Origin of the sequence: Rhizobium sp. AAP43, assembly GCF_001296045.1 — a bacterium.
GTDB lineage: Bacteria > Pseudomonadota > Alphaproteobacteria > Rhizobiales > Rhizobiaceae > Allorhizobium.
In genome coordinates this window covers 1-112,006 of record NZ_LJHS01000018.1, presented here as the reverse complement: position 1 = coordinate 112,006, position 112,006 = coordinate 1, and the positions used below count along the sequence as shown (strand labels likewise).

General features: G+C 59.4%; 116 protein-coding genes, 2 tRNA genes and 1 pseudogene (1 of these 119 cut by a window edge). 55 read left to right on the top strand and 64 right to left on the bottom strand.

Annotated features, from left to right (window positions below):
• On the top strand, positions 1-213 hold the 3' portion of the coding sequence (locus IP76_RS11925) for an NUDIX domain-containing protein (RefSeq protein WP_054158432.1). 207 nt of this gene lie to the left of the window's left edge; only the last 213 of its 420 coding nucleotides appear in the window; the start codon falls outside the window, past its left edge; it ends in the stop codon at positions 211-213.
• Between the two features lie 12 nt (positions 214-225).
• Here IP76_RS11925 and IP76_RS11920 read toward each other — a convergent pair whose 3' ends face one another.
• Genes IP76_RS11920 through IP76_RS11890 form a run of 7 tightly spaced genes read right to left on the bottom strand, consistent with a single transcriptional unit; the run spans position 226 to position 6,042 of the window.
• Positions 226-588 (bottom strand): TfoX/Sxy family protein, encoded by a 363-nt coding sequence (locus IP76_RS11920; RefSeq protein WP_054158431.1) that lies wholly within the window; start codon positions 586-588, stop codon positions 226-228.
• Positions 589-590: 2 nt separating this feature from the next.
• On the bottom strand, positions 591-2,228 hold the full coding sequence (locus IP76_RS11915) for an NTP transferase domain-containing protein (protein WP_054158430.1): 1,638 nt from the start codon (positions 2,226-2,228) through the stop codon (positions 591-593).
• Complete coding sequence (locus tag IP76_RS11910; RefSeq protein ID WP_054158429.1) at positions 2,225-2,941, bottom strand: XdhC family protein; 717 nt, start codon at positions 2,939-2,941, stop codon at positions 2,225-2,227. Before IP76_RS11910 ends, IP76_RS11915 begins: the two co-directional genes overlap by 4 nt.
• Complete coding sequence (locus IP76_RS11905; protein WP_054158428.1) at positions 2,941-3,297, bottom strand: XdhC family protein; 357 nt, start codon at positions 3,295-3,297, stop codon at positions 2,941-2,943. Before IP76_RS11905 ends, IP76_RS11910 begins: the two co-directional genes overlap by 1 nt.
• Before the next feature lie 2 nt (positions 3,298-3,299).
• On the bottom strand, positions 3,300-4,556 hold the full coding sequence (locus IP76_RS11900; protein ID WP_054158427.1) for a VWA domain-containing protein: 1,257 nt from the start codon (positions 4,554-4,556) through the stop codon (positions 3,300-3,302).
• A 2-nt stretch (positions 4,557-4,558) separates the two neighbouring features.
• Positions 4,559-5,491, bottom strand: coding sequence for a MoxR family ATPase (locus tag IP76_RS11895; RefSeq protein ID WP_054158426.1), 933 nt, complete (start codon positions 5,489-5,491; stop codon positions 4,559-4,561).
• Positions 5,492-5,517: 26 nt separating this feature from the next.
• Positions 5,518-6,042, bottom strand: a complete 525-nt coding sequence (locus IP76_RS11890; RefSeq protein WP_054158525.1) for a flavin reductase — start codon at positions 6,040-6,042, stop codon at positions 5,518-5,520.
• 137 nt (positions 6,043-6,179) lie between these two features.
• Here IP76_RS11890 and IP76_RS11885 point away from each other — a divergent pair, with 137 nt between their 5' ends.
• Complete coding sequence (locus tag IP76_RS11885; RefSeq protein WP_054158425.1) at positions 6,180-7,256, top strand: branched-chain amino acid ABC transporter substrate-binding protein; 1,077 nt, start codon at positions 6,180-6,182, stop codon at positions 7,254-7,256.
• A gap of 6 nt (positions 7,257-7,262) precedes the next feature.
• Here IP76_RS11885 and IP76_RS11880 read toward each other — a convergent pair whose 3' ends face one another.
• The gene (locus IP76_RS11880; protein WP_054158424.1) at positions 7,263-8,027 is read right to left on the bottom strand and encodes an SDR family NAD(P)-dependent oxidoreductase; all 765 of its coding nucleotides are present in this window, start codon (positions 8,025-8,027) and stop codon (positions 7,263-7,265) included.
• A 204-nt stretch (positions 8,028-8,231) separates the two neighbouring features.
• On the opposite strand from IP76_RS11880, the gene rpe reads away from it, so the two are divergent.
• The 5 genes from rpe to IP76_RS11855 all read left to right on the top strand — a co-directional run bounded on the left by rpe (position 8,232) and on the right by IP76_RS11855 (position 11,893).
• Positions 8,232-8,909: a ribulose-phosphate 3-epimerase gene (gene rpe / locus IP76_RS11875; RefSeq protein ID WP_054158423.1), complete on the top strand. Its 678-nt coding sequence runs from the start codon at positions 8,232-8,234 to the stop codon at positions 8,907-8,909.
• Complete coding sequence (locus IP76_RS11870; RefSeq protein WP_054158422.1) at positions 8,906-9,625, top strand: DUF2259 domain-containing protein; 720 nt, start codon at positions 8,906-8,908, stop codon at positions 9,623-9,625. The genes rpe and IP76_RS11870 overlap by 4 nt, the downstream gene beginning before the upstream one ends.
• Positions 9,622-10,143 (top strand): hypothetical protein, encoded by a 522-nt coding sequence (locus tag IP76_RS11865; RefSeq protein WP_245281448.1) that lies wholly within the window; start codon positions 9,622-9,624, stop codon positions 10,141-10,143. Before IP76_RS11870 ends, IP76_RS11865 begins: the two co-directional genes overlap by 4 nt.
• Positions 10,144-10,204: 61 nt before the next feature.
• Positions 10,205-11,506, top strand: a complete 1,302-nt coding sequence (purB, locus tag IP76_RS11860; RefSeq protein WP_054158420.1) for an adenylosuccinate lyase — start codon at positions 10,205-10,207, stop codon at positions 11,504-11,506.
• 84 nt (positions 11,507-11,590) lie between these two features.
• Positions 11,591-11,893: a hypothetical protein gene (locus IP76_RS11855; protein WP_054158419.1), complete on the top strand. Its 303-nt coding sequence runs from the start codon at positions 11,591-11,593 to the stop codon at positions 11,891-11,893.
• Between the two features lie 43 nt (positions 11,894-11,936).
• Here the strand turns inward: IP76_RS11855 and IP76_RS11850 are convergent, their stop codons facing one another.
• Complete coding sequence (locus IP76_RS11850) at positions 11,937-12,728, bottom strand: DUF2189 domain-containing protein (protein WP_054158524.1); 792 nt, start codon at positions 12,726-12,728, stop codon at positions 11,937-11,939.
• A 298-nt stretch (positions 12,729-13,026) separates the two neighbouring features.
• Here IP76_RS11850 and IP76_RS11845 point away from each other — a divergent pair, with 298 nt between their 5' ends.
• Positions 13,027-13,575 (top strand): alpha/beta hydrolase, encoded by a 549-nt coding sequence (locus IP76_RS11845; protein WP_054158523.1) that lies wholly within the window; start codon positions 13,027-13,029, stop codon positions 13,573-13,575.
• 130 nt (positions 13,576-13,705) lie between these two features.
• Positions 13,706-16,231, top strand: coding sequence for a GGDEF domain-containing phosphodiesterase (locus IP76_RS11840; protein ID WP_245281447.1), 2,526 nt, complete (start codon positions 13,706-13,708; stop codon positions 16,229-16,231).
• A 34-nt stretch (positions 16,232-16,265) separates the two neighbouring features.
• On the opposite strand, the gene IP76_RS11835 is transcribed toward IP76_RS11840, so the two are convergent.
• Complete coding sequence (locus IP76_RS11835) at positions 16,266-16,580, bottom strand: DUF1476 domain-containing protein (protein ID WP_054158418.1); 315 nt, start codon at positions 16,578-16,580, stop codon at positions 16,266-16,268.
• A 242-nt stretch (positions 16,581-16,822) separates the two neighbouring features.
• Between IP76_RS11835 and purC the strand changes: the two genes are divergently transcribed.
• From purC to IP76_RS11810, 5 genes are read left to right on the top strand one after another with little or no spacing between them, the layout of a single operon-like run.
• The gene (gene purC / locus IP76_RS11830; protein WP_054158417.1) at positions 16,823-17,587 is read left to right on the top strand and encodes a phosphoribosylaminoimidazolesuccinocarboxamide synthase; all 765 of its coding nucleotides are present in this window, start codon (positions 16,823-16,825) and stop codon (positions 17,585-17,587) included.
• Between the two features lie 18 nt (positions 17,588-17,605).
• A complete protein-coding gene (gene purS, locus IP76_RS11825; protein WP_054158416.1) occupies positions 17,606-17,848 on the top strand; it encodes a phosphoribosylformylglycinamidine synthase subunit PurS in 243 nt (80 codons plus the stop codon).
• Positions 17,849-17,864: 16 nt separating this feature from the next.
• Complete coding sequence (locus IP76_RS11820) at positions 17,865-18,125, top strand: hypothetical protein (protein WP_245281446.1); 261 nt, start codon at positions 17,865-17,867, stop codon at positions 18,123-18,125.
• Complete coding sequence (purQ, locus tag IP76_RS11815) at positions 18,122-18,793, top strand: phosphoribosylformylglycinamidine synthase subunit PurQ (RefSeq protein WP_054158415.1); 672 nt, start codon at positions 18,122-18,124, stop codon at positions 18,791-18,793. The genes IP76_RS11820 and purQ overlap by 4 nt, the downstream gene beginning before the upstream one ends.
• 58 nt (positions 18,794-18,851) lie before the next feature.
• Positions 18,852-19,244, top strand: coding sequence for a hypothetical protein (locus IP76_RS11810; RefSeq protein WP_054158414.1), 393 nt, complete (start codon positions 18,852-18,854; stop codon positions 19,242-19,244).
• Here the strand turns inward: IP76_RS11810 and IP76_RS11805 are convergent, their stop codons facing one another.
• The gene (locus tag IP76_RS11805) at positions 19,245-19,517 is read right to left on the bottom strand and encodes a DUF1127 domain-containing protein (RefSeq protein WP_054158413.1); all 273 of its coding nucleotides are present in this window, start codon (positions 19,515-19,517) and stop codon (positions 19,245-19,247) included.
• 81 nt (positions 19,518-19,598) lie between these two features.
• Here IP76_RS11805 and IP76_RS11800 point away from each other — a divergent pair, with 81 nt between their 5' ends.
• From IP76_RS11800 to IP76_RS11775, 6 genes are all read left to right on the top strand, one after another.
• Entirely contained in the window at positions 19,599-21,017 is a 1,419-nt protein-coding gene (locus IP76_RS11800; protein ID WP_054158520.1) for a PLP-dependent aminotransferase family protein, read from the top strand.
• A 144-nt stretch (positions 21,018-21,161) separates the two neighbouring features.
• Complete coding sequence (purL, locus tag IP76_RS11795) at positions 21,162-23,384, top strand: phosphoribosylformylglycinamidine synthase subunit PurL (RefSeq protein ID WP_054158412.1); 2,223 nt, start codon at positions 21,162-21,164, stop codon at positions 23,382-23,384.
• Positions 23,385-23,500: 116 nt separating this feature from the next.
• Entirely contained in the window at positions 23,501-23,734 is a 234-nt protein-coding gene (locus tag IP76_RS11790; RefSeq protein WP_054149753.1) for a BolA/IbaG family iron-sulfur metabolism protein, read from the top strand.
• A gap of 23 nt (positions 23,735-23,757) precedes the next feature.
• Positions 23,758-24,003 carry a hypothetical protein gene (locus IP76_RS11785; RefSeq protein WP_054158411.1) on the top strand — a complete coding sequence of 82 codons (246 nt, stop codon included), beginning with the start codon at positions 23,758-23,760 and terminating at the stop codon, positions 24,001-24,003.
• Between the two features lie 107 nt (positions 24,004-24,110).
• Complete coding sequence (grxD, locus tag IP76_RS11780; protein WP_054158410.1) at positions 24,111-24,443, top strand: Grx4 family monothiol glutaredoxin; 333 nt, start codon at positions 24,111-24,113, stop codon at positions 24,441-24,443.
• 130 nt (positions 24,444-24,573) lie between these two features.
• Positions 24,574-25,779, top strand: a complete 1,206-nt coding sequence (locus IP76_RS11775; protein WP_054158409.1) for a multidrug effflux MFS transporter — start codon at positions 24,574-24,576, stop codon at positions 25,777-25,779.
• A gap of 183 nt (positions 25,780-25,962) precedes the next feature.
• Here the strand turns inward: IP76_RS11775 and eno are convergent, their stop codons facing one another.
• The 4 genes from eno to IP76_RS11755 form a co-directional block, all read right to left on the bottom strand.
• Positions 25,963-27,237 carry a phosphopyruvate hydratase gene (gene eno, locus IP76_RS11770; RefSeq protein ID WP_054158408.1) on the bottom strand — a complete coding sequence of 425 codons (1,275 nt, stop codon included), beginning with the start codon at positions 27,235-27,237 and terminating at the stop codon, positions 25,963-25,965.
• 214 nt (positions 27,238-27,451) lie between these two features.
• Positions 27,452-28,300, bottom strand: coding sequence for a 3-deoxy-8-phosphooctulonate synthase (kdsA, locus tag IP76_RS11765; protein WP_054158407.1), 849 nt, complete (start codon positions 28,298-28,300; stop codon positions 27,452-27,454).
• On the bottom strand, positions 28,297-29,190 hold the full coding sequence (locus IP76_RS11760; RefSeq protein ID WP_054158406.1) for a VOC family protein: 894 nt from the start codon (positions 29,188-29,190) through the stop codon (positions 28,297-28,299). Before IP76_RS11760 ends, kdsA begins: the two co-directional genes overlap by 4 nt.
• A gap of 13 nt (positions 29,191-29,203) precedes the next feature.
• Complete coding sequence (locus tag IP76_RS11755) at positions 29,204-29,755, bottom strand: DUF1003 domain-containing protein (protein WP_054158405.1); 552 nt, start codon at positions 29,753-29,755, stop codon at positions 29,204-29,206.
• Between the two features lie 178 nt (positions 29,756-29,933).
• Between IP76_RS11755 and lexA the strand changes: the two genes are divergently transcribed.
• Positions 29,934-30,647, top strand: a complete 714-nt coding sequence (gene lexA, locus IP76_RS11750; protein ID WP_054158404.1) for a transcriptional repressor LexA — start codon at positions 29,934-29,936, stop codon at positions 30,645-30,647.
• Between the two features lie 29 nt (positions 30,648-30,676).
• Here the strand turns inward: lexA and IP76_RS11745 are convergent, their stop codons facing one another.
• Entirely contained in the window at positions 30,677-32,944 is a 2,268-nt protein-coding gene (locus IP76_RS11745) for a ComEC/Rec2 family competence protein (RefSeq protein ID WP_245281452.1), read from the bottom strand.
• 499 nt (positions 32,945-33,443) lie between these two features.
• Here IP76_RS11745 and gltA point away from each other — a divergent pair, with 499 nt between their 5' ends.
• From gltA to glp, 6 genes are all read left to right on the top strand, one after another.
• Positions 33,444-34,733, top strand: a complete 1,290-nt coding sequence (gene gltA, locus IP76_RS11740; protein ID WP_054158402.1) for a citrate synthase — start codon at positions 33,444-33,446, stop codon at positions 34,731-34,733.
• A 213-nt stretch (positions 34,734-34,946) separates the two neighbouring features.
• Positions 34,947-36,836, top strand: a complete 1,890-nt coding sequence (locus IP76_RS11735) for a peptidylprolyl isomerase (RefSeq protein ID WP_054158401.1) — start codon at positions 34,947-34,949, stop codon at positions 36,834-36,836.
• A 24-nt stretch (positions 36,837-36,860) separates the two neighbouring features.
• Positions 36,861-37,883, top strand: coding sequence for an anthranilate phosphoribosyltransferase (gene trpD, locus IP76_RS11730; RefSeq protein ID WP_054158400.1), 1,023 nt, complete (start codon positions 36,861-36,863; stop codon positions 37,881-37,883).
• An 8-nt stretch (positions 37,884-37,891) separates the two neighbouring features.
• Entirely contained in the window at positions 37,892-38,707 is an 816-nt protein-coding gene (trpC, locus tag IP76_RS11725; protein ID WP_054158519.1) for an indole-3-glycerol phosphate synthase TrpC, read from the top strand.
• Complete coding sequence (gene moaC / locus IP76_RS11720) at positions 38,704-39,201, top strand: cyclic pyranopterin monophosphate synthase MoaC (RefSeq protein WP_054158399.1); 498 nt, start codon at positions 38,704-38,706, stop codon at positions 39,199-39,201. The genes trpC and moaC overlap by 4 nt, the downstream gene beginning before the upstream one ends.
• A complete protein-coding gene (gene glp / locus IP76_RS11715) occupies positions 39,201-40,424 on the top strand; it encodes a gephyrin-like molybdotransferase Glp (RefSeq protein ID WP_054158398.1) in 1,224 nt (407 codons plus the stop codon). The genes moaC and glp overlap by 1 nt, the downstream gene beginning before the upstream one ends.
• 6 nt (positions 40,425-40,430) lie before the next feature.
• Here glp and IP76_RS11710 read toward each other — a convergent pair whose 3' ends face one another.
• The 5 genes from IP76_RS11710 to IP76_RS11690 form a co-directional block, all read right to left on the bottom strand.
• The gene (locus IP76_RS11710; RefSeq protein ID WP_156318553.1) at positions 40,431-41,024 is read right to left on the bottom strand and encodes a hypothetical protein; all 594 of its coding nucleotides are present in this window, start codon (positions 41,022-41,024) and stop codon (positions 40,431-40,433) included.
• Positions 40,993-42,630 carry a CTP synthase gene (locus IP76_RS11705; protein ID WP_082352506.1) on the bottom strand — a complete coding sequence of 546 codons (1,638 nt, stop codon included), beginning with the start codon at positions 42,628-42,630 and terminating at the stop codon, positions 40,993-40,995. The genes IP76_RS11710 and IP76_RS11705 overlap by 32 nt, the downstream gene beginning before the upstream one ends.
• Positions 42,631-42,762: 132 nt before the next feature.
• Positions 42,763-43,164 (bottom strand): preprotein translocase subunit SecG, encoded by a 402-nt coding sequence (secG, locus tag IP76_RS11700; RefSeq protein WP_054158395.1) that lies wholly within the window; start codon positions 43,162-43,164, stop codon positions 42,763-42,765.
• 119 nt (positions 43,165-43,283) lie between these two features.
• Positions 43,284-44,054 (bottom strand): triose-phosphate isomerase, encoded by a 771-nt coding sequence (gene tpiA, locus IP76_RS11695; RefSeq protein ID WP_054158394.1) that lies wholly within the window; start codon positions 44,052-44,054, stop codon positions 43,284-43,286.
• A 123-nt stretch (positions 44,055-44,177) separates the two neighbouring features.
• Complete coding sequence (locus IP76_RS11690; RefSeq protein WP_156318552.1) at positions 44,178-45,065, bottom strand: dienelactone hydrolase family protein; 888 nt, start codon at positions 45,063-45,065, stop codon at positions 44,178-44,180.
• A 215-nt stretch (positions 45,066-45,280) separates the two neighbouring features.
• On the opposite strand from IP76_RS11690, the gene parE reads away from it, so the two are divergent.
• From parE to IP76_RS11675, 3 genes are all read left to right on the top strand, one after another.
• Complete coding sequence (gene parE / locus IP76_RS11685; RefSeq protein ID WP_054158393.1) at positions 45,281-47,362, top strand: DNA topoisomerase IV subunit B; 2,082 nt, start codon at positions 45,281-45,283, stop codon at positions 47,360-47,362.
• A gap of 228 nt (positions 47,363-47,590) precedes the next feature.
• Positions 47,591-51,136 carry a putative Ig domain-containing protein gene (locus IP76_RS11680; protein ID WP_082352505.1) on the top strand — a complete coding sequence of 1,182 codons (3,546 nt, stop codon included), beginning with the start codon at positions 47,591-47,593 and terminating at the stop codon, positions 51,134-51,136.
• Between the two features lie 132 nt (positions 51,137-51,268).
• Positions 51,269-52,468 (top strand): AI-2E family transporter, encoded by a 1,200-nt coding sequence (locus IP76_RS11675; protein WP_245281445.1) that lies wholly within the window; start codon positions 51,269-51,271, stop codon positions 52,466-52,468.
• Positions 52,469-52,477: 9 nt separating this feature from the next.
• Here the strand turns inward: IP76_RS11675 and IP76_RS11670 are convergent, their stop codons facing one another.
• On the bottom strand, positions 52,478-54,205 hold the full coding sequence (locus IP76_RS11670; protein WP_054158390.1) for an ABC transporter ATP-binding protein: 1,728 nt from the start codon (positions 54,203-54,205) through the stop codon (positions 52,478-52,480).
• Positions 54,206-54,445: 240 nt separating this feature from the next.
• Here IP76_RS11670 and IP76_RS11665 point away from each other — a divergent pair, with 240 nt between their 5' ends.
• A complete protein-coding gene (locus tag IP76_RS11665; RefSeq protein ID WP_054158389.1) occupies positions 54,446-54,898 on the top strand; it encodes a hypothetical protein in 453 nt (150 codons plus the stop codon).
• A gap of 6 nt (positions 54,899-54,904) precedes the next feature.
• On the opposite strand, the gene IP76_RS11660 is transcribed toward IP76_RS11665, so the two are convergent.
• The 3 genes from IP76_RS11660 to IP76_RS11650 form a co-directional block, all read right to left on the bottom strand.
• The gene (locus tag IP76_RS11660; RefSeq protein WP_054158388.1) at positions 54,905-56,044 is read right to left on the bottom strand and encodes a DUF2336 domain-containing protein; all 1,140 of its coding nucleotides are present in this window, start codon (positions 56,042-56,044) and stop codon (positions 54,905-54,907) included.
• Positions 56,045-56,221: 177 nt separating this feature from the next.
• Positions 56,222-56,836 carry a flavin reductase family protein gene (locus IP76_RS11655; protein ID WP_054158387.1) on the bottom strand — a complete coding sequence of 205 codons (615 nt, stop codon included), beginning with the start codon at positions 56,834-56,836 and terminating at the stop codon, positions 56,222-56,224.
• On the bottom strand, positions 56,836-57,420 hold the full coding sequence (locus tag IP76_RS11650) for a nitroreductase (protein WP_054158386.1): 585 nt from the start codon (positions 57,418-57,420) through the stop codon (positions 56,836-56,838). Before IP76_RS11650 ends, IP76_RS11655 begins: the two co-directional genes overlap by 1 nt.
• A 157-nt stretch (positions 57,421-57,577) precedes the next feature.
• On the opposite strand from IP76_RS11650, the gene IP76_RS11645 reads away from it, so the two are divergent.
• A complete protein-coding gene (locus IP76_RS11645; protein WP_054158517.1) occupies positions 57,578-58,477 on the top strand; it encodes a hypothetical protein in 900 nt (299 codons plus the stop codon).
• Positions 58,478-58,525: 48 nt separating this feature from the next.
• Here IP76_RS11645 and IP76_RS11640 read toward each other — a convergent pair whose 3' ends face one another.
• The 5 genes and pseudogenes from IP76_RS11640 to IP76_RS11625 all read right to left on the bottom strand — a co-directional run bounded on the left by IP76_RS11640 (position 58,526) and on the right by IP76_RS11625 (position 62,896).
• On the bottom strand, positions 58,526-59,380 hold the full coding sequence (locus tag IP76_RS11640; protein ID WP_054158385.1) for a lysophospholipid acyltransferase family protein: 855 nt from the start codon (positions 59,378-59,380) through the stop codon (positions 58,526-58,528).
• A gap of 99 nt (positions 59,381-59,479) precedes the next feature.
• Positions 59,480-61,477: a threonine--tRNA ligase gene (gene thrS, locus IP76_RS11635; RefSeq protein WP_054158384.1), complete on the bottom strand. Its 1,998-nt coding sequence runs from the start codon at positions 61,475-61,477 to the stop codon at positions 59,480-59,482.
• A gap of 224 nt (positions 61,478-61,701) precedes the next feature.
• Positions 61,702-62,067 (bottom strand): nuclear transport factor 2 family protein, encoded by a 366-nt coding sequence (locus IP76_RS23485; RefSeq protein ID WP_054158383.1) that lies wholly within the window; start codon positions 62,065-62,067, stop codon positions 61,702-61,704.
• A gap of 21 nt (positions 62,068-62,088) precedes the next feature.
• Positions 62,089-62,445, bottom strand: a pseudogene (gene yidD, locus IP76_RS23480) (membrane protein insertion efficiency factor YidD); the annotation flags it as partial.
• Position 62,446: 1 nt separating this feature from the next.
• Positions 62,447-62,896 (bottom strand): iron-sulfur cluster assembly scaffold protein, encoded by a 450-nt coding sequence (locus IP76_RS11625; RefSeq protein ID WP_082352517.1) that lies wholly within the window; start codon positions 62,894-62,896, stop codon positions 62,447-62,449.
• A 266-nt stretch (positions 62,897-63,162) separates the two neighbouring features.
• Between IP76_RS11625 and folE the strand changes: the two genes are divergently transcribed.
• From folE to IP76_RS11610, 3 genes are all read left to right on the top strand, one after another.
• A complete protein-coding gene (gene folE / locus IP76_RS11620; protein ID WP_054158516.1) occupies positions 63,163-63,768 on the top strand; it encodes a GTP cyclohydrolase I FolE in 606 nt (201 codons plus the stop codon).
• 36 nt (positions 63,769-63,804) lie between these two features.
• Positions 63,805-64,266 carry a phosphoribosyl-AMP cyclohydrolase gene (gene hisI / locus IP76_RS11615; RefSeq protein WP_054158381.1) on the top strand — a complete coding sequence of 154 codons (462 nt, stop codon included), beginning with the start codon at positions 63,805-63,807 and terminating at the stop codon, positions 64,264-64,266.
• An 84-nt stretch (positions 64,267-64,350) separates the two neighbouring features.
• The gene (locus IP76_RS11610; RefSeq protein WP_054158380.1) at positions 64,351-65,307 is read left to right on the top strand and encodes a patatin-like phospholipase family protein; all 957 of its coding nucleotides are present in this window, start codon (positions 64,351-64,353) and stop codon (positions 65,305-65,307) included.
• A gap of 30 nt (positions 65,308-65,337) precedes the next feature.
• Here the strand turns inward: IP76_RS11610 and IP76_RS11605 are convergent, their stop codons facing one another.
• Both IP76_RS11605 and IP76_RS11600 read right to left on the bottom strand, forming a co-directional pair.
• On the bottom strand, positions 65,338-65,772 hold the full coding sequence (locus tag IP76_RS11605; protein ID WP_054158515.1) for a CBS domain-containing protein: 435 nt from the start codon (positions 65,770-65,772) through the stop codon (positions 65,338-65,340).
• Between the two features lie 95 nt (positions 65,773-65,867).
• Positions 65,868-66,635, bottom strand: a complete 768-nt coding sequence (locus IP76_RS11600) for a rhomboid family intramembrane serine protease (RefSeq protein WP_054158379.1) — start codon at positions 66,633-66,635, stop codon at positions 65,868-65,870.
• 181 nt (positions 66,636-66,816) lie between these two features.
• Here IP76_RS11600 and IP76_RS11595 point away from each other — a divergent pair, with 181 nt between their 5' ends.
• The 6 genes from IP76_RS11595 to IP76_RS11570 all read left to right on the top strand — a co-directional run bounded on the left by IP76_RS11595 (position 66,817) and on the right by IP76_RS11570 (position 71,776).
• Positions 66,817-67,422 (top strand): PilZ domain-containing protein, encoded by a 606-nt coding sequence (locus tag IP76_RS11595; protein ID WP_156318551.1) that lies wholly within the window; start codon positions 66,817-66,819, stop codon positions 67,420-67,422.
• 268 nt (positions 67,423-67,690) lie between these two features.
• Entirely contained in the window at positions 67,691-68,302 is a 612-nt protein-coding gene (locus IP76_RS11590) for a transglutaminase-like cysteine peptidase (RefSeq protein WP_054158378.1), read from the top strand.
• A gap of 304 nt (positions 68,303-68,606) precedes the next feature.
• Entirely contained in the window at positions 68,607-69,353 is a 747-nt protein-coding gene (locus IP76_RS11585; protein WP_054158377.1) for a hypothetical protein, read from the top strand.
• A 200-nt stretch (positions 69,354-69,553) separates the two neighbouring features.
• Positions 69,554-70,924 (top strand): D-alanyl-D-alanine carboxypeptidase, encoded by a 1,371-nt coding sequence (locus IP76_RS11580; protein ID WP_082352516.1) that lies wholly within the window; start codon positions 69,554-69,556, stop codon positions 70,922-70,924.
• Between the two features lie 41 nt (positions 70,925-70,965).
• A complete protein-coding gene (locus IP76_RS11575) occupies positions 70,966-71,238 on the top strand; it encodes a hypothetical protein (RefSeq protein WP_054158376.1) in 273 nt (90 codons plus the stop codon).
• Positions 71,239-71,248: 10 nt separating this feature from the next.
• Positions 71,249-71,776, top strand: a complete 528-nt coding sequence (locus IP76_RS11570; RefSeq protein ID WP_054158375.1) for a gamma carbonic anhydrase family protein — start codon at positions 71,249-71,251, stop codon at positions 71,774-71,776.
• A 13-nt stretch (positions 71,777-71,789) separates the two neighbouring features.
• Here IP76_RS11570 and IP76_RS11565 read toward each other — a convergent pair whose 3' ends face one another.
• The 3 genes from IP76_RS11565 to IP76_RS11555 are packed head-to-tail and all read right to left on the bottom strand — an operon-like array spanning position 71,790 to position 73,931.
• Positions 71,790-72,182 carry a Fur family transcriptional regulator gene (locus tag IP76_RS11565; protein ID WP_054158374.1) on the bottom strand — a complete coding sequence of 131 codons (393 nt, stop codon included), beginning with the start codon at positions 72,180-72,182 and terminating at the stop codon, positions 71,790-71,792.
• Entirely contained in the window at positions 72,179-73,000 is an 822-nt protein-coding gene (locus IP76_RS11560) for an iron chelate uptake ABC transporter family permease subunit (RefSeq protein WP_054158373.1), read from the bottom strand. The genes IP76_RS11565 and IP76_RS11560 overlap by 4 nt, the downstream gene beginning before the upstream one ends.
• Positions 72,990-73,931 (bottom strand): metal ABC transporter ATP-binding protein, encoded by a 942-nt coding sequence (locus tag IP76_RS11555; RefSeq protein WP_054158372.1) that lies wholly within the window; start codon positions 73,929-73,931, stop codon positions 72,990-72,992. The genes IP76_RS11560 and IP76_RS11555 overlap by 11 nt, the downstream gene beginning before the upstream one ends.
• 99 nt (positions 73,932-74,030) lie before the next feature.
• Here IP76_RS11555 and znuA point away from each other — a divergent pair, with 99 nt between their 5' ends.
• Complete coding sequence (znuA, locus tag IP76_RS11550) at positions 74,031-75,062, top strand: zinc ABC transporter substrate-binding protein ZnuA (protein ID WP_054158371.1); 1,032 nt, start codon at positions 74,031-74,033, stop codon at positions 75,060-75,062.
• A gap of 66 nt (positions 75,063-75,128) precedes the next feature.
• Here the strand turns inward: znuA and lpxB are convergent, their stop codons facing one another.
• The 14 genes from lpxB to IP76_RS11480 form a co-directional block, all read right to left on the bottom strand.
• Positions 75,129-76,307, bottom strand: coding sequence for a lipid-A-disaccharide synthase (lpxB, locus tag IP76_RS11545; RefSeq protein ID WP_054158370.1), 1,179 nt, complete (start codon positions 76,305-76,307; stop codon positions 75,129-75,131).
• A complete protein-coding gene (locus IP76_RS11540) occupies positions 76,304-77,185 on the bottom strand; it encodes an LpxI family protein (protein ID WP_054158512.1) in 882 nt (293 codons plus the stop codon). Before IP76_RS11540 ends, lpxB begins: the two co-directional genes overlap by 4 nt.
• Before the next feature lie 11 nt (positions 77,186-77,196).
• A complete protein-coding gene (gene lpxA, locus IP76_RS11535) occupies positions 77,197-78,012 on the bottom strand; it encodes an acyl-ACP--UDP-N-acetylglucosamine O-acyltransferase (protein WP_054158369.1) in 816 nt (271 codons plus the stop codon).
• Positions 78,009-78,476, bottom strand: coding sequence for a 3-hydroxyacyl-ACP dehydratase FabZ (fabZ, locus tag IP76_RS11530; RefSeq protein ID WP_054158368.1), 468 nt, complete (start codon positions 78,474-78,476; stop codon positions 78,009-78,011). The genes lpxA and fabZ overlap by 4 nt, the downstream gene beginning before the upstream one ends.
• A complete protein-coding gene (lpxD, locus tag IP76_RS11525; protein ID WP_054158367.1) occupies positions 78,469-79,533 on the bottom strand; it encodes a UDP-3-O-(3-hydroxymyristoyl)glucosamine N-acyltransferase in 1,065 nt (354 codons plus the stop codon). Before lpxD ends, fabZ begins: the two co-directional genes overlap by 8 nt.
• Before the next feature lie 50 nt (positions 79,534-79,583).
• Positions 79,584-81,911 carry an outer membrane protein assembly factor BamA gene (gene bamA / locus IP76_RS11520; protein ID WP_054158366.1) on the bottom strand — a complete coding sequence of 776 codons (2,328 nt, stop codon included), beginning with the start codon at positions 81,909-81,911 and terminating at the stop codon, positions 79,584-79,586.
• 195 nt (positions 81,912-82,106) lie between these two features.
• Positions 82,107-83,240 (bottom strand): RIP metalloprotease RseP, encoded by a 1,134-nt coding sequence (gene rseP, locus IP76_RS11515; RefSeq protein WP_054158365.1) that lies wholly within the window; start codon positions 83,238-83,240, stop codon positions 82,107-82,109.
• A gap of 51 nt (positions 83,241-83,291) precedes the next feature.
• Complete coding sequence (locus IP76_RS11510; protein WP_054158364.1) at positions 83,292-84,125, bottom strand: phosphatidate cytidylyltransferase; 834 nt, start codon at positions 84,123-84,125, stop codon at positions 83,292-83,294.
• Between the two features lie 8 nt (positions 84,126-84,133).
• Positions 84,134-84,880, bottom strand: a complete 747-nt coding sequence (locus IP76_RS11505) for an isoprenyl transferase (RefSeq protein ID WP_054158363.1) — start codon at positions 84,878-84,880, stop codon at positions 84,134-84,136.
• A gap of 48 nt (positions 84,881-84,928) precedes the next feature.
• Positions 84,929-85,489: a ribosome recycling factor gene (frr, locus tag IP76_RS11500; RefSeq protein ID WP_054158511.1), complete on the bottom strand. Its 561-nt coding sequence runs from the start codon at positions 85,487-85,489 to the stop codon at positions 84,929-84,931.
• 57 nt (positions 85,490-85,546) lie between these two features.
• Positions 85,547-86,269, bottom strand: a complete 723-nt coding sequence (pyrH, locus tag IP76_RS11495) for a UMP kinase (protein ID WP_054158362.1) — start codon at positions 86,267-86,269, stop codon at positions 85,547-85,549.
• 97 nt (positions 86,270-86,366) lie between these two features.
• Positions 86,367-87,293, bottom strand: a complete 927-nt coding sequence (gene tsf / locus IP76_RS11490) for a translation elongation factor Ts (protein WP_054158361.1) — start codon at positions 87,291-87,293, stop codon at positions 86,367-86,369.
• 248 nt (positions 87,294-87,541) lie between these two features.
• A complete protein-coding gene (rpsB, locus tag IP76_RS11485; protein WP_054158360.1) occupies positions 87,542-88,309 on the bottom strand; it encodes a 30S ribosomal protein S2 in 768 nt (255 codons plus the stop codon).
• A gap of 191 nt (positions 88,310-88,500) precedes the next feature.
• Positions 88,501-89,328 carry a cell envelope integrity EipB family protein gene (locus IP76_RS11480; protein ID WP_156318550.1) on the bottom strand — a complete coding sequence of 276 codons (828 nt, stop codon included), beginning with the start codon at positions 89,326-89,328 and terminating at the stop codon, positions 88,501-88,503.
• 116 nt (positions 89,329-89,444) lie between these two features.
• Here IP76_RS11480 and IP76_RS11475 point away from each other — a divergent pair, with 116 nt between their 5' ends.
• From IP76_RS11475 to IP76_RS11460, 4 genes are all read left to right on the top strand, one after another.
• Positions 89,445-89,915, top strand: coding sequence for a RidA family protein (locus tag IP76_RS11475; RefSeq protein ID WP_054158359.1), 471 nt, complete (start codon positions 89,445-89,447; stop codon positions 89,913-89,915).
• Entirely contained in the window at positions 89,912-90,643 is a 732-nt protein-coding gene (locus IP76_RS11470) for a glycerophosphodiester phosphodiesterase (protein WP_054158358.1), read from the top strand. The genes IP76_RS11475 and IP76_RS11470 overlap by 4 nt, the downstream gene beginning before the upstream one ends.
• Positions 90,644-90,664: 21 nt before the next feature.
• Entirely contained in the window at positions 90,665-91,864 is a 1,200-nt protein-coding gene (locus IP76_RS11465) for a GNAT family N-acetyltransferase (RefSeq protein WP_054158357.1), read from the top strand.
• A gap of 72 nt (positions 91,865-91,936) precedes the next feature.
• Positions 91,937-92,359 carry an HIT family protein gene (locus tag IP76_RS11460; protein ID WP_054158356.1) on the top strand — a complete coding sequence of 141 codons (423 nt, stop codon included), beginning with the start codon at positions 91,937-91,939 and terminating at the stop codon, positions 92,357-92,359.
• Between the two features lie 13 nt (positions 92,360-92,372).
• On the opposite strand, the gene IP76_RS11455 is transcribed toward IP76_RS11460, so the two are convergent.
• From IP76_RS11455 to cysE, 7 genes are all read right to left on the bottom strand, one after another.
• A complete protein-coding gene (locus IP76_RS11455) occupies positions 92,373-92,711 on the bottom strand; it encodes an AzlD domain-containing protein (protein ID WP_054158355.1) in 339 nt (112 codons plus the stop codon).
• The gene (locus IP76_RS11450) at positions 92,708-93,487 is read right to left on the bottom strand and encodes an AzlC family ABC transporter permease (RefSeq protein WP_054158509.1); all 780 of its coding nucleotides are present in this window, start codon (positions 93,485-93,487) and stop codon (positions 92,708-92,710) included. Before IP76_RS11450 ends, IP76_RS11455 begins: the two co-directional genes overlap by 4 nt.
• Positions 93,488-93,556: 69 nt before the next feature.
• Entirely contained in the window at positions 93,557-96,037 is a 2,481-nt protein-coding gene (clpA, locus tag IP76_RS11445; protein WP_054158354.1) for an ATP-dependent Clp protease ATP-binding subunit ClpA, read from the bottom strand.
• A 9-nt stretch (positions 96,038-96,046) separates the two neighbouring features.
• Positions 96,047-96,394 carry an ATP-dependent Clp protease adapter ClpS gene (gene clpS / locus IP76_RS11440; protein WP_054158353.1) on the bottom strand — a complete coding sequence of 116 codons (348 nt, stop codon included), beginning with the start codon at positions 96,392-96,394 and terminating at the stop codon, positions 96,047-96,049.
• A gap of 240 nt (positions 96,395-96,634) precedes the next feature.
• A complete protein-coding gene (locus IP76_RS11435; RefSeq protein ID WP_054158352.1) occupies positions 96,635-96,982 on the bottom strand; it encodes a phasin family protein in 348 nt (115 codons plus the stop codon).
• Between the two features lie 201 nt (positions 96,983-97,183).
• Positions 97,184-97,387 (bottom strand): DUF3126 family protein, encoded by a 204-nt coding sequence (locus tag IP76_RS11430; RefSeq protein ID WP_054158351.1) that lies wholly within the window; start codon positions 97,385-97,387, stop codon positions 97,184-97,186.
• 123 nt (positions 97,388-97,510) lie between these two features.
• Entirely contained in the window at positions 97,511-98,335 is an 825-nt protein-coding gene (cysE, locus tag IP76_RS11425; protein WP_054158350.1) for a serine O-acetyltransferase, read from the bottom strand.
• Between the two features lie 71 nt (positions 98,336-98,406).
• Between cysE and IP76_RS11420 the strand changes: the two genes are divergently transcribed.
• Entirely contained in the window at positions 98,407-99,210 is an 804-nt protein-coding gene (locus tag IP76_RS11420; RefSeq protein ID WP_054158349.1) for an enoyl-CoA hydratase-related protein, read from the top strand.
• A gap of 3 nt (positions 99,211-99,213) precedes the next feature.
• On the opposite strand, the gene IP76_RS11415 is transcribed toward IP76_RS11420, so the two are convergent.
• Positions 99,214-99,999, bottom strand: coding sequence for an alpha/beta fold hydrolase (locus tag IP76_RS11415; protein ID WP_054158348.1), 786 nt, complete (start codon positions 99,997-99,999; stop codon positions 99,214-99,216).
• A 163-nt stretch (positions 100,000-100,162) separates the two neighbouring features.
• Here IP76_RS11415 and IP76_RS11410 point away from each other — a divergent pair, with 163 nt between their 5' ends.
• Positions 100,163-100,408 (top strand): zinc-finger domain-containing protein, encoded by a 246-nt coding sequence (locus IP76_RS11410; protein WP_054158508.1) that lies wholly within the window; start codon positions 100,163-100,165, stop codon positions 100,406-100,408.
• 27 nt (positions 100,409-100,435) lie between these two features.
• Positions 100,436-101,599 carry an FAD-dependent monooxygenase gene (locus IP76_RS11405; RefSeq protein WP_054158347.1) on the top strand — a complete coding sequence of 388 codons (1,164 nt, stop codon included), beginning with the start codon at positions 100,436-100,438 and terminating at the stop codon, positions 101,597-101,599.
• 15 nt (positions 101,600-101,614) lie between these two features.
• Here the strand turns inward: IP76_RS11405 and IP76_RS11400 are convergent, their stop codons facing one another.
• Complete coding sequence (locus tag IP76_RS11400; protein WP_054158346.1) at positions 101,615-102,805, bottom strand: cystathionine beta-lyase; 1,191 nt, start codon at positions 102,803-102,805, stop codon at positions 101,615-101,617.
• A gap of 357 nt (positions 102,806-103,162) precedes the next feature.
• On the opposite strand from IP76_RS11400, the gene IP76_RS11395 reads away from it, so the two are divergent.
• From IP76_RS11395 to IP76_RS11380, 4 genes are all read left to right on the top strand, one after another.
• Positions 103,163-104,191 (top strand): amino acid ABC transporter substrate-binding protein, encoded by a 1,029-nt coding sequence (locus tag IP76_RS11395; protein WP_054158345.1) that lies wholly within the window; start codon positions 103,163-103,165, stop codon positions 104,189-104,191.
• Positions 104,192-104,307: 116 nt separating this feature from the next.
• Positions 104,308-105,501: an amino acid ABC transporter permease gene (locus IP76_RS11390; protein ID WP_054158344.1), complete on the top strand. Its 1,194-nt coding sequence runs from the start codon at positions 104,308-104,310 to the stop codon at positions 105,499-105,501.
• Position 105,502: 1 nt separating this feature from the next.
• Positions 105,503-106,657, top strand: a complete 1,155-nt coding sequence (locus tag IP76_RS11385; protein WP_054158343.1) for an amino acid ABC transporter permease — start codon at positions 105,503-105,505, stop codon at positions 106,655-106,657.
• A 14-nt stretch (positions 106,658-106,671) separates the two neighbouring features.
• Positions 106,672-107,445, top strand: coding sequence for an amino acid ABC transporter ATP-binding protein (locus IP76_RS11380; protein ID WP_054158342.1), 774 nt, complete (start codon positions 106,672-106,674; stop codon positions 107,443-107,445).
• Between the two features lie 94 nt (positions 107,446-107,539).
• Here the strand turns inward: IP76_RS11380 and IP76_RS11375 are convergent, their stop codons facing one another.
• The 6 genes from IP76_RS11375 to IP76_RS11350 all read right to left on the bottom strand — a co-directional run bounded on the left by IP76_RS11375 (position 107,540) and on the right by IP76_RS11350 (position 110,183).
• On the bottom strand, positions 107,540-108,277 hold the full coding sequence (locus IP76_RS11375) for a nuclease (protein WP_054158341.1): 738 nt from the start codon (positions 108,275-108,277) through the stop codon (positions 107,540-107,542).
• Between the two features lie 146 nt (positions 108,278-108,423).
• Positions 108,424-108,500 (bottom strand) — tRNA-Arg (locus IP76_RS11370).
• A gap of 39 nt (positions 108,501-108,539) precedes the next feature.
• The gene (locus IP76_RS11365) at positions 108,540-108,845 is read right to left on the bottom strand and encodes an ETC complex I subunit (protein WP_054158340.1); all 306 of its coding nucleotides are present in this window, start codon (positions 108,843-108,845) and stop codon (positions 108,540-108,542) included.
• 83 nt (positions 108,846-108,928) lie between these two features.
• Positions 108,929-109,005 (bottom strand) — tRNA-Pro (locus IP76_RS11360).
• 94 nt (positions 109,006-109,099) lie between these two features.
• Positions 109,100-109,594, bottom strand: coding sequence for a DUF192 domain-containing protein (locus tag IP76_RS11355; RefSeq protein ID WP_054158339.1), 495 nt, complete (start codon positions 109,592-109,594; stop codon positions 109,100-109,102).
• Between the two features lie 10 nt (positions 109,595-109,604).
• Positions 109,605-110,183 (bottom strand): cold-shock protein, encoded by a 579-nt coding sequence (locus tag IP76_RS11350; RefSeq protein WP_054158338.1) that lies wholly within the window; start codon positions 110,181-110,183, stop codon positions 109,605-109,607.
• Between the two features lie 183 nt (positions 110,184-110,366).
• Here IP76_RS11350 and gloA point away from each other — a divergent pair, with 183 nt between their 5' ends.
• Entirely contained in the window at positions 110,367-110,807 is a 441-nt protein-coding gene (gene gloA, locus IP76_RS11345) for a lactoylglutathione lyase (RefSeq protein ID WP_054158337.1), read from the top strand.
• A gap of 97 nt (positions 110,808-110,904) precedes the next feature.
• Complete coding sequence (locus IP76_RS11340) at positions 110,905-111,879, top strand: hypothetical protein (protein ID WP_054158336.1); 975 nt, start codon at positions 110,905-110,907, stop codon at positions 111,877-111,879.
• Positions 111,880-112,006 lie beyond the last annotated feature (127 nt).

The following is a 112,006-nucleotide window of genomic DNA, read 5'->3' as shown; positions in this document are numbered from 1 at the left end:
ATCGAATTCCTCTGCCTGTCAGAACAGTTGATCGTGGCAGATGACCAGCACTGGATCTCCGTGATCTACACGACGGATGACTACGCAAACGAGGCGCGGATTACGGAGCCTGACAAGCTATCCGACATGGGGTGGTTCGCTTTGGACGACCTGCCGCAGCCGCTTTCGGTCTTTGCTCGTGATGCCGTGTACCGGTGGACGGCATCCACCTGACACATCGGCTTTTCAGGACTTGCGGCCTTTTTTCGATGCTGTTTTCGTTGGGATAGCTTTTGCACTTCTGGCGCCCGCTTCGAAGGCAAGTCTCGCCCATCGCTGCATCTCTTCCGGATCGTCCAGCGCATCCTCTGGCAACGACCAGTAGGGCATCATCACCGTCTTGCCGGTCTTTCCCTCATAGCCCCATTGGGTCGACCCCGCCGCTGCAAACAGGGGTGCCGTTTCCGAATCTGCTTTCAGGAGGATGTCTCCTTCGAACTCGATGGCGAAAATGATCCCGTCGCGGTAAATGCCCTTGCCGCCGAACATCCGGCGGATGGAGATCGGCTGCAGGGAAAAGAACATGTCCTCGATCGCTGCACTGTCCATTCTCAGCCCTCCAACTTGCCTCCGGCTGCAAGGACAGCCTCCGGTGTGTCGACATCAAGACGGGCAGCGGCGCCGATTTCGATATCGATGACGGGAACGCCTGCCGTTTCGATAACGGCGCGGGCGCCAATGTCACCTTCAAGCCGCTTCAGGGCCTCGAAGGTCGAAACGGGCAGGATCACCGGGTTGCCGCGTTTTCCACCGGCTGTTGCCCGGATGATCGCCCGCTTGCCAGCGCCCACATGCGCCTCAACCAGCCGCTTCAGGTCGGTGGGGCCGACATTTGGCATGTCCGCCAGAAGGACCATCACTGCAGATGCGCCCTTGCTTTCCGCTCTACGGACACCCACGGCGAGAGAACTGGCCATCCCGGAGAGGTAAAGCGCGTTCTCCACGCATTCCACCGGCAAATCGCTGACATTGGCGGCGATCTCGGCTGCACGGTGGCCTGTGACAACGATGACCGGGCCAATGTCTGCCTCCACGGCATGGCGGACGACCCGATGGACAAGGCTTTCTCCCCCGAAGGTGGCGAGGAGCTTGTGCTGTCCGCTTTCCCCCATGCGCGAGGCACGGCCGGCCGCGAGCACCACGACTGCCAACTCTTGCTTCGCGGGTTCGTCGCCGGTTGCGGTCAGCCGCGGCAGCGGCCTTGCCGGAATTTCCATCAACAAACCGCCGACACCCCAGCCGCTCATCTCATCCTCTGATGGCGGATCGCCGGCCAGAACTCCGTTCAAAACCCAGTCGAAGCCGTTTTCCTTTGGCGACCTAGCGCATCCGGGTGCGCCGATCACCGGCACATCTCCGATATGGCCGAGAACGAGCAGATTGCCCGGATCAACCGGCAGGCCGACCCTCTCAACGATGCCGCCAGCACGACGGATCGCCTCCGGGATCACGTCGTTCTCATCACAGACCGCGGCGGCACCGAAGACGACCATAAGCGGTGTTGATGCGTCCGTCTTGCCGAGGCTGCGTGTGATCGCTGCGGCAACCGCATCCGCTTTGTGTGGAACACGTTGCTCTGACACCAGACGGCTTGCCGATGGCTGAAGGCGCATCTCCAGCACGCGTGCGGTCTTGTCCATTACGGAGGGCTTCAACGATGGGAGTTCGGTGGCAATCAGATGGACCGCGCGGGGCGTGTAGGCTTTGAGCGAGAAGGCAGCCGCTGCACCGAGGACAGATTTGGCGCCCGCGACAGCGGAGCCGGCCACAGCAAGCGGAATGATCTTGATCGTGGCGACCAGATCACCGGTGCGCACATCACTTCGGTCCGCAAGCGTTGCCAGGGTGATGGCGGGATCGATCCGGTTGAACTGATCAACGATTTTCTTGTCGGCGCGAAAGAGACCATTTTCCGCCGCATAAATATTCACGCGCCCGGTCGAGGCGGGACTGCGTGTCAGGCCTTTCAGATCGACGGATGTAGCGAGCCGGTCGGCGGCCTCATCTTCATCCAGATCGCCCGCCTCGAGGCGAACAGCAATCACTCGGTCGATACCCTCTGATCTCAACCTCGCGATATCAGAGGGGGAAAGTCTATGCCCCTTTGCAAGCTTACCGTCATCAAGGCGGACCGCATGCGCGAGGATGACACCGTCTGCTGCATCAAGTGGACATTCACCGAAGATCATCCATCAGCCCCCGGTGACTGAACCACACGTTGGCGAAGGGCGCGAATGACGTCGGCGAGAACGGCGACTGCGATTTCTGCCGGGGTCGCTGCGCCAATATCAAGGCCGATCGGCGCGGACATGCGGTCGATATCGGAACGCGCAACGCCCGCTGCGGTCAAACGCTCCACGCGTTTGGCATGGGTTTTTCGGCTTCCAAGCGCCCCGATATAGAAGGCGCCCGCGTCGAAGCCCGCAAGAAGCGCCGGATCGTCGATCTTCGGATCATGCGTCACAGCCACCAGCGCGGTATGGGCATCGAGAGGCGATAGGGCGAATGCATCCTGCGGCCATTCGGTGACGAGATCTATGCCGGCAAAACGCTCAGGCGTGGCAAAAGCAGTTCGGGGATCGATAACCGTGACGGCAAATCCCGCAATAGCGGCCATCGGCGCGAGCGCCTGGCTGATATGGACAGCCCCGATTATGGCGATGCGCGGTGATGGCAGATGCACGTTGAAAAACAGAGGCCTGCCGTCGATCTCGGCGCTGCCGGACTTTCCACTGCGAAAGCGGCTCGTGACTTCGGTTGCGAGGGTATCGTCCAGGCTGTTCCGTTCAGGGGATCTCTCAAGGATCAATCGGGTTTCTCCCGACATTTGATCGGTCAGGACTATGGCGGCCTGTCGGGCACGCCTTGCGGCATTCAGAGCGAACACGAGCGATGCCTGCATCAGTCGAGCCTTTCGACATAGACGCGGATACGCCCGCCACAGGACAGGCCGACGCGCCAAGCCGTCTCGTCGGCAACGCCGAATTCGAGCATCCGGGCCTTGCCACTCTCCAAGACGTCGAGCGCTTCCGTGATCACTGCGCCCTCCACACACCCTCCTGACACGGAGCCTTCGAAATTGCCGTCCGCGTCGATCACCAAATGGCTGCCGACGGGACGCGGCGCCGAGCCCCAGGTCTCAACGACGGTTGCAAGGGCGACAGACCTCCCGGAGGAAAGCCAGCTTTCGGCGGTGTCCAAGGGATCGACAATAGCAGCTTTTTGCTTGGGTGGTTCAGCGATGGCGGGTTCAGGCATGGTCAGGCACTCCTCATTGCCACCAGGAAACGCCTGGGATCTACAGATCGATCCGTTGGACCACCCAAAGCGTGCACAAGATCGGACAGTGCATCGAGATTATGGACCGCACGCAATTCGTCCACATGCGGCAGCATGGCCTGCACACCGCGGGCGCGCGCTTCAAAACCTGAAAAGCGCAGAAGCGGATTCAACCAGATCAGCCGTCTGCACGATCTGTGGAGCCGCGCCGTTTCATCCGCCAGAAGCGATATGTCCTCCCGCTCCAGCCCGTCGGTGATCAAGAGGACAATGGCACCCTGCCCCAGCACGCGCCGCGCCCAGTCGCGGTTGAACTGCTTCAAGGTCTCACCGATGCGCGTACCGCCCGACCAGTCCGCCACAGCCTCGCTGCAACGCGCAACGGCTTCATCGGGGTCGCGGTGACGCAGTGCTCGCGTGACATTGGTCAGGCGTGTGCCGAAGAGGAAAGTATGCACCCGCCGGCGCCTCTCGGTCAGGGCATGCAGGAAATGCAGAAAGACCCGGCTGTACTGGCTCATCGAGCCGGAGATGTCAGCGAGAACCACAAGCGGCGGCGGACGAAGCCTTGGTGCGCGGAATTTCGGCAGCATGAGATCGCCGCCCGTGCGCAAGGACTGGCGGATGGTGCTACGCGCATCGAAATGGCGGCCCTGTGGTGCCGGTCGAAAGCGGCGGGTGCGTACGGCATCGAAAGGCATGGACAAACGCTGGATCTCGCGTCGGGCCTCTGCCAGTTCGGCAGCGGTCATCTGGCCAAAATCGAGGCGACGAAGGACTTCCCTCCCCGACATGGTGAGGCGCGCATCGATCTCGATATCCGGGTCGCCTGACTTGGCGGCCTCCCGTTGACGCTCGGCAAACAGCGCGTCACTGACACGGGCGGCGCCAGCCTTCGGCTTCTGACGCTCGCCAACGGCGGCGACGGGCGACATCAAGGCGATCATCTTCCCGACGAGATCGCGCGAGCGCCAAAAGATCGCAAAGGCCTCGTCAAAGACGGGCTGGTCCTCGTGTCTCTTGACGAAAATCGCCGACAGTGCGGCATGAAACTCGAGCCGTGCGCCGATACCGATGGCATCGATTGCCTCAATGGCCTCAATGACCGCCCCCGGCCCGGGCTTCAAGCCGGCCCGGCGAAGCACTCGCGCAAAATACAGGATGTTTTCGGCAAGTCGCCCCTCGCCGACAGCCACAGGAGGAACGACAAGCCCGTCATGTCCAGGCGCATCCTCCATTGTCATCCTGCCACACTCAAGAGTTCGGCCTTCACTTCGGACAGAAGCTTCTGTCCTTCGCCGCCGCCAATCCGGGCAATGTCTTCCTGGTATTTCAAAAGCGTGCCAAGCGTGCCGGAAATTGTTTCGGGATCGAGTGCCAGCCGGTCCAGTTCGGTCAACGCCGTAGCCCAATCGAGCGTTTCGGCGATGCCGGGGTTCTTGAAGAGATCGATCGTTCGGAGCTTCTGCACATAGGCGACGATCTGGCGTGACAGTTGATCGCCACAACCAGGCACCTTGCGTCGGATGATAGACAGCTCTTCGGCCGCCGCCGGATAATCGACCCAGTGATAGAGACAGCGGCGACGCAGCGCGTCGTGCACCTCGCGGGTGCGATTGCTGGTGACGATGACGATCGGTGGTTCCTCGGCTTTGATGGTGCCGAATTCGGGCACACTGACCTGAAAGTCGGAGAGCACCTCCAGCAGGAACGCCTCGAAGGCTTCATCTGTTCGATCGAGTTCATCGATGAGGAAGACCGGGGCTCGCCCCGGCTGACCGCAAAGTGCCTCCAGGACTGGACGGCGGATCAGAAAACGTTCGGAAAAGATATCCCGCTGCAAGCGGTCACGGTCAGACTGGCCAGCGGCCTCGGCCAGTCGGATTTCCAACATCTGGGCGGGATAGTTCCACTCATAGACGGCCGACGAAATGTCGAGCCCCTCGTAACACTGGAGCCGGATCAAGGGCCTGTCGAGTGCCTTGGCAAGCACCTTGGCCACTTCCGTCTTGCCGACACCGGCTTCCCCTTCAAGAAAGAGTGGCCGCTTCATTTTGAGGGCCAGGAAGATCACCGTCGCCAGCGATCGCCCCGCCAGATAATCCTCCGACGCCAACAAGTCGATGACCCCGTCGATCGACCTGGGCACCTGCGTTCGATCCGTCTCAGCCATGTCTCCTCCCGGCTTTGACAGAGAGCTTACAGCGCGTGGTAGGATCGGTCCAGATAGATGAGTGCGGGCTCCTTGGGACCAAAATGTACGGCTTCGACAGCGCCAAACAGGATGGTATGCGTGTTTGTCACCTTCTGGTCGACGACCCGACAGTCGAAGGCAACAAGCGCATCCGACAGGAGCGGCGATCCGGTTACGGCGACTTGCCACTCGGCCAGTGCGAAGCGCTCTTCAGACGTCATGCCCTTGAAGCCAGCAAAGGCGTTCGCAAGCTCCTGGTGCCGAACCGACAGCGTGTTCAGCGCAAAATGGCCAGAGGTGAACAACACATCATTGTTCGCATTGCCGTTGTTCAAGCAAACCAGGACTGTCGCAGGATTGTCGGAGACCGAGCAGGCGGCCGTGATGGTCACGCCCCGGCGGAGGCCATCCCATTCTGTGGTTACGATCTGGACATGGCCGGCGTAACGACTCATACCCTCACGATAAAGGGTCGAATCCAGGACTTGCGACTGCAATGCGATCTCCTTAAGGCCAACCCGATAGTGCATCGAATATGGCGAGCAAGGATTACCGTTTCCACAATGAAGAACCAATTTGTCGAAGACGTCGCCATTCATTGGAAAGCGAACGTTTCCAATTGCCTGCGCTTTCGGTTAGGATCGCATCACCAATCCGGGGACGCTTGATGAAACGACTGACACTGACGCTGCTGCTTCTGGGCTCATGCCTGGTGCCGGCCAGTGCACAACAACTGACGCTCGCGATCGTCGCCCCCAAATCCGGCAATTTCGAGAGCCTTGGCAATCAGGTTCGCCAGGGGGCACAATTGGCGGCCGGTAGTCTCTCCATTTCGCTGATCGAGATTCACGAACCCTGCACGGAAGGCAGCGGACCGGTGCTGGCCGAACAAATCGCCAAGTCCGGCGCGAAGGCCGCGATCGGCTTCCTGTGCAGCGAAAGCCTGGTCGGTGGCCTACCCGTTCTCGCCGAGGCAAAGATTCCAGCCATCACGCTCTCTGTGCGCTGGAAAGGCATGATGGAAGACGCTCTCAAGAATGGCTGGCCATTCTTCCGGCTCGGGCCGCACAGCGATTCGGAAGCCCAGAAGCTAACCGAAATCATTCTGCGCGACTGGAAGGGCGAAGCTATTGCGCTGGTCGAGGACGGCACCATTCGTGGACGCGAACTCACTGAAGCAATCCGCATCGCGCTGGAAGAGCGCGGCCTGAAACCGGTGTTTGTCGACACTTTCCGCCCCGGACAAGAAAACCAGCTCGCGCTCATCCGCCGCCTGCGCAATGCGGGTGCCACACGCGTCTTCGCGGGCGCAGACCGCAATGACGTCGCGATCATGGCTCGTGATGCGGCCGCTGAAGTTGCCCCGATGAAGTTTCTCGGCGGGGACGCCATACGGGCACCGAATGAACCCGTGGCGCTTCAAGAGGGCGTGCTTGCCGTCGGGCTGGCCGAAAAGCCCGCAGGACCATCGGCCGCAGCGATCACAGAAGCGCTTGCCGCCGGGCGTATCCCGGCAGAAGGCTATGTGGTGCCCGCCCATGCCGCCGTGACACTGCTTGCCGATGCGCTTGGCATCTCCTCGGCCATGGGCACACCACTTGCGGAAACGCTGGTGGGGACTGATTTCAAGACCGCACTGGGGCCGATCCGGTTTGGCGACGACCATGAACTTGCCGTCAATCCCTATCAACTGATGGAATGGCGAGGCGGCGACTTCGTCCCGATTGCAGCCGCCAGCCAGTAGCCCTGCCTACTCCCGGTAAGGCCAGAAGGCCTGGGTAAAGACGCCACCATCGACCCAAATGGTTTGGCCGGTCACAAAGGCGGATTGTTCGCCAGCGAGAAAGAGGATCGGGCCTGCCAGATCTTCCGGCGTTCCGACCCGCCGCAGCGGCGTGACATCGCCCCAGGTCTTGGCATAATCCGGCGATTCAGCCTTGGTGCGTGCCGTCTCGATTGCGCCCGGCGCGATGCAGTTGACCCTGATTCCGTATGGTCCAAGCTCGACTGCAGAGACCTTGGTGAATTGCTCGATACCGCCCTTGGAGGCCGTGTAGTCGACGAGCTTGGGAAAGGCGAGCTTGTTGCAGCCGGAACCAAGGTTGATGATCGAACCACCCGTCTTTGCCGCGACCATACGGCGGGCCACCAGCTGGGTATTGAGGAATGTGCCCTTGAGATTGGTATTTATCACCGCATCCCAACGTTCTTCTGGGAGATCCAGAAGGGACGCCCACGTCTGGATGCCGGCATTGTTGACGAGCACATCCGGCACCTGACCGGCCCAGGCGATGGCCTCATCGAGAAAAGCTTCAATGGCCGCGCTGTTGGCGACTTCGCATTCGCGGCCGATCGCCCGGCCACCCTGCGCTGCCACATCCGCTTCGACGGCGTTCGCCGCATCCGTCTGTCCGAGATGCGTAAAAGCGACAGCGTAACCCTTGTCGCTAAATGCCCGCACAAGATGGCGCCCGATACCGGAACTTCCGCCGGTGATGATCGCAAACTTCGACATGCCGTCCTCCCAGACAAATTCCTCAAGCGGATGCAGGGATGCAGGCCCCACGCCACGCCGTCAAGGTGGTATTGACCTCATCCCAAGGCATGGTTGCCGCCACGTGCCCCCGATGATATTCGAGCGGCCAAGAGAGCCATCCTGCGGATGCCGAGCGATGTCCGCTGCGAACCCAGATGGCTCGACTGTCAACGAGGAGCTCCGATGACCCGCCCGCTGAAGATTTCCCCCTCCATTCTCGCCGCCGACTTTTCGCGACTCGGCGAGGAAGTCTCGGATGTCGTGGAAGCGGGGGCCGAATGGGTCCATCTCGACGTTATGGATGGCCACTTCGTGCCGAACATCTCCTTTGGCCCGGCAATCATCAAGGCGCTGCGCCCACATACCACGGCTGTGTTCGACTGCCATCTGATGATTGCACCTGCCGACCCCTATCTCGCAGCCTTCGCGGACGCTGGCTGTGACATCATCACAGTCCATGCCGAAGCCGGACCGCACCTGCACCGTTCGCTGCAAACCATTCGGGCACTCGGCAAAAAGGCCGGCGTCTCGCTCAACCCGGCAACCCCGCTCTCGATCCTTGAGCACGTGATGGACGATCTAGACCTCATCTTGATCATGAGCGTCAACCCAGGCTTTGGCGGTCAGAAATATATCCCTGCCATGACCGACAAGATCGCAAAGGCCCATGCCTTGATCGGCAACCGCCCGATCGATCTTGAAGTCGACGGCGGTGTCACCGCTGCGAATGCCGCCGAGATCACGCGCGCCGGCGCCAATGTTCTGGTTGCCGGATCGGCGATCTACAAGGGTCGGGGCGTCGCAGACTATCGCCAGACGGTCGCGGCCTTGCGCCAGGCTGCAGATACGGGGCGCATGTGAAAGCAAGCGCTCTCGTTCTGATCCTGATCGCGCTTCTGACGACGTCAGCCAAAGCCGGCGATGTCGCCGAGATGCGGCCGCATGGTTTTTCACAGGATGGCCGTTACTTCGCCTATGAAGAATTCGGCGAGCAGGACGGTTCGGGCTTCCCGTATTCCAGCGTCTCCATCATCGACACGGAGACGGACAGTTTTGTACCCGGCACGCCGATCGATGTCCTGGTGAAGCGCGAGGATGCGACCATTGGTGAGGCACGGCGCGAGAGCGCGACCAAGGCGTCGGCACTGTTCGAGGCCCATGGGATCGGCGAGGATCCTGGCTATTTGGCAGCCTTCAATCCGGTGAGCGAGCTTGGGCAAGAGTTTCAGAACCTGCGCTATCAGGCAACCCCAAGCCTTTACGTCGCCGATGGCATCTACCGGCTGAAACTCGAGCAGTTTTCCGCATCGGCGGAGGGGATTTGCAAGGACCTTACGGTTGATGTTCAGGGATTTCGGCTGACGCTTGCAGATGACGCCAAACCAGCCGACGCCCGCAAGGTCTATGAGGACCAGCGGGTACCAACCAGTCGCCACTGCCCGAGTAGTTACGGGATCGCCGGCGTTGTTACGCCTCGGTATGGGTCAAAAGGGCCGCACATGGTGATGGTGCAGATGCTGACCCTGGGCTTCGAGGGGAACAATGTCCGCTGGCTCGCCGTACCGGTGAGACCATGATGAAGCGGGGCGCAGACAGAGTGCAAGATCCAGGCGTAAATGCCCCGCGCCGTCTGCCCCCGATACGGCTCTGGTTTGGTGGTGCTATTCTCTGGGCCTTTGCCATGGCGTCCAGCCTCGTCGCCTCGACGATTGTTTTCGGCCGCGATATGGGCAGCCATACACCGGCCCTCACCCTGCTCTATGCGGCCGGCGGAGCGTTGGGCTGGGTTTCCGCCCTACCTTTGATTGGGTGGCTCACGGTGAAGCGACCAGCACCGGCTGTCCTTGCCGCCTGGCTGCTCCTGCTCGGCCTTTTGACGATCCTGGCGACCGCTGGCCTCTTTGCCCTGCACTACCGCATCTTCTATGCCCATTGGCATGCGCCATTCCCTTCGCGTATCTGGGTGTATCAGCAGGTCTTCACATCGGCATCCGCCTTCTACCAGTTCGCCGTGACGGGTCTCCGGCACTTCTTTCCGGTGGGCTTTGCCATCCTGTTTGTCCTCAGTTTCACCATGGCGCGCCGTAACCGTTGAGCTTGACGTTCCACTTTGCTAAAGCGAGCCAGAATTCAGCTCGAACGAAAGACTTAAGCCCATGATCCCCCGCTACTCCCGGCCGGAAATGGTCGCCATCTGGTCCCCCGAAACCAAGTTCCGCATCTGGTTCGAGATCGAGGCGCATGCCTGCGACGCGCTGGCCGACCTCGGCGTGATCCCGAAGGAATCTGCTCGCACGATCTGGGAAAAGGGCGGGCCGGCGGAATTCGACGTCGCACGCATCGATGAGATCGAAGCCGTCACCAAGCATGACGTCATCGCCTTCCTGACACATCTCGCCGAATTCATCGGCCCGGACTCGCGCTTCGTCCACCAGGGCATGACCTCGTCCGACGTTCTCGACACGACGCTCAATATCCAGCTCGTGCGCGCCGCCGACCTGTTGCTGGCCGACATGGACCGGGTGCTCGCGGCTCTGAAGGCCCGCGCCTTCGAGCACAAGGATACGGTCCGCATCGGCCGCAGCCATGGCATCCATGCCGAACCGACGACAATGGGCCTGACATTCGCACGTTTCTACGCCGAAATGCGCCGCAACCGCGACCGCCTGGTCAATGCCCGTGCAGAAATTGCAACTGGCGCGATTTCAGGTGCCGTTGGCACTTTTGCCAATATCGATCCCCGTGTCGAGGAACATGTCTGCGCAAAGCTTGGTCTGGTGCCGGAGCCGATCTCGACCCAGGTTATCCCGCGCGACCGCCATGCGATGTTCTTTGCCACGCTTGGCGTGATCGCTTCGTCGATCGAGAATGTTGCGATCGAAATCCGCCACATGCAGCGCACGGAGGTGCTGGAAGCGGAAGAATTCTTCTCGCCGGGCCAGAAGGGCTCTTCGGCCATGCCACACAAGCGCAACCCGGTCCTCACCGAGAACCTGACCGGTCTTGCCCGCCTCGTGCGCATGTCGGTCGTGCCGGCACTGGAAAATGTGGCCCTCTGGCACGAGCGCGACATCAGCCATTCGAGCGTTGAGCGCGCCATCGGCCCGGATACGACCATCACCCTCGATTTTGCGCTCAACCGTCTGGCGGGCGTCATCGAAAAGCTGGTGATCTATCCGGAAAACATGCTGCGCAACATGAACCAGTTCAAGGGTCTGGTCATGAGCCAGCGCGTTCTTCTCGCGCTGACGCAAGCCGGCGTGTCGCGCGAGGACAGCTACCGTCTCGTGCAGCGGAACGCGATGAAGGTCTGGGAAAAGGGCGCCGACTTCCTTGAAGAACTGCTGGGCGACGAAGAAGTTCGCGCAGCCCTGTCGGAAGCTGAGATCCGCGAGAAGTTCGATCTCGGCTATCACACCAAGCATGTCGACACGATCTTCGCCCGCGTCTTCGGCTGATATCCATCGACCCCATAGATGAGAAGCGTCTCAGGTGATTATACCTGAGGCGCTTTTTTTTGATCTCCGCTGAAAGAGGTGGCCATGACGACGCCGCTACGACTGTTTGCGCATTGCCTCTACGCCGCCGCCATTCTCGTGATGATACTGTTCTGTGGCAGTGAGTATGATTGGATAAAGAGTATGGACGGCGCCATCGATGCAACGCAGATCGAAGGTGCCGGAAACCGAACAGTCATGATGGGCCTCGCCCTGTCGGCTGCCCTTCTGGCGCAGGGAACTGTCGCTGCCGTCACGGAATCCCTCCGTGAAAGATGCCTCGCGTTTGCCCTTGCAGGAGTGGCGGCGCTCATGTTTTTGGCCGGCCAGAGATCTTCACTCTTCTAGCCGGCCTCTTCTTATCAATATTCGTTCTCGCGCAGGCGGCGGCTCAGACCACCAGCCTGCGATAGAAGTGCCAGGTCGCATGTCCGAGGATCGGTACGATCACCACCAGGCCTACCAAAAGCGTCGCCATGCCGATTGCCAGCAACGCGGCAACCATTAGCCCCCATACTGCTACAGGTATCGGGTTCGTCATGCTTGCGCGAACCGAGGTCTGCACGGCGCAGGCAGCGCCGCAATCGCGATCTAGCAGCATTGGAAAGGCGACGATGCTGATCACCAACGCGACGAGCGCCAGCACGAACCCGAAGGCGTTGCTCCAGAAGAGGAAGGCCATGGCGTTCGGATGGCTCAACACGTCACTGGCGAAGGAGAAGACGCCCGGCGACGGATAGTCACCGATCAGCGAGAGATACAACCCGCGGGACCCGACCAGCCAGACCATGAACAGCGATAGCAGGTAGATACTCATCATCAGCAGGGCCGGAAGCGACGGCGACTTCAGGATCGCGCCCATATCTGCCAAGCCCGTATCCTCGCCACGTTCGCGCCGGCGGCTGATTTCCATCAGCCCCAAGGCAAGCAAGGGTCCGACCAGAGCAAATCCGGTCAACAAGGGATAGACCATCGGCAGGAGTTCGACACCTGCGCTCCATCCAATCATCATCGCACCAGCGATCGGATAGATCAGCGCCACGAACGCATAGTGGGTGGGCTTTTCGCCAAAGTCACGATAGCCGGCCTTAAGGGCGGCAAACACATCAGAGACCCCGATCTTTCGGATTGCGGGCCGTTCGATCGTACCGGTAACGCCTGTCATCACATGAAAATTCGACATTTCCACTTCCTCCTCAAACATGAATTTGCAGGCTTCAAAGTGTCATGCACAGGCGGCGACTGAGAATGCCGCACCATGTCTCCGCCGGGGATCTTCTTGGATCGGACAGCGAGATAAAACGGCCAGTCTTTGCCGTAGTCGGTAAGACTATCAGACCTGGGCCAGGATGTCGCGGCCGCCGCCACAAGTTGTCGTGATGGCATCGACACAGGAAAAGAGGTCCGTCGCGCGCAAAAAGCTTCGCCAGGATCCGTTCAGGAACCTTGACGTCGCGCCGGTGGAAACGCAGATAGGGGCCATGAAAGTCTCAGAAGCAGAAATCCTGATTGTCCCCGGCTACACCAATTCCGGACCCGATCACTGGCAGACCCGCTGGGAATCGAAGCTGTCGACGGCAAGGCGTGTCGAACAGGCCGAGTGGTCCAAGCCGGTGCGCGAAGACTGGATCGACCGCGTGGTCGAAGAGGTCAACAGAGCGACACGTCCCGTTGTGCTGGTGGCCCACTCGCTGGGCGTGCCCGCCGTCATCCATGCGGTACCGCGGATGACGCAGCGGATCGCGGGGGCTTTCCTCGTTGCCCCGCCAGATGTCGCAAATCCGGACATTCGGCCGAAACACCTGATGACCTTTGGCCCCTATCCGCGCGATCCCCTGCCCTTTCCGTCGATCACGATCGCCAGCCGCAACGACCCGTTCGGGACATACGCCCATGCTGAAGATATCACCAATGCGTGGGGCTCATTCCTGATCGATGCAGGCGAATCCGGTCATATCAATGCGGAATCGGGCCATGGTCCATGGCCTGAGGGCACGATGGTGTTTGCGCAGTTCCTAGGACGGCTTTAAGCGCAAGCTTCAAACACGGCTTTCAGACACGCGCTGATCGACAGACGCAGACGGACTACAACCTTTTAAAGCCTTCTTAAGGTGGCTCTTATAAACTCTTGGGGTAAACTCTTGAGTTCGGAGCCCGCTCTTGCGCCCAGACGTTGCCGCCGAGGTGCCAGTTGCCCGAAGCAACTCGATCCAGATCCGCGACTTGCCATGGCCAGCCGCATGGATCGGCGAAACGGGTATTCTGCAGGATCACAACGAGGCGATGCGCTCCGTCATCGGCCACCTCGCGCGTGGCCATGATTTCGCAACAGCCATTCTGGATGAGAATGCTTCCGCCTTTTGGCTTGCCTTGCGCAGGATTGCCATGGGCGGACCGTCCGCCACATTGGAAATCCGCACGAAGGCGAGCCCAACGAAAACTTACATTGCGGCGCTAGCGCGCCCTCACCTTGGCCCTCTACCCCGCCTACCCGCCATTCTATTGCAGTTGACCGAGATCACGTCCCTCCGGGAGAGCATCGATCTTCTGGCCGAGCGGGAAAGCCGCTGGAACCATGCCTTGGTCTGCTCCGTATCGGGCGTCTGGGACCAGAGGAGCACGGGGGAACTCTACTATTCCGACGTTTGGCGTGCGATCCGCGGCCTTAAACCAGAGGATCCGATCCCGCCGAACACAGACGAGTGGCTGGAACTCGTGCATCCGCAAGATCGCGAGCGGGTCCTGCACTGTATCGAGCGACAGAATGCCGGTGATCCGGACTACATGACCTTCGAGTATCGCGAGCGGCACAAGGACGGACACTACATCTGGATCGAATGCAGGGGGGCCTGCGTCGAACGCAATGAAAGTGGCCAGCCCGCAAGGATCGTTGGAACCGATACGGACGTTACCGCACGCAAGGATCAGGAAGAGTGGCTGGAAGGTCTTTCGCGTCGGCTGAAACTGGCGCTGGATCTGTCGCGGATCGGAATCTTCGAGACCGATTTCTCAACCGGGACCAGTGATTGGGACGACGGTATGCGGCGGATCTTCGAGTTTTCCGGCGACGCCGATATCAAGGTGGGCGACTTCTGGGAGAGCAAGCTGCATCCCGACGATCGAGAGCGCACGCTTACCTATGTCGCAGCCCGGATCAAGGAACTGCGCCCCTTTACAGACGAATACCGCATCATTGCCAAGGACGGCTCGACGCGCTTCATCCGCTCCAACAGCCTGCCCTATCTGGATCAGGACGGCGCCCTGAAGATGATTGGCGTCAACTGGGATGTCACCGAAGATCACCGGCTGAGGGAAGAGCTGGAGAGACAAAAGGCGCTTGCCGAGGCCCGAAATGCCGAACTCGAAAAGACAAGGATCGATGCAGAGTATTCGGCCATGCACGATCATCTGACCGGGCTCCCCAATCGCCGCTTTCTTGAGGCACGCCTCGACAGCTGGCGCAAGGATGGCGATACGCCAAGACAGGGTATCGCGGTCCTTCACATCGATCTTGATCGCTTCAAGCAGATTAATGACACACTCGGCCACGGCGCCGGTGATGCCATGCTCAAGCATGCGGCCCGCGTTCTCCTCGACAATATCGGGCCAGAGGGCTTTGCCGCTCGGATTGGTGGCGACGAGTTTGTGTTGCTGGTTGACTATGACGGATCCGAGAAGAACCTCTCTTTGCTGGCAGACCGGATCATCGGGACCATGCGTCATCCCGTATGGCACAAGGGTCACGAATGCCGCTTTGGTGCCAGCATCGGGATTGCCTATTCGACTGATGTACTCGCAGACCCGAGGCAGCTGCTGCAAAATGCTGACATCGCGCTCTACAACGCCAAGAACCATGGCCGCAGCCGGCATGAATTCTACACACAATCGAGCCGAACGATCCTGGCCGACGCCAGACGCCTCTCCAGCGAGCTGCTACGTGCGCTCGAGCAGGATGAGATCGTTCCCTATTATCAACTGCAGTATGATGCTCGAACACGCCAAATCGTCGGTGCGGAATGCCTTGCGCGCTGGCAGCACCCGCAACACGGCATTCTTGGTCCCGATCGTTTTCTGCCAATGGCGGAAGAATGCGGTGTGCTGGCTCAGATCGACCGCATCATGCTCGACAAGTCCCTGGCCGACCTCGAGACATGGCGTCAGCAGGGCCTGAATCTTCCGAAAATCTCCGTCAATGTTTCAGCCCGACGGCTCACGGATCCGGACCTCGCCCAGGGACTGGGCTCACTGAACATCCGGCCAGGTACCGTCTCCTTCGAAATCCTGGAGAGCGTCTTCCTGGACCGGCAAGATGCGACCGTCATGACCAATCTGGAGACGCTGCGCGAGCTCTCGATCGACATTGAAATCGATGACTTCGGCACAGGTCACGCTTCGATCGTCGGCCTTCTCAATCTGAAGCCCAGCACGCTGAAGATTGATCGACAATTGGTTGAGCATCTCCCGACGAGCCAGGAACAACGCGTTCTTGTCATGTCAATCATCCAGATCGCCCGATCGCTCAAGATCAAGGTCACCGCCGAAGGCGTTGAGACAGAGGAGCATGCGCGCATCCTGAAGCGGCTGGGTTGCGATGTCCTGCAAGGTTTCGGCCTGTCGCGCCCGCTCGACTTCGCAGCCACCACGGCTCTTCTGGCCAAGCACAAAAAAACCGCCGCAGTCGACTGACTGCAGCGGCTTCGTTCAACCCGATGAAGCGGGATCAGGTGTTCTGAACCTGCTCGATCGCTTGTCCGAGGAAATCGACCAGCTTGGCGCGAAGCTCTTCATCGGTGATCGACACGCCACCGGCTGCAAGATCGGCGCTCAGCTTGCGCAAAACGTCCTCATCACCCGCTTCCTCGAAATCGGAGGCGATCACTTCCTTGGCGTAAGCATCCGGATCGGCCTTGCCGAGCAGACCGGCAGCCCAGAGGCCAATCAGCTTGTTGCGCCGTGCTTCCGCCTTGAAGCGAAGTTCCTGATCGTGTGCGAACTTGTTTTCGAAGGCTTTTTCGCGATCACTCATGCCGCTCATGTCAGTCTCCCATTTTGTCCATGGTCGTTCAGATTCGTTTCCCCATTAATCAAAAGGGAGTACAAAGTGCAATGTAAACTTGATCGATTCCGGCATGAAGCCCGGTGGGGTGCCGTTTTGGCGGGAAGGGTTTAACTGCTGCATTGTGAAAACGACGCTTTTCCTTTAAGGGACCGCTTCAAAGACCGATCCACAGCATCTGCGCCGATGTGCCGCGATGCCAACAACAGAGAAATTCACCCATGAACCGTCGCCGCCGCGTTTACGAGGGCAAGGCAAAGATCCTGTACGAGGGTCCTGAGCCCGGCACGCTGATCCAGTTCTTCAAGGACGACGCGACCGCATTCAACAAGAAGAAGCATGAAGTCATCGACGGAAAGGGCGTGCTCAACAATCGCATCTCCGAATACGTCTTCACGCATCTGAACAAGATCGGCATTCCCACGCATTTCATCCGTCGGATGAACATGCGCGAGCAGCTGATCAAGGAAGTGGAAATCATTCCGCTCGAGATCGTCGTGCGCAATGTTGCGGCCGGCTCCCTGTCAGCGCGTCTCGGCATTGAAGAAGGCGTTGTTCTGCCGCGCTCGATCATCGAATTCTACTACAAGTCCGATACGCTGGCCGATCCGATGGTCTCTGAAGAGCACATCACGGCCTTTGGCTGGGCAAATCCTGCCGAACTCGATGACATCATGGCCCTTGCCATCCGCGTCAACGACTTCCTATCAGGCCTGTTCCTTGGCATCGGCATCCAGCTTGTCGACTTCAAGATCGAGTGTGGTCGCCTCTTCGAAGGCGACATGATGCGGATCATCCTGGCAGACGAGATCTCGCCGGATAGCTGCCGCTTGTGGGACATCGAAACCCGCGAGAAGCTCGACAAGGATCGCTTCCGCCACGACATGGGCGGCCTTCTCGAAGCCTATCAGGAAGTGGCTCGCCGTCTCGGCATCATGAATGAGAATGAACCGGTGCGCGGCACTGGGCCGGTTCTGGTCAAGTAAGGTTTGGAGATAAGACAAGTGATCAAGGCACGTGTGACCGTTACCCTGAAGAACGGCGTTCTCGACCCCCAGGGCAAGGCCATCGAAGGCGCTCTCGGCGCACTCGGCTTCGAGGGCGTTGCCCAGGTTCGCCAGGGCAAGGTCTTCGATCTCGAGCTTGCCGGCGACGACAAGGCCAAGGCGGAAAATGACCTGAAGGCGATGTGCGAGAAGCTCCTCGCCAACACGGTCATCGAGAACTATACTATCTCCATCGCCTGAGGGTTGAGGGGGATGCATGATGGCCGAAGTCACCAACGAGTTGATCTTCGAGCTCCTGAAGAAGCTCAATCATCGGTTTGACAAGGTCGACTTTGCCATCGGCGAGTTGCGCGCGGATAATCAGACAATGCGTGCGCAACTGCATGCGCTGCAGGGTGATGTAAACAACCTGCGCGCAACCATCGGACACTTCGAAAGCCGACTAGATCGGATCGACAATAGACTGGAACTGCGCGAGTTTCAGGAAGCCCAGATAAGGTTTGAGCCACAGCCATGAAATCAGCCGTCGTCCAGCTCCCAGGCCTCAATCGTGACCGCGACATGATCGCGGCCCTGACCAAGATCTCCGGACACGCGCCGGTGACCATCTGGCAGACAGAAACGGAAATTCCGGATGTCGACCTGATCGTCATCCCCGGTGGTTTCTCCTATGGCGACTATCTGCGCTGCGGCGCGATCGCGGCCCGGATGCCCGTGATGCAGGCGATCAAGGAAAAGGCTGAAAAGGGCGTCAAAGTGATCGGCGTGTGCAACGGCTTCCAGATCCTTGTCGAGGCTGGCATGCTGCCAGGTGCCTTGATGCGCAATACGTCGCTCAAGTTCGTCTGCAAGGAAATCAAGCTTGAAGTGGCGAATGCCGACACGGATTTCACCCGCGCCTATGCCAAGGGGCAGATCATCCGCTGCCCGGTCGCCCATCATGACGGCAACTATTTTGCCGATGCGGAGACGCTGAAGGCAATCGAAGGCAATGGCCAAGTCGTATTCCGCTATGCAGACGGCACCAACCCGAACGGCTCCATGAACGACATTGCCGGGGTTATCAATGCCAAGGGCAATGTACTGGGCATGATGCCGCACCCGGAAAACCTGATCGAGGCAGCCCATGGCGGCAACGACGGACGCGGCATTTTTGCTTCAGCCCTGGACGTGATCGCCGCGTAAGTTAATCTCCGATTAACGCTTTCGCTGCTAGGGATGCGGCATCAAGCAGGATTAGACCATGCGCCGCCTCCCCCTTTTCATGATCGCCTCCCTCGCATTCGCCGGCCTGCTGGCAGGCTGCAAGCCAGAGGCACCGAAGCACTCCGCACCAAGCCAGTCAGCGCTCGACATCATGGAGAAGGTCGCCGTCGGCGCCAATCGCTGCTGGTTCAAATCGGGCGATCCGGCTTTCAAGGCCTATTCTCTCGCTCCGGAACTTACATCCTTCTCCGGCCGGCCGCGCATTCTACTTGTCCGCAAGAATTCAGCCGATATACGTCCTCTGCTGGTCGTACAGGCTGAAGGCAAACCGGCACGCCTCGACGCGTTCGGCCCGATGATGAACGAAGCCGTTGCGCCACGCATCCGCAAGGACGTCGTCCGCTGGGCGAACGGCGCCAAGGACTGCTGATCAGAACGGCGGCTGGAATGGCCGCTCGATCGACAGAAACCGCGACCGGCTGATCTCTTGCCGCGCATCGTCGGGCGTCAAACCGACATCCCACAACTGGTCAACAGTCAACTCCGACAGATGAACACGCGTCCTGCGTCGGCGCGTCCATAGCCGACATGCGGCGAAGATCTTTGTCCAAGCCGACCTATCGGGGACAATGACCTGATCAGTGGCCTGACCGTCAGCAATGGGCGCCCGGGCCACAGACACGATTGTATCTATTGTCACCATCTTCGTCTCCTTTCGGCGATTGGCTTGTAGCGGTCGGTATGGATTGACTTTGCAACGATGACAATCTACACAATTGTCATCATGACAAATTGGCTCCCCAATCTCGATAGTCGCTCCGGCCCACTTTATCTGCGCATCGCAGATGATGCCGAAAGCGCCATAAAATCAGGCAGCTTGCCGCATGGCATCAAGCTGCCGCCGCAGCGCGATCTGGCTTATGACGTCGGGGTGACAATCGGGACAATTTCACGAGCGTATGCCCTGCTGCGCGAAAGAGGGCTGGTCACCGGCGAAGTCGGGCGCGGGACCTATGTCCAGTCCGACGATCGAAGTGGCGCACAGATTGCGCAAGACCGGGTCACCATGAGCTATGGCGGCACCCGCGCCATAGTTCCGCCGCCGGGCAAACTTCGGTTCGACACCACGGCCGCCATCGATGTCGGTCAGGCGGAGATCGTCGGGCGGATCATGACCGAGATTGCTTCCGCGCATCCGGGCGAGATTTCCAGCTACACACGCACACTATCCCCTGATTGGCTTGAGGCAGGGCGCCAATGGCTGTCATCCGGCACATGGTCGCCTGAGCCCGAACAGATCCTGCCCCAGCTCGGCGTCCATGCCGGAATTAATGCCGTGATTGCCGCCGTCAGCGGCACGGGCGACCGAGTTGTCTGTGAGCACCTGACCTATTCGCAGGTCGCCCGCAGCGCCAATCTGATGGGGCGTCAGATTGCCCTGGTCGAGTCCGACGCCGACGGCATCGTGCCGGAGGATTTCGAACGGGTCTGCGCCCGAGAGCACCCGAAGGCGGCTTTCATCATGTCGTCGGGCCAGAACCCGACGCTCAGCACGCTCCCGTTGTCGCGCCGCAGGGAGATCGTCGACATTGCTCGCAAGCATAATGTCTGGCTGATCGAGGACTATTTGTACGGCGGAATGATCGGCGATGACATTCCGCTCTTGGCGGAAATCGCACCGGACCGGACATTCCTGTTGAATGGCCTATCGAAATCAGTTGCTGCCGGCGTGCGTGGCGGCTGGGTCGCCTGTCCGCCCCATATGAGCCAGAGGATCCGCATTACGCAGAAGATGGTCAGCGGGGGCCTACCCTTCCTGCTGGCTGAATTGTCGGCGCGGCTGGTCCTGTCTGGCGCCGCTTTTCAAATCCGCAAGGACGTTCTTTCGGAAATCACCGCACGCGAGACGATCGTGCGAAATCTCTTCGCAGGCCACGAGTTTCGCTCGCATCCGAAGCTCCCTTTCTTCTGGCTTAAGCTCCAGGAACCCTGGCTTTCCGGCACGTTCAAGCAGGCAGCACTGGATGCCGATGTACTCATCGACGATGAGGACGAGTTCAAGCCGGCACGCTCTTCGCGGGTGTTCCATCACGTGCGTATCGGCTTCAGCGAGGGGCGCGACAGGTCGATTTCGACCGAGGGCCTAAAGAAGGTGCGGCGCATTCTCGATCAGTCTCCGCTCGGCACCAGCGCTATCCTCTGAGACAACCAGGATCGGACCAGATTGCCGTGAAAGCGGCAGGAAAGCGGCAATACGGCGCATTTTTCAAGTGCGCCCGGCGCAGGCTTGGGATATAGGCTGCCTCGAAACCGATCTCCCACCGATCTCCATTGCCCTGAGAGCCAGATGACCGTTTCCAACTCCCGTCCCATCACCGCAGAATTGATCGCAAGCCACGGCCTGAAGCCGGACGAATACGATCGCATCCTGAACCTGATCGGACGCGAGCCGACCTTCACCGAGCTCGGGATCTTCTCGGCAATGTGGAACGAGCACTGCTCCTACAAGTCTTCCAAGAAGTGGCTGAAGACGCTGCCGACAAAGGGTCCGCGCGTTATCCAGGGACCGGGCGAAAATGCCGGCGTGGTCGACATCGATGACGGCGACGTCGTCGTCTTCAAGATGGAGAGCCACAACCACCCGTCCTACATTGAGCCTTACCAGGGCGCGGCAACCGGCGTCGGCGGCATTCTGCGTGACGTCTTCACCATGGGCGCCCGTCCCGTTGCCGCCATGAACGCCCTGCGCTTTGGCGCGCCTGACCACCCGAAGACCAAGCATCTGGTCGCTGGCGTCGTTGCCGGCGTCGGCGGCTACGGCAATTCCTTCGGCGTGCCGACGGTTGGCGGCGAAGTCGAATTCGACGCTCGTTACAACGGTAATATCCTGGTCAACGCATTCGCAGCCGGCCTTGCCAAGGCAGACGGCATCTTCCTGTCGGAAGCCAAGGGCGTCGGCCTGCCGGTCGTCTATCTGGGTGCCAAGACCGGCCGTGACGGCGTCGGTGGCGCCACCATGGCGTCTGCAGAATTCGACGAATCGATCGAAGAAAAGCGCCCGACGGTCCAGGTCGGCGACCCCTTCACCGAAAAATGCCTGCTCGAAGCCTGCCTCGAACTGATGCAAACCGGCGCCGTCATCGCCATCCAGGACATGGGGGCCGCCGGCCTCACCTGCTCGGCGGTCGAAATGGGCGCCAAGGGCGGCCTCGGCATCGAACTGCAGCTCGACAAGGTGCCGGTCCGCGAAGAGCGCATGACGGCCTATGAGATGATGCTGTCGGAAAGCCAAGAGCGGATGCTCATGGTGCTCGAACCCTCCAAGGAAGAGGTCGCCAAGGCGATCTTCGTCAAATGGGGTCTCGATTTCGCGATTGTCGGCTACACCACCGACGACCTGCGCTTCCGCGTCATCCACCAGGGCGAGGAAGTTGCCAACCTGCCGATCAAGGAACTCGGCGATGAGGCTCCTGAATACGATCGTCCGTGGATCGAGCCCAAGACCCCTGCCCCGCTCGCCGAGAATGACATCCCGGTTGGCGATGTGGCGGATGCGCTCCTGAAGCTGGTCGGCTCAGCCAACAATTCCTCACGCCGCTGGGTCTATGAACAGTATGACACGCTGATCCAGGGCAACTCCCTGCAGCTCCCGGGCGGTGACGCCGGTGTCATCCGCGTCGAAGGCCATGCCTCCAAGGCGCTCGCCTTCTCGTCTGACGTCACCCCGCGCTACGTCGAGGCCGACCCGTTCGAAGGCGGCAAGCAGGCAGTCGCCGAATGCTGGCGCAATATCACCGCGACCGGTGCGCTCCCGCTCGCCGCGACCGACAACCTGAACTTCGGCAATCCCGAACGCCCCGAGATCATGGGTCAGTTCGTCTTTGCGATCAAAGGCATCGGCGAGGCCTGCAAGGCGCTCGATTTCCCGATCGTCTCGGGCAATGTCTCGCTCTACAATGAGACCAATGGCCAGGGAATCCTGCCGACACCAACGATTGCCGGCGTTGGCCTGATGAAGGACTGGAAGAAGATGGCCCGAATCCGCTTTGCGGCTCAGGGCGAAGCCATCCTGCTGGCAGGCGCGCCGTCCAGCTGGGGTACGCATCTTGGGCAGTCGGTTTATCTTCGCGATATCCATGGCCGCACGGATGGTCCGGCACCGCATGTTGACCTTGCCCATGAAAAGAAGGTCGGCGATTTCGTTCGCGACCTGATCCAGGATGGTCTGGCGACCGCCGTTCACGACTGCTCGTCGGGCGGTCTTGCTCTTGCGGTTGCCGAGATGGCGATGGCATCCGGCATTGGCGTCCATGTGAACGCGCTCAACGACGCCAATCCGATTGCCGTCTTCTACGGCGAAGATCAGGGCCGCTATGTTCTGACAGTCAAGGAGGCCGATGTGGACAAGGTGCAGGTCCGCGCCGAAGCCGCTGGCGTCTTCTGCCCGTGGATCGGCCGCACTGGCGGTTCGAACGTCGTGCTCGGCGAGGCCAAGCCGGTTGCCGTCGAGGAACTGAAGCAGGCGCATGAAGCCTGGTTCCCGGCACTCATGGACGGCGAACTCGCCTGATCGGAAAACCCCACCTCCCTGTGGAGCATGGGGCAGCCTTATGCTGCCCCATTGAAAGACCCCGGCGAATGGAAGATAGTCTCCTTTATTGCTGATTTGCATGAGGGACCTATTACATGCCGATGAAACCAGGCGACATCGAAGACATGATCAAGGCCGGCATTCCCGGCGCCAAGGTCGTCATCCGCGACCTTGCCGGCGACGGAGATCACTACGCCGCAGAAGTCGTCGCCGAAGCCTTCCGCGGCAAGAGCCGGGTCCAGCAGCACCAGATGGTCTATGATGCCCTGAAGGGCAATATGGGCGGCGTATTGCACGCGCTGGCGCTGCAGACCAGCATTCCTGATTAAGCGCTTGGCGGAGAAGTTCGAGCATGGCTGACCTGATCAAGGAAGTGGTTGAGAACGTCATTCAGGGCGTGTTGAACGAGATCCTGAAGAAGAGCGGCACTTCCCGGCCGACGCGCCGGCGCAAGCGCAAGGCCGCGTCGGCGACAGCAACCCGAACGAAAGCCGCGCGCAAGACCGCCAAACGGACAAGCAAGGCGGCAAAGCCAGCCCGCAAACAGGTCAGTCGTCGGCGCTCCGCTCAGAAGCGCAGCGTGCAGCGCAGTCGCTGACCCCATATTCTCACCTGATCGGGGGTACTGGCAAAATCCGTTTTGCCTTGCTATTTGTGACCAAGATCAAAGCTGCGGCCTTGAACCGCATGTGAAAGGAACAACGCATGAGCGCGCACGAATTCATCGCCAACGAAGTAAAGACCAATGACGTGGTCCTGTTCATGAAGGGAACGCCGCAGTTCCCGCAGTGTGGCTTCTCCGGACAAGTGGTGCAAATCCTCGATTACCTCGGCGTCGACTACAAGGGCGTCAACGTGCTCGCCGATATGGAAATCCGCGAGGGTATCAAGACATTTTCCAACTGGCCGACCATTCCGCAGCTCTACATCAAGGGCGAGTTCGTCGGCGGTTGCGACATCGTGCGGGAAATGTTCCAGGCCGGTGAGCTGAAGACACATTTCGAAGACCAGGGCATCGCCGTCCGCGGCGCCGCCTGACATACAAGGCCATAGCGCCATCAACATCACACGCGTGACAAGGCGTTGCTCGCTGCAACGCCTTGTTCTCGTTATTAGGTATTTCATCATGTCAGATTTGTTACAGGCGTCACGCAAGACGCTGGGCGCCATGGGGCGCGCCGAATTTATTGCGATGATGGCCTTTCTCATGGCGCTCAACGCCCTTGCCATCGACATCATGCTGCCGGGCCTCCAGGAAATCGGTGCCGCCCTCAATGTCGAGAACGAAAACCACCGGCAATATGTCGTCTCGGCCTATCTCATCGGTTTCGGTGTTGCGCAGCTTTTCTACGGCCCCATTTCCGATCGTTTCGGCCGGCGCAAGCCGATGATGGTCGGCCTGGCAATCTATGTATTGTCATCGATTGCGGTGCTGTTTGTACCCTCGTTCGGATCGCTGCTTCTGCTGCGTTTCATCCAGGGTATCGGCTCTGCGGCAACGCGCGTCATCACCATATCGATCGTGCGTGACGTGTTCGGCGGTCGCCAGATGGCCGAAGTTATGTCGCTGATCATGATGGTGTTCATGGTGATCCCGGTCGTGGCCCCGGGTACCGGACAGGTGATCATGCTTTTTGGCGACTGGCACTGGATCTTCGTGTTCATGGCAGTCATCGCCGTAATCGTCGGGGTCTGGATGTATGTTCGTCTGCCGGAAACACTGGCTAAGGAAGACATCCGCCCCTTCACGCCACGGGTGATTTTCGACGGCTTTCGCATCGTGCTGACCAATCGCGTCGCGCTCTGCTACACCATCGCCAGCACATTTATCTTTGGCGCGCTGTTCGGCTTCATCAACTCCGCGCAGCAGATCTATGTCGGCATCTACGGCCTTGGCGTCTGGTTCCCCGTCGCTTTTGCCGCCGTTGCGCTTTTCATGGCGCTGTCGTCCTTCGTGAACGCCAAGCTTGTCGGGCGTTTCGGCATGCGCAAACTCTCGCATGCTTCATTGCTCGGCTTCATCACAATCACTTTCCTCTGGCTTGTCGTGCAAGTGCTTGGACCGCAGCCTATGCCGTTTTTCCTGTTCATCACCTTCTTCTCGTTGGCGATGTTCCAGTTCGGCTGGATCGGATCGAACTTCAATTCGCTCGCTATGGAGCCGCTCGGGCATGTTGCCGGCACTGCCTCCTCCGTCCTCGGCTTCATGGGAACGGTTGGCGGCTCCCTGATCGGCGCCGGCATCGGTCAGGCCTATAACGGGACGGCCCTGCCGATGGTCGCAGGTTATTTCATCGTATCGATTATCGGCCTCGGTTTTGTTTTGCTTGGGGAAAAAGGACGGCTGTTCCACGCGCAAAACAAGCCCGTCTGACTTAGAGCACTTCCGGCCAAGACGGAGTTGTGGAACAGCTCTTGGTCTTTGTTTTTACGCAATTCCGGACCCAAAACCGCTTCGCACTTTTTGCTGGAATTGCCTTAGACGCCCGGACGACAGACAGAAAAAGGCCCGCGTTGCATCTGCAACGCGGGCCTTTTGATTTGGACGACCTTGAGATCAGCCGCGCAGGATGGAAGAGCCTGCGTAACGGGCCTGCGGACCCAGCTCTTCCTCAATGCGGATCAGCTGGTTGTACTTGGCGGTGCGATCAGAACGCGCGAGCGAACCGGTCTTGATCTGACCGCAGTTCGTGGCGACCGCGAGATCGGCGATGGTGGAGTCCTCGGTCTCGCCCGAACGGTGCGACATGACGGCCGTGTAGGCAGCACGGTTGGCGGTCGAGACGGCGTCCAACGTTTCCGACAGCGAACCAATCTGGTTGACCTTGACCAGGATGGAATTGGCCACGCCCATCTTGATGCCGTCGCGCAGGCGTGAGGAATTGGTGACGAAGAGATCGTCGCCGACGAGCTGAACCTTCTTGCCGATCTTGTCGGTCAGCGCCTTCCAACCGTCCCAGTCGTCTTCTGCCATGCCGTCTTCGATCGAGAAGATCGGGTACTTGGCAGCGAGCTCGGCCAGGTAGTCGGCCATGGCTTCCGGCTCAAGCGTGCGGCCTTCGCCTTCGAGCACATACTTGCCGTCCTTGAAGAATTCGGTCGACGCGCAGTCCAGCGCGATATGCATGTCTTCGCCCGGACGATAGCCAGCCTTTTCGATCGACTTCATGATGAAATCGAGTGCGGCAGGCGCAGACGCGAGACCCGGTGCAAAACCACCTTCGTCACCGACATTGGTGTTGTGGCCATCCGCTGCAAGCTGCTTCTTCAGCGTGTGAAAGACTTCGGAGCCCATGCGCACCGCATCGCGGATGCTGTCGGCACCGACAGGAACGATCATGAATTCCTGGAAGTCGATCGGGTTGTCGGCATGCGCACCGCCATTGATGATGTTCATCATCGGCACCGGCAGAACATGGGCGTTCGGACCGCCCACGTAACGATAGAGAGGAAGGCCAGAGGCCTGAGCGGCAGCCTTGGCCACAGCAAGCGAAACACCGAGGATGGCGTTAGCGCCCAGGCGCGACTTGTTCGGCGTGCCGTCGAGCTCAATCATCAGGTTGTCGATGAGGATCTGGTTCTCGGCGTCATGACCACCAAGCGCATCATAGATCTCGCCATTGACGGCTTCGACAGCCTTCTCGACGCCCTTGCCGAGGTAGCGCGAGCCACCGTCACGCAGTTCGACGGCTTCGTGCGCACCCGTCGACGCGCCCGACGGCACAGCGGCACGGCCCATGCTGCCGTCTTCGAGATGGACGTCGACTTCGACGGTCGGATTGCCGCGGCTGTCGAGGATCTCGCGGCCGATGATGTCGGTAATGGCGGTCATGTTCGCTCCCTGTGGACGGAAAATTGACAAGGCTCGGAGGCCGGTCACAGGGCCTTGGAGCCACCAGACCCGCCTTTGAGTCCCACCTGTCTTATCCGATGATCGGGAAAATACAATGACAGATCGAGTGAAGAAAGACCGATATTCAATCGATTGAAAAGGAGGGAGCCGGCGCTTCTGGGGCTTGAACCGTTTGAAGCGCCGAAAATACCTCTCAAACAGCCTTGGCGATATCGTCGAAGGCGATCAGTTTTTCCAAGAGGCGCCGCATGTCGGTGATCTTGACCATGTTCGGGCCGTCCGACGGTGCATTGTCGGGGTCCTGGTGGGTCTCGATGAACAGACCACCAACGCCAACAGCCACCGCCGCACGGGCAAGCGTCTCGACAAACTCGCGCTGGCCGCCGGAAGAACCACCCTGCCCGCCGGGCTGCTGCACCGAATGGGTCGCATCAAAGACGACGGGTGCACCCATGGCCGCCATAATCGGCAAAGAGCGCATATCGGAGACGAGCGTGTTATAGCCGAAGGAGGCACCGCGTTCGCAGAGAAGGACATTCGGGTTGCCGCTGGCGTTCAGCTTGTTCAGCACGTTTTTCATGTCCCAGGGCGCCAGAAACTGACCCTTCTTGACATTAATGGCACGTCCTGTTTTGGCGGCCGCAACAAGAAGATCGGTCTGGCGGCACAGAAAGGCCGGGATCTGCAAAACGTCCACAATCGGTGCAACGGCAGCACACTGTTCCTCGGTATGGATGTCGGTGAGGACCGGAACGCCAAATTCCTTCTTGATGTCGGCGAAAACTTCCATTGCTGTTTCGAGGCCGATACCACGCTCGGCCGAAAGCGAAGTACGGTTTGCCTTATCGAAGGACGACTTGTAGACGAGACCGAGGCCGAGCTCGCGGCAGAGTTCAACCAGCTGGCCGGCAATCATGAAGGCATGATCACGGCTCTCCATCTGGCAGGGTCCGGCGATCAGCGCAAAACGGCCCGTTTGCGAGAAAACGGCCTTGCCCGCGCCTTCACCAACGGTCACTTCAGAATTGGTAGCCTTACTCATTTGATCTCCTCGAAGGCAAAGGCCACGCCCTGGCCCTTTTCCGGCACGACAACAATGCGCGCGCCCTTTCTCTGATAGGTGACGCCATTAGCAGCGAGACAGGCTTCTGTCACGCCGAGATCCCGGCTCGTCATGACAACGGCCGCGCCGATCAAGCCCCTGCCCGCCGTTACCACCGTCTGGCCGTAATGGGCGACAAAACCTTCGGGCGTCAGCACCTCGACCACCGCATTGCCACTCTGGATCGACAGACCGAAGGAATGGGCCGTAACGTCGCGCTGCGCCAAAACCGTTTCGAACAGATACTGGAAGTCGCTCGGGTTATCTTCAACGAGAACCACACGCGCCAAGCCGATTGACGCATTCGGATGGACTGCTAGCAACCCGCGATCCACCGGCAAGCTATTCACCCGCTGACAGGCAAAGGCGAAGAAGTCCGGCGCGCGCAGATCGGCGGCGAAGGCGAGACGAAACGTGCCATCCGCAGTTCGCCCGTCAGGAAACCGAAAGGTCCGCGAGAACTGAAGCACCTCACCCGCACTCATGCCCTCTTCGACGAAACGCTTGTGATCCGTTTCGGCACCATCAGACTTGACGACGACGGCCGACAAACCCTCGTCACGACGGAACCGAAAGGCAAGATGACGGGCAACGAACACATTGCCGCCTTTTGCCGCGACCTCGCAATCCTCGCGGCTACCGACCGCTAACGGCTCCAGATAGGTATCGTCGGCGAAGAAGACACAGGCGTTTTCGGTGCCAAAGGGATGGCGCGCATCGCTCGCCATGGTAAAACCGAGCGCGGACAGCCGAGCCCTTGCCTGATCAAGAGATCCAACCGGCAGCACCAGATGGTCGATGGCGCGTGATGCGTTACTGTCTTCAATCATGTCCAGCTCCTGCTCAGGATTGCGGAGTGTTGGTGGTCCGATTCGAAAGTGCACCGATGACCTGATGCAATTCGGCAAGCTCACGCCGTGCCTCGCGCAACTCCGTCAGAACCTGCTCATCGATTTTGTGATGGAGCGCAAGGACCTCGATTTCAGCCTTCAGGTTGATCTCATAATCCTTCGCAGCCATGAAACGGTCACGCTCGGCCTGCCGGTTCTGGCTCATCATGATGATTGGCGCCTGGATGGCAGCCAGCATGGACAAGATGAGATTGAGAAAAATGAAGGGATAAGGATCGAGTGCATTGCTGGCCAGCAGAACGGTGTTGGTAACAGTCCAGCCTGTCAGAAACAGGAAAAAGCCGATGATGAAGGCCCAGGAGCCGCCGATCCGGGCGATCGAGTCGGCCAGTCTCTGCCCGGTTGTCGCATCCGCCTGGAATTCCTGACTTGCATCTGTCGATACGACACGACGCTCGCGGGCTCGCGCGAGAACGCGCTTCTCCGAAGATGTCAGATCCGACTCACGCTTGCCGAGCAATGTCCGCTCGATCTCCTTTAGCATCGCCAACCCTTTTCCTTTCGCCGGCGGCATTCAATACACCAATCTCGGCGCAAAAACCCACCTTCCCCCGCCTATCGCATTTTCTGCTGTGATCTTCACGGAAATTTATCCACTTGCGGAACACAAATGGAACATATAGGGTCCGTTCTGGATTTGTTTCATTGATGAGGCATCGGATATGCTGACGCGAAAGCAACAGGAACTGCTTCTTTTCATCCATGAGCGGATGAAGGAATCGGGCGTTCCGCCCTCCTTCGACGAAATGAAGGATGCGCTGGATCTCGCCTCGAAATCAGGTATTCACCGACTGATCACGGCACTTGAAGAGCGCGGTTTTATCCGCAGGCTGCCGAACAGGGCGCGAGCCCTCGAAGTGATCAAGTTGCCCGAGGCCTATACGCAGAGCCTGCAGCCGCGCCGTGGCTTTTCGCCAAGCGTCATTGAGGGCAGTCTCGGCAAGCCACCTGCCCCTTCGGTCGTCAAGGCACCGAGTGAAGAGCGCAGCCCATCGGTTACTGTACCAGTCATGGGGCGGATTGCAGCGGGCGTTCCGATTTCCGCCATTCAGAACAATACACATGACATCTCAGTGCCCCATGAAATGATCGGCTCGGGCGAGCACTACGCTCTCGAGGTCAAAGGCGACTCGATGATCGATGCCGGCATTCTCGACGGCGATACAGTGATCATTCGAAATGCGTCCAATGCAAATCCCGGTGACATTGTCGTCGCCCTGGTTGATGACGAGGAAGCAACCTTGAAGCGCTTCCGCCGTCGCGGCGCCTCTATTGCGCTTGAAGCCGCGAACCCAGCCTATGAGACCCGAATCTTCGGCCCAGACAGGGTGAAGATTCAGGGCAAGCTGGTTGGGCTGATCCGCCGCTATCACTGAGGACAGCCTCTTATGGTAAGCTTAGGGGCTCATTTTATGCCGGCCATGGTCGTAATATCATGGTTGTATGCGCTCTTGCCTGTACGCCAGTCGTAGAGGCGATGTGCAGTCCAGGGGCGCGGCAGACCATCGAAGGCCGCGCGCACTTGGATCGAACTTTTCTTTCCGCGTCCCGGTGCGATTTCTATTTCTAGCGCGCCACTCATACGCAGCGTGCTCTCCGTGAAGAGGATAGTGCCGGACCGGCATTGAGCAACGCGACTTCGCGATGCCAGGATAACGATGTCGGCGGTGTCGCACGCTGCGCCGAGGAGATCCGACCGATCCAGGGTCATGAGTGTCCGGTTGCTAAACTTTGCCACGCAGGCACCTTTCAGGCAGGTGAATGCCTTCGGCGTTGCCTTGCGCACCAGTTCCTTAAAGATATTCGCTGCCTCTCTTTGATCGGTATCGCTCAATTCTTGCCGTAGCGGACTCTGTCGTGAAGAATCTTTGACGTCCCCGCTTTGCACGGTATCCGGGCTCCACGCCGCTCGCTCAGGCAACGGCGGAACGTCTGCCTCGATCGGAACGGCCAGTGCGTCAACGTCGAGAACCGGGCGCCATTGATCGAAGAGGAAAGCTGGCGGCTTCTTTTTATTGGTGGCGAGGATGCTGCGATCCGCATCGACAAAGAAGGCGACGAAGCGGCCGTCTTCGCTGACAAAAAGACTGGGAGGCTGTTCAAGGGGCGCCAACCACGCCAGAGCCGCCGTCACGACGAACAGGCTTGCGCCGACGAGGCGGAGCCGCGTGCGCAGCAAGGTCAAGAGCAGCAGGCCAAGAACGGTTCCTGCGATAAACCAGGCCGGCTGGCGCGGGAAGACATAACCATCGCCCCAGGCAGCGACGGCGTGCGCCACGACCAGAACAAGATCCAGCCCCGCCCCCATCACCCAAAGAAAAGGTGCATCGAAGCCAAACGGCATCAGCAGCATGGCGACGAAACCGGCCGGCATCACCACGACCGAAATCAGGGGCATGGCGGCAAGATTGGCCTCAAGTCCATGGGGCGAGAGACGATGAAAATGCGAAATTGAGAAAATGGCGGTGGCCATGCCACCGATCAGGGATGTCGCAAGTGTACCGCCCGCAAACCTTCCGGCAGCCGCCACGAATCGCGCCGGCAAAGATCTGCCCCTGGGCAGGAGCGGCGGCGGCTTTGCCGTCCATCCAGCGTAACCGGCGATCAGGGCTGCAGTCGCAGCAAAAGACATCTGGAAACTTGGCCCCATCACCGATGACGGCTGAACAACCAACATGCCGATGGCCGCCAGTGCGAGATTGCGCAGGCTGATCGCTGGTCGATCGAAGAGGACGGCTGTCAGCATGATGGCCGTCATCAGATAGGCTCTCAGGGCCGAGATCTGATAACCGGAGACCAACACATAGCCCGTCGTCGCGACAAGGGCGCCGCCAGCCGCCAGTTTCTTGATCGGAACGCGTTGGGCTATGACCGGCAAAAGGCTGAGGGTGGCGCGGAGCCCTACGAAGAAAATGCCCGCGGCGAGCGCCATGTTCAGTCCGGAAATCGCCGTGATATGGGCAAGTCCCGACACCCGTAGCGCCTCCGTCGCCTCGGGCGACATGGAACGGCGCTCGCCCGTGATGATGGAGGCAGCAAAAGCGCCGGTATCGCCCGGCAGGACATCACGGATTCGGCTGGAGATCCGATCACGGAAGGAAAAGAGCGCCTTGTCGAATCGTTGCAACCACCCGTTGCGAGCCTCGGGATCAAGACCTGCCGATGCCGGCGCTCCGAGAAAGAAGCCGACCGCACCAATGCCTGCGTAGTAGCTCTGGAAGGCAAAGTCATTCATGCCCGGCAAAGCAGGCCCCGAAGGCGGCGATAGCCGCACGCGTCCAGTGATGACAGCGCCGATGGCCACCGGCTCATGCCGGCTGCGGGCCAGCAGCGACACGCGCTCTGGCCGGCGGCGAATTGTCGGCTCGGCCGTTGCCGTCAGTCGGACGACATAGCGCCATTCAGCGCCGGATCCCGCCTCCCGCCGCTCGACGATACCTGTTGCGATCGTCACCACCGGTTGATCGAGGATCGTGGTGCCAGCACGATGGGTTTCCCAGCCTGCGAGCAGCATGCCGGCCGCCATCAGGGCAAGGGACAAGAACATGGCCCTATGCAGTTCCGATGCCCGCCGGACGATCGCTCCGCAAAGGCATACAGCCAGCAGCGCCGAAAGCAGCACGCTCGACGGCGGCGCGGGTGCCAGGAACCAGATTACCGCCCCAAGGCCCAGCCAGACTGGAACGAAGAGAAAGAGATGGCCGTAGCGCGCCTCTTCCTGCAGAGCGGTTATGATGGCGACGTTCAGATGATCCAGGCGATCGCGCAGCGAAGGATACCACCGTAGCGATCGTGCAAAAATTTCGACGGTGCGATGAAATGAGCGCTCATTCGGTGCCGCCTTAAACGGCCCCGGCTCCGCCCCCGAAACCTCTTTCCTTCTGTTCGCCAAATCCACCATTCGGCGCGCCCCCGCCGGGTCGACAACTGCGCCCGCGCCCAGACCATAAGACATTCCGAAAAACAATCAACGCGTGCGTAATTTGCAACGCAGGGCAACCTTTGAGGCGTTTACTTCCTCGAACCGATCGGTTCGATTGTTGCCGATTTCGCGATGCACAATTTGCCCTTTGGATAGGTTGGCATTAACTTCGGTATCATATAGCTACAACACACGCTTAACCGATGGCGGCTTTTTCAAGGCGCCTTCCCGCCAATTCCGGAGGATCAGCATGACGGACAAAAGCGCTTCTTTGAAACTCGGTGACAAGACGGTCGACCTGGGCGTCAAGGCCGGCACGATCGGGCCCGACGTGATCGATATCGCGGCCCTTTACAAGCACACCGGCGCATTCACCTACGACCCGGGCTTCACGTCCACCGCCTCATGCGAATCCAAGATCACTTATATCGACGGCGACGAAGGCGTGCTGCTGCATCGCGGCTATCCGATCGAGCAGCTGGCCGAAAAGGGTGACTTCCTCGAAGTCTGCTACCTGCTGCTTTACGGTGAACTTCCGACCGCTGCACAGAAGAAGGATTTCGACTACCGCGTGACCCATCACACGATGGTGCATGAGCAGATGTCGAAGTTTTTCTCCGGCTATCGCCGCGACGCGCATCCGATGGCCGTCATGGTTGGCACCGTCGGCGCGCTCTCCGCCTTCTACCACGACTCGACCGATATCACCGATCCGCATCAGCGCATGGTTGCTTCGCTGCGCATGATCGCCAAGATGCCGACGATCGCCGCCATGGCCTATAAGTATCATGTCGGCCAGCCCTTCGTTTACCCGAAGAACGATCTCGACTACGCATCCAACTTCCTGCGCATGTGCTTTGCCGTACCCTGCGAAGAGTACCAGGTGAACCCGGTCCTCGCCCGCGCCATGGACCGCATCTTCATCTTGCATGCTGATCACGAGCAGAATGCGTCCACCTCGACCGTCCGCCTTGCGGGCTCGTCTGGTGCCAACCCGTTCGCATGCATCGCGGCTGGCATCGCCTGCCTTTGGGGTCCGGCCCATGGTGGTGCCAACGAGGCAGCGCTCAACATGCTGCAGGAGATCGGCTCGGTCGATCGCATCCCTGAATATATTGCGCGCGCCAAGGACAAGAACGATCCGTTCCGCCTGATGGGCTTCGGCCACCGTGTCTATAAAAACTATGATCCGCGCGCAAAGATCATGCAGAAGACCATGTACGAGGTCCTGGAAGCCACCGGCCACGGCGACGATCCGCTGATGAAGGTTGCGCTTGAACTCGAAAAGATCGCGCTCAACGATCCCTATTTCATCGAGAAGAAGCTTTACCCGAACGTCGACTTCTATTCGGGCATCACGCTGCGCGCGCTCGGCTTCCCGACGACGATGTTTACCGTTCTCTTCGCGCTCGCCCGTACCGTCGGCTGGATCGCACAGTGGAACGAGATGATCGAAGATCCGCAACAGCGCATCGGCCGTCCGCGCCAGCTCTACACCGGCGCGCCGAAGCGCGACTACAAGTCTCTGACCGAGCGCTGAGCGCATTTTCATCACTGCAAAAAGGCCGGCATTGTCCGGCCTTTTTTTCGTTTCCGGGCTGAGGTTGAGCCAAAGAGGGAGCCTCCACCTGAAACTCGCCGTGATCACTGCGGTTTTCGGTCGTGGCAGCCTTCATTTCCCAGCGGCTTTGTTCTAAGGAAGTCCACCCAATTCGTTCGATGCAACGAACCGCCAAGGAGTTTATGCGTCCCGATGCTCGTGTTCATGAGAAAAGCTTCCCAGACCATTTTCGCCAAGTTGCTGCTTTTGCTTCTGGTCGTTTCCTTCGGCGTCTGGGGGGTCTCCGCATCCCTGTTCAGCACCACCACTGACACTGTGGTGTCGGTTGGGGATCAGACCGTCTCCACCAGCGACTACGCATTTGCCTATCAGCGCACAGTCGCTGAGATGAGCCGGCGTTTCGGGACACAGCTGACAACAGAGCAGGCCCGTTCCCTCGGCGCCGAAAACCAGGTCTTTTCGCAGCTGGCCGCAGGCGCAGCGCTCGATCAGCTGGCGTCCGATATGAACCTCGGCCTGTCTCAGGATCGCCTTGCGCAGTTGATCGGCGAGGACCCGGCCTTCATCAATACGGCTGGCAATTTCGATCGCGCACTCTTCTCCAGCCGGTTGCGGAATGCAGGCCTGCGTGAGGAAGACTATATCAATGAACGCTCTCGCGTTGCCGTGCGCAGCCAGATCGTCGACGCGACGTCGGAAGGCTTTGCTGCACCGAAAGTGCTGGTCGATGCGATCCGCGACTATCGGTTTGAAAATCGCGATGTCGACTACTTGTTGTTGACGAATGCCAATATCGATCCCGTGAAGGCTCCCGAAGAAGAAGTGCTGAAGACCTGGTTCGAAACAGCGAAAGCCCGCTACCGTGCGCCTGAATATCGCTCTTTTACCTATGTGAAGCTTGAGCCTTCCGATATCGCCGATGCCGCGACTGTAACGGACGAGCAGATTGCGGCTGAATATGAGCGCCGCAAAGCAAGCTTCACCATTGCTGGCAGCAGAACCATCGAGCAGCTGAGCTTCGAAAATCGCGAGCTCGCGGATGCCGCCCTGGCTGAATTGAAAAATGGCACCACGTTTGATCAGCTCGTTACGGATCAGGGCAAAACTGCCAGCGACGTTCTGCTCGGCGAATACACCCGTGACCGCCTCCCCGATGTTGCCATTGCCGACGCAACCTTTGCGGTTGCGGCCGATGGCGGCACGACGCCGGTGGTCGAGGGCGCACTCGGCCCCGTCATTCTGCGTGTCACCAATATCAAGGATGGCCGTACCCGCAGCCTTGACGAAGTGCGGGAAGAGATCCGCAAGGAACTTGCCGAAGCAGCAGCAATCGCCGATATCAACGCCGTCCATGATCAGTTCGAGGATTTCCGCGCCGGCGGCTCGACTTTGAAGGAAGCAGCAGACCAGCTGAAGCTGCAGGTCGTGACTGTAACCGACATCGACAGCCGAGGCCTCAATACCCGCGAAACCGAAGTCACCGACATTCCGGCGCGAGATGCCGTGCTGGCTGAAGTTTTCCGCACCGATATCGGGCTCGAAGCCAATGCGGTGAACCTCGGCACCACCGGTTACCTGTGGTTCGAGGTGACAGACATCAAGAGCGAGCGCGATCGCGAGCTCGCTGAAGTCAGGGATCGCGCCGTAGCAGATTGGACAGCCGAGCAGCAACGAGCAGCTCTTGGTGCACGCGCCGAAAGCCTTCGCCAGCGTGTTCAGGATGGAACGCCGCTAGAGACAATCGCCACTGAGCTTGGCCTTGCCGTCGAGCGCAAGGCGGGCCTGTCGCGCCGCACCGAAGACGCCGTTCTCGGCCCGACCGCCGTGTTCTCGGCGTTCGGCGGCCCCGTCGGCACAACGGCCTCAGCCGCTGGCGCTGATCCGGCGACGCAGATCCTGCTCAAGGTGACCGCCGTCCGCGACGAGCCAACCGGTATGGTGGCTCCCGATGAAGAACAGCAGTTGCTGTCGCTCGCGAACGCCGTCGGTGACGACATTCTCGACCAGATGGTGAACCAGCTGCAGGCACAATACGGCGTCAGCATCAATCAGGCGCTGGCTCAGCAGGCCATCGTCCGCTAACACGACGCAAGGGGGAGTGTGTCCATGTCCGGTTTAAAACCCTTCCTTGCCAGGATCGCGACGCGGTATCCGCTGACACGACAGGAGGCGAGTGACGCGTTCGAGATCCTGATGTCGGGCGAGGCCAGCATGGCGCAAATCGGCGCCTTCCTGATGGGCCTGCGCGTCCGCGGGGAGACCGTTGACGAGATCGCCGGTGCGGTCGCGATCATGCGCCAGAAGATGATCACCGTAGACGCACCTGACGATGCCATCGACATCGTCGGTACGGGCGGCGACGGCACGAACACCTACAATATCTCGACACTTGCAGCGCTGATCGTTGCGGGTGCCGGCGTGCCAGTTGCCAAGCATGGCAACCGGGCGCTCAGCTCTAAATCGGGCACGGCCGATGCGCTGTCGCAACTCGGCGTGAAGCTCGACATCGACCCGGAGACGATTTCACGCTGCATTCGCGAGGCCGGTATCGGCTTCATGTTCGCCCAGCTCCATCATCCCGCGATGCGCCACGTCGGCGGCGCACGGGTCGAACTCGGGACACGCACGATCTTCAATATCGTCGGACCGCTGTCGAGCCCGGCGCGGGTTAAGAAGCAGCTGTTCGGCGTCTATTCACCGGAATGGGTGGGCCCCGGCGCGGAAGCGCTACGGGATATTGGATTGACCAGCGCCTGGGTGGTGCATGGCAGCGGGCTGGACGAGATCACGACGACGGGTCCAAGCATGGTGGCGGAACTGCGCGATGGTGAAATCCGCAACTTCGAACTGACCCCGGATGATTTTGGTGTTGCCACCGTTTCACTCGATGCGATCCGTGGCGGTGATGGCGCCGTCAATGCGGCCGCTCTCCAGGATGTTCTGTCAGGTGCGAAGACAGCCTATCGCGACGTGGCGCTTTGCAATGCGGCTGCCTCCCTGATCGTTGCCGGCAAGGCTGCCGACGTGACCGAGGGTATGCATCTTGCCAGCCAGTCGCTCGATGGTGGTGGTGCGGCAGCAGCGCTTGCCAAGCTGGTCGCCATTTCCAATTCCGCTGTTACGAGCTAAGCTTGGCCATGACCGACATTTTGAAACAGATCGAGATCTACAAGCGTGAAGAAATCGCAGCTGCCAAGGTTGCGCGGCCGCTGGACAGCCTGAAAGCGGCCATCGAAGCGCAAGCGGCGCCTCGTGGTTTCTACAAGGCGCTTATGGCGGCACGGGCAGAAGGCCGTTTCGGCCTGATCGCCGAAATCAAGAAGGCGAGCCCTTCCAAGGGTTTGATCCGTCCCGATTTCGATCCGGCGTCGCTGGCGGCTGCCTATGAGGCCGGCGGTGCCGCCTGCCTCTCGGTGCTGACGGATACACCGAGTTTCCAGGGTGCACCGGAGTTTTTGGTCGCGGCACGCGATGCCTGCGCACTTCCGGCGCTGCGCAAGGATTTCATGTTCGAGACCTATCAGGTCCACGAGGCACGTGCCTGGGGAGCCGATTGCATCTTGTTGATCATGGCGTCACTCTCCGACGATCAAGCCGCTGAACTGGAAGCCGAAGCGCACGCGCTCGGCATGGATGTCTTGGTCGAAGTGCATGATGCCGAGGAAATGGAGCGGGCTCTGCGGCTCACGTCTCCGCTGGTCGGCATCAACAATCGCAATCTGCGGACTTTTGAGGTTAGCCTGACGGTCAGCGAAGAGCTGGCGCCAATGGTGCCCGAAGAGCGCCTTCTGGTCGGAGAGAGCGGGATCTTCACCCACGACGATTGCCTTCGTTTGCAGGCAACCGGCATAAGCACCTTCCTCGTCGGTGAAAGCCTGATGCGCAAGGACGACGTCGCGTCGGCGACCCGACTGCTGTTGAACGGTGCAAGCGGCGCCTTGGCAGCCGAATGACCGAGGATCGCTCCGGCCTGACCCATATCGGCGTCTCAGGCGAGGCGCATATGGTCGATGTGGGCGACAAGATCGACACCGTTCGCATTGCACTTGCAGAAGGTCATGTTCGCATGGCCATGGAGACGCTTGAGACGATCAGGGAGGGCAATGCCAAGAAGGGCGATGTGATCGGGACGGCAAGGCTGTCCGGCATCATGGCAGCCAAACAAACGGCCAATCTTATTCCCCTGTGCCATCCGCTGATGCTGTCAAAGGTGTCCGTCGACATTACCGAAGACGAGACCCTGCCCGGCCTTCGGGTCGAAGCGACCGTCAAGCTAACGGGCAAGACCGGTGTCGAGATGGAGGCGTTGACGGCCGTTTCCGTTGCCTGCCTGACGATCTATGACATGGCGAAGGCTGTCGACAAAACCATGGAGATTGGCGGCATTCGGGTTCTGGAAAAAACGGGCGGCAAATCCGGTCCGTTCCGCCACCCGGAGGCTGGCTGATGTCACTGATTGCCGTCGAGGAGGCGCAGGCACGCTTGCAGTCGGCCATCCGACCCATCACCGAGACGGAATACCTCTCCCTGCATGATTGCGACGGCCGGGTGCTGTCCGCCGATGTGGCTTCCAGGCTCACACAACCACCTTTCGACGCCTCGGCCATGGACGGCTATGCGCTGAAGGCAGACGAGGCGACGGAACCCGGCGCCGTTCTGCGCGTGATCGGCGAATCGGCTGCCGGCCGTGGTTTTGCGGGTACGGTGCAACGCGGAGAGGCGGTGCGGATCTTCACCGGCGCCCCGGTCCCGCAAGGTGCCGATTCGGTGCTGCTGCAGGAGGATGCCGAGAAGCTTGAAGGTGGCCAGATCCGGACGACATTTCCGGTGACAATGGGACGTCATATCCGTCCACGCGGCCAGGATTTTCGCGAGGGTGACACCACCCTGACGGCGGGCACGCTCGTCGACTTCACACGCATCACGCTGGCAGCCGCGATGAACCACGCGGCCTTGCCCGTCTATCGTAAACCTCGCGTCGCCATCATCGCCACCGGCGACGAACTCGTATCCCCCGGAGACCGGCCCGGCGCGCATCAGATCATTGGCTCGAACACGTTCGGCATCGCGGCTATGGCGCGCGCGCTCGGCGCAGAAATCATCGATCTCGGCATTGTCGGTGATGACCGAGTGGTAATTGCAGGCGCAATCGCAAAGGCAGAGGCCGCCAAGGCAGATGTGGTGGTCACCCTGGGCGGTGCGTCGGTTGGTGACCATGATCTCGTTCAATCGACTTTGCTAGCCGCCGGCATGGTTCTCGATTTCTGGAAGATCGCCATGCGACCCGGCAAGCCGCTGATGGTCGGCAAACTTGGCGACATGCATGTTCTGGGACTGCCCGGCAACCCGGTATCGAGCATGGTCTGCGGCCTGTTGTTTCTGGAACCGCTTCTGGCGACGATGGGACACCGCCCGCTGCCAGACCGCATGGCCATAGCCCGCCTTGCCGCCCCCCTTGCCGCCAATGACCGCAGACAGGACTATCTCCGTGCCAGACTATCGAAAGACACGGCTGGAGATCTGCTCGTACAGAGTTTCGGCAAGCAGGACTCCTCGATGATGAATATCTTCGCGCAGTCTGACTGCCTCATCATCCGCCCACCGCATGCGCCGGCACTCGAAGCCGGTGCAACTTGCTCCATCCTGAAACTGCGTCCATCGTCGTTCTGACGGCTCTTACGACGCAATCGCGGCTGTGTCTTCCGCTGCGGTATCTTCATCGAAACCCATTTGGCGTTTGATGAACTGCTGGATGTCATCCTCGACAGTTTTTCGTTCCTCGTCCGGAAGGGCTGCTACATCTTCTTCGGTCAGTCCGCGGCTTTCGAGGTACTGTTCCCGCAGACGCTCGGCGAGGCTTTTGGTTGCCATGTCGCTGAATTCCGAAGCCAAATCATCCTTGGCAACAGCCGCCTTCTCGGCATCTTTCGAGTAATAGACATTTGTCTGGAGAAGCCAGAGGCTGCTGGTCAATGTCTTTGCCGAGACATCCGCTTCCACGCCGATAGATTTTCCAGATGCCGTCGCGGTGGTGGTGGTGCTGGGCGCGGCCTCCGCCGAGCTTTGTCTGGATGGGGTGTTATAGGTCGTCGAATAGATGGTGTTGTCGCCGATTCGCATAGCAAACTCCCGGATCACCACTTGAGATTGCAGGACGCGACTTACCTGGAGCTGGATTGCACAACGAAAAACCCGGCACAAAGGCCGGGTTTCCCAAAGGCTTACTGGATTTCCGACCTCAGACGAGTCGGCTGCGATCCAATGCTGCACCGATGAAGCTCGCAAACAAAGGATGCGGATCAAGCGGGCGCGACTTCAGTTCCGGGTGGTACTGAACGCCGATAAACCACGGATGATCCGGGTATTCGACCGTTTCCGGCAGAAGACCATCCGGCGACATGCCCGAGAACACCAGACCGCAGGATTCCAGGCGGTCCTTGTAGTCGACATTCACTTCGTAGCGGTGACGATGGCGCTCGGAAATGTCCGAGGATCCATAGATCTCGGCAATCTTGGTGCCCTTCTTGAGCGAAGCCTTGTAAGCGCCGAGGCGCATGGTGCCGCCGAGATCGCCGACAGCCGAACGCTTTTCGAGTTCGTTGCCCTTCATCCACTCCGTCATCAGGCCAACCACCGGTTCTTCGGTGCGACCAAATTCGGTGGACGAAGCGTTTTCAATGCCAGCGAGGTGACGGGCTGCTTCGACAACGGCCATCTGCATGCCGAAGCAGATGCCGAAATACGGCACCTTGCGTTCACGGGCGAACTGGGCCGCCAGGATCTTGCCTTCCGAACCGCGCTCGCCGAAGCCGCCCGGCACCAGGATGCCGTTGACCTTTTCGAGCCACGGGGCCGGATCTTCCTTTTCGAAGATTTCCGACTCGATCCATTCGAGCTTGACCTTGACGCGGTTGGCGATGCCACCGTGATAGAGAGCCTCGATCAGGGACTTATAGGCATCCTTGAGGCCCGTATACTTGCCCACGATCGCAATCGTGACCTCGCCCTCCGGCGTGTGGATGCGGTTGCAGACTTCCTCCCAGGCGTCGAGGCGCGGCTTGGGAGCCGGCTCGATGCCGAAGGCCGCGAGGACTTCGTTGTCGAGGCCTTCCTTGTGGTAGGCCATCGGCACATCATAGATGTTAGCGACGTCGAGGGCCTGAATCACGGCGCTTTCACGCACGTTGCAGAACAGCGAGAGCTTGCGGCGCTCTGCCTGCGGAATCTCGCGATCGGCGCGAACGAGCAGGATGTCGGGATGAATACCGAGCGCCTGAAGTTCCTTGACCGAATGCTGGGTCGGCTTGGTCTTCAGCTCGCCCGCCGCCGGGATATAGGGCATCAGCGTCAGGTGGACATATACGGCCGTGCCGCGCGGCAAGTCGTTGCCGAGCTGGCGGATCGCTTCCATGAAGGGCATGGCTTCGATGTCGCCGACGGTACCGCCGATTTCGCAGATGACGAAATCATACTCGTCATTGCCTTCGATAACGAAATCCTTGATCTCGTTCGTGACGTGCGGAATTACCTGAACGGTCGCGCCGAGATAGTCGCCGCGACGTTCCTTGTCGATGATGTTTTTGTAGATGCGACCGGTGGTGATGTTGTCAGTCTTGGTGGCCGACCGCCCCGTGAAGCGTTCATAGTGACCGAGGTCGAGGTCGGTCTCGGCGCCGTCGTCGGTGACGAAGACTTCGCCATGCTGAGTCGGGCTCATGGTGCCCGGGTCAACGTTGAGATAAGGGTCCAGCTTGCGCAGACGCACGCGGTAACCGCGAGCCTGCAACAATGCTCCGAGTGCCGCGGCCGCAATTCCTTTACCAAGAGAGGAAACCACGCCGCCAGTGATGAATACATATCGCGCCATGGGCTTCACCGGATACCGTTTAAGATGAGATTCCGCCAGCCCCAATCGCGTTTGTCCCGCATTTTTATGCGGCAGGCAGAATTCAGACAAAAGAAAACCGGCGGACCCTGGAGCCCGCCGGAATGATGAGGGTCGTCCCGATCAGTTGTTCGGAACAGCGTTCGGGTCGACCGCAGGGGCCGCCGGAGCCGGCGTTGCAGGCGCAGCACCCGTGGTCGGCTGCGCAGGGGCAGCGCCCGGAAGCTGATCAAGCACGCTGCCACCGCCAGGCTGCGTCGTGCCATTACCGGCCGGAATACGGTCGAGAATGTCGGTCGGACGCGATTCATGACGCGCCATAATGCCAAGCGCGAGCGAGATGACGAAGAACAGCGCCGCCAGAATGGCTGTCGTACGCGTCAGGGCATTGGCCGTGCCGCGCGCCGACATGAAGCCGGAGCCACCGCCGATGCCGAGGCCGCCGCCTTCAGAACGCTGGATCAGCACGACGCCGATCAGGGCGACGACGACCATGAGATAGATAACAAGCAATACGGTCTGCATGGGATGTCCATCCTGCCCGCAAAGGGCAAAATCAAGAGGGTTGGCGGCTCTTTACATGAGAGGAACGGGCATTGAAAGCCCCTTCCCCGCATTTCAAACCATTGGTCGTCCCTTTGGCGTCAAGCCGTGAGGTCGGTGTAGGCGCGATATATGGCGAGGAAATCCTCGGCCTTCAAGCTCGCTCCGCCGACAAGCGCTCCGTCGACGTTCTCCACGCCCATCAATTCCTTCGCATTGGAAGGCTTGACGGAGCCACCGTAGAGGATCCGCATCTTGCGGCCTTCATCGCCGAAACGCTTGACCAACTCACCACGCAGGAAAGCATGAGCCTCTGCGACATCCGCAGTGGTCGGCGTGACACCGGTACCGATCGCCCAGACGGGCTCATAGGCAATTACAGTGCGCTCTGCGACTGCACCATCCGGCACAGAGCCGGCCAATTGCCGCTTCAGGATATCGAGCGTCTGGCCGGATTTGCGCTCGTCGGCGGTCTCGCCGATGCAGATGATGGCGGTCAGGTCGGCAGCAAATGCAGCCTCTGCCTTGGCGCGGACGAGATGGTCCGTTTCGGCGTGATCGGTGCGACGCTCGGAGTGCCCGACGATGACGGAGGTGCCGAAGCAATCCGCGACCATTTCAGCAGACACATCCCCGGTATGCGCACCCGAGGCGTTCTGGTGGCAATCCTGCGCGCCGATCTCAAGCGGGCTGTCGGTGCAGAGCGCCGTCGCCACATAAAGCAGCGTGGCCGGCGGGCAAAGCAGGCTGTCGACCTTGTCTGCCAATGGCCCTTGCACACCCTCGGCGATCGCCTTGATCTGATCGAGGGAGGCACGCGTGCCGTTCATCTTCCAATTGCCCGCGACAAGCGGACGTACATCTGGTGTCATATCGTCCAAAAACCCCTACCTACTCATTGCGGAGGTAGCAAATCCGGGGCCGGATGGGAAGGTTTGCCAATCAAATTGGCACCGTATTCAGCGAAATGCGTGAATTTTATGCGACACTTAATTTCATCGCGCTGTTAGCAGCCAGCTCAAAACCTGCCGCCAGTCGGTCATCCGAACAGGGGTGCCATGTGAACCGGTTTCGTAGACGGTCAAGCGGACCGGATTCCCGCCCTTTCGAAGGCGACTATAGAGTGCCGTTACATCATCGGACTTATAGACGCTGTCATTACTCCCGTGGGTGAACCAGATCGGCAACCGCGCCTTTGCTGCTGCGCTCTTCGGGAGATCAGGATCGGGGGCGCCGCCGAGCACGGCCATGCCGGACAGCTTTGCCACAGTCGCCGCATCCCGACTGATGCCCCAGCAGATAAAGCTGCCCATCGATGCGCAGGCTAGCACGACAGGGCGGCCACCGGAGTTGCGCGCGGCATAGTCAATCAGTGCAGCGGTCGCAGCAACGCCGCTGACATCAAACGCTGCGATCGAGGGCGCATAGTAGGTCCCGCCATTCTCGACCGCGAGGTTTTTCAGACGGTTAAAGTTTCCACCGAACGTCACATCATTCATACCCAGGCGGCGATCCCCGCCTCTGCCGTGGATGAATATTATGGTGAAGGCCTGCCCTGAATCATGCCCCACACGGGCAACATCAAGCGGACCCGAAGACAGATCGAGCGTCTGGTTGTCCTGTTGGCGGCGGACCTTCAGCGAGACGTAACGATCCTTGACCCTGCGCTCAGGAATGCTGTCGCGACCATTGATGTCGCGCATCTCCTGGTAATCGATCCGGGTGAAGTCGCCATCATCACGGCTTTCCAAGATGGCTTGATCGGAAAAGAGATCATCTTTGTAGGGCTTCAGGACTTCCGCCGCAGCCATGACGGGAAACAGAAACGGAAGGAGAACACAGCAAATCACCGCAGCGCGGAAATGAATTGTGGACATCTGCATGGAAGACCGGTTTCCTCTGGGCCTTCGCCTTGCGTTCCGGGAATGCCGAACGCAAAGCTGGCTTGATTTCATTGAGCGCCGGCCGTCCGGCCCTTCGCACCCGCCCCGCCTTTCTGGCACAGTCATGACGATTCGTGAAAGCGAGGTCTGGCTCGGGCGATTCGCGAAGGCGATACCGAAACGCCGCCCGCAACAGCAAAGTATCGAACGACGCCATGGACGATAGCGATCTCTTTTCCTCTATGCCTCAGGCGCAAAAGGTCGAGCCCGAACCATCGGCTTCGGCAAAACCCGCGGCAGCGGCCTCGGCAGCAAAGCAAGTTGTCACTGCTCCACCTGCTCCGGGTCCCGCTGGCACGACATCCAGTGGCGACGATTATGGCGCGTCCTCGATCCGCGTTCTCGAGGGGCTCGAGCCAGTGCGCATGCGTCCCGGCATGTATATTGGCGGCACGGACGAAAAGGCGCTGCACCACCTGTTTGCGGAAGTCATCGATAACTCGATGGACGAAGCGGTGGCGGGCCATGCCAACTTCATCGACGTTCATCTCGATGCACAAGGTTACCTGACAGTCACCGACAATGGTCGCGGCATCCCGGTCGAGTTGCATCCGCAGGTGCCCGGCAAGTCGACGCTTGAAGTGATCATGACCAAGCTGCATGCCGGCGGCAAGTTCGATGGCAAGGCCTACGAGACCTCGGGCGGTCTTCATGGTGTCGGCGTATCCGTCGTCAACGCGCTGTCGGATCTGCTCGAAGTGGAAGTGGCTCGTAATCGCAAGCTCTATCGCCAGACATTCTCCCGGGGCGTGCCGCAAGGTGGCCTTGAGGAACTGGGCGAAGTGCACAATCGGCGTGGTACCCGCGTCCGCTTCCATCCGGATCCGCAGATCTTCGGCGATCATGCCAAGTTCGACCCAGGCCGGATTTTCCGGATGGCAAGGTCCAAGGCTTACCTCTTCGGCGGCGTCGAGATCCGCTGGTCGTGCGATCCAGGCATGGTGCCGGAAGGTGGGGACATTCCGGAAAAGGCGGTCTTCCACTTCCCTGGCGGCTTGAAGGATTATCTTGCGGCGACGCTCGGCAAGGAATTCACCGTGACCCGCGAAATCTTCTCCGGCAAGACGGAAAAGACCGGTGGCCATGGCGCCATGGAATGGGCGATCACCTGGTATGGTGGCGATCCGACCGTGCATTCCTATTGCAACACCATTCCGACGCCCGAAGGCGGCACGCATGAAGCAGGCCTGCGCATTGCGCTGACCAAGGGCCTGAAGAACTATGCCGAACTGACGCAGAACAAGCGCGCCCAGCAAATCACCACCGACGACGTGATGATATCGGCCGTTGGCATGCTGTCCGTATTCATCCGCGAACCGGAATTCGTCGGCCAGACGAAAGACAAGCTCGCGACCGTCGAGGCCCAACGCCTCGTCGAAAACGCGCTGCGCGATCCGTTTGACCACTACCTCGCCGACAATCCGAATGAGGCGGCTAAGCTTCTTGACTGGGTGATCGAGCGTGCGGAAGAGCGCCTGCGCCGCCGCAAGGAAAAGGAAGTCAACCGCAAGACCGCCGTGCGCAAGCTGCGCTTGCCGGGCAAACTTGCCGATTGCGCGCAGAACACCGCTGAAGGTGCCGAACTGTTCATCGTCGAGGGCGACTCCGCCGGTGGCTCGGCCAAACAGGCGCGTAATCGCGCCAACCAGGCGATCCTGCCGCTGCGTGGCAAGATCCTCAATGTCGGCTCGGCCAGCCGCGAGAAGCTGATGGCCAACCAGCAGATCGCTGACCTCATCCAGGCGCTCGGCTGCGGCACGCGGAGCAAGTACCGCGACGAGGACCTGCGCTACGAGCGCATCATCGTCATGACAGATGCCGATGTCGACGGTGCGCATATTGCATCGCTGCTGATCACCTTTTTCTATCAGGAAATGCCGGAGCTGATCCGCGGCAACCATCTCTATCTCGCCGTGCCGCCGCTCTATGTCATCCGTCAGGGTGCCAAGACCGTCTATGCCCGCGACGATGCACATCGCGCTGAACTCATGGAAACCGTGTTCAAGGGCAAGAAAGTCGAAATCGGCCGCTTCAAAGGTCTCGGTGAAATGATGCCGGCGCAGCTGAAGGAAACCACGATGGATCCGGCCAAGCGCACCCTGCTTCTGGTCGGTATCGACGAGGTTGATTTCGAGGGCACCCGCGATGCCGTGGATGCCCTGATGGGCACGAAACCGGAAGCCCGCTTCCGTTTCATCCAGGAACGCGCTGCTTTCGCGGACAATCTCGACATCTGACCCGCTTGAAATAAGCGCAATCGAGAAGGTCGACGCTCATGATGCGTGGTTGCTGGCGCATCACGCGCAAAGAAATGACCAGATTTGGACTTTTATCCATGACGGTGCGCCCAGCTTTGGACGCCCCGTCTCTCTCCCCGTCTGTAGAAGCATGCACTGAGCGAACATCGTCAGACTGCATGTCGGCGATTCTGAAAGTCGCAGCAGGCGAGTTGAGTGGGGCATCCAATGCATCAGGTAACGTTCAAATCTGCAATGGGCCGCTTCATGCGGCTCCTGGCACTGGCAAGTCTGGCCCTGTGCCTTGGATCACTCGTCGCCCATGCGGCTGACGCCAATCTCTCGACCAAGCGGGATAAAACGATCCGTTTCGCGTCCGGCATTCCGAGCAACACCAGCTCGTGGAGCATGACCGTAATGACTCGACCACAACATGGCCTGATGGATTTAGGAATCGACTTCAGTACCGACATGTCATACGCACCCCACGCAGGCTATGTGGGCACTGACTCTTTTACGATCAGGATTGAGTATTCCGGCATAACGACGGATACCACCTACCACGTCACAGTCGAGCCAGATATCGAGTTTTCAGTCTCATCGCTGCCTAGCGGTAAAACAGGTGATGTCTACAGCCAAAGCGTCACGGCATCTGGTGGCACATCTCCGTATCTCTACTCGATCGAGTCAGGCATGCTGCCGCCAAATCTCTATCTTAATTCATCGACTGGCACTATCTCCGGAACGCCGCAATCATCTGGTACCTTCAGATTCACGATACGCGCGACAGACAATACCGGCTATTTCGAAGAACAGTCGATGACAATCGGTATCGCCCAAAATGTCGATGATGTCGCGCTAACAGTCGCCGCGAATAGCAGCAACAATCTCATTGCACTCGACTGGTTCGTGGCGCCCAACGTGAAAAGTGTGTCCACTCCCTCTCATGGCGCAGCATGGGCGGTAGGATCTGGACTGATGTACACGCCCTATCCCGGTTTCTCTGGCACCGACAGCTTTTCTTACACCACGACAATCAACGGGACACTGTCTGACACGGCGATCGTCACGGTCACCGTCACACCACCAACCCTGTCCTTAGCGCCGGAAAATCTGCCTAACGGTACGACGACAGTGGGCTACAATCAAAATCTGTCTGCACTCTATGGCACAGCGCCATACAGCTATTCGGTTTCCGCCGGCGCTATCCCAGCCGGGCTGACGCTATCGAATAACGGAACCCTCTCCGGCATCCCCAGTGCTGAAGGCATTTCCCAGTTCACGATCACCGCACGCGATGCCTATGGAGCAATGGGAGCCAGAGCGTATAGCCTCGAGGTTATAGTAGCTGCCCCGATCGTTGCTAATGTTGAAGCGAATGTCAGCGCCAACAGTGCCAACAACCCCATCACTCTCGCAGTTTCCGGAGGAACCGCTGCAAGCGTCTCCGTGGCGAGCGGTCCCGCTCATGGAACGACGAGCGTCAGCGGCACCTCGATTACCTACACACCCGCTGCAGGATACTCCGGTCAGGATAGTTTCACCTACCAGGCAAGGAACACGACGGGGCCATCGGCACCCGCGACTGTTACGGTGACTGTCGCACCCCCGACGCTTGCCATCTCGCCGTCCACCCTTCCGCAGGCAACTGCGGCGGTCTGGTATAGCCAGGCACTGTCGGCCGCAAACGGGACTGCACCATATAGCTTCGAGATTACCACCGGCGCGTTGCCAGATGGTCTCTCGTTGACATCGAACGGCTTGCTTTCGGGCACACCCAGTATCGATGGCGACACGGCATTCTGGGTGACCGTGACCGATGCCTATGGTGCAAAAGGCCACCTCTCCTACACCATGTCCATCGCAATCGCCGCGCCGATTGCCAATGACGTCAGCGCTGCCGTCGACGCCAATAGTGCCGACAACGCCATTACGCTCGCACTTTCTGGTGGTGCAGCAGAAAGCGTGGCCATCGCATCGGCCCCATCCCACGGGACGGCCGCAGCCAGCGGCACGACGATCACCTATACGCCCACACCTGGCTATTCCGGCTCCGACAGCTTCACCTATACCGCAAGCAATACGACGCGAATCTCGGATCCGGCAACTGTGACCGTCACGGTGGCCAAGCCGCAGCTGGCGCTTTCGCCGACCGGCACGTTGACATTGCGCCAGGCAGAGGCGTTCACCCAGGCCTTTTCCGCTGATGGCGGCACCGCTCCTTACGAGTATGCGCTCGGCGGTAACCTGCCAGATGGCCTGAGTTTCGATCGGGCAAGCGGTGTCCTGTCCGGCACACCTGAAGTCATGGGTCGTTTTCCGCTGACGCTCACGGCGACCGATCTCTACGGCGCCGCCATGTCGGCAGCGGTCACGCTGGATATCGCCGAAGCCCGTCCCGTCGCTCCCTCCATTACCGTTCCGACCAATTCGGGGCGGACGGTCACGATCGATCTAACGGAAGGTGCAACCGGCGGCCCCTTTACGGGAGCGGACCTTATATCCATTTCTCCAGCCAATGCCGGAACAGCCGTAATCGTTCTCGACGATACGGCAGCATCCGACCCGGCCGCCTCCTTTGCAGCCGCTCTTTCTGCCGGGCGATACAAATTGCGCTTCACCGCCAATCCCGATTTTACCGGAACCTTCGTTGCGAGTTACACTTTGACTGGCGCATCCGGGACATCTGCGCCCGCGAGCGTGCAGATCCAGGTCTCCGCCCGACCGATCCTATCGGCCGATCCGGACCTTGTCGGGCTGGTTCAGGCTCAGGCGGCCGCTGCCAGCCGGCTCGCAGACAGTCAGATCGAGGACATCTCCGATCACCTCAGATCTCTTCGTGGCATTTCTTGCCTGAAGAACACGGTCTCTGTCACGATGACAGACGGTGCCGATGGTCAGGCACCTGTCAATGTCGAAACAGCGTGCTCCGCGCTTGCGGGTGGCAACCTCGCCATCTGGTCCTCCGGTTCGATTGATCTCGGCGACAGCGATAGCGTGAACGGAGAAAGTGCCTATGACTTCGCGACACTCTCCCTGACTGGCGGGATCGACTACAGATTAAGTGAAACCATCATCGGCGGCCTTGCCATAGGCTACGCGCGCGATCGCACCGCAATTGGCTCGAACGGAACATCCAGCGTCAACGAGGCGGCCAGCGCGTCGCTCTATGGCGTTTACCAACCGGGAGGCGGTCTCTTCGTTGAAGGCTCTGTCGGTGCGGCCCTTCTCAGCTTCGAGTCCCTGCGGACAACGCCATCGGGACAAGAGGCTGAGGCATCCCGCTCAGGCAGCCAAATGTTTGGCGTGCTGACCGGCGGCTACGACTATGCAAGTGGCGACCTCAAAGTTACGTCCTATGCCCGCATCCGTGCCTCTCACTCGATCCTGGACGATATGGAAGAGACGGGCGCCGATTGGGAAAATGCTCAATTTGGCGAAATGGAGAGCGATAGCCTTGCCGCCGCACTTGGCCTCATCGTCGGCTATGACATTGCGATTGAAGACGCCACATTGACCCCTGAATTGTCTCTGGACTTCTCGAAGGAGTTCCTCGAAACCGGCACGTCCACCGTTACCTATGCGGACGACAACTGGCCAATTGACTACGTCATCCCCGGGTCATCCAGCAACCGCGACACCATGACACTTGGCTTGGGGTTCACCGTGGCAAAACAGGGCGCAGCCACGGTGAGTGGCCGCTACAAGACCAGCTTTAATGGTGAAGGGATCCAATCCCAACGGTTCGCCGTCGACATTAACGGGCACTTCTGAGGCTTGAAGGTCAAAGAGGGTGGATTGGAAGTGATCGGCTATGCGCTCAACTTCCTTTCACACAAGCCGGTGACTTGTCTCTGTCATGGGAATAAACCATATGCGGAGGACCGAAACCGGGATTGAATGCACGTGAGCAAATCAGACGAGCAGAACCTGAAACAGGGGCCACGTTGGTTGGGCCCCACCCGCACGGCCCAGACGGCGCTGATCACGCCGATCTCGGCAGCACGCTGGCTGCTCGTTCTCGTCGGCGCAGCCGCCATCTACTTCTTTCACGGCTTCCTCGTGCCGGTTCTCGCTTCGCTGGTAATTGCCTTCGCAAGCTGGCCACTCTACCGCAGACTGCTCGAGCGCGTGAACGGCAGCACCACGATTGCCGCGACCCTGGCGATCCTCGCGATCATCAGCTTTCTTGTCGTTCCGATCGGTATCGCGATCAGCTACGCCGTCGACGAAGTTCGGCAATGGATCGTCTGGGCTGTTGAGGCGAACCGGATCGGAGCGCCGACACCAAACTGGATTCTCGGCCTGCCAGGTATCGGTGAGTGGTTAGGGCAACGCTGGAGCGCCTATATCGGATCGCCTGGGTCTATCGGTGAGCTGATACAGATCGTCAGTGGCGCCAATATCGGCAATATCTATCGTGCCGTGATTGCTGCCGGTGACGGGATCTTCCATCTCGTGCTGACGCTAATCTTCATGCTGATCGCCTTGTTTTTCGTCTTTCGCGACGGTGCAAGTTTCGCCAGGCAAGTTGACCTGCTCGGCGAACGCATTCTCCCCACCCGGTGGGAACGCATTTCGCGCGTCGTGCCCGCTACAATCAGTTCCACCGTCACAGGCATGACGCTGATTGCGATTGCCGAGGGTATCGTGCTCGGCATCGCCTACTGGCTGGCGGGCGTTCCCTCCCCGGTGACGCTTGGCGTTCTGACTGGCATCATGGCCCTTATTCCAGGAGGGGCGCCTCTGTCCTTCACCCTGGTTTCGATCTACCTCATTGCCAGCGGATCCCTGGTGCAGGGCGTCGCGCTCTTCATCTGGGGATCGGTCGAACTGTTCATCGTCGACAAGACCGTCCGGCCGCGTCTGGTTGGCGGACCCATCAAGCTGCCATTCTTGCCAACCTTCTTTGGCCTTGTCGGGGGCGTGAAGACCATGGGATTCCTCGGGCTTTTTATCGGCCCCGTGTTGATGGCGCTTCTCGTCTCGATCTGGCGCGAATGGATACGTGAGGTCGAACTGGCAGAGGAACCCGAAACCGTGGCGGAGCTCGCAGAGCCCCCGCACACGATTGCGCCGCTGAAGGAAAAACTCCCCGGGCGCTAAGTATCGAGGTCACCCGGTGGCCTGAAGCCGAAACTGGGCTGCATGCAGGCGGGCATAGGCACCTTGCCTTGCCAAGAGTTCGTCATGCGTACCCGTCTCGGCGATGCCGGACTGGTCAACGACGACGATCCGCGTCGCATCCCTGATGGTTGCCAGCCGGTGAGCAATCACCAGTGTGGTGCGGCCAACGGCGAGCTCCGACAATGACTGCTGGATCGCCTGCTCGGTTTCTGTATCAAGCGCCGATGTCGCCTCATCGAGAATGAGGATCGGCGGGTTCTTCAGGAACATCCGCGCAATAGCCAGACGTTGTTTCTGACCGCCCGAGAGTTTGACGCCACGCTCACCGATGATCGTGTCGAGACCGTTCGGCATCGCGTCGATGACGGCCTCCAGCCGGGCGCGGCGCGCCGCTTCCAGGATGTCACGATCACTGGCATCCAGCCGGCCATAGGCAATGTTTTCCCGCACGGTGCCACCGAACAGGAAGACGTCCTGCTGAACGATGCCGATCTGGCTGCGCAGTGAAGCAAGCTTCATGTTGCGAATATCGATGCCGTCGATTGTGATGGCACCTTGGGTCGGCTCGTAGAAGCGCGGCAGCAGCGAACAGAGGGTGGTCTTGCCAGCCCCCGATGGGCCGACAAAGGCAATCGTCTCACCTGCGCGGATATTAAGATTGATCCCCTGCAAGACCGATCGGTCGGCCGAGTATCCGAAGCTGAGATTGGTAAAGGCGATATCGCCCTTCAGCACTGGAGCCTCTATGGCACCCGGCGCGTCTTCGATATCAGGTTCGGTTTCCATCAGTTCGGTGAAACGGCGAAAACCAGCAATACCCTTGGGATAGGTCTCGATGACGGAGTTGATCTTCTCCACCGGGCGGAAAAAGACACCGACCAGCAGCAGGAAGCCGACAAAGCCGCCATTCGTCAATTCGCCAAGAATGACCAGATAAGCGCCGGCGATCATCACAACCATCTGGACCAAACGCATGCTCATATAGGAGAGCGAGGTGCTGGCCGCCATGATTCGATAGGCATCTAGCTTGGTGCGTCGATAATTCTGGTTGTCCTGCTCGAACAGGACGCGCTCATGCGCCTCGTTTGCGAAAGCCTGGACCACACGAATGCCGCCCACATTCTCCTCGATCCGCGCGTTGAAATCGCCAACGCGGCCGAACAGCTGGCGGAAGTTGTCGGTCATCCGGCTGCCATAGCGGCTGGTCACATAACCGGTCAGAGGCACGATCAGCGCCGTAAGCAGAGCAAGGTCCACATTGACCGACAGCATGAGCAGGAAGGCACCAATGAAGGTCATGACCGCGATGAATAGGTCTTCGGGCCCGTGATGGGCAACTTCGCCGATTTCCTCCAGATCCTTCGTCAGCCGGCCTACCAGATGACCGGTCTTCTGATTGTCGAAGTAGCGGAAGGACAGTTTCTGCAAGTGGCTGAATGCCATGCGGCGCATGTCAGTTTCGATATTGATGCCGAGCATATGACCCCAATAGGTCACCACAGCCATCAGTCCTGTATTGATCGCATAGATGACCAGCAGCAATACCGAGGCCCCGACGATCACAACCCATTGGCCAGTCGGCAGCAACTCGTCGACAAAGAGCTTCACGGCAATCGGAAAAGCGAGTTCCAGCACGCCCGAGAGAACGGCGCAGCCGAAATCGAGAAGAAAAAGACCACGATAGGGTTGGTAGAAAGCAAAAAACTTACGAAGCATAACTTTGATGACCGGACTTTTCGCCGGAGGAATGCCCGCCGGCCCAAACTGGTGCGGTCATCTCATATTTTATGGATCTATCCAAGGGCTGAGGCTCGGGCAAATTGCTTTCGCCAGTCCCTCCCCTGACATCGCTGCGTTCACGCATGCGATCGCACGCCCGCCATTGGCTGCGTCTTGCTTTGGCTGCATTCCTACGCTTTCGTCCCGGCGTTTGGAGACGATACAAGGAATGGCGCGATGAAGACCGCATTGATCATGATCACGATCCTGGGATGTGACGACAAAGTCAGCCAATGCGAATTCTACGCCACGCCGCCGGAACGGTTCGTCTCCATCGAACTCTGCGACGCAGCCTCGGAAAACGTGCTGGAACGCTATGGCAATATCGGCTTTCCTACCGCCGTTGCCGTGTGTCAGCAGCCACCGCCGGAGATTGCCTCTGACCCGGCTGTCGCGCCCCCGTCCAGCCCAGCCGCCAATGCGCAACCCGATTCGCCAAATACCTCGGTGCCGACCGCGAGCGCCGAAGCCCCGGAGGTGACGGAAAAGCATAGAACGCTTGCTGCCCGCGCCGTCGACCGGATCCGGAATGTTCTGCCCGGAACCAGCGACATTAAGATGATCTTCGAGACACCGATACACGTCGTCTCGGACAGCTATTCCTGGGTGGCAAAGAAAATCAGCGACTGAGGCCGCTCAGGCCGCTGCCAGTGCAAGGCCGCTGGCATAATCACGTGCCAGCCGACGTTCCTCGGCAATTGCCAACCGTTCGACGAGATCGAGTAACGTGCGGGCGCCCTCGGTCAGGTCGGGAACGCTGCGATAACGGGCGACCAGCCGATGCGCGATATTGTCAAGCTCAAGCACGGCCGACGCGTGGAAGACATCGCGCCATTGCATGATCGCATCCACGAAGAGAGGACTCACTTCACGCGACAAGCCGGCACTTTCAAGGAGCGCGCGCACGGCATGGAAACGCCCAGTCGCCAGGATTGACCGGACTCTGCGCTCCTCCATGCCAGAAATGAAACACAGGGCAGCCGAGAAAAAGTCAGTCCGTCCTGCACAAAGCGCGTGCATCAGAAATGCCGGTGTCAAACGGTTCGCCTGGCAGAGATGGGAAACAAGCCGGGAGAGTTCATCGCCGTGCAGATCCGCCAGGAGTGATATTGTGGCGGTATCACTTGCCTCGCGCGAAATCCGGTCCAGGCGCCGGCTCCCAATCGTGCCCAGTACGAGATCTGATCCGACAAGCGCTTCCGCGACATACTGAACCAGCATCTGACGGACCTCGGCCGAGAGATCATCGCGATCGAGAAGGTGCGAGCGCACCGCCTCATCACGACCATGCCGCTCGGCTATGCGGCGAAGGGTAAAGCCTGTGAAAGCAGCGCCCGGATTCTCGAGAAGCACTTCGATTTCGGCCGCGTCACCAATCTCGGCAAGTGCGGCTGCAACGGCGGCGCCGACTCTCTGGCGGGACGCAATCAGCGCCCGCGTTTCGGTCGTCCCACGGCCGGCGATATCGACCAGATCGTGGTCGGTCAAAACTGGAGAAAAGAGGATAACGGGGCACGCGATCTCTGCCTGATCTTCAGCGAGTGACACCATGATGGCGCGGGGCGCAGATGGTTCAGAGGCCAGCGCTTCAGCAAGCGCCAGACGCACCTGAGGAGATGCATCATCGAGAAGATAGGTCATGCCCACCTGGGCAGCCTGTCGCTCCTCCGGCCGCATCCGCCCGCCGACATAGGCCTTGGCAAGGGCGGTCGCCGCTCTTGCCCGATCCTGCGCCTTTGCGGTTTCGACCCACCGGAGAAATGCTGCCACGATCACAGTTCCAACCTACTCTTTACTGGAAAGCCTTGTATTTCCGTAGGCTGAAGACTACCGATAAAGAGTTTAAGAAACGTTCACCACGTTCATTAACCGTAACCTCAAAGGAGCGAGAGAAGGACGATACTGTGTCTTTCGCTCCGACCGTGCCCGGCTCTTCTGAAGGAACAGAGCCCTCTACTCGGCACCCGGCGCTTTTGGCCGCCTAAGCTGGAAGAGTGGGCCCAGGCCCGCATAATCCATATAGCCGAGCCTTGCGACCGGATCGGCCAGAGCCAGATCGAAACGTCCGTCTCGGATGACGCTCTCGTCGATATGGATACCCATGACTTGTCCGACCACCATGTGACTGTCGGTGTCCTGTCCGGCGACATCCTTAAGCGTTGTCACCATCGTGACACGGCATTCGAGCACGGCCACGGCCTCGCCAACATAGGGTGCCGAGACGACACGCCCCTCGAGCGGCGTCAGCCCTGAAACGATAAACTCATCCGTTCCGTAAGGCGCGGCTATCGAAGAGGCATTCATTGGATCAAGCAAGGGTCGGCCGACGAAATTTGCCGTGAAGACGCCCGTCTCCTGAGCGTTGCGCAGGCTATCCTTTCGCCCACTCGAGGAGAACATGACAAGCTTCGGCCGGTCACCGACCGCGTTAAAGAAGGAATAAGGCGCGAGATTCCGGCTTCCGTCCACGCCCCGCGTGCCAATCCAGCCAATCGGTCGCGGCGCCACGATCGCCTTGAAGGGATCGTGGGCCAGGCCGTGGGCATTGCCTTCCGTCTCATAAAACATCAAGCGCCCTCACCTCTCCAACTGACCACATCCTCAAGGACGGGACGCGGTCGCTCGGTGATCGGAAACTCGGTAGAGCCTATGTGGATGAATCCGGCAACCTTTTCGCCCGGATTGACGCCGAGCAGCGGGTAAACGCTCTCGTCGAAAGCGAACCATTCCGTCAGCCAATTCGACACGAAGCCATGCGCATTTGCAGCCATGAGCAGATTAAGGCAGACGGCGCCGGCCGACATGACCTGCTCCCATTCCGGGATTTTTGCATGGGGAGCGGCCGTGGATACGACGGCGATCACGACTGGAGCGCGCGTAAAGCGGTTGCGTTCGACCTCAACCATTTCCGGCGAAAGCGCCGGATTCTTGGTCAGCGCCATTTGCAGCAGCGCTTCACCGATGACCTGCCTTTCCGAACCACGATAGACGATGAAGCGCCAGGGCGCGATCTTGCCGTGATCTGGAACGCGAATCGCCAGCGTCAGCATCGCCTCGATTTCCGCACGGTCAGGCCCGGGCTCACACATCTGGAAAGCCGGCACGGAGCGGCGGACTGCGAGATAGTCGATCAGTTTGATATCATTTTTCATTTTTAAACACCCGAGATGTAGCATGGCGTGGCGGCAGGTCTTGAAATTGCCATCTGCTTCGGTTTGAACTTGCCGCCATCGGGAAGGAAGTCAACACACCGTGTTCCGCATGCCGCGTCTCCGCATTGCCACAGTTTTTTCGCTCGCGATCGTTTCGATGCTTGCGGCAGGACACGTGTCTTTTGCTCAGGAAGCATTTGAGACATTCAAGCAATTGAATAGCTCAACCAAGATGCCGAAGATCAAGGCATTCACGGCTCCGGATCCCGCAGCACTTGCCGCCATGACCCAGACCCGCAGCGTCAAGCTCGAGGCCAAGCTGACGGATAAGGCCCCCCCGATGAATGCAGGCCTCTCGTGGCGCGTCTTCAGCCCCATTCCCGGCTCCGATGGCAAACTGCCGCTGCTCGCAAGCGCCGAGGGTGGGTCGGCCGATTTCCAGCTCGCTCCCGGCGACTATTTCGTCAATGTCTCGTTTGGGCGCGCCGGCGCCACGAAAAAGCTGACCGTAGCCGTCGACAAGGACGTCGATACGCAGGTCATGGTGCTCAATGCCGGCGGACTGTCGCTCAGCGCGACATCCGGTACAGACACGCAGATCTCCGACAAGCAGCTGACCTTCGACATCTACTCTTCAGAGATGGCAGAGAACGGCGAGCGACGACTGATGCTGGCTGACATCAGGCCGAACACCATCGTTCGCCTCAATGCCGGAACCTATCACGTCGTTTCCGAATATGGCTCAATCAACGCGGTCGTCCGTGCGGATATCAAGGTCGAGGCAGGCGAGCTGACGGAGGCGACAATCCAGCACCGCGCCTCGCAGGTCTCTTTCAAACTCGTCTCCGACGAAGGCGGTGAAGCGATTGCCGATACGGCCTGGTCGATCGTGACGTCAGGCGGCGATATCGTTGCGGAAAGTGTCAGCGCCTTTCCGGTGATGGTTTTGTCGGAAGGCCAGTATACCGCGATCGCCCGGAACAAGGACGAGATCTTTCAGAAGGATTTCGAAGTCGTCGCCGGCGTCAATCAGGACGTCGAGCTCTTGCTCGACTGATCCACATCCACCCACTCCAGCCCCAAGATCCCTGGTCTAACGACTTATTCAGGCGGCCTTCTGCCAACGTGCCCGAAATCCACGAACCTTGCGCGGCGGTGCCATGACAAAGACCGCCGAATAGAGACGAGCCAAAAGATCTTTCCGATCTGCTATTTCGCGCAATTCCGTCCAAGGTATCGTTGCACCAACGCGTGCCGACATGGTGGAACCAGACAGGCGGCGGAATTCGCGAATCAACAGAGAGATACGCAGCGTCAGCGAGATCTTGCTGGCAAGGTGGAACAGGCGACCATTCTGCCCCTCGAAGAAGATCGGCAGAACATCCGCCTTAGCCGACTGCACCAGCTTTGCAGGGAACATCTTCCAGGGCAAATCCTCGGCGCGGCCGAAGCCTTTTTTCGCCGTCGCGACGCCGCCGGCCGGGAAAACGATGATTGTCACGCCTTCCTGCAGCAGGCGAAGCGCTTCATGGCGGGTGCGCATGTTGATCGCCAAAGCCTCCTTGGTTTCCTCGAAAGAAACAGGAAGAGAATACGGTGCCATCTCCGGCACCTTCAGCAATTCGTCATTGATCAGAACGCGGAACGGCCTCCCCAATTGCTCGGCCAGGGCCAGAACGGCGATCCCGTCGCCAATACCGAAGGGATGATTGGCGATCATCACCACGGGCCCTGTCGGCAGCTCAGCGGGTGGCCAGGTGCCGTGAACCTTCAGGTCCACGTCGATCAGGTCAAGCATCTTGCCGAACACGCGATCGGTCTTACCAACGATGTCGTGACGCCAGAGGTCGTAAAGCCGGGTGAAGCGATCACGACCCGACAGCCCCTCGATCGACCGTATGAACCAGCGCTTCAGGCGCGGATCACGCTCGTTGGCATAAGACAGTTCCTTGAACTTCACGGGAGACCTCGGCTGCGACCTTCTTCATCCGACTGTCATATGCAATTTGCATGACAGTCGTCTGACAGGAACGATGAGGTTCCTGTCAGACGGTATGTCTTAAGCAAGCCTGCGTGCAAGCTTTCGCTTGACGTCCGGCGGCGTTGCCTCGCCAGACAGGGCCGCGATCGCTTCGGCAAGCGGCATCGACACCTGTTCCTGAGAACCGAGGCGACGGATGTTGACGGTCTTTTCCTCTGCCTCGCGCTTTCCGCAGACGATGATCACCGGAACCTTGGTCACCGAATGCTCGCGGACCTTGTAGTTGATCTTCTCGTTGCGGAAGTCGGTCTCAACCTGCAGGCCCGCATCGCGCAGCTGTTCGGCAACCTCGCGACCATAATCATCAGCATCCGACGTGATCGTGGCGACCACGACCTGCAGCGGTGCGAACCAGAGTGGCATGTGGCCGGCAAAGTTCTCGATCAGGATGCCGAGGAAACGCTCCATTGAGCCGCAGATGGCGCGGTGGATCATGACCGGCTGAACCTTTTCCGAGTTCTGGTCGATGTAGAAGGCACCGAATCGTTCCGGCAGGTTGAAGTCAACCTGAGTCGTGCCGCACTGCCATTCACGGCCGATGGCATCGCGGAGCGTGTATTCGAACTTCGGACCGTAGAAAGCGCCCTCGCCCGGCAGGATGCCGGTCTTGATGCGTCCGCCGGACTGTTCCTCGATCTGCTTCAGGACGTCCATCATCACGCTTTCGGCGCGATCCCAGAGCTCGTCGGACCCGACGCGCTTTTCCGGACGGGTCGAGAGCTTCACGACGATCTCGTTGAAGCCGAAGTCCTCATAGACAGACAGAATCAGCTCGTTGATGCGCAGGCATTCGGCCGCCATCTGCTCTTCCGTGCAGAAGACGTGCGCATCGTCCTGGGTGAAGCCCCGAACGCGCATCAGGCCGTGAAGCGCACCAGAGGCCTCATAGCGGTGAACATTGCCGAATTCGGCGAGACGGACCGGAAGCTCGCGGTAAGACTTCAAGCCGTGCTTGAAAATCTGCACGTGACCCGGGCAGTTCATCGGCTTCAAGGCGAAGACCTTCTGGTCGGCTTCCTTGTCGTCGGGATGGGTGAAGGCATGGGCCGATTTTACGGCAAACATGTTTTCCTGGTACCAGCCCCAGTGGCCGGAGGTTTCCCACAACGACTTGTCGAGCACCTGCGGTGCATTCACTTCCTCATAGGTGCCTTCGAGACGACGGCGCATGTAGGAAGTCAGGGTCTGGAACATGCGCCAGCCCTTGCCGTGCCAGAAGACGACGCCTGGGCCCTCTTCCTGGAAATGGAAGAGATCCATTTCGCGGCCAAGCTTGCGGTGATCGCGCTTTTCGGCTTCTGCGAGAATATGGAGATAATTGTCGAGCTGCTCCTGCTCGGCAAAGGCCGTGCCGTAGATGCGGGTCAGCATGGGATTGTTGCTGTCACCGCGCCAATAGGCGCCGGCCACCTTCATCAGCTTGAACGCCATGCCGATCTGCCCGGTGGACGCCATATGCGGCCCACGGCAGAGATCGAACCAGTCGCCCTGGTAGTAGATCTTGAGATCCTGGTCCGCTGGGATGGCATCGACCAGTTCGACCTTGTACTTCTCGCCCTTGGAGGCAAAGACTTCCTTCGCCTTGTCGCGCGACCAGATCTCCTTGGTGAAGGGCTTGTTGCGCTGGATGATCTCCTTCATCCGCTTTTCGATCTTGGGCAGATCGTCGGGCGTGAAGGGTTCGTCCTTGGCGAAATCGTAGTAGAATCCGTTCTCGATCACCGGACCGATGGTGACCTGGGTCCCGGGCCACAGTTCCTGCACGGCTTCAGCCATGACATGGGCCGCGTCATGGCGAATGAGTTCGATGGCGCGTGGGTCGGTGCGGGTGACGATCTCGATTGCGCCATCGACGACAGGGTCAGACAGGTCGCGCAGCGTGCCATCGAGCGCAATCGCAACAGCCTTCTTGGCCAGCGACTTGGAGATCGATTCGGCAACGGCTGCGCCAGTCGTGCCGGCGTCATACTGGCGAATGGAGCCATCGGGGAAAGTGAGAGATACGGAAGCGGACATAAACGTCTCCTGATCCAGTCCCGCCAACGAATGCGGGTGGTGAAATTTGCGGGATTTCAATCCCCGCCATGAACGCGCGCTTGATAGGCTGAAAGCGCTGCTGAGTAAAGGATCTTACAGATTGGGCGCAATGGGCGAAAAGGTCTCCCCGATGCAGGCCTTGCCAACGCCAGCGGAGACAAATGGAAAGAATTGCCGGGTAAGCCGCGATGTCGCGACGCTTTTCAGCGATCCTCGACCAGAACCTTGATGATGCGTCCCTCGTGATCGAATTCGATCGTCTCGACGCCGGTCCGCTCCAGCGGCTGGCCGGTCTGGGCATGGGTGGCTTTCAGGTTCCAGTAGGAGCGCGCCACATGGGAATCGACCTGCTCGACGCGATCATTCCAGGCGATCTGGTCCGGGTAGGTCTCAAAGTAGGCACGGAAGGCGACCAGAATAGCATCGCGCCCGACCTTCGAGCCGGTTCCCGCGGAGATATAAGCGGCATCCTCCGCAAAGGCCTGTTCGATCCACTCATAATCAAGGCGATTGATCGCCGCATGGAAGTCAATCAACTGACGGACAGGGTCAAAGGCGGCATTCGGCATGACAGTCACGCTTTCTTTCGATTTGCGACCAACGGTCCAGAGCGACCAAGGCTTCCACCATCGATATTCGTTATCAAGGCGCGGCGGTACAGGATTAAAACCCCAACTTCCACCCGGACCGCACCTGGACACACGGAACAAGGTCAGCCAACCGCCTGACCAGAGTCCGTGGCGGGCTATGGCTTCATATCCATATTCGGAACATGTCGGCGAGTGCCGGCACGAACTGCCGATCACACTGGAGAGTGTCAATTGATAGAGCCGAATCAGCCCGGTACCGAAAATCCGGTCAGGTGTCTTACGAAACGGGCCGGAAAAATTTCGGCTGCGTCGCGTGTCGGGCGGCGTGCGTTGGCCACATTGAGGCGCCTCGCACATCTCAAACAGCCCGCGCCGATGCCGTCTCGCTTTCGATTTGATTGAGGCAATCGACCACGGCATCGAAAGTGAGCATGGTCGAAGCGTGGCGTGCCTTATAGTCCCGTACAGGCTTCAGGAAACGCATATCCTCAAAGCGGCCGGCGGGGCCTTCGCCGTCTTCCTTGAGCATGGCCAGCATCTCCAGACGTGCCTGCCGCAACTCCTGCGGCGTGGCCCCAATGACGTGGCGCGCCATGATCCCGGACGAGGCCTGCCCGAGCGCGCAGGCCTTGACCTCATGGGAGAAGTCGCTCACGACCCCTTTGTCGAGACAGAGATAGACTTTGACGCGTGACCCGCAGAGCTTGGAATGCTTCTCGGCAACTGCCTGTGCGTCAGCCAGCTTTCCGATCCGTCCAATATTGCCTGCAAATTCGAGGATCTTGGTGTTGTAGATGTCGTCCATGATCAATCCGCCTTGGGTTTCAAGCCGTATATAGGGAGCATAACGGTCGATGTCCCAGACCTCAGGTCGCAGTTGGTACCTTTAACTGGAGGTCGTGCACGATTATATCTGTCCGGGCGCGGTTTCACAAATACCGAAGCGCACTCGACTGGATGCCCCGAAGAGCTAGACCTCGATACGGGATTTGCACTATGAGCCGCATTGAACTTTTGAATTCCGGCATAGCCAAACAAGCGACCCGAAAGGATCGGGATCGGGAGACCAAGGGCATGGACGCCATCGTCAAGAAGCTGACCACCGAACCGCGCCGCCCGTCACGCGAGGAAGCGGAGGAAGCCGTGCGCACCCTGCTGCTGTGGGCCGGAGACGACCCGGAACGCGAGGGGCTGCTCGACACGCCTTCCCGCGTTGCAAAAGCCTATGCGGAACTGTTTTCCGGCTACGGAGCCGATATCGACGATGTTCTGGGTCGGACATTCGAGGAAGTTGGCGGCTACAACGACATGGTCCTTGTGCGCGACATCACCTTCTTCTCGCATTGCGAGCACCATATGCTGCCAGTCATGGGCAAGGCGCATGTCGGCTATCTGCCGAATGGTCGTGTTCTCGGCTTGTCGAAGATCGCCCGCATCGTCGATGTTTTCGCAAAGCGCCTACAGACCCAGGAAAACATGACGGCGCAGATCGCTCAGGCGATTGACGAGACACTTCAGCCAAGGGGGGTTGCCGTCTTCCTTGAAGCCGAACACATGTGCATGGCGATGCGCGGGATACAGAAGACGGGCTCAACCACGTTGACCACGACATTCAAGGGTTCGTTCCAGGATAATGCTGCGGAACAGGCCCGCTTCATGTCGATGGTTCGCAGCCGGTAAGGTCGGCAGCGATCCAAATAGCAGAAAGAGATTTTCATGACGGCGCCGCAGTTTTCACCTCCCTCGCCGGATAAGGCTGTGCTTGAGGAAGGGCTGGTCCTTACCCCCAAGTTCGACGAGAAGGGATTGGTCACCGCCGTAGTTACGGATGCGCGGGATGGCCATCTCCTGATGGTAGCGCACATGAATGACGAGGCTCTGCAACTGACGCTGCGAACCGGAATCGGCCATTACTACAGTCGCTCGCGCGGCAAGATCTGGAAAAAGGGCGAAAGCTCGGGGAACCTGCAGTCGGTCAAGGAAATCCGCGTCGACTGCGACCAGGATGCGGTGTGGCTCATGGTGGAAGTGGCTGGACACGACGCAACATGCCATACCGGCCGTCGCTCCTGCTTCTATCGTCGAACCGTCATCGACGGCGGCGAAGCGAGGCTTGAAGTCGCCGATGATCATCGGCATTTCGACCCCTTGTCGGTCTATGCCGAAACAAAGTCCTGATTCCGTCGAACTCTTTCCCTAACGATTTCGTAAGCAGACAGTGGCCTAATCGAGGTCGGGTGTTTTGTTTCGGGACGGGGACCAATGCTGAACTGGAATTTCATGTCAGGCGGTGGCGCCCCGATGGCGGAGACGTCCTCGCAACCCATCGAATCAGCAGGGCACTTAACAAAACCTGTCGAAACATCTGGCAAGCCTGCCCTGGCGCTCGCCCTGGGCGGTGGTGCTGCCCGTGGCTGGGCCCATATTGGTGTCCTTCGCGCTCTGGATGAAGAAGGCATTGAGGTCGGCATGATTGCGGGGACCTCAATCGGCGCCCTGGTTGGCGGCTGCTATCTTGCCGGCAAGCTTGACGAGCTTGAGACATTTGCGCGGTCACTGACCATGCGCCGGATCGCATCCCTGCTTGATCTCACCATCGGTGGCGGCGGTCTACTTGGCGGTATGCGTCTGACCAAGCGAATGCAGGAGCATCTGGAAGGTCTGACGATCGAAGACCTGCCCAAGCCATTTATTGCGGTGGCTTCGGAACTCAACAGCGGTCACGAAGTGTGGATCGGTGGGGGTGACCTGATCACGGCGCTCAGGGCTTCCTACGCCCTGCCCGGCATTTTCGAACCAGTTCGCTGCAACAACCGCACCCTGATCGACGGTGCACTGGTCAATCCCGTGCCAGTGTCTGTTTGCCGCGCCAATGAACAGGCGCTGGTGATGGCGGTAAACCTCAACTACGACGTCTTTGGCCGCTCCGCGGTGGTCAAGCATGTCGCGACTCGCGAGACAGCGGAGACACCACAGACCCGGGACCCCAAGCGCGTCGGACTGACCGGCGTCATGGTGCAGGCGTTCAACATCATTCAGGACCGGATTTCACGGGCGCGGCTTGCCGGCGATCCGCCGGATCTTGCGCTCCATCCAAGGCTCAGCGATATCGGGCTTTCGGAATTCCACCGTGCAGGGGAAGCAATCGACCGCGGCTATCAGGAAGCCAAGGTTCGCGTTGGCGAAATTCGCCGTATGCAGGACGCCATCCTGCGCTGAGGCGCCAGACCGGCTGGCGCCCCGCGTGCCTTATCCAGCGATGTAGGCCTTGATGTGCTCGGCCTCCGCTTCGACTTCGCGAATGCGGGACTTCACCACGTCACCAATCGAAATGATGCCCGAAAGCTTGCCGTCACTCTCGACAGGCACGTGCCTGAAACGCCGCGACGACATTATCTCCATCAGCTCGTTGACTGTGGTTTCTTCCTTGCACCGGTAGACATTGGCCGTCATGTAGGCAGATACCGGTTCATCGAAGGCGTCCCGGCCGGTCGTGCCGATTGCCCGGACGACGTCGCGTTCGGTGAAGATGCCAACGATCCTGCTTTCCATTCCGACCACGACAACGGCACCGATCTTGTTCTCCTCAAGTGTACGGGCCGCTTCTCCGAGCGTGACGTTCGGGCCGATGGTCAAAACATTGCGGCCCTTCTGTTCGAGAATGCTCCTGGCAGATGCAGTCATTCTTTCCTCCATTTGAAGCGCTGATACGACCGGACACCCTCCTCATCCGTCGATCTCGCAGATGGTGCATCGAACCTCAAGAGAATGCAACATCTCTAAAATTCAGGGGAGAAACCTGGATTGAGCTTTCTATCGAACAGAGCCAGACCGAAGAAGCCAAGAACAAACCCGCCGATATGGGCATCCCAGGCAATGGCGGCGGAGCCTTCTCCCATCAATGGGACGCCAACGGCAACCGCAACATTGCCGATAAACCAGACCAGGATGAACACCCGGACTGTCCTGTCCTTCAATGCAGAGACCACGCTCAGAAGCGGCACGCTTCGGCCAGTCCTTGCCGCGAGTTGGCGGTGCGCACCAAAGGCAAAGCGGCAAGCCGCCCCCATAAGCGCCGAGATGACAGCCGAGGCGCCGACCATCAGGGATGGCTCGCCCCAATTGACGACAAGATGCAGGGCCGCCCCTGCCGCAGCTGAAACGACCCACAAGAGAGTAAACCGGACGCCACCGATACGGCGTGCCACGGGGGTTCCGAAGGCGGCTAACCAAAGGCTGTTAAAGGCCAGATGCTCCCAGCCGCCATGCAGCAAGGAATAGGTGACGGGTGACCAGAGCCAGGCTAGCGACTGTTCATCAAGCGGATACAGATAGCGGATCGGGGAAAAGCCGAATTCAACCGAGATCCAGGTACTCATGTCGACTGGAAGAACAAGGGCCTGCAGACAGTAGATCGCAATGATCAATACAAGCGAGACGAGCACCGAGACCGGAAGATTGAAAACCGGCGGCTCGTCGCCTGAGGCGTGATGGGATCCGATAGTCCCTTCACTTGCGGGAATATCTTCGTCTCGGGCCTGCTGCATCACATATCCTCTATGTCTTTGTTTTATCTTATACAACACCCGTCGAAGGCAGTAGCCGACTGGACGCTGAAAGGTCACGAGACTGAAAACTGGCGGCGAAAGCAAACGTTATATTAACGGCTGCCGGATAAATCTTCCTCTCATAGCAAAAATAGACAGATAGTCGATGATGCAATCCTCGATGAGCAGCCAGCCCTCTACGATCCCCGCACCTCCCGGCGTTCAGCGGGCGTTTCAGCGCGTCTCCGTAAGCCTACAGGGGCGGTTGATGCTGGCCAATTACGAGGAGTACGTCTGCAAGGTCGTCGACATGTCTCCGGGCGACGTCCGCTTTGCCTGCGCCGGTTGCCCGCGTGTCAATGAGCGTATCGTCGCCTATATCGACCATCTCGGACGCCTTGAAGGCACTGTCATCAAGATCATGGATGATGGCTTTGTCATCTCCATCAACGCAACACCGCGCAAACGCGAAAAGCTCGCAGCTCAGTTGACCTGGCTCGCCAACAAGCACGAACTTGGCCTGCCGGAAGACCGTCGCCACGATCGCCTGTCGCCGCGCCAGACGCGAACTGAACTGACGCTCGAGGACGGCAAAGCTTATCCATGCCGCCTGATCGACCTTTCGCTCTCTGGTGCAGCGGTCGACATTGATATTCGCCCACCCATCGGAACTGCCGTTCGGCTAGGGCAGAATATGCGCGGCCGGATCGTGCGCCACTTCCTCGAAGGCGTGGCTATCGAATTCCTGACGCTGCAATCACGCGACAGTCTCGCAGAATTCCTCTGACACAACTCCCCACCGCGAACACGGGCGCCTGCGACATCGCATGGCGCCCTTTTTGTTTGCGCAGACGCCCCCATCAGCCACATCGAGAATTATTAGAATTTTACGCAATTTTTCGACAAATACAGATAAAATATAAAATAAAATTTCCTCAAATACAAATCTGATATTATTCAACATTGCCGCGAAGTTACACTGAATGCCGGTGAATACTTTCGCGAGAGATCAAATCTTCTGTGTCATTGTCCTCCTCATCACAGGGAGATAAGCAATGACAACAAAGAAAATCCTGGGAAGTTTCATTCTGGCATCGGCTCTGCTTGGCACTTCGGCTGCCGGCACGTTCGCCAATACTGCCAGCATGACCGTGGTCGGGAAAGCCAACCCACCCATCGGTCACTACGAATTCTGTCAGATCAATATGGCGGAATGCGCGCCCACCGGACGCGATGCAGGCGCCCATGCATTGACCGAAACAGACTGGAAAACGATCCTTGAGGTCAACTACGACGTCAACAGCGCGATCACGCCACTGACGGATATGGAGATCTACGGTGTCGAGGAACGCTGGGCGTTTCCACGGACCGTTGGCGACTGTGAGGACTTTGCCCTCATGAAACGGAAGCTTCTGATCGACAAGGGCTTCGATCCGTCCAATCTTCTGATTACGGTCGTGCTGCAGCCGAGTGGAGAAGGACATGCCGTTCTGACCGTTCGGACAGATCACGGAGATTTCATACTCGACAACATGCGCAACAAGGTGCTGCTGTGGTCGGATACCGAATACACTTACCTGAAGCGCCAGTCATCGTCGCATCCTGGCCGCTGGGTCAAGCTGCAGGACGGTCGCACAAGTTTCGTTGGCAGTGTGAATTCGAACTGAACCGACTGCAGAGCCTTTCCGCGACAAGATCTGCATCGCGGGAAGGCTCTTTCTTTTCTTCGAGCAATTTCGATCGCAAAACCGCTTCTTGTTTCTGCCGGAATTGCTGCAGAGCCCCTGGCACCGGTCTGTCCCCGCCTACCCGTCCCCCGACCGGCGCCATTGAGCCGGTCCCGGTCAATCCGGGACCGGCTCCTTTTTTGCCCACCAGATCCATTAACGCGCCATTAACCACAATCACAGAAGACTGTGGTTTGCAGGATGACAATTTCGCCTGTCGATTGGGGATCAAAGGCGGCAGACCATGGACATGATCGACCACCAGAAAGGCGAGCAGACGCCTCTTCTTTCAAACCGGTTCCTCATAATCGCGACATCCATCATCTGCCTTCTTGCTCTAGCGTCGATGGCAATCAGCATTGCCGGCAAGCTTTATGGCGACCAGCTGTCTCTCGCCGGCCACTCGGAAAGCACCAGGGACGTTGTGGTCACCATCGGGAGAGATCGACTTCGGTTGACCGAGAATACGATGCGCTTCGAGAGCCAGCGGCATTCCGGCCTGCATGAGCAAATAGATCTCTATCTTTCCTGGCCCAGCATGTCCGGCTTCACCCGCGAGACACGCGCGCTATTCGAATCAAACCCCAGCCCTTCCCTGATTTTCCTGCAGATTTCCCAGAGCACCATGTCTCGCGACATGTCCGGCCGCCTGGATCCAATCTATCGCCAACTGCTGCAAGAGACAGAGCGCCCCGGCCCCGCAGGCCTGACCGGGCACAGCTTCAAACCTCGCTCTGGCTACGACGGAGAGATCCTGTATACGGCAGAGAATGGGGAGTTCGGAAGCTATGCGGTGCGATGCCTTATCGAGACCGAAGCATCACAATCCTCCGGTGGAGATTGCCAGAGGGATATTCATGTCGGCCAGGACCTGACCGTCCTCTACCGCTTCCCCCGCTCACGACTGCCGGACTGGAAAGCCTTGGAAACGGCCATTCGGTCGTATGTTGAAAATCGCACCGTTGCGGCAAGTGCGGATCCCGCTCTCTAAAAGTGCCGGGAATTCGTCAATGGAACATTTATCATAAACCTCTTGGTAAGGCTAATTGCCTAGTGTGCCCACTGGTATCGGCGACGGCGTGCGCCAGAACGCAGTGTGAATTTTCAAAGAGTATCGTGGTGCATAAAACTCCGGGAAGTCTCCTCTCAGTGATCGTTGGCCGTGTTTCGGTTGTGCTGGTCACGGTCTTGATGTCTGGCGTCCTCGGCATCCAGTCGGCTCAGGCCAATCCGAAATACGCAGGCGTCGTGATCGATGCCAAAAGCGGCAAGGTCCTCTATAGCGAGGATGCCGATGCGCTGCGCTACCCGGCGTCGCTCACCAAGATGATGACCCTCTACATGGTGTTCGAAGCGCTGGACTCAGGTCGCATTACACTGAAGAGCAAGGTGCCATTCTCTGCCAATGCAGCTGGCGAGCCGCCGACCAAACTTGGCGTCGGCACGGGTCGTAGCATCACTGTCGAACAGGCAATTTACGCTCTTGTGACGCGCTCGGCCAATGACGCTGCAACGGCACTTGCCGAACTCATTGGCGGCTCGGAAACCCGTTTCGCACAGATGATGACGGCCAAGGCCCGCAGCCTCGGCATGACCAAGACAACCTATCGCAATGCGCATGGTTTGCCGAACACGGCGCAGATGACCACGGCACGCGACCAGGCGCGCCTCGGCATCGCCCTGCGTCAGCATTTCCCACAATATTACGGCGTCTTTTCCGCACGCAGCTTCAAGTTCGGCAAGCAAACGATCGCCAATCATAACCGCCTGCTCGGTCAGGTGCGCGGTGTGGACGGCATCAAGACAGGCTATACGCGAGCATCCGGCTACAATCTCGCCACTTCGGCAGAAGCCGATGGCCGCTCGATCGTTGCTGTCATTCTCGGTGCGCGTTCGGGCGCCAGCCGTAATGCACAGATGACGACCCTGGTGCAGCGTTATCTTCCACAGGCGTCTCGTGGCCGCGGTGGCAACCTGATTGTCAAGAACACCACGGTCGCTGCCCCTGAAGACGCTGGTGCAGTAACGGCTTCTGTGGCGCCGGCGGCGTCAGGTTTTGCGCTGCCAGAGACCGGCCCCGTTCCGGACGCACGCTTCACTGGTGTTCAGGCTTCCGCTTATGCGTCGAGCCCATCCAGCAACGCTGCATCTGCCGTCATCGAGAGTGTGCGGCCCCTCGCCCCGGTACCACAGCCGGCACCTGCCTATATGCCGGACCAAAGTGCTGTGGTGACCGACAGCATGCCGACCGGCACGATCGCCGCAGCAGCGCCCGCAGATGTTGATGCTGTCACGACCGCATCGACAAAACCGGCGAGCGGCTGGATCGTTCAGGTCGGCACGTCGCCCGATCAATCAATGGCCATGGATCTCCTGCGCAATGCACAGGCGAAAGGCGGAAAGGTATTGCGTTCCGCCACCCCCTTCACCGTTGCCTTCAACGGCGGTTCTCAGCCGGTCTACCGCGCCCGTTTCGGTGGATTTGACGATCAGCGCGAGGCTGTGAATGCTTGCAATGCGCTGAAGAAGAAGGGCATCGGCTGCTGGGCCGCTGCCCAATAATGGACTGACCCTCGATTTGTATTTGTGTACGAGGAATTCCGATGGCGACGAACGACTTCTCCCTTGATGCCGACAGGCCTCAGGACAATGCTGGAGCCAGATCACCGTCTGCTGGCCTGCATCCGCTTCACGAGGCTGCATTTCGCCTCGCCGACCTTGGTATTCGGCAAAAGCGGTCCAAGACCAAGGATCTGATCGCCTCCCTGCTCTGCCATGGCGCAAGAGCCTGGCGCTACTCGCAGCCGGACACGCATATTCATCTGCATGTGCCAGCCCAGAGCGGTCGTATCCCCGTGATCCTTCGGCTACGCTGACGCCTCCCCGATGCCGATCTACACCCTTGGGGACAAGCGCCCGCAACTGCCTCCGGAAGGGCAATTCTGGATCGCACCGAGCGCGGATGTGATCGGCGACGTGCGACTTGGCATCAACGTCGGCGTCTGGTTCAGCGCGGTGCTGCGTGGCGACAACGATCCGATCACGATCGGTGCGGACACGAATATCCAGGATGGCGTCATGGTTCATGCCGATCCTGGCTATCCGACTGAGATCGGCCGGGGCTGCACGATCGGGCACCATGCCATCATCCATGGCTGCAGCATCGGCGACAATTCCCTCATCGGCATGGGCGCTACCATTCTCAATGGGGCACGGATCGGGCGAAACAGCCTCGTGGGCGCCAATGCCCTCGTGACCGAAGGCAAAATCTTTCCCGACAATTCTCTGATCGTGGGCTCCCCCGCGCGGCTCGTCCGCCCCCTGGACGAGGCCTCCGTTGCGCGGCTTAAGGCCTCTTCAGAAGGCTATGTGCGCAACTGGCAGCGCTATGCGCAGGGTCTCGAAAGGCTCTGACGTCCTCTCACTTTCAATGGCAGGCCTTGCACTCGCCACGGATTTCTATGGTCGTCTTGCGCGGCTTGAACTGGCGGTGCTGCGTGACGTCAGCGAGGCGATGATCGACACTGTGGTCGTGAAATTCGGTCACTCCACCGCATTTGTCGCAGATCATGAAGGCAACGATGCCGTGGCTTGCGCAACCTTCGTGCGGATGGGCACAAGCGACAAAGGCATTCAGGCTTTCCAACCTGTGCACCATCCCGAATTCCACCAATTTGTCGAGCGCACGGTAGACCTGCAGCGGCGCTCTGAACCCGTCATCTCGCAATTTGTCGAGCAGCGTGTAGGCCGAGAGGGGCGAATGCGCCTGTTGCAGCGCGCCGAAGACAAGGGCCTGATTCTTTGTGAGGTCGGTCTTCATGATCCGGCTCCCTGGTTGGCATCGACAGATTTAGCGCCCGGCCTTGGGACAAGGCTCAGCAGAAACAGGATCAATGCAGCGACCACGATAGAAGGTCCCGAAGGGGTGTCCTGCGTTAGAGAGCCAAAGAGGCCGAGGACAACGGCGACGGCACCGATGAGCGAGGCCATCACGGCCATGGCTTCAGGCGTCGTTGCAAAACGCCGGGCTGCGGCAGCCGGGATGATCAGCAGCGAGGTAATCAGAAGGATGCCGACGATCTTCATGGCAATCGCGATCACCAGCGCCATGAGCAACATGAAGACAAGCTTGGCGCGCTCGGGTTTCAGCCCTTCCGCCTCTGCCAGCTCCTGGTTCACAGTCGCTGCCAGAAGTGGCTTCCAGAGATAGGCGATCACACCCACCACCAGGACACCGCCGCCCCAGACGAAGGCGACATCGGCCATGCTGACCGCCAGGATGTCGCCGAACAGAAAGCTGACGAGGTCGAAACGGACCCAGGACATGAAGGCGACCATCACGAGGCCAAGCGCCAGCGTGGCATGGCTGAGGATGCCAAGCAGTGCATCGGCGGAGAGCCCCTGTCGCTTCTGCAGGACAACAAGGACCAGCGACACAAAGGCTGCCACCAGAAATACGCTGAGCATCAGGTTGATCGAGAAGAACAGGGACAAGGCGACGCCCAGCAGCGCCGAATGGGCCATGGTATCGCCGAAATAGGCCATGCGGCGCCAGATGACGAAACAGCCCAGCGGACCGGTTGTCAGCGCAAGACCGACACCGGCGAGAAGGGCGCGGACGAAGAAATCATCGAACATCGGCAACCTCGCGGCTGATCACGGACTCGCCGGTCTTTACATGCCCTTCATCATGCGAATGAGCGTGACCACAATCGTGATGATGATCGTGATGATCATGGTCGTGGTCATCATGGGGTTGGTCGTGGTGGTGACCGTCCTCAGGGTGGCAGTGATCTGTCACGCTGCCATCGGCATGAAGGACACGACCGTCCGGCAGATGCGTGTGGTCGTGATCGTGGCTGTAGACGGCAAGCGTGCCCGCCGCCTTGCCGCCGAAGAGGCGCATATATTCGGGGCTCCGGCTCACCGCAGCCGGCGTGCCTCGGCAGCAGACATGACCGTTCAGGCAGATGACCGTATCCGTTTCCGCCATGACCACATGAAGGTCGTGTGAGATCAGCAGGATGCCGCAGCCGGTCTTGTTGCGGATCGACGTGATTAAGTCATAGAGCGCAATCTCGCCCGAGAAATCGACGCCCTGCACCGGCTCGTCGAGCACGAGAATATCCGGCTTGCGGGCAATCGCACGCGCCAGCAATGCGCGCTGGAACTCGCCACCCGACAGATGCTGAACTTCTGCTGCGGCCAGATGCAGGATACCGACGGAATCAAGAGCAGCGTCAATGTCCGTAGCCGACAGGTTTTGGGTCAGGGTCATCAGACGACGGACAGTCAGAGGCATGGTCCAGTCGACAGCGAGCTTTTGTGGGACGTAGCCAACCGTGAGGTCCGGCTTGCGCCAAACCTTGCCTTCGCTCGCCGAAAGGATGCCGATCGCCATCTTCGCCGTGGTTGATTTGCCCGAGCCATTTGGCCCGATCAACGTGACGATTTCACCCGGACGGACCGCAAGGTCGACGCCGCGGACAAGCCATCGACCATTGCGCGACACGCCTGCGCCGGCCAGACTAACGAGGGCTTGAGCGCCGCTCTTGTCGAAAACTGACATGACTTTCCCAGAAATTCCCTGTTGCGCTCCCATATGCCACACGTTATAGCATAACGCAACATATGTAACTGTATTACATAACTTGCATTGGAGATGCAGATGGACGCCCTTCGCCTTGGTCTCGCCGCCTCGACCGCCGCCCTGTTTCTTGCGCCTGCGATCGCCGCAGCCGCGCCGCAGGTGGTCGTGTCGATCAAGCCGATCCACTCGCTGGTCGCCTCGATCATGAAAGGTGTGGGTGAGCCCTCTCTGATTGTTGAAGGCGCGGCTTCCGCACACACCTATACGCTCAAGCCATCGAACGCCCGGGCGCTGGAGAACGCGGACCTGGTGTTCTGGGTGGGACCTGGTCTCGAAGCCTTTTTGACCAAACCCCTTGAAACACTGCCCGCCAAGGCAAAAATCGTCGACCTAGACGATGTAGATGGCCTCACCAAGCTCACCTTCCGCGAAGGTGGAGCATTCGAAGCGCATGACCATGGCGAACATGGTGAGGGAGAAGCGCATGACGAGCACGGTCACGACTCTGCCGAGGCCGAGCATGCGCCCGAAGCTGAACCGGCCGAGGAGCATGGCCATGAAGAACACGAGCACCACGGGGAGCATGAGCACGGCGGCACGGACATGCACCTCTGGCTAGATCCGGCCAATGCCAAAGCCATGGCTGGTGCCATTGCCAAGCACCTCGCAGCCGTCGATCCGGACAATGCTCCTACCTACGAGGCGAACGCACGAACGCTGGAGGCCGAAATCGATACGCTCGACGCCGAAATCAAGACAACGGTTGCTCCAGTTCTCGACACGCCATTCGTCGTTTTCCACGACGCCTATCAGTATTTCGAAAAGCGCTACCAGGTCCGCGTCGCGGGTTCGATCACAGTGAGCCCCGAGACCATGCCGGGGGCGGAGCGGCTGTCAGAAATGCATGCGAAGATCAAGGAACTGAAAGCGGCTTGCGTCTTCGCCGAACCGCAATTTGAACCTCGCCTGATCAAGGTTGTCACCGAGGGCACCAATGCCAAAACCGGCACGCTGGATCCGGAAGGCGGCGCACTGACGGAAGGGCCAGAACTCTACGGCCAACTGATGCGCAATCTGGCGACCTCGATGGTCGATTGCCTCGGTCAGTAAATGCAATCCATCGGGCGCAGACAATGTCTGCGTCTGATCTCTATGCGACTGAATAGAGGATTGCCGCTACGCGCGCCGCCCCTTGCGAGCAATGAGTTCAAGCACGACATCCGCCCCTGCCTCGCTTGCCGGTTTTTCTGTCGCCAGTTTCTGATGGACCTCATCGAACCCCGCCAGCATAGCGGTCCGTTGCAGGCTGTCCTGGGACAGCCGCTCCATCCAGCGCACCAGACTTGCCGCGCGCACCAGTTCGTTGAAATATTCCGGCACCACGACATAGTCCGCTATCAGGTTGGGCAAGGCGCCCGTCCAGACCTTGATGCGATTGGCCAGCATCCTGACGATCCAGTCTGCCTTGTAGGTCGAGACGACCGGAACATGGGCGAGTGCCAGTTCGAGGATGACCGTTCCGGATGCTGCCAGCGCGGCATCCGCCTGCCAGAACGCCTGCCATTTGGCCTCGTCACCCAGAACGATTTCCGGCTGGATCGACCAATCTCTGGTGAGCTCCCTGACACGCGCCTCCTGGCGCGGGACCGTTGGGAGGATAAGGCGCGGCACACTATTGCGGTTCGCAAAGGCTTCGACCGCCTCTCGGAAGATCGGAAGAAGCTGGGTGATTTCACTCGACCGCGACCCGGGCAGGAGAAGAAGCGTCGACGGTTCGCCGGCGCTTTTAGGCGGGCGCGTCTTGCGCAATGCTCGAATGCGCAGGATCTCGGCATGGCTTGCCAGACGGTGGCCAACAAAATGGGTTGGCGGCCCGCCCAGACGCTGCATCACCTCCGGCTCGAAGGGCAGCACTGCCAAGACGGCATCGACATAGTCCAGCATCGCCTTGGCGCGGTATTCTTTCCATGCCCAGACGCTAGGGCAGACATATTTGACAACAGGCAGATCAGGCAGTACCTGGCGTACCTTTTTCGCCACCCTGTGGGTGAAATCCGGGCTGTCGACGATCAGAAGAAGATCTGGCTTTGCTTCGACAATTTTAGAAGCCGTCAACGAGATCAGGCCGAGCAATCGGGGCAGTTTGGACAGGACTTGCGTGAACCCCATGATCGAAAGTTCGGAATAATCGAACAGCGACCGCAATCCGTGCGCCTCGAGTGCCTCGCCACCCACGCCGACAAGCTCGATCGGGCCGGGATAACGGCGCTTCAGGGCCGCAATCAGGTCAGCGCCGAGCAGATCGCCGGACACTTCGCCGGCGACGACGGCGATCTTCAGTGGCTGGCGGTTCATGCTCCACTCTCCCCATTGCGCTCGATACCGACCACAAACAGGCCCGCGTTGTCGGCAGCGCTGATCATCGCCTCCCGCTCGACCACCAGCGCCCTGCCCGCCTCCACGGCGATGCCAGCAAGGCCTGCAGCGATCGCGTTCTCGACCGTCGATACGCCAATGGTCGGCAGATCAACACGCAGATCCTGCTGCGGCTTGCAAAGCTTGACGAGCACGCCCTTGCGCCGCGCTGAAATCCTGCCTTCGGCGCGCAAGGCCGCCACTCGTCCAAGCATTGCATCCGTACCCTCGACACCTTCGAGAGCCACGATGCGACCACCGACAGAGACTGCGCCCTGCCCGACATCAAGACGTCCAAGCGCTTCGGCTGCGTCTGCAGCACGGGCAATGTCGCGTTGGTCTTCTACCGAAGGCGCCGCTGTGCCGAGTGGGCCGACGGTTGCAAGCAATCCTGGCAGGATTTCGTGAGCGCCGAGCACGGTGCACCCTTGAGCCTCCAACAGCGCGATTACCATCCGCAGAACGGCGTCATCGCCGCCGGATAAAAGCGTGCGCACGGCGGATGGCAGCTTCATCAACGAACGCAAGTTCGGCCTGATATCGCCAAAGGGCGGACGCCGCTTCACGGCGCCTGACATCACGATGCGCGTGATGCCGTGACCTGCAAGGTTGTGAGCAAGACCTTTGAGGTCTCCCACACCCAGCACTGTGTTGTCATAGCCATCAAACAGGCCGTCGGCCTCATTCTTCAGGCGGAAGATGAAAGGATCTTCTCCGGCTGCTCGGGCAGCCTCTGCGAGGTAAAGCGGTAGCTTACCGCTGCCCGCCACGATGCCGAGGCGTCCAGCCGGTGCCGAGTTCGGAGCGACCCCGGCCACCACCCCAGACCTCAATTCTTGCCGCGATTAGGCGAAGACAGCGCCCGGTCGCTTTCTGCCGCTATGAAATCCAGGATCTCGATGACCTGCGGGCAATCCAGATACTCGTCACGGATCGCTGCTGCGTTGGCACGGGCAGAACCTTCTGCCTCGAAGATCTGCTTGAAGGCACGACGGACCTGGTGGATTACCGCACGCTCAATGCCGGCGCGCGTCATACCAACGACATTCAGCCCACCGAGAATGCCGGGATTGCCATTCAGCATGCCATAGGGAATGACGTCATAGGCAACCGCCGACAAACCACCGATGAAGGCATGGCGGCCAATGCGGGTAAACTGGTGGACGGCACAACCGCCGCTCAGAATGGCCCGATCTTCTACGCGTACATGACCGGCGAGCATGACATTGTTCGACAGAATGATATCGTTGCCGAGAATGCAGTCATGGGCAACATGGGAATTTGCCAGGAACAGGCAGTTGTCGCCGACACGGGTAATGCCGCCACCACCGACCGAACCGCAATTCATCGTCACGCCTTCACGCATGGTGCAGTTGGCGCCGACCACCAGGGTCGACTCTGTGCCCGCCTCATGCAGACTTTGCGAGGCTCCGCCGATAACCGCCATCGGATGGATTTTCGATCCAGCCCCGATTTCTGTCAGCCCGGTCACTACCGCATTCGACAGGAGTTCCACACCATCCTTCAAGGTCACACGCGGACCAATATGGCAGAAGGGACCGATACGGACATTCTCGCCAATCACCGCGCCGTCCTCGACGATGGCCATCGGGTGGATCTGGGCGCTGGCAGCGATCGTGCTCATTTCTGGTCCTTGCGCATGATCATGGCGCCAATATCCGCCTCAGCTACGAGTGCTCCGTCAACCTTGGCATCGCAATGAAACTTCCAGATGTTGCCGCGCTGCTTCTGCTTGACGACATGAAACTCCACGCGGTCTCCAGGAACCACCGGCTTGCGGAAACGCGCATTGTCGATCGTCATGAAGTAGACGAGATTGCCCGCCTCTCCCTGCTTGCGGGCGCAGATTGCACCCGCCGTCTGCGCCATGCCTTCGATGAGCAAGACGCCCGGCATGATAGGCGATTCAGGGAAATGGCCGGTGAAGTGCGGCTCGTTCGCCGTCACGTTCTTGATGCCGATTGCCGAGTCGTCGCCGTCAATTTCGACAATCTTGTCGACCAGCAGGAAGGGGTAGCGGTGCGGCAGGAGCTTCATGATCTCAAGAATGTCCGCCGAACCCAGTTCGGTCTTGGCAACGTCAGTCATTGCTCGCTCCCTTATCCTTGCTGCGGCTGTCATAGCGGCTGAGCGTTTCGGCCACTTCCCGCAAATAATCTTTCAGAGGCCGCGCCGGAACGCCGCCGAACTTCTCTCCCGGCGGCACATCCGCCAGGACACCGCTCATGGCCGCGATCTGGGCGCCATCACCGATCTTGATATGACCATTGACGCCGGCTGCACCGCCGATCATCACGCCGTCGCCGATCACCGTGCTGCCGGCAATGCCGACCTGGCTAACGATACCGCAATGCCGGCCTATCCGCACGTTGTGGCCGACCTGCACCAGATTGTCGATCTTTGTGCCTTCACCGATGACGGTGTCATCCATCGTGCCACGATCGATTGTTGTGTTGGCACCGATCTCGACATTGTCCTGGATGATCACCCGTCCAACCTGAACGATCTTCAACATGCCTCGTGGACCTGGCGCGTAACCAAAGCCGTCCTGCCCGATACGGGCGCCGTTGTGGATAATCACATTGTTGCCGACAAGCGCGACCTGAACGGTTGCACCACCAGCAATCGTGCAGTCCCGACCGATCCTGACATCCGAGCCGATGATGGCTCCGGGGCCAATGCGCGTCCCACTGCCGATTTCCGCACGGGCGCCAATCACAGCCATGGGCTCGACTTCGACGCCATCCTCGAGACGGGCTGTCGGGTCGACATAAGCAGCGGGTGAAATCTTGGAGGCTTCCGACGTCATCCGGACCGGGCGGAGCCCCTGCGGATGCAAAATGCCACCAGCGACCGCAAATGCGGTATGGGCGCTTTTCGCCACCAAAACAGGAACATGGGGTGGAATCAGGCTGACCAGCGCCTTCTCACAGAAGACGGCCGTGGCCTTGCAGGTATCAAGATCGGCGCGATTTCGACGCGACAGGATGTAGCACACATCCCCCTCACCTGCGCGAGCGACCGGCGAAACGGATCGTACGATCCGTCCGCCTGCGCTTTCGTCCGTTAATTCCGCCCCGGTCTGTGCTGCCAGTTCGGCCAGCGTCAGCCCGGAATGGGGCGGAAAGAAATCATTCTCAATCATCGGCAAACGCTCCAGAACGTCAAACTGCCAGCGGTTCTGGATCGCCAGTCTTAGAACTGGTTCGCCATGCTGAAGCGGAATTCCTGCGTATCGTCGAACTCTTCCTTCGCCACCGGAACGGCGTAGTCGACACGCAGAGCACCGAAGGGCGAATTCCAGATCACGCCCACACCGGCAGATGCGCGGAGCGACATGTCAGTCCCTAGAGCTCCACCATCGCTGGCCAAGTTGCTGCCGTAGAGTGTGCCGGCATCAGCAAAGACCGCGCCACGGAAGTTGAGATCCTGCGGGATGAGCGGCATCGGGAAGGTCGCCTCAGCCGAAGCTGTGAAGTAGGTCGTACCACCGATGGAGTCGTCACCCATACGCGGACCAATACCGCTGTTGGAGAAGCCACGGATTTCTTTGCCGCCGATCTTGAACTGATCGAAGACGTTCAAATTGTCGCCAAGGGCCACGACATGACCGGCAGACCCCGCCAGCGAGCCGACAACATCGAACTCGTCCGACAACGTGTAGTACATGCGCGCACGGGCATAGGCCTTGTAGTACTCGGAGTCGCCACCGAGGCCCGCGTATTCGTGCGTGAAGCTTGCATAGATGCCTTCATGCGGGTTCTGGCGATCGTCAACCGTGTTGTACACGACGGAGTGACCCAGGATGGACTGCTTCCAGGTACCCTGATCGATAGCATCAAGATAGGGCTGCGCCGTATTCGTCGCGTCCGCACCATCATTGATATAGTCGAGTTCCTTGTAGGTATAACGCAGCGTCGTCGCGAGGTCTTCGGTGATCGGCGCGGTTACGCGAATGGTTCCGCCCTGCTCCTCGTAGTCGTAGTAGCTGTTGCTGCTGGTCGAGCTCTTGAAGAGGTCGAAACCGGCTGCAAGGCGATAACCGAGGAAGTAAGGCTCGGTGAACGAGAAGTTGTAGGTACGCGCTTCATCGAAGCCGCCGCCTGCAGCAACGCGGATGAACTGGCCGCGACCGAGGAAGTTCTTTTCTTCGACAGACGCTTCAAGCACCAAGCCGCCGTCACCGACAGAGTAACCGGCACCGATGCCGAACGAACCGGTCGGCTGATCCTGCACATCGACGACAACCACGACGCGGTCGGGAGCACTGCCAGCCTGGGTCGAAATGTTCACCGACGAGAAGAAGCCAAGCGCTTCCAGACGACGCTTTGCGCGGGAAATCGTCTCCTGGTTGAACGCATCGCCTTCGGAGATATCGAACTCGCGACGAATAACGTAATCGCGTGTGCGGGTGTTACCACGGACTTCGATACGCTCCACATAGGCGCGTTCGCCCTGATCCACCAAGAAGGTCACGCCGATGGTGTTTGTCTCAAAGTTACGGTCACCGCGCGGAACGACGCGAGCGAAAGGATAACCCGCAGACGACACGCGACGGGAGATAGCTTCCATCGACTTCTGTACGTCACGAGCACTGTAGGTATTGCCTTCGCGAACTTCGAGAAGCCCTTCGAGCTCTTTGCCATCGACACCTTCAACGGTGGATTCAACCGCAACTGCACCGAACTTGTAGCGCTGACCTTCGTCAACAGTGATGTTGATCGTGTACTCGTTGCCGGCCTCATTGAGGATGGCTTCAGAGGAGATCACGCGGAAGTCTGCATAACCATGGTTGTAGTAGAACTGACGCAGGACTTCTTCGTCTGCGCGAAGCTTGTCTTCGTTGTAGACGTCCTTGCGGGTCAGGAACGACAGAACGCCGGATTCCTTCGTCTGAAGCACAGACGACAGGCGGCCGTCCGAATAGGCGTTGTTGCCAACGAAGTTGATCGAGCTGATCTTCGTGCGATCGCCTTCATTGATAACGAAAGCAAGGTTCACGCGGCCTTCAGCCACAGTGGCGGTCTGGGTCGTCACTTCGACATCAGAACGGCCGATCGCGGCATAGGCTTCACGAATACGCTGAATATCTGCCGTGATCAGGCTCTCGCTGTAGGGACCCTGGGGCTGGGTCTGCACGATGCCAACGAGCTTGTCGTCCTTGATCTTGCGGTTGCCGTTGAACACCACCTGATTGATCAGCTGATTTTCAGAAACGGTGACGACGAGCGTACCGCCGGATACAGACATGCGAACATCCGAGAAGAAGCCGGTCGCGTAAAGACGCTTAACCGATTCATCGATATCCGCATTGCTGAAATTCTGACCGGGCCTGATCGAAATATTCGAGCGAACAGCCTCCGCACCCACACGCTGCGCTCCGCGCACATCGATGCGCTGAACCACTGCAGCCTGAGCCGACGCAGCCGATCCAAGAACGACGACACCCGCGCCCGAAGACACCACACCAGCTGACAGCGCGACCGCTGACACTGCGTTCAAAAACCTTGAACCAGTCTTCATGTGTATACTTTACCTTCTTCCATTGTCCCGCAAGCCGTTACCCCGACTCCGGCCCCAGTGAGGTTTTACCGGCTTTTACCCTACAAGCAAGACCACACGTTAATTTCTGTTTACTTCGTTTCAAGCCGTGACCCAATCGCCACTATCAACTTGAAACAGCGTAAACAAATCCTTTCCCAGCCACCGCGCCGCCCCTTAACCGATGAGGCGGCTGATGTCATTCCACGTCGCAAAGACCATCAGCGAGAGGATCATCGCAAATCCGATCCGGAAGGCGATTTCCTGCGCGTTCTGGCCAAGCGGTTTTCCGCGAAGACCTTCAATCGCGTAGAGAACGAGATGGCCGCCGTCAAGGACCGGAACTGGCATCAAATTCAAAAGTCCCAGCGAAACGGAGAGAACTGCCGCCAGATTGAACAATGCCAGGATGCCAAGCGTCGCCATTTCGCCCGATGCCTGGACGACACGAACCGGCCCACCGAGCTGATCTGCATTCATTCGGCCGGCAATCATGTTCCCGATATAATCGAAGGTTCCGGTCACGATGTGCCCGGTCTGCAGTACGCCTTCCCAAAGCGCCTGACCGGGGGACAGCTGCACAATGCGGAAATTGCCGGCCTGCTGGTCGGTTACAATACCGATCTGGCCGACTTCCATCTTGTTGCCGAACCGGTCTTCGGTCACGGCGCGGCGCGGGGTCAGCGGGAAATCAAGGACGTTTCCGCCCCGGCTCACCGTTACGGTGACCGGCACTTCCGGCCTCATGGAGATGTAGCGGACGACGTCGTCGAAGGTCTTGATCTGGCGCCCGTCGAGCGCCACCAAAAGGTCGCCACGGGCGATCCCCGCCTCCTCAGCAGCTCCGCCCGCCTTCAGGTCGGCAACCACCGGATCAGAGACCGGCTTACCCATTGTGCCGAAGATCACAGCAAAGATTGCTATTGCAAGCAAGAAGTTAGCAAGCGGACCTGCCGCAACCGTGAAAGCGCGTTTCCACAGCTTTGCACCGTTCAGTGTCTGCGCTTTTTCCGCATCTGTCAGAAGTGATTCGGCTTCGCCATCCGGACGGCTGGCAGCATCTGCATCCCCAAAGAAGCGTACATAGCCTCCGAGGGGGATCGCCGAGACCTTCCACCGGGTGCCATGCTTGTCGGTGAAACCGAAGAGTTCGGGACCAAAGCCGACGGAGAAGGCGAGGACACGGATGCCGGACCAGCGACCAGCAAGATAGTGGCCCATCTCATGGATGAAGACGAGGAGTGACAGGATCAGGATATACGGCAAGATGTAGCCGCCGAGAAAACCGAAGACTGCACTGATCTCTTGCATCACTCTCGTCCGATCCTGTTGCGTATGACTTTAGAGCCTCTGGATAGCGCTTCACAGACCGAAGAGGAAGGCTCCCATGGAGACGACCACGCGGTTGCCACCGGCAGAAAAGGCAATCGCCAGAAAGAAGGCCGCAAAACAGGCGAATACAAGGCCATCAACGCGATCCATGACGCCACCGTGTCCGGGAATGAGGTGGCTGGAATCCTTCACACCAAAGCGGCGCTTGATGAAGGATTCAAACAGATCCCCAATCTGGCTCGAAATCGATAGAGCGAACGCAATTCCGACGACCCAGGCACCGACGTCCTGGAAATAGGACGTTGCCAACAAAACGCCGCCCGACACGCCAGCCAAAGCCCCGCCGATCGCTCCTGACCAAGTCTTGCCGGGCGAGATGCGTGGCGCCAGCTTTGGGCCCCCGATCGCCCGTCCGACGAAATATGCGAGTATATCCGTCGCCCAGACCACCACGAAGACAAACAACATTGCGATCAAACCGAGGGAGTCTTCACCACGGATCGCAGAGAGAGAAATCGCGCTGAGACCTGCGTAGAAAATGCCGGCAGGTTGCCACCAGCTAACCCGCCGGAAGATGGCAGGAATGATAGCGGTGGTGACTAGACCTGCAAAGAGCGGTACGGTCAGGTCATCGGATCCGAATAGGAGATTGAGCGCAATCAGGGCGAGCGAAAGCCAGCCAAAGGCATCGGCTCGCAGGCTCTTTTCCGATAACCGCGTTATCTTCGACCACTCATAGTAGATTAGCAGGCCAATCGCGGCGGCGAGAAAACGGAAGATCGCCCCCCCTGCCCAAGTTGCAGCCACGACGACGACGATCATCACGATCGCCGAGTAAATGCGCAATTGCAATTCGCGAGACATTGACGCCATCACGAACCAACCGCCGCCATGGGCTTGGCTGAAAGGCCGCCAAAACGGCGATCTCTCGCTGCGAAGCGCTCCAAAACGGCTCTAAAAAGCTCCGGCGTAAAATCGGGCCAAAACTCCGGCACGAACATCAGTTCGGCATAGGCAGCCTGCCAGAGTAGGAAATTCGAGAGCCGCTCCTCCCCGCTGGTGCGGATGACCAGATCGGGGTCCGGGATACCGGCGGTGTCGAGGCTGTCATTGATACGCTGGGCATCAATCTCGTGCGGCTCTAGGCGCCCGGCCCTCACCTCTTCAGCGAGACGGGCAGCAGCTCTCGCGATCTCGTCTCTTGCCCCGTAATTAAATGCGATGACCAGCGTCATGCCAGCATTGCCGGCCGTCCGCTCCTCCGCTTCCAGTAGAAGTGAACGGATATCATCCTTCAAGGTCGCGCGATCGCCAATGACCCTAATGCGAACATTTGCCCGGTGCAGATCAGCCAGATCCCGACGGATGAAGGCCTTCAACAACCCGAAGAGTTCATTGATCTCAGCCTCGGGACGGCGCCAGTTTTCCGAGGAAAATGCAAACAGTGTCAGGAAGCCGATCCCGGCCTCCCGAGCAGTCTTAACCGTCTCGCGCACCGTTTCGACACCCTTGCGGTGACCAAATGTCCTGGGCAGTCCACGCGCGTTCGCCCAGCGGCCATTGCCATCCATGATGATGGCAACGTGAAGGGGAACGATAGGCTCTGCGGAAGTCGACATAGGGTGTGTGTCCAAGCGGCGGTTCAAACGATGCGCGGTCGCGACAGTCTAGACCTGCATGATTTCCTTTTCCTTCTCGACGAGCAAGCGATCGATATCGACAATCGTCTCGTCGGTCATCTTTTGGACCTTCTCGGACAGGCTGCGGCTGTCGTCCTGGCTGATCGAGCCGTCTTTTTCAGCCTTCTTCAAGCTGTCCATGCCATCACGACGTACGTGGCGAATCGCAACCTTCGCCTTTTCGGCGTAGTCATGGGCGACCTTGACCAGCGACTTGCGGCGCTCTTCGTTGAGCTCCGGCAAAGGAATACGCAGGTTCTGGCCATCGACAATCGGGTTCAGGCCGAGATTGGCTTCGCGGATTGCCCGATCAACGGCACCCACCATGGACTTGTCCCAGATCGAGACACCGAGCATGCGCGGCTCCGGAACCGTCACGTTTGCCACCTGGTTCAGCGGCACGCGCGAACCGTAGGCTTCGACTGTCACCGGATCGAGAACATTGGCCGATGCGCGGCCGGTGCGCAGCGAAGCGATATCGTTCTTGAACGCGTTGATCGCGCCGTCCATACGGCGCTTGATGTCGTTGAGATCAACCCCTGCGGTCATCATGGTTCTCCCATTGCTCTTGAATGGACCGGCCGAATAGGGCCTGGCCCCTTAGGTTCAATTGTCGGTAACGATCGTCATGCGGCCACGGCCCTGCAGGATCTCGCAGAATCCGCCCTTCTCATGGATCGAGAAGACAACGATCGGAATGTGGTTTTCGCGTGCCAGTGCCACGGCAGCGACGTCCATGACGGCGAGCCCTTTCTGCAGCACTTCATCATGCGTCAAACGGTCGAAGCGCGTCGCATCGAGCACTTTCTTCGGGTCGGCGGAATAGATGCCGTCCACCTGAGTACCCTTGAAAATTGCCTGGGCGCCGATTTCCGCAGCGCGGAGTGCAGCGGCCGAGTCTGTCGTGAAGAAGGGGTTGCCGGTACCGCCGGCAAATATCACCACCCTGCCCTGGGACAAATGATGGATGGCTGCACGCTGCGAAAAGCTTTCGCAGATTTCCGGCATCGCGATCGCGGACAAAACGACGGTGTCGATATCCAGCTTGCGCAGCGAGGTCGCCAGCGCCAGCGCGTTGATCACGGTGGCAAGCATGCCCATGTGGTCGCCGGTGACGCGGTCGCCGCCCTTCGATGCCACAGCAACGCCGCGGAAAATATTGCCTCCGCCGACCACGACACCGACTTCGACGCCCATGTGGCGCGCTTGTGCAATATCGGAGGCGATGCGGTCTGCGACGGCCACGTCGATCCCGAAGCCCTGGCTGCCCATGAGGGCTTCACCGGAAGCCTTGAGAAGGACGCGCTTGAACAATGGTTCGGCTGTCATGAAGTCTCCCGAATACGATTGTCTGCCCGATACACGAAGGGCACCGCGTTGTCACGCGATGCCCGATGTTTTCCCTGCGATAAGGATAAAGGAAAGATCAGCCCTTGGCTGCGGCTGCGACTTCGGCAGCGAAGTCGGACTCTTCCTTTTCGACGCCTTCGCCGAGCAGCAGGCGCGCCATGCCAGCGACTTCGATCGGTGCGCCAGCATCCTTTTCGGCAGCCTTGATGGCGTCGCCAACGGTCAGATCAGGATTGATGACGAACGACTGCGACAGAAGAGCGACTTCTTCGAAGAACTTTCGCATGCGGCCTTCGACCATCTTCTCGATGATGGCGTCCGGCTTACCGGAAGCGCGCGACTGTTCGATGAAGACGTTGCGTTCGCGCTCGGCGACGTCGGCATCCACTTCGTCCGCACGGATGGCGAGCGGGTTGGTGGCGGCGACATGCATGGCGACCTGGCGACCGATGGCAGCGAGTACGTCCTTGTTACCGGTCGACTTCAGAGCCACGAGAACGCCGAGTTTGCCGAGGCCGTCAGCAGCAGCATTGTGGATGTAGGTGGCGACGACGCCATCCTCGACCGAGAGCTTGACCGAGCGACGCAGGGTCATGTTCTCGCCGATATGAGCGATCGCATCCTTGATGGTGTCGGTGACGGACTTGCCGCTGGCCGGATAGGTTGCAGCACCGATCGCGTCGACAGAACCGTCGGTGGCGAGAGCAACGGAGGCAACGCCGCGAACCAGTTCCTGGAAAGCGTCGTTACGGGCAACGAAGTCGGTCTCGGAGTTGACTTCAACGACAACGGCCGAGGTGCCAGCGCCGGCGATGCCGATCAGGCCTTCTGCGGCGGTGCGGCCGGACTTCTTGTCAGCCTTGGCAATACCCTTGGCGCGCAGCCAGTCGATGGCGGCTTCGATGTCGCCGTTGTTCTCGGTCAGCGCCTTCTTGCAATCCATCATGCCTGCGCCGGACTTCTCGCGCAGTTCCTTAACCAGTGCTGCAGTGATTTCAGCCATTGTGTGCCTCTTGTCTGTTCAGGCGGCCGGTCCGCTGTCTGGGACAAGCCGGAGAGCCGCTGTTTTGGGACGAAATGTACCCGGATATGTGACAACGTGATGAAACGGCCACTACGGAACCCATGGGTCGTCTCCGACACCTCGCAGAGGCGTCCGGAAGAACGGAGGCCGCCCGTTGCTCCGGGGAGCGCACAGGCGGCCATTCCCTTGACGGGAAGATGCGGCGGAGACCGCCGCGAATACAGGTCTTAAGCGTCGGCTTCGGTTTCGAGAGCCGGCTCGATCAGAGCTTCGGCGGAGGCGCCGAGGTCACGACCCGAAGCGCCCTGCTGGCGTGCGATGCCGTCGATGGCAGCGCGCGAGATCAGGTCGCAGTAGAGAGCGATGGCACGCGAAGCGTCGTCATTGCCCGGGATCGGGTAGTCGATCAGGTCCGGATCGCAGTTCGAGTCGATGACAGCAACAACCGGGATGCCGAGGCGCTTGGCTTCGTCGATCGCGATCTTTTCCTTGTTGGTGTCGATGATGAACATCAGGTCCGGGGTGCCGCCCATGTCACGGATACCGCCGAGAGCCTTTTCGAGCTTCTCGCGCTCGCGCTCGAGGTTGAGGCGTTCCTTCTTGGAGTAGCCAGAACCTTCCGAAGCCAGGATCTCGTCAAGCTTGCGCAGGCGAGCGATCGAGTTCGAAATGGTCTTCCAGTTGGTCATCATGCCGCCGAGCCAGCGGGAGTTGACGTAGTACTGGGCCGAACGCTTGGCGCTGTCAGCGATGATTTCCGAAGCCTGGCGCTTGGTGCCAACGAACAGAACGCGACCGCCGCGAGCAACGGTGTCGGAGACGACCTGCAGGGCCTTCGACAGCATCGGCACGGTCTGGGCCAGATCGATGATGTGGATGTTGTTACGATCGCCGAAGATGTACGGCTTCATCTTCGGGTTCCAGCGGTGCGTCTGGTGACCGAAGTGAATGCCAGCTTCGAGAAGCTGACGCATAGAGAAATCGGGCAATGCCATGCCTTGTTATCCTTTTCCGGTTGAACCCCCGCGAAACAAACAGCAAGCCTTTTGAACCTGCCACCGGGCGGAATCGGCAGGATTTCTCCCTGTCGATCCCAAGCTTCGCGTGTGGAATGATGCGGCCCATACAGGGCGGCCCATGAAAAATCAAGCCGCAATCCGGACAAACACTCTGTCGATGCCGAGAATCACCGGCAATCAGCCTCAGGATTGCCGAGGACTTCGAGTTTGGTCAGCTTGCCCGCGAGAACGAAGTCGCCATAGTCCAGCGTCAGATCGCGGGTGACACCGTTTTCGTAGAGCTTGAAGGACTGATTGTAGATCGGCTCCTGGTCGCCGGTTGACTGGTCATTGAAATAGGCGATCGAGACCGGCCAGTAGTCGGCAGCCGCCAGTTCCGCCGCTGCCTCGACTTCGGGATCGGCTTTCGACGGCTTTTGAGGCCGGCCGACAATCGTCGTGGTCAGGAATGTCTGATCACCATCTTCAGAGCCATCGAAGATCCGTGATTCGAAGATGCGCTCTCCCCTGTTCGCCCGCGCGATGACTTCAAGCATATGTTCAGCCGGGAAGCGGCTTGCTGCCACTTCCAGGCCGCGCTTGTCAGGGCCTGTCAGCTCGATCTTGACCTTGGTGCCGGTATCGGCCGCGTCACCGGTCACATCTTTGTCGAGCTGGTCGTCGGTAAAGGACTTGTTATCAAAGCGGAAGCGGCCCTGCGCAAGATCTTCGAAAGTCGAGGATCTCTGGTCGGTGACGCGCACGCCGTCACCCATGTCGATACGGGTGACGAAGCGGAATTCCGTGCTGAAGCCCTTACAGCTCGATCCGTTGAATTCGTAGACCATGCGCCCGCGCATCGATTCGATGCCGGAACGATCCGAGGCTTCCTTGAGTACGATATCATAGACCGCGCGGTGCGGAACAAGGCCCGTCGGTGCAGCATGAGCTTCATAGCCGGCCGGAATTGCCAGGAGAGCCAAGGTGGCGCCAAGCGCCAAACGCAGAGGGTACATCGACATTCTCCTGTTGTAGTCCGGCACGATGTTATAAGACCACATTCGTCAAAAGCGAGACATGCTTTTCGTCACTTCAACTTTATCGCTCTTTTTCAACAATCCGGGATTGCGCCATGTCCGACACCATCGAAGCCCGCCTGGCGGCAGCAGGGATCAGCCTGCCCGAAGCCGCCGCCCCTGCCGCCAACTATGTCCCCTTCGTCGTGTCCGGTAACATGCTTCACCTGTCTGGACAGCTCCCCATGGAAGGGGGACGGATTGCCGTCACCGGGCTCGTCGGCGGCGATGTTGGCCTCGAAGAGGCGCAGCGGGCAGCGCGGCTCTGCGCCATCAACATCCTTGCTCAAGCAAAGGCGGCACTCGGCGGCGATCTCGGCCGGATCGTAAAGGTGGTGAAGCTGAATGGCTTCGTCGCTTCTGCCCCGGGCTTTGTCGAGCAGCACCTCGTGGTCAATGGCGCATCCAATTTGATCGCCGAAATCCTAGGCGAAGCCGGCCGGCATGCGCGCGCGGCCGTCGGCATGGCTGCCCTGCCCCTCAATGCCGCTGTCGAGATCGACGCCATCATGGAGATCCGTGCGTGACCAAGGCTGACTGGATCAAGGACCTGCCCGTCGCGCATCGCGGCTATCACGACATGAACCATGCGGTCTGGGAAAACACCCTCTCTGCCTTTTCCAGGGCCATCGATGCCGGGTTTGCCATCGAGTGCGATATCCAGCTTTCGTCCGACAGTGTCCCGATGGTGTTCCACGACCACGATCTTCAGCGCCTTTGCAGCATGGCGGGCGACGTTCGGGAGCGGACGGCCGGTGAGCTCGGCCTCCTGTCAATCGGCGCCACCAAGGACCGCATTCCATCGCTGCGCCAGATGCTGAACCTCGTGAAGGGACGCGTGCCGCTGGTGATCGAGCTCAAGGGCATCAATGCCGAGCAGGACGATGGCTATGTCGAGGCCGTTCTCGAAGTTCTGGAGGGCTATCAGGGCAAAGTTGCGCTGATGAGCTTCGACTTCCATCTGCTGCGCGCCTTGAAGAAGGCAGACTGCCCCTATCCCGTGGGCCTCACCGCAGAAGGGCAGAAGCCGGAGAATTTCGCAGAGCATGCAGAGGCTATGGCTCTCGGCCTCGATTTCGTCTCCTATTGCGTCGCACATTTGCCGAATGATTTCATCTCCGGCCTGCGTGAAAAGGCCACGCCTGTGATTACCTGGACCGTCAGGGATGAAATCATGCGGGCACAGACCTATACATATGCAGATCAGATGACGTTCGAAGGCTTCGACCCGCGCCAATCACCGGCCATTGCCTGAGACAACAACCAACAGGACCGCATGGCAGACGAGGTTACGATCCGCATTGTCGGCTCCTTCCTGGAGATCGATCCGACCGAATGGGCCCTCCTCTCCGGAACCTCGCGTTCCGGAGATGGCTACAATCCCTTCGTCTCGCATGCCTTCCTGTCGGCGCTTGAACAATCGGGGTCTGCCGATGCCGAAACGGGGTGGCTCGCCCACCACCTATTGCTCTCCGAAGGTGAGAGACTGATCGGTGCCGTGCCGTGCTATCTGAAGAGCCATAGTCAGGGCGAGTATGTCTTCGATCACGGCTGGGCGGATGCCTACCAGCGGGCGGGAGGGCGGTATTATCCGAAGCTGCAGGCTTCCGTTCCTTTCACACCTGCCACCGGGCCGCGTTTACTGGTGCGCCAAGGCGAGGATCGGGCACGCGTCCAAGCACTGCTTGCGCAGGGACTGCAACAGATTACCATCGAACTCGGCGTTTCATCCTCACATCTGACCTTCCTGCAGCAAGAGGAACTGCCGGCGCTCGAAGAAGCAGGCTTCCTGCATAGGACGGACCAGCAATTCCATTTCATCAATCGAGGTTACGCCGATCACGAGGCCTTTCTCGGCGAGTTGTCCTCATCGAAGCGCAAGAACCTGCGCAAGGAACGCCGCGCTGCGCTAGAAAACGGCGTCAGCATCGACTGGCTTACGGGCAAAGATCTGACGGAAGAGATTTGGGACCAGTTCTTCCATTTCTACATCGATACGGGCAGCCGCAAATGGGGTCGCCCCTATTTGACCCGGAGCTTCTACGCCTTGATCGGCGAGACCATGCCCGACGATATCCTGCTGGTCATGGCGAAGCGCGATGGCCGCTATGTCGCAGGCGCGATCAATTTCATCGGTGCCGACGCGCTCTATGGCCGGCACTGGGGCTGCATCGAAGACCATCCGTTTCTGCATTTCGAGGTCTGCTATCACCAGGCAATCGATTTTGCGCTGGCACGAGGGCTCTCACGCGTCGAAGCTGGCGCGCAGGGCGAGCACAAACTTGCACGGGGCTATGAGCCTGTTACCACCCATTCCGCGCATTTCATTGCGCATCAAGGCCTGCGGCGCGCCGTGGCGAACTATCTCGAGCAGGAACGGCAGGAAGTGGCGCAGATCGGCGCCTATCTCGAAGGGCACACGCCGTTCCGGAAGGGCGAGCGCGCCTTGCGGCCGGGCGAGGAAATCGACGGCTGACGAGATGCCTGCAGGCTTGTCGCACGACGGGACTTGCCGTTAACTGACTGTCGAATCGAGGAGTTTTTGCTGATGACTGCGTCTTACGACCCCAACAATATCTTCGCCAAGATCCTGAGCGGCGACATTCCGTCGGTTAAGCTCTATGAAGACGACGATACACTTGCCTTCATGGACGTGATGCCACAGGCACCAGGCCACCTCCTGGTCATCCCCAAGGTCGGCTCACGCAATCTCCTGGATGCCGATCCTGCCGTGCTTGCGAAGGTTTTGCCAGTGGTTCAGAAGCTCGCCAATGCCGTGAAGGACGCCTTCGAGGCGGACGGTGTGTATGTCGCGCAGTTCAACGAAGCAGCGGCCGGCCAAACGGTATATCATCTGCATTTCCACGTGATCCCGCGGCACGAGGCGCTGCCGCTGAAGCCGCATTCAGGCGGCATGGCTGATGTCGATGTTCTCAAAGCGCAGGCTGAAAAAATCAGAGCCGCCCTCTGATACCTTCCCTCTGTCAGGACGGTAGCCACATGAGACCGGCGCCTAGAATGGCAAGTGGTACGACGACGCCGACCAGCACACGCTGGCCGGCAATCAGGAAGGCGGCAAAGCCAATGCTGGCGGCAAGGAGCCTCAACCACAGCGGTGAGGCCTCCAGCGTGCCTGTCGGGAAGACCACGAGCTTTGCCGTGACAGCCATGACCAGCGCTGTGGCCACTGCCCTCACCCAATTCAAGGTTTCCGAGCCTTCCTGCAGCCGGTTGCCAGCCAAAACCCCTAGCCATCGCCAGATGTCGGTTGCCAGCCAACCGGCGACGAGGATCACGATATAGGGCCAGTATTCCGCCATCATACGGCCTCCTCCGGCTGTCCCGGTCCCTCGCCCCTCTCAGCCCCGGAAGACTGGCCCTTACGGATGACGTAGCGATCGAACAGATAGGCCACCGTGCCACCGCCAAGCCCGGCGATCAGGATGTCGAAGCCGGGCACCAGAACTGCAAGGAGTGGGCCAGCGACGACGCCGACGACGAAAGCTACCTTGACCACCGACTGGCGACCCGTCGCCCAGATCGAGGCGATGAAGTAGACGGGCGTCAGGAAGAACAGGAGTCCGGCGACGACCGGCGGGAAGCTTGCGACCAGTCCGAAGCTCACGCCGACGAGCACCGTATTCACCGTGACCAGCGTGATGCCGAAGCCGGAGAAATACGCGATGCGCGCTTCGCGTGGCACTTCCTTTAAGGAGCTCATCGCGAAGACCCAGGCGGTGATGGCGACAAAATGGGAGAGGATCAGGAGCAACCAGGTCGGCGTCCGCTCGTTGCGCATTTCCGGCACGAGCGAGGCCACCATCGGCATCAGGCGGATCGACGACAGGGACACGGCAAGGAAGATCGCAAAAAGATTCGCCCCGCTCGTCATCGTACCGATCAGGATCATTTTCGCCGGCAGCGCCCAGACAGCGGCGGTCATCACCATCGCCTCGGCCCGGCTGACGCCCGATTCCAGGGCGAAGGCCGAAAAGCCGACGAAGGAAATCATCAAGATAACCGCCGGGAGGCTGAAAAGGCCGCGCATACCCGCGAGGAACCAGCGGCCTTGAGACAGTGCAGGGGGTGCCGAAGCCATTGCGTATTCCAGATCGACAAAAAGAAGTGCCGGGCTTGCGCCCGGCACCGATCTCCTAAAGCGGAGGGCTTACTTCTTCTTCGGCACCTTCGGCACCGCGCTCCGCTTGGCAGGCTGCGGCGCAGCTTCGATCACGGCCACCTCGCCTTCATCTTCAACGGCTGCCGCCTTCGGCGCAGACTTGCGCTTTGCCTTGACCGGCTTGGCAGAGGCGACCTCAGCTTCGGGCTTGGGCTTCACGGGTGCCACCTCGGAAATCGCTTCGAGGTCCAGAACCTCTTCGCCATTGTCTCCGGCCTTGATCCCGACCTTGACCAAGCCGCCCTTCTTAAGCTTGCCGAACAGGATCTCGTTGGCGAGCGGCTTCTTGATGTATTCCTGGATGACGCGACCGAGCGGACGCGCACCCATCTTTTCATCATAGCCGCGGGTGGCCAACCAGGCGATCGCCGGTTCCGACAGATCGAAAGTCACGCCCCGTTCCGAAAGCTGGGCTTCCAGCTGCATGACGAACTTCTGAACGACCTTGTGAATGACGTCACTTGGCAGCGGCGCGAACGGAATGATCGCATCCAGACGGTTGCGGAATTCCGGCGTGAACAGGCGGTTGATTGCCTCCTCATCCTCCCCGGTGCGCTTGGACGAGCCAAAGCCGATCGCCGACTTCGCCATTTCAGACGCACCCGCATTCGTTGTCATGATCAAAATGACGTTGCGGAAGTCGATCTTCTTGCCGTTGTGGTCGGTCAGCGAGCCATGGTCCATGACCTGCAACAGGATATTGTAGATATCCGGATGCGCCTTTTCGATTTCATCGAGCAGGACCACACTGTGCGGATGCTGGTCGACGCCATCGGTCAAGAGACCACCCTGGTCGAACCCAACATAGCCGGGAGGCGCACCGAGGAGGCGCGACACCGTGTGACGCTCCATGTATTCCGACATGTCGAAGCGCTGCATCTCGACGCCGAGAGAGGCTGCGAGTTGCTTTGCCACTTCCGTCTTGCCGACGCCGGTCGGGCCGGAGAAGACGTAGGAGCCGATCGGCTTGTTCGGCTCGCGAAGGCCCGCACGGGCAAGCTTGATTGCCGTCGACAGAGCCTCGATCGCCGCATCCTGGCCATAGACGACGGACCGCAGTTCCTTCTCCAGGTTGGCAAGAACCATCTCGTCGTCCTTGGATACCGTCTTGGGCGGAATCCGGGCCATGGTCGCGATGGTGACCTCGATTTCCTTCTCGGTGATCAGCTTGCGGCGCTTTGAGGCCGGCAACAGCATCTGCGCTGCCCCCGTCTCGTCGATCACATCGATCGCCTTGTCCGGCAGCTTGCGGTCAGAGATGTAGCGGGCCGAAAGCTCGACGGCCGACTTGATCGCCTCGTTGGTGTAACGCAGCTTGTGATAGTCCTCGAAATAGGGCTTGAGGCCCTTCATGATTTCGATTGCATCGTCGATCGACGGCTCATTGACGTCGATCTTCTGGAAGCGGCGAACAAGCGCGCGGTCTTTTTCGAAGAACTGGCGGTATTCCTTGTAGGTGGTCGACCCGATGCACCGGATCGCGCCCGAAGACAGCGCCGGCTTCAACAGGTTGGACGCATCCATGGCCCCACCTGACGTGGCGCCCGCACCGATGACGGTGTGGATCTCATCGATAAAGAGCACGGCCCCCGGATAGTCTTCCAGTTCCTTGACGACCTGCTTCAGACGCTCTTCGAAGTCACCGCGATACCGGGTGCCGGCAAGCAGCGTGCCCATGTCGAGCGAGAAGATCGTTGCGTCTGCGAGCGCTTCCGGCACCTTGCCTTCAACGATGCGCTTGGCTAGACCCTCAGCAATAGCCGTCTTGCCGACGCCGGGGTCACCGACATAAAGCGGATTGTTCTTCGAGCGGCGGCACAGAACCTGGATCGTGCGGTTGACCTCGTCGTGGCGACCGATGAGCGGGTCGATCCGGCCGGTCTTGGCTTTCTCATTGAGGTTGACGCAGTAGGCTTTCAGCGCCTCCTGCTTTCCGCCCTTGGCAGCACCTTCCTCTGGCTCACGGCCGGGCTTGGCTTCCGCCTCGCCCTCTTCCGCGCCGCGTGGGTTGCGCACCTGGGAGGAGCCCGGGCGCTTGCCAATGCCATGGGAGATGTAATTGACCGCGTCGTAGCGTGTCATTTCCTGCTCCTGCAGGAAGTAGGCAGCGTTGCTCTCGCGCTCTGCAAAGATCGCGACCAGAACATTTGCGCCGGTCACCTCTTCGCGCCCTGACGACTGCACGTGGATCACGGCGCGCTGGATGACGCGTTGGAAGCTCGATGTCGGCTTCGAATCCTCGTCGTATCCCGTCACAAGATTGGAGAGATCGTTGTCGACGAATTCGGAGACGTTCTTGCGCAGAACGTCGAGATTGACGTTGCAGGCCCCCATGACGGCGGCTGCATCGGCATCGTCGATCAGAGCAAGCAACAGGTGTTCGAGCGTCGCATATTCATGGTGACGTTCGTTTGCGTAGGTCAGGGCCTGATGCAGCGCCTTCTCAAGGCTGGGCGAAAATGTTGGCACGTCTGATCCTCACTTCTTTTCCATGACGCATTGAAGCGGATGCTCATGTTGCCTCGCGAAATCCATCACCTGCGAGACTTTCGTCTCGGCGACTTCGTACGTGAAGACGCCACATTCGCCGACACCATGATTGTGCACATGGAGCATGACGCGGGTGGCGGCTTCCCTGTCCTTCTGGAAAAAGCGCTCCAGGATATGGATCACGAATTCCATGGGCGTGTAGTCGTCGTTGAGAAGCAGTACGCGGTACAGATTCGGCTTCTTTGTCTTCGGCTTGGTGCGGGTGATCACGGAGGTGCCGCGGTTGGCATTCTCCCCGTCGCCCTGGCTTTGCATGAAGACCGGCTTTGCAGTCATTTCAGTTCATTCTCCGTTGCCCGGCCGTTTGCCTTTGCACATCGGTGCGGACGAACACTCAGCACAGTAGGTAGGTCATATTCTGGTGATTTTAAGCCCCCGGCCGCACGCTCAAGAGATTTTGTCCCGCAGCACGGTAGACCCGAAGATATAGGAGAGACAAGTTATACCAGCGAGCACAAATGACAAGACCGGCTGCGCAGGGCGCAACCGGTCTCGCAGGGCTCACGCAAGCCTCGATCAGGCAGCGACTGGCGTCATGGATGGCATCTTGCCGATCTGCGCCTCGAAGGGCTTATAGGCTGTCTTTGCAAGATCTGCATACATCTCGCTCAACTTCGTCGCCTCGGCGACAAAACTCTCATAGGAGGACTTGAGGAAGGAAGTCTGCAATTCGAAGACAGCCTCAACGCTCTTCACGGTGGTCAGAGCTTCCATGTAGGATGCCATGTCCTGAAACGACTTCTTCGAATAATCGCCAGCCTCCGTAGCGATCGCTTGGAAACCGCGCGCCACCTCCGAATAGTTCTTCAGCATGGTGTCCATAGCTTCCTTGCCCTTCTTGTTGGCTTCATCGAAACTGATCATGCGATTTCCTCCATCAAGCGTGTCATTCTCTTGCGAAAGATAGCACCCGCACAAAAAGCGTCAAGCGAAATTGTGCGTCGCAACAACACCCAAGGTTGCATTACGCAACAATAAAAAAGGCCCTCGTCGGTGCGAGGGCCTCAGGTCTTTGATAGGTCGAGGGAATTTCCCAACCACCTCAACCCAGGGCTACAAGCCCTATTACAGATCAACGTCGAGGATCGCCATCGAGAAATTATAGGAGAGGTCGCCGTCTTCCTCGTCCTTGAAGACAACACCGAGAAACTCGTCACCGACATAGACCTCGGCCGAGTCATCTTTGCGCGGACGAGCCTTGACGCTCATCGTCGGGTTGAAGGTCCGCTTGAAATAGGCGTCGAGCTTCTTCAATTCATCGGGCTTCACGCTCAGTCTCCATGCTTGGTTCGAATTTGCGCGCTTGTCGCACGGGCGTTCCGCGGATGTAAAGACGCAAACCGCACTTTGCCCAGGCCAAGACCAGGCGACCCGTGTGGCTGACGCCAGCCCTCAGTCGACCGATGCGATCATCTGATCCATGGAACGCGCCGGCTCGGCACAGCCCGCCTCACCCACAACGCGCGCCGGGACACCGGCCACCGTAGTGCATTTCGGCACAGGTTTGAGGACGACGGATCCGGCGGCGATGCGCGAGCAGCTACCAACCTCGATATTACCGAGCACTTTCGCGCCCGCACCAATCATCACGCCGTCGCCGATCTTGGGATGGCGGTCGGCCCCCTCCTTGCCCGTGCCTCCTAGCGTCACGCCATGCAGGATCGAGACATTGTCGCCGATACGGGCAGTCTCACCGACGACAAGGCCGGTTGCATGGTCGAGGAAGATGCCTTTGCCAATCCGCGCGGCCGGATTGATGTCGGTCTGGAAAATGTTGGACGAGCGGCTCTGAAGATACAGCGCAAAGTCACGACGACCGTTATTCCAGAGCCAATGCGCCAGACGGTGTGTCTGGATCGCATGGAAGCCCTTGAAATAGAGAACCGGCTCCATGAAACGGGTGCAGGCGGGGTCGCGATCATACACGGCCTGAATATCGACGCGCAGAATGCCGGTCCATTCCGGCCAGTCAGCCATCATGGCCTCAAACGCCTGACGCAGAACGATCGCCGGGACATCACTGTGGTCAAGCCGCTCGCAAATCCGATAGATCACGCAGTCCTCAAGCGAGCGATGGCTCAGCACCGTCGAATGGAAGAATGCGGCCAGCATCGGATCGCGATCAGCCGCCAGTCGGGCTTCATGCCGCAGACTGTCCCAGATCGGATCCATGGATTTCACGATATCGGCCTTGAGGATGTCGTTGTGTGCGACCATTGCCGGTCTCCCCATTCGTATTGGAAGGCTATTATATAGACGAAGACCCAACGAACACAAATGGGGCCGGCATGAAACAATCGAACGCTTTCGCGCAGAACCAGATCAAGGCAAGCTGTGATGGGGGCGTGGGCTATCTCGTGATCGACAGCCCTTCCCGAAAAAACGCGATCAATGCCGCCATGTGGCGGGCAATCCCCGACGCCATTCAATGGCTTCAGGCGTCGGCTGGTGCCCGCGTCATCTTGCTGCAAGGCGGCGGAGAGGTGGACTTCAGTGCCGGAGCGGACATTTCGGAATTTGCCGCCCTGCGCAAAGATGCCGAGACCGCACGGGTGTATGAGGCCAGCAACAGCGCCGCATTCGCTGCCGTTCGCGAGGCGTCGGTTCCGGTGATCGCCGCTATCCGTGGGATCTGCTATGGCGGCGGGTTCGGGCTTGCGGCTGCCGCTGATCTGAGAATTGCGGCCGACAAATCCGTTTTCGCCGTGCCGGCCGCGCGGCTCGGGATCGCTTATCCAGCCGATGCAGTGCAGGATTTCGTCCGTGGACTTGGCAGCGCAATAGCGCGCCGTGCCCTGTTCACCGGCGCAAGCCTCACTGCCCACGAGCTCTTCACCTGCGGCTTCCTCTCTGCGGTCACAGACCCGGCGGCGCTTGATGCGGAGACACTCATCGTGGCGAGGGCAATTGCGGCGAATGCGCCCCTGTCGATCAGGGCGTCAAAGCTGGCGATCCGCGCGGTTGAAACTGAGGACCTTGACCTTTTGCGCGAAGCAGAAATCCTGGGCGTATCAACCTTCACCAGCGCCGACTATGCCGAGGGTCGAGCTGCCTTTGCCGAAAAGCGACAGCCCACCTTCACCGGAAAGTGAGTATCAAGACGCAGCGCGCGCGGCGAGAAACTCCAGGACCGCCTTCTTAAAAACGCGGTCACCTACCGCGAGCATGTGGTCTCGATTGGGGATATCGAGAACCGTTGCCGTCTGCATCAGGTCGCCAAGCTCCTGAGCGGAACCAGCGATGTCGTCCTTCGTGCCGACACCAATCAGGGTCGGGGCATCGACGCGAGCGATGTCCTCGCGTGACACGAGGTCACGTGACGTGCTGATGCAAGCTGCGAGCGCCATCCTGTCAGACCGCGTCTGGTCGGCGAAAGCCCGGAACATCCGGCCCCGCTCATGCGTCACATCCTCTAGCGACGGCGCCAGAAGGGCTTCCGCGATCGGATCCCAGTCGCCAACACCATCACACATCCCAATACCGAGGCCGCCAAAGACCAGGGAGCGCACACGGTCGGGATGTTCGATTGCCAGAAAGGCCGCGATTCGTGCGCCCATCGAGTAACCCATCACATGCGCGTCAGCGATACCGAGATGCGTCAGCAGAGCCGCTGAATCGCTCGCCATATCCGACGGGTGATAGGCCTCTGGATCATGCGGCTTGTCGCTTTCCCCATGGCCACGATTGTCGATGCCGATGACGCGGAAACCAGCGTCCCCCAATGTTCGCAGCCAGCCGGTATAAACCCAGTTTACGCTGGCCGAAGAGGCAAACCCGTGAATCAGAAGAATTGGTTCGCCTGCCGGGTCGCCGTCATCGAAGTAAGCAAGCTCCAGGCCATCATTGCGAAAACGGGAAAAGGGCGGCGCATCGAGATTCATCGTAAAGTCCTTTCAGGCTCGATCCGCACCTTAGTCAAGCAGGGTCTGACATCAATTGCCGCAGGCCGATTTTCTGTGGGTCGAGCATGGCTTTGGCTCTACACTTTTGAACTGGAGGGCGCTAATGTCCGGCCAAATTATCGAAGCAGTTTCGGAGTCTGTCATGGCCGGCCACACCATTCCCCATTTCCAGAACGACGGCGGTCATCGCATGATCGAAATCGGCGTGAAGGAATTCATGTGCACCGGCGCGTCCACGCCCTTCGACCATCCGCATGTCTTCATCGATATGGGCCATGATGACGAGAAAGTCTGCTCTTATTGCTCGACCCTTTATCGTTTCAATCCGAGCCTGAAAGCCGAACAGACCAACCCGCCAGGCTGCGTCTTCCACGTCAAGGCGGCGTGATCGCGGCGGATCGATCGGCATAACATCATGGCTATCGCGCACGCTGCCATCATCGGAGCCGGGATGGCAGGCCTGACGGCTGGCCTTTCGCTTGCCCTCAAAGGCATCTCCAGCGACATCATTGAGCAGGCGCCGCAACTCGGCGAAGTGGGGGCTGGCCTGCAGCTATCCCCGAATGCGACGCGCGTACTCGATCAGCTTGATGTGCTTGCCGACCTTGAGAGGCATTGGATCGAGCCGCAGTCCATTGTGTTGGCTTCAGGTACCAATCTACGGCAATTGGCGCAGGTACCAGCCGGCTCGTTTGCCCGCATGCGGTGGGGCAAGCCCTACGGCGTGCTTCATCGATCCACCCTGCAACAAGCCCTTCTTCGGGCCGTACTTAGTCAGCCGCTTTGCCGCCTGCATCTTGGACAGAGGATCCAAGGGGTTGGGGCGGATGCACTCGAAGCCGTGACAGGTCGCCGACCGGATCTGGTTGTCGGCGCCGATGGCGTCTGGTCGAATGCGCGTGACGCGATCGCCGACAGCCCCAGCGTCAGCTTTTCCGGCAATATCGCGTGGCGGTTCACGGTCGATCAGCACAAGGCACCCAGCTTCCTGTCTCGCGACGGGGTGACGGCCTTTCTTGGCCCCAAGGCGCATCTCGTCTGCTATCCGCTAAGGGAGATCGGCGGCTTCAATCTGGTCGCCATTGCGAGCGGGGCAAAAAGCGACGAAGGCTGGGCGATCGAGGCAGATGCTGCGCGTCGGGCGATGCTGCTTGAGCAGTTTTCCGGCTGGCATAGCGATATACGGACCATTCTGGCCGGGGCAATCAACCCGACATTCTGGCCGCTCTATCAGGCTTCAGAGGGTAACTGGCAGAATGGCTACGATACCGTGCTGATCGGTGATGCCGCACATGCGATGATGCCATTTTCGGCGCAAGGGGCCGCAATGGCAATCGAAGACGCCTACGCGCTCGCTGATCACGTGGCCCGCGCGCCGCTCCCCCTCGCACTCTCGGATTTCGAGAAGGTTCGGAAAGCAAGGGCTTCCCGCGTCAAGGCGCGCGGTGATTTCAACCGCCTCGCCTATCACGCCCGCGGTCCTATCCGCTTAGGACGGGACATTGTCCTGTCTTTGCGTTCGCCCGAGCGGCTCGCCGCCGACCTTGACTGGCTCTATGGCCACAAGATCGACAGCTGAGACATTAAAGCGAGATTACACGGCCGACGCCGCGGCGAAGCCGCGTTCGAGGTCAGCCATGATATCCTCGACGTCCTCGAGACCGATTTGCAGGCGGATAACGGCAGCGTCTACCGGGCCCTTCCGGATCGTGCGGTCATCCAGATTGACCTGGACCGCCAGGCTCTCATAACCGCCCCAGGACCAGCCCAGACCGAAGAGCTGGAGTGCATCGAGGAATGCATGCGCTTTTGGCCTGATCCTATCGGGTGACGAGGCAGGCAAGAGGAAGGAAAAGACGCCGCTCGCCCCCTTGAAATCACGTTTCCAGATCTCGTGGCCCGGAAAACTTTCGAGAGCCGGGTGCAGGACCCGTGCCACATCCTTGCGCGCCTCAAGCCAGCGGGCAACAGCAAGCGCGCTGCGGTAGTGGTGATCGAGCCTGAGCCCCATCGTGCGCAAGCCGCGCAGAATCTGGTAAGAATCATCCGGAGCACCGCAGATGCCAAGTGTGATATTGGCTTCCTTCAGCCGCTCCCAATGTTCCGCGTTGGCGGACACCGTGCCGAGCAGGATGTCCGAATGTCCGGATGGATACTTCGTCGCGGCATGGATCGAGATGTCGACGCCATGGTCGAGCGGCTTGAAGTAGAGTGGCGTCGCCCATGTATTGTCCATGGTGACGACACAGCCGTGCCGGTGGGCAATCGCAGAGATTGTCCTAATGTCCTGTATCTCCATCGTGTTGGAGCCCGGAGCCTCCGTATGCACCAGCCGGGTATTGCTCCGGATCAGCGTCTCAATCCCCTCCCCGATTTCCGGATCATAGTACTCGACCTCGACCCCGAGCCGCGTCAGCATGGTGTTGCAGAAATGACGGCAGGGCGAATAGACGGAATCGACAATGAGCGCATGATCACCGGCCGACAGGAAGGCGAGGAAGGGAACCGTGATTGCGGCCAGACCGGACGGCACCAGGATCGTGCCGGCAGCCCCCTCAAGCTCGTCGATCGCTCGGCAGAGCGCATCGGTCGTCGGCGTACCGCGGGTGCCATATGTATAGGGCTGGGAGCGCGTTTCCATGGCCCGCGCACTCGGGAAAAGCACCGTGGACGCGTGCACGACGGGCGGATTGACGAAGCCGAAATAATCGGTCGGCTCATAGCCCGAGTGGCATAGTTTCGTGTTGCTGCCGGCGGATGCCAGCCAGTCCTTGTTCTTACTCATCGCTCTCATTCCGTCTGCGTTTCCCTGCTGTTGTCGTCCGATGTCGCGCCCGAGGTCAAGAGTATGTTGCGCTCTTCCGCCGCCAGATGCAGCCATGCTTCTCACGCAATGCAATCACTGCCGCAGATACAAAAATGATCACATTTTTGCTCTTACTCGCCAAAATTGCCTAAATTCGATGCGGTTTCGGCAAATTAGCGCTTTTCTGATCAGGCGTTTCCATAAACACTTGACCATGCATCCATTTACGATTGTGATAGAAGCGCTCGGCCCGGGAGGCTATCGAGCCGATGGTCGTCGCGTTTCGTTTCAGGCTGACGCCATCGCACGAAAAACAAGAGAAAAAGGTTGGGAAAAATGAACAACAAGTTCCTGTCAGTCGCCATCGGCGCTGCCGTCCTGGGATTTGGCGCATCGGCCGCGGTCGCGGGGACGCTTGATGACGTCAAGGCAAAGGGCTTCGTACAGTGCGGCGTGAACGGCTCCAATCTGGCTGGTTTCGGCGCCCAGGATTCGTCGGGCAACTGGACCGGCCTCGACGTCGACCTCTGCAAGTCCGTTGCAGCTGCCGTTTTCGGTGACGCCACCAAGGTCAAGTTCACGCCTCTGTCTGCCAAGGACCGTTTTCCGGCCCTGCAGTCCGGCGAAATCGACATGCTTGCTCGTAACACGACATGGAGCGCCAGCCGCGATTCTCAGCTCGGCTTCGATTTCCGCGCCGTGAACTATTATGACGGTCAGGGCTTCATGGTCTCGAAGAAGCTGGACGTGAAGTCGGCACTGGAACTGTCCGGCGCTGCCGTTTGCGTACAGTCCGGCACGACAACCGAGCTGAACCTCGCCGACTACTTCAAGGCCAACGGCATGGAATACAATCCGGTCGTTTTCGAAAAGCAGGAAGAGGTTGACGCCGCCTATCAGTCCGGTCGTTGCGACGTCTACACGACCGACCAGTCGGGCCTCTATTCGATCCGCCTGTCGCTCGCGAACCCGGCAGACCACGTCATCCTTCCGGAAATCATCTCGAAGGAGCCGCTTGGGCCAGCCGTTCGCCAGAACGACTCTAAGTGGTTCGACGTTGTAACCTTCGCACATTACGCGCTGGTCACTGCCGAAGACTTTGGCATCACGCAGGCGAATGTCGATGAGATGGTCAAGTCGGAAAACCCTGATATCAAGCGCTTCCTTGGCGAGGAAAAAGACCAGACGATCGGCAAGGACCTCGGCCTTGATGAAAAGTGGGCCTACAACATCATCAAGCAGGTCGGTAACTACGGCGAATCCTTCGAGCGCAACGTCGGTCAGGGCAGCCCGCTGAAAATCGAACGCGGCCTCAATGCATTGTGGTCCAAGGGTGGCCTGCAATACGCTCCGCCGATCCGCTAAACCCGGATTGCCGCATACGGGAAGGCGCTCTGCGCCTTCCCACTTCATGGCAGGACGCATAAATCAATAAAAATAAGCACCCGGCCAGAACAGGCTGCGGTTCAGGGGACAGATATATGGCAGTTGAAACTGCAAACCGGGGCGGAGCTGCGCGCTCCGGGACCTCTTTGCTTTACAATCCCGCCCTGCGTCAGTTCGTCTATCAGGCACTGACCGTCATCTTCGTTGTCTGGCTGTTCTGGTTTGCCGGCACCAATGCCGCAGAGAACTTGGCGCGGGCCAACATGACCGCTGGCTTTGACTTTCTCGGCAGCCGCGCGGGCTTTGACATTGCCCAGACGCCGATCGCGTATACCAGCGATTCCAGCTATATGCGCGCCCTCACGCTCGGTCTTGTTAACACGTTGATTGTGGCGGTCACCGGCATCATCACCGCGACCATCATCGGTCTTCTGGTCGGCATTGGCCGGCTGTCGAACAACTGGCTGATCGCGCGGCTGTCGACCGTCTATGTCGAGGTCTTCCGCAACATTCCGCCGCTGCTTGTCATCTTCTTCTGGTACAAGGGCGTACTCTCACTGCTCCCCGACGTGAAGCAGTCGCTTTCGCTGCCGCTTTCGGTTTTCGTCAGCAATCGCGGTATCTACATGCCGGCCCCCGTCTTCGGCGAGGGCATGTCTGTTGTGCTGCTTGCTCTGGCGTTTGGCGTCGTCGGTGCGATCGCCTACAGTCGCTGGGCCACGGCCAAGCAGTTGGCGACCGGCAAGCGCCCGCCCGTTCTTTATATCAATCTGGCCCTGATTCTCGGCTTGCCGCTCCTGGCTTTTGTGGCCATCGGCTCACCCGTCACGTTCGATACGCCGGTGCTCGGCAAGTTCAACATGCGTGGCGGCACCGTCATCGGGCCAGAATTTCTGTCGCTTTACATGGCGCTCTCCTTTTACACCGCATCCTTCATTGCCGAGATTGTTCGCGCCGGCATTCGAGGTGTATCGAAAGGACAGAGCGAAGCAGCGAATGCGCTGGGCATCCGTTCCGGTCTGACCACGCGCCTGGTGGTTCTGCCGCAGGCGCTTCGGATCATTATCCCGCCACTGACATCGCAATACCTGAACCTGACCAAGAACTCGTCACTGGCGGTTGCAATCGGTTATGCCGACCTCGTTGCCGTGGGCGGGACGATTCTCAACCAGTCGGGACATTCAATCGAGATCATTGCAATCTGGATGCTGATCTATGTTTCGATCAGCCTTGCGACATCGCTGTTTATGAACTGGTTCAATGCCAAGATGGCTCTGGTGGAGCGCTAAGATGAGCAAAGACATCTCCTATCTCCGCCAGGAATTTCTGCCGGCCCTGCCCGCACCGACATCCGACAAGTCGATCGGCGGCTGGATGCGCAAAAACCTGTTTGCCACCCCGCTCGACTCCATCATGACGCTGGCCTTCGGCGCCGTGATCGTGTGGTTCGTGCTGTCGGTCTTTGATTGGCTGTTCATCTCGGCTGTGTGGTCGGGTGACGGACGCGCGGCCTGCGCGACACTCGTGCAGGGCGGCAACCAGCCGGATGGCTGGAGTGGCGCCTGCTGGGCCTATGTCGGTGACTGGTTCACCCAGTTCATGGTCGGCTCCTACCCCCGCGACCAGCTCTGGCGACCGATCCTGATCGCCGTGCTGTTTGTCGCGCTTCTGGTGCCCTTCCTGATCCCGAAGATGCCGCGCAAGGGGCTGAACGCCGTCCTGCTGCTCGTCGTGCTGCCCATCCTCGCCTATGTCCTGCTTCTCGGCGGCTCCTTCGGCCTCAGCCATGTGGAGACGTCGATGTGGGGTGGCCTGATGGTGACGCTGATCCTGTCTTTCATCGGCATTGTTGTCTCACTGCCCTTCGGCATCCTGCTCGCCATGGGACGGCGGTCGAAGATGCCGATCGTCAAGGCGGCTTGCGTTGCCTTTATCGAGCTCGTTCGCGGCGTGCCGTTGATTACCGTCCTGTTCATGGCCAGCGTACTTCTGCCCTTGTTCCTGCCACCGGGGGACAATATCGACAAGTTCCTGCGAGCGCTCGTCGGTGTGTCGATCTTCGCATCGGCCTACATGGCGGAAGTCATTCGCGGCGGCCTTCAGGCCATACCGAAGGGCCAGTATGAAGGGGCTGATTCTCTTGGCCTCAACTATGGGCAGAAGATGGTTTTCATCATCATGCCGCAGGCGATCAAGCTCGTCATTCCCGGCATCGTGAACACCTTTATCGGCATGTTCAAGGACACTTCGCTGGTCTCCATCATCAATATGTACGACCTGCTTGGCATCGTGAAGGCAAGCTTCGGCGACGCCAAATGGATCACGCCCGTCACACCATTGACCGGGCTGATCTTTGCAGGTTTCATCTTCTGGATCTTCTGCTTCGGCATGTCGCGCTATTCCGCCTTCGTGGAACGGCATCTCGACACCGGACATAAACGCTAAACAGGAAAACGCCCATGGCTGAAGCTCAACTCAAGAATGCCAAGGTTTCCGAAACCGAGGTCGCCGTCGAACTGATCAACATGAACAAGTGGTATGGCGACTTCCACGTTCTGCGTGACGTCAATCTCAAGGTGATGAAGGGTGAACGTATCGTCATCGCCGGGCCCTCGGGCTCCGGGAAGTCAACGATGATACGCTGCATCAATCGCCTGGAAGAACACCAGTCGGGCAATATTCTTGTCGACAATATCGAACTGACAAATGACCTGAAGAAGATCGACGAAGTGCGCCGCGAGGTCGGCATGGTGTTCCAGCACTTCAACCTCTTCCCGCATCTGACAATCCTCGAGAATTGTACGCTCGCACCGATCTGGGTCCGCAAAATGCCGAAGAAGGACGCGGAAGAGGTCGCGATGCACTTTCTCAAGCGCGTCAAGATCCCGGAGCAGGCAAACAAGTATCCGGGTCAGCTTTCAGGCGGCCAGCAACAGCGCGTTGCCATTGCCCGTGCACTCTGCATGAAGCCGAAGATCATGCTCTTCGACGAGCCGACCTCGGCACTTGATCCGGAAATGGTCAAGGAAGTGCTTGATACGATGGTGGGCCTTGCAGAAGAAGGCATGACCATGCTGTGCGTCACCCATGAAATGGGATTTGCCCGCCAGGTTGCCGACCGCGTCATCTTCATGGACCAGGGCCAGATCGTCGAGCAAAACTCGCCGGCCGAGTTCTTCGACAATCCGCAGCATGAGCGCACCAAGCTATTCCTGAGCCAGATCCTGCACTAAGCCGTGCACTGGCCTCGACTCGTTATGCAAAAGGCCCGCCAATTGGCGGGCCTTTTTCGATTCTTGGCCTCTGTGTTTCAGTGAGCGGCGTGGATCAACTGCACCAGGCATGACCACGCGCCATCCGCGGTCGCGCCAGGCCTTCGGAAACGAGAATTGACCCGAGCGAGCGGCCGTTACGGGTCGCAACCCGCATGGCGTCAGAGGATCCCTCCGTGCCCTGCCCCTTCAACAGTTGAAGGTCGAATTCTCCCGCATTCAACAGTGCCCGTAGACGCACCTTGGCGGCAAAACCTTTCTGCCGCTCCTGCGCGCAAGCTGCATTTTCCGTCGCGGGCGCAATCACGTCTGCTAACACCACCTTTTTCTTGTTGACCCAGAAACTGTCGCCGCTTGCCACGCACTTATCTAGGCCGGAGGTGCCGCAAAAATAAAAGGGCCCGTGTAAGCCTGTGGCTGTTGCGGTCGCCGTTGATGCAACTGATACCGATGGGCGACTGACAGGAACTGGCGAGTCTAATGCCTTTGCAACTGCTTTGGGCGGCACAGGCGCTCGGACGACGCCGATGGGAAGATCCTTGTCGGCGCGCGTTGGTAACGCTGCCTGACGTTCTCCTCTCGGGGTCTCAGTCTTTGTCTCGCGGCGGTCGCGCGACAGATAGGGGCCGACCTCCTTCAGCACAGCGGCCCTGTTCTCATAGACTCCAATACCCGCGGCGACGAGACCGAGAACGACGAGCCAGGATGTGAGGCCCTGCCCGCTTCTGCTCGCGGACGAGCGGGTGGATTTACGGCGCTTGCGCGGTGTGCGGCGGTTCGATGTGCTGGCCATGGTTAACCTTTCGTCACCGGCATTATCGCCGCCAAGGGTTTCCAAATGGTTGGCGAATGCGACGAGTCGCCGACGACCGCAGATGATTTCACACCTCAGTCATCAGGTCATATGTTTGAATTATATCAGAGACTTGATGGGATAAATGGCGATCCCTGCAGGGCTCGAACCTGCGACCTAGTGCTTAGAAGGCACTTGCTCTATCCAGCTGAGCTAAGGGACCGGCCAGGGCCGGCGACCATGCGCCGGCGGCAAGAAGGGGTCAGTGCGTCCAGGGCTGCAGGCGGCTGAACCGGAAATTATCGGTGTAAGAAACGACCTGACGCTTTGCGTCCTTAGGCAGGATGACACGGTAGTCAATGGCTTCGCGCTTGGCATAGGCTTCAGCCTGCTCGAGCGTTTCGAACATCAGCTTGACTTGCTGGCGGGTGTCTATTGAGCTGGTGTAACCCATCATCGGGTCAATGCGGCGCGGAGCGGCCTGATCGAATTCCAGCACCCAGAGATGGGTCTTGGCCTTGCCGGACTGCATGGCGGTTTTTGCCGGGCGATAGATCTTTGCAGACATTGGTCCCATCCGTCTCGAAGCCAATGACGGCGAGGCAGCCCGCCGCCCTTCATTCAGCGCGGCATAGGCCGGCTTTTCATTGCTGGTCGGAGTGGAGAGATTCGAACTCCCGACCCTCTGGTCCCAAACCAGATGCGCTACCAGGCTGCGCTACACTCCGCTCCAGCAATGGTGTGGGGATACACGGTTCCCCTCCCGCCTGCAACAGCAAAAACACGCTTTGCCTGGGCGTAATTCACTGAAAAAATTCAAGCCTATTGATTTACCGGTTGTGGCAGGTCCAGCGGAAGGCGCAATCGTGCTCCCGGGACCAGCCCGACCTCCGCTGCGCGACCGCCGCGAATCTCGAGCACATAGTGCACAGGCTCGCCCGAACTGACGATTGATTCCGAATAGGGCACCGTGCGCTCGGCAACACGTACCACCCTGCCCTCGTCATCAATGAAAACCATGTCCAGTGACAGCGGCGTGTTGGCCATCCACATGGTTACCATGCGTGTTTCACCGAAATCGAACAGCATGCCAGCATCTGCGGCAAGGCTGCTGCGCTCCATCAGCCCCCGTGCGCGCTGCTCGGCCGTCAGCGCCCATTCGACCTCAAAACCTATGGTTTTGCCACCAGACAGTTCAAACGCGATTCGCCCCTTGTCGAACGTCACGTCTGCCTGACTGACGCCCGAGAAGCCCATAAACAGGAAAAGCGCCACTATGGCGCTTTTGAAGGATGCTACAAAGAATCGCGCGGACATATCCAGGACCTCAATGCGCCCGGAGCGCCGGGCCGGGATTATCGGGGTGGATCTCGGCTGCCATGAGGCCCTTATCCCCTGGTCCAAAGCGGACCAGAACCGTCTGGCCCGGCCGCAACTCGGTCAGACCGAACCGACGCAATGTCTCCATATGGACGAAAATGTCCTCAGTCCCCTCGCCGCGCGTCAGGAAGCCGAATCCCTTGGTGCGGTTGAACCACTTAACCAGAGCACGTTCCAACCCGCTGGTTGGCGTTACCTGCACGTGTGTCCGCATCGGCGGCATCTGCGACGGGTGGACAGCCGTAGACTGATCCATCGACAGGATCCGGAAGGCCTGGTAGCCGCGATCACGCTTCTGAATAAGGGCAACAATACGCGTGCCTTCGAGAATGGTCTGATATCCATCGCGGCGCAGGCAGGTCACGTGCAGGAGAACGTCCTGCATGCCATTATCCGGCACGATGAAGCCGAAGCCTTTGGCGACGTCGAACCACTTAACCACGCCGGTGATCTCCAGCAGGTCAACGGCCTCGCCGGACAACTCCTCGAATCCATCGAGCCCCTTCGATGATATTCTGTCCGCCATTCCCCAAGCCCCTCGAAAACGCGTCACATTGCTTAGTTAACTGATTCTTGAGATTCAGATTAACATTCGGTCAATGCCTTTGCGCAAGCCCTTGTTTCACATTTCACCAGTTGCTTTTGCAGCGACAGCCTTGCTCGAAACTGTCGGCTGTACCATATGCCCAACGTCACAGGAGAAATCTGCATGCGCTACCTGCACACCATGGTCAGAGTGAAAGACCTCGACGCCTCGCTCCACTTCTATTGCACGCTTTTCGGCCTCCAGGAGATCCGGCGTTACGAGAACGAGAAGGGCCGCTTCACACTCGTCTTTCTTGCTGCGCCGAACGATCTCGATCGGGCAAAGGCCGAGATGGCACCTTGCCTCGAGCTCACCTACAACTGGGATACGGAAGATTACACAGGCGGCCGCAATTTTGGCCATCTCGCCTATGAGGTCGACGATATCTATGCCATCTGCCAGAAGCTGATGGACAATGGTGTCACCATCAACCGCCCGCCGCGCGACGGCCATATGGCTTTCGTTCGCTCGCCCGACGGAATCTCGATCGAGATCCTGCAAAAGGGCGAAAACCTCGCCCCCGCCGAGCCTTGGGTTTCCATGGGCAATACTGGCGCCTGGTAATCCGCTTCGCGCAAGTTTGCGCGACTAGATTGGCCTCGATGCGAGAGGGCGAAGTCGTCGCCCTCTCTCTTCCAAGGAAGATAATTTCGGGGCCGTCATGACCGCTTTCCTTTCGTCGTCCACACTGGCCAATGTCGCGTCTGTCGCGATTGCCGGTCTCGTGCTCGCCTCCTGTCAGACGGGTGCGGAAGAATTGCTGTCCATGGGCGACGCTACACCGGCTGCCTCTATCGCCAGGGCAGATCGGACATTGTCCGGCTATCAGGACCCCTTGGTCGTGGCGATGGCAGGCAAGACGGCACCAGCGTCAGATGCCCCTGATGCACCGAACGACGGCCCGGCCCCAACCTTGAAGCGCGATCCGTCTCCCATGGCATCGGCTTACACCGAAATTGCGGAACCACCACCCGAGGTGCTCGCCCAACAGAATGCCAAGATGGGGAATGCAGCGCAATCTCACTCGACACCGCAAGCGAGCGCCGCAGATCTCGGCGATCTGACCATGCAGGAGACCGGCGTTCGCGCTGGTACCAACAGCATTTTTGCGGCAGCGCGGAGCCCAGCACCGCTCCCGGAGCCGGAGGTCGTACAGCCTGGACAGGTCGGCCAGAATGCAGCCTCCACCAGCATCGTACCGTCAGACTTACCGGTCGTCGGCGTGCGTGCTGTCAGCAAGAGCTTGTTCAGCCCCACCATCCAGGCGTCTGCTGCTGTTGATCCAGCCGCCGCCACTATACCGGTGGCCGAGCCGACTCCGCCGGCTGCCCAAACCACGGATGACGGCCCACCTGTGCTGCGAAAGCTTTCCGATCCGCGCCCGAAGCGAAAAATGCTGGCGCTGCGGGAACCGCAGCAGCAAGTGCCGCAACAAGTGCAGATGACAGAGGAGCAGTTGACTGCGCTCGGCGCCGTTGCGGCACCGTCAGCGGCAGACGTCGCCTCGGCTGCGGAACCTTTGGCTGATCCGGCGACCAATGCAGCACCCGCCACCACCAAGAAGCGATGGATGCCGTCCCTCTCGAAGCTGCTCTCAGGGGGCACAGCCGCGAAAGCTCAACCTGCCTCCCCTTGAGTGTGACGACCTCCGTCATAATTTGTGCAAAAACGCAAAAGCAACGCTTGCGGTCCTGAAACTCTCTGACTATAAGGGCGCCACCGAAGCGCACGCGCCCTTCGTCTATCGGTTAGGACACCAGATT

What these genes read in the sequence shown, in the direction of transcription:
- IP76_RS11555 (WP_054158372.1), bottom strand. Translation starts at nt 73,931, where the DNA reads ATGTCAGTTTTCGACAAGAGCGGCGCTCAAGCCCTCGTTAGTCTGGCC.
- znuA (WP_054158371.1), top strand. Translation starts at nt 74,031, where the DNA reads ATGGACGCCCTTCGCCTTGGTCTCGCCGCCTCGACCGCCGCCCTGTTT.
- parE (WP_054158393.1), top strand. Translation starts at nt 45,281, where the DNA reads ATGGACGATAGCGATCTCTTTTCCTCTATGCCTCAGGCGCAAAAGGTC.
- IP76_RS11340 (WP_054158336.1), top strand. Translation starts at nt 110,905, where the DNA reads ATGACCGCTTTCCTTTCGTCGTCCACACTGGCCAATGTCGCGTCTGTC.
- hisI (WP_054158381.1), top strand. Translation starts at nt 63,805, where the DNA reads ATGACGGCGCCGCAGTTTTCACCTCCCTCGCCGGATAAGGCTGTGCTT.
- IP76_RS11665 (WP_054158389.1), top strand. Translation starts at nt 54,446, where the DNA reads ATGAAGACCGCATTGATCATGATCACGATCCTGGGATGTGACGACAAA.
- IP76_RS11645 (WP_054158517.1), top strand. Translation starts at nt 57,578, where the DNA reads ATGCTTGCGGCAGGACACGTGTCTTTTGCTCAGGAAGCATTTGAGACA.
- IP76_RS11455 (WP_054158355.1), bottom strand. Translation starts at nt 92,711, where the DNA reads ATGATGGCGGAATACTGGCCCTATATCGTGATCCTCGTCGCCGGTTGG.
- IP76_RS11670 (WP_054158390.1), bottom strand. Translation starts at nt 54,205, where the DNA reads ATGCTTCGTAAGTTTTTTGCTTTCTACCAACCCTATCGTGGTCTTTTT.
- IP76_RS11680 (WP_082352505.1), top strand. Translation starts at nt 47,591, where the DNA reads ATGCATCAGGTAACGTTCAAATCTGCAATGGGCCGCTTCATGCGGCTC.
- rseP (WP_054158365.1), bottom strand. Translation starts at nt 83,240, where the DNA reads ATGCAAGAGATCAGTGCAGTCTTCGGTTTTCTCGGCGGCTACATCTTG.
- IP76_RS11375 (WP_054158341.1), bottom strand. Translation starts at nt 108,277, where the DNA reads ATGGCCAGCACATCGAACCGCCGCACACCGCGCAAGCGCCGTAAATCC.
- kdsA (WP_054158407.1), bottom strand. Translation starts at nt 28,300, where the DNA reads ATGAGTAAGGCTACCAATTCTGAAGTGACCGTTGGTGAAGGCGCGGGC.
- IP76_RS11650 (WP_054158386.1), bottom strand. Translation starts at nt 57,420, where the DNA reads ATGAAAAATGATATCAAACTGATCGACTATCTCGCAGTCCGCCGCTCC.
- IP76_RS11910 (WP_054158429.1), bottom strand. Translation starts at nt 2,941, where the DNA reads ATGCAGGCATCGCTCGTGTTCGCTCTGAATGCCGCAAGGCGTGCCCGA.
- gltA (WP_054158402.1), top strand. Translation starts at nt 33,444, where the DNA reads ATGACGGACAAAAGCGCTTCTTTGAAACTCGGTGACAAGACGGTCGAC.
- tsf (WP_054158361.1), bottom strand. Translation starts at nt 87,293, where the DNA reads ATGGCTGAAATCACTGCAGCACTGGTTAAGGAACTGCGCGAGAAGTCC.
- IP76_RS23485 (WP_054158383.1), bottom strand. Translation starts at nt 62,067, where the DNA reads ATGCCGAATGCCGCCTTTGACCCTGTCCGTCAGTTGATTGACTTCCAT.
- thrS (WP_054158384.1), bottom strand. Translation starts at nt 61,477, where the DNA reads ATGTCCGCTTCCGTATCTCTCACTTTCCCCGATGGCTCCATTCGCCAG.
- IP76_RS11590 (WP_054158378.1), top strand. Translation starts at nt 67,691, where the DNA reads ATGACAACAAAGAAAATCCTGGGAAGTTTCATTCTGGCATCGGCTCTG.
- IP76_RS11900 (WP_054158427.1), bottom strand. Translation starts at nt 4,556, where the DNA reads ATGGAGGATGCGCCTGGACATGACGGGCTTGTCGTTCCTCCTGTGGCT.
- IP76_RS11820 (WP_245281446.1), top strand. Translation starts at nt 17,865, where the DNA reads ATGATGGCCGAAGTCACCAACGAGTTGATCTTCGAGCTCCTGAAGAAG.
- IP76_RS11395 (WP_054158345.1), top strand. Translation starts at nt 103,163, where the DNA reads ATGAACAACAAGTTCCTGTCAGTCGCCATCGGCGCTGCCGTCCTGGGA.
- IP76_RS11610 (WP_054158380.1), top strand. Translation starts at nt 64,351, where the DNA reads ATGCTGAACTGGAATTTCATGTCAGGCGGTGGCGCCCCGATGGCGGAG.
- IP76_RS11420 (WP_054158349.1), top strand. Translation starts at nt 98,407, where the DNA reads ATGAAACAATCGAACGCTTTCGCGCAGAACCAGATCAAGGCAAGCTGT.
- IP76_RS11655 (WP_054158387.1), bottom strand. Translation starts at nt 56,836, where the DNA reads ATGTTTTATGAGACGGAAGGCAATGCCCACGGCCTGGCCCACGATCCC.
- IP76_RS11435 (WP_054158352.1), bottom strand. Translation starts at nt 96,982, where the DNA reads ATGATCAGTTTCGATGAAGCCAACAAGAAGGGCAAGGAAGCTATGGAC.
- IP76_RS11920 (WP_054158431.1), bottom strand. Translation starts at nt 588, where the DNA reads ATGGACAGTGCAGCGATCGAGGACATGTTCTTTTCCCTGCAGCCGATC.
- lexA (WP_054158404.1), top strand. Translation starts at nt 29,934, where the DNA reads ATGCTGACGCGAAAGCAACAGGAACTGCTTCTTTTCATCCATGAGCGG.
- IP76_RS11775 (WP_054158409.1), top strand. Translation starts at nt 24,574, where the DNA reads ATGGGGCGCGCCGAATTTATTGCGATGATGGCCTTTCTCATGGCGCTC.
- IP76_RS11475 (WP_054158359.1), top strand. Translation starts at nt 89,445, where the DNA reads ATGTCCGACACCATCGAAGCCCGCCTGGCGGCAGCAGGGATCAGCCTG.
- purL (WP_054158412.1), top strand. Translation starts at nt 21,162, where the DNA reads ATGACCGTTTCCAACTCCCGTCCCATCACCGCAGAATTGATCGCAAGC.
- trpC (WP_054158519.1), top strand. Translation starts at nt 37,892, where the DNA reads ATGACCGACATTTTGAAACAGATCGAGATCTACAAGCGTGAAGAAATC.
- IP76_RS11885 (WP_054158425.1), top strand. Translation starts at nt 6,180, where the DNA reads ATGAAACGACTGACACTGACGCTGCTGCTTCTGGGCTCATGCCTGGTG.
- IP76_RS11465 (WP_054158357.1), top strand. Translation starts at nt 90,665, where the DNA reads ATGGCAGACGAGGTTACGATCCGCATTGTCGGCTCCTTCCTGGAGATC.
- IP76_RS11385 (WP_054158343.1), top strand. Translation starts at nt 105,503, where the DNA reads ATGAGCAAAGACATCTCCTATCTCCGCCAGGAATTTCTGCCGGCCCTG.
- IP76_RS11580 (WP_082352516.1), top strand. Translation starts at nt 69,554, where the DNA reads ATGTCTGGCGTCCTCGGCATCCAGTCGGCTCAGGCCAATCCGAAATAC.
- grxD (WP_054158410.1), top strand. Translation starts at nt 24,111, where the DNA reads ATGAGCGCGCACGAATTCATCGCCAACGAAGTAAAGACCAATGACGTG.
- IP76_RS11785 (WP_054158411.1), top strand. Translation starts at nt 23,758, where the DNA reads ATGGCTGACCTGATCAAGGAAGTGGTTGAGAACGTCATTCAGGGCGTG.
- clpS (WP_054158353.1), bottom strand. Translation starts at nt 96,394, where the DNA reads ATGACTGCAAAGCCGGTCTTCATGCAAAGCCAGGGCGACGGGGAGAAT.
- purQ (WP_054158415.1), top strand. Translation starts at nt 18,122, where the DNA reads ATGAAATCAGCCGTCGTCCAGCTCCCAGGCCTCAATCGTGACCGCGAC.
- IP76_RS11735 (WP_054158401.1), top strand. Translation starts at nt 34,947, where the DNA reads ATGCTCGTGTTCATGAGAAAAGCTTCCCAGACCATTTTCGCCAAGTTG.
- folE (WP_054158516.1), top strand. Translation starts at nt 63,163, where the DNA reads ATGGACGCCATCGTCAAGAAGCTGACCACCGAACCGCGCCGCCCGTCA.
- glp (WP_054158398.1), top strand. Translation starts at nt 39,201, where the DNA reads ATGTCACTGATTGCCGTCGAGGAGGCGCAGGCACGCTTGCAGTCGGCC.
- IP76_RS11575 (WP_054158376.1), top strand. Translation starts at nt 70,966, where the DNA reads ATGGCGACGAACGACTTCTCCCTTGATGCCGACAGGCCTCAGGACAAT.
- IP76_RS11450 (WP_054158509.1), bottom strand. Translation starts at nt 93,487, where the DNA reads ATGGCTTCGGCACCCCCTGCACTGTCTCAAGGCCGCTGGTTCCTCGCG.
- IP76_RS11595 (WP_156318551.1), top strand. Translation starts at nt 66,817, where the DNA reads ATGAGCAGCCAGCCCTCTACGATCCCCGCACCTCCCGGCGTTCAGCGG.
- IP76_RS11805 (WP_054158413.1), bottom strand. Translation starts at nt 19,517, where the DNA reads ATGGTGACAATAGATACAATCGTGTCTGTGGCCCGGGCGCCCATTGCT.
- IP76_RS11380 (WP_054158342.1), top strand. Translation starts at nt 106,672, where the DNA reads ATGGCTGAAGCTCAACTCAAGAATGCCAAGGTTTCCGAAACCGAGGTC.
- lpxB (WP_054158370.1), bottom strand. Translation starts at nt 76,307, where the DNA reads ATGAACCGCCAGCCACTGAAGATCGCCGTCGTCGCCGGCGAAGTGTCC.
- IP76_RS11565 (WP_054158374.1), bottom strand. Translation starts at nt 72,182, where the DNA reads ATGAAGACCGACCTCACAAAGAATCAGGCCCTTGTCTTCGGCGCGCTG.
- cysE (WP_054158350.1), bottom strand. Translation starts at nt 98,335, where the DNA reads ATGGTCGCACACAACGACATCCTCAAGGCCGATATCGTGAAATCCATG.
- IP76_RS11895 (WP_054158426.1), bottom strand. Translation starts at nt 5,491, where the DNA reads ATGGCTGAGACGGATCGAACGCAGGTGCCCAGGTCGATCGACGGGGTC.
- lpxD (WP_054158367.1), bottom strand. Translation starts at nt 79,533, where the DNA reads ATGATTGAGAATGATTTCTTTCCGCCCCATTCCGGGCTGACGCTGGCC.
- IP76_RS11570 (WP_054158375.1), top strand. Translation starts at nt 71,249, where the DNA reads ATGCCGATCTACACCCTTGGGGACAAGCGCCCGCAACTGCCTCCGGAA.
- bamA (WP_054158366.1), bottom strand. Translation starts at nt 81,911, where the DNA reads ATGAAGACTGGTTCAAGGTTTTTGAACGCAGTGTCAGCGGTCGCGCTG.
- IP76_RS11915 (WP_054158430.1), bottom strand. Translation starts at nt 2,228, where the DNA reads ATGATCTTCGGTGAATGTCCACTTGATGCAGCAGACGGTGTCATCCTC.
- gloA (WP_054158337.1), top strand. Translation starts at nt 110,367, where the DNA reads ATGCGCTACCTGCACACCATGGTCAGAGTGAAAGACCTCGACGCCTCG.
- IP76_RS11845 (WP_054158523.1), top strand. Translation starts at nt 13,027, where the DNA reads ATGAAAGTCTCAGAAGCAGAAATCCTGATTGTCCCCGGCTACACCAAT.
- IP76_RS11810 (WP_054158414.1), top strand. Translation starts at nt 18,852, where the DNA reads ATGCGCCGCCTCCCCCTTTTCATGATCGCCTCCCTCGCATTCGCCGGC.
- IP76_RS11600 (WP_054158379.1), bottom strand. Translation starts at nt 66,635, where the DNA reads ATGCAGCAGGCCCGAGACGAAGATATTCCCGCAAGTGAAGGGACTATC.
- lpxA (WP_054158369.1), bottom strand. Translation starts at nt 78,012, where the DNA reads ATGAGCACGATCGCTGCCAGCGCCCAGATCCACCCGATGGCCATCGTC.
- tpiA (WP_054158394.1), bottom strand. Translation starts at nt 44,054, where the DNA reads ATGACACCAGATGTACGTCCGCTTGTCGCGGGCAATTGGAAGATGAAC.
- IP76_RS11905 (WP_054158428.1), bottom strand. Translation starts at nt 3,297, where the DNA reads ATGCCTGAACCCGCCATCGCTGAACCACCCAAGCAAAAAGCTGCTATT.
- IP76_RS11410 (WP_054158508.1), top strand. Translation starts at nt 100,163, where the DNA reads ATGGCCGGCCACACCATTCCCCATTTCCAGAACGACGGCGGTCATCGC.
- IP76_RS11790 (WP_054149753.1), top strand. Translation starts at nt 23,501, where the DNA reads ATGCCGATGAAACCAGGCGACATCGAAGACATGATCAAGGCCGGCATT.
- eno (WP_054158408.1), bottom strand. Translation starts at nt 27,237, where the DNA reads ATGACCGCCATTACCGACATCATCGGCCGCGAGATCCTCGACAGCCGC.
- IP76_RS11480 (WP_156318550.1), bottom strand. Translation starts at nt 89,328, where the DNA reads ATGTACCCTCTGCGTTTGGCGCTTGGCGCCACCTTGGCTCTCCTGGCA.
- IP76_RS11850 (WP_054158524.1), bottom strand. Translation starts at nt 12,728, where the DNA reads ATGTCGAATTTTCATGTGATGACAGGCGTTACCGGTACGATCGAACGG.
- IP76_RS11605 (WP_054158515.1), bottom strand. Translation starts at nt 65,772, where the DNA reads ATGACTGCATCTGCCAGGAGCATTCTCGAACAGAAGGGCCGCAATGTT.
- IP76_RS11405 (WP_054158347.1), top strand. Translation starts at nt 100,436, where the DNA reads ATGGCTATCGCGCACGCTGCCATCATCGGAGCCGGGATGGCAGGCCTG.
- purB (WP_054158420.1), top strand. Translation starts at nt 10,205, where the DNA reads ATGATCCCCCGCTACTCCCGGCCGGAAATGGTCGCCATCTGGTCCCCC.
- IP76_RS11505 (WP_054158363.1), bottom strand. Translation starts at nt 84,880, where the DNA reads ATGTCGACTTCCGCAGAGCCTATCGTTCCCCTTCACGTTGCCATCATC.
- IP76_RS11355 (WP_054158339.1), bottom strand. Translation starts at nt 109,594, where the DNA reads ATGTCCGCGCGATTCTTTGTAGCATCCTTCAAAAGCGCCATAGTGGCG.
- IP76_RS11415 (WP_054158348.1), bottom strand. Translation starts at nt 99,999, where the DNA reads ATGAATCTCGATGCGCCGCCCTTTTCCCGTTTTCGCAATGATGGCCTG.
- IP76_RS11510 (WP_054158364.1), bottom strand. Translation starts at nt 84,125, where the DNA reads ATGTCTCGCGAATTGCAATTGCGCATTTACTCGGCGATCGTGATGATC.
- IP76_RS11755 (WP_054158405.1), bottom strand. Translation starts at nt 29,755, where the DNA reads ATGCTAAAGGAGATCGAGCGGACATTGCTCGGCAAGCGTGAGTCGGAT.
- IP76_RS11800 (WP_054158520.1), top strand. Translation starts at nt 19,599, where the DNA reads ATGACAAATTGGCTCCCCAATCTCGATAGTCGCTCCGGCCCACTTTAT.
- moaC (WP_054158399.1), top strand. Translation starts at nt 38,704, where the DNA reads ATGACCGAGGATCGCTCCGGCCTGACCCATATCGGCGTCTCAGGCGAG.
- IP76_RS11400 (WP_054158346.1), bottom strand. Translation starts at nt 102,805, where the DNA reads ATGAGTAAGAACAAGGACTGGCTGGCATCCGCCGGCAGCAACACGAAA.
- IP76_RS11835 (WP_054158418.1), bottom strand. Translation starts at nt 16,580, where the DNA reads ATGAGCGGCATGAGTGATCGCGAAAAAGCCTTCGAAAACAAGTTCGCA.
- IP76_RS11365 (WP_054158340.1), bottom strand. Translation starts at nt 108,845, where the DNA reads ATGTCTGCAAAGATCTATCGCCCGGCAAAAACCGCCATGCAGTCCGGC.
- IP76_RS11855 (WP_054158419.1), top strand. Translation starts at nt 11,591, where the DNA reads ATGACGACGCCGCTACGACTGTTTGCGCATTGCCTCTACGCCGCCGCC.
- fabZ (WP_054158368.1), bottom strand. Translation starts at nt 78,476, where the DNA reads ATGACTGACGTTGCCAAGACCGAACTGGGTTCGGCGGACATTCTTGAG.
- IP76_RS11460 (WP_054158356.1), top strand. Translation starts at nt 91,937, where the DNA reads ATGACTGCGTCTTACGACCCCAACAATATCTTCGCCAAGATCCTGAGC.
- frr (WP_054158511.1), bottom strand. Translation starts at nt 85,489, where the DNA reads ATGACCGCAGGGGTTGATCTCAACGACATCAAGCGCCGTATGGACGGC.
- secG (WP_054158395.1), bottom strand. Translation starts at nt 43,164, where the DNA reads ATGCAGACCGTATTGCTTGTTATCTATCTCATGGTCGTCGTCGCCCTG.
- IP76_RS11865 (WP_245281448.1), top strand. Translation starts at nt 9,622, where the DNA reads ATGATGAAGCGGGGCGCAGACAGAGTGCAAGATCCAGGCGTAAATGCC.
- IP76_RS11690 (WP_156318552.1), bottom strand. Translation starts at nt 45,065, where the DNA reads ATGCAGATGTCCACAATTCATTTCCGCGCTGCGGTGATTTGCTGTGTT.
- IP76_RS11760 (WP_054158406.1), bottom strand. Translation starts at nt 29,190, where the DNA reads ATGATTGAAGACAGTAACGCATCACGCGCCATCGACCATCTGGTGCTG.
- IP76_RS11880 (WP_054158424.1), bottom strand. Translation starts at nt 8,027, where the DNA reads ATGTCGAAGTTTGCGATCATCACCGGCGGAAGTTCCGGTATCGGGCGC.
- IP76_RS11585 (WP_054158377.1), top strand. Translation starts at nt 68,607, where the DNA reads ATGGACATGATCGACCACCAGAAAGGCGAGCAGACGCCTCTTCTTTCA.
- IP76_RS11560 (WP_054158373.1), bottom strand. Translation starts at nt 73,000, where the DNA reads ATGTTCGATGATTTCTTCGTCCGCGCCCTTCTCGCCGGTGTCGGTCTT.
- IP76_RS11390 (WP_054158344.1), top strand. Translation starts at nt 104,308, where the DNA reads ATGGCAGTTGAAACTGCAAACCGGGGCGGAGCTGCGCGCTCCGGGACC.
- IP76_RS11350 (WP_054158338.1), bottom strand. Translation starts at nt 110,183, where the DNA reads ATGGCGGACAGAATATCATCGAAGGGGCTCGATGGATTCGAGGAGTTG.
- rpsB (WP_054158360.1), bottom strand. Translation starts at nt 88,309, where the DNA reads ATGGCATTGCCCGATTTCTCTATGCGTCAGCTTCTCGAAGCTGGCATT.
- trpD (WP_054158400.1), top strand. Translation starts at nt 36,861, where the DNA reads ATGTCCGGTTTAAAACCCTTCCTTGCCAGGATCGCGACGCGGTATCCG.
- rpe (WP_054158423.1), top strand. Translation starts at nt 8,232, where the DNA reads ATGACCCGCCCGCTGAAGATTTCCCCCTCCATTCTCGCCGCCGACTTT.
- pyrH (WP_054158362.1), bottom strand. Translation starts at nt 86,269, where the DNA reads ATGACAGCCGAACCATTGTTCAAGCGCGTCCTTCTCAAGGCTTCCGGT.
- purC (WP_054158417.1), top strand. Translation starts at nt 16,823, where the DNA reads ATGAACCGTCGCCGCCGCGTTTACGAGGGCAAGGCAAAGATCCTGTAC.
- IP76_RS11890 (WP_054158525.1), bottom strand. Translation starts at nt 6,042, where the DNA reads ATGCACTATCGGGTTGGCCTTAAGGAGATCGCATTGCAGTCGCAAGTC.